103 protein-coding genes, 3 tRNA genes and 2 pseudogenes (1 of these 108 running past the window's edge) are annotated in these 111,044 nt (G+C 43.7%); 50 read left to right on the forward strand and 58 right to left on the reverse strand.

The genetic code is table 11. From position 1 onward, the window contains the following. Nucleotides 1-876, forward strand: the 3' portion of a protein-coding gene (locus QNI24_RS12090; RefSeq protein ID WP_267177256.1) for an SLC13 family permease. The gene continues 492 nt to the left of window position 1, outside the view; only the last 876 of its 1,368 coding nucleotides appear in the window; its start codon lies off the left edge, out of view; the stop codon is at nt 874-876. A 10-nt stretch (nt 877-886) separates the two neighbouring features. Here QNI24_RS12090 and epmA read toward each other — a convergent pair whose 3' ends face one another. Continuing rightward, nucleotides 887-1,873 carry an EF-P lysine aminoacylase EpmA gene (gene epmA, locus QNI24_RS12095; protein WP_267177255.1) on the reverse strand — a complete coding sequence of 329 codons (987 nt, stop codon included), beginning with the start codon at nt 1,871-1,873 and terminating at the stop codon, nt 887-889. Nucleotides 1,874-1,878: 5 nt separating this feature from the next. Beyond that, a complete protein-coding gene (gene efp / locus QNI24_RS12100) occupies nt 1,879-2,448 on the reverse strand; it encodes an elongation factor P (RefSeq protein ID WP_267177254.1) in 570 nt (189 codons plus the stop codon). A 148-nt stretch (nt 2,449-2,596) separates the two neighbouring features. On the opposite strand from efp, the gene epmB reads away from it, so the two are divergent. The 3 genes from epmB to gluQRS all read left to right on the forward strand — a co-directional run bounded on the left by epmB (nt 2,597) and on the right by gluQRS (nt 6,635). Further along, on the forward strand, nt 2,597-3,568 hold the full coding sequence (gene epmB, locus QNI24_RS12105) for an EF-P beta-lysylation protein EpmB (RefSeq protein WP_267177253.1): 972 nt from the start codon (nt 2,597-2,599) through the stop codon (nt 3,566-3,568). A 144-nt stretch (nt 3,569-3,712) separates the two neighbouring features. Beyond that, nucleotides 3,713-5,767 (forward strand): EAL domain-containing protein, encoded by a 2,055-nt coding sequence (locus QNI24_RS12110; protein ID WP_267177252.1) that lies wholly within the window; start codon nt 3,713-3,715, stop codon nt 5,765-5,767. Then, nucleotides 5,760-6,635, forward strand: coding sequence for a tRNA glutamyl-Q(34) synthetase GluQRS (gene gluQRS, locus QNI24_RS12115; RefSeq protein WP_267177251.1), 876 nt, complete (start codon nt 5,760-5,762; stop codon nt 6,633-6,635). The genes QNI24_RS12110 and gluQRS overlap by 8 nt, the downstream gene beginning before the upstream one ends. Here the strand turns inward: gluQRS and QNI24_RS12120 are convergent. The 8 genes from QNI24_RS12120 to gspG are packed head-to-tail and all read right to left on the reverse strand — an operon-like array spanning nt 6,629 to nt 12,290. Then, nucleotides 6,629-7,681, reverse strand: coding sequence for a peptidylprolyl isomerase (locus QNI24_RS12120; RefSeq protein ID WP_267177250.1), 1,053 nt, complete (start codon nt 7,679-7,681; stop codon nt 6,629-6,631). The genes gluQRS and QNI24_RS12120 overlap by 7 nt on opposite strands. 15 nt (nt 7,682-7,696) lie before the next feature. After that, the gene (locus tag QNI24_RS12125) at nt 7,697-8,581 is read right to left on the reverse strand and encodes a 5'-nucleotidase (protein ID WP_267177249.1); all 885 of its coding nucleotides are present in this window, start codon (nt 8,579-8,581) and stop codon (nt 7,697-7,699) included. Continuing rightward, nucleotides 8,581-9,336, reverse strand: coding sequence for an NAD kinase (locus tag QNI24_RS12130; protein WP_267177248.1), 756 nt, complete (start codon nt 9,334-9,336; stop codon nt 8,581-8,583). Before QNI24_RS12130 ends, QNI24_RS12125 begins: the two co-directional genes overlap by 1 nt. 4 nt (nt 9,337-9,340) lie before the next feature. Next, nucleotides 9,341-10,342, reverse strand: a complete 1,002-nt coding sequence (gspK, locus tag QNI24_RS12135; protein WP_267177247.1) for a type II secretion system minor pseudopilin GspK — start codon at nt 10,340-10,342, stop codon at nt 9,341-9,343. After that, nucleotides 10,318-10,950: a PulJ/GspJ family protein gene (locus tag QNI24_RS12140; protein WP_267177246.1), complete on the reverse strand. Its 633-nt coding sequence runs from the start codon at nt 10,948-10,950 to the stop codon at nt 10,318-10,320. The genes gspK and QNI24_RS12140 overlap by 25 nt, the downstream gene beginning before the upstream one ends. Then, nucleotides 10,947-11,321, reverse strand: a complete 375-nt coding sequence (gene gspI / locus QNI24_RS12145; RefSeq protein ID WP_267177245.1) for a type II secretion system minor pseudopilin GspI — start codon at nt 11,319-11,321, stop codon at nt 10,947-10,949. The genes QNI24_RS12140 and gspI overlap by 4 nt, the downstream gene beginning before the upstream one ends. Beyond that, nucleotides 11,322-11,828, reverse strand: a complete 507-nt coding sequence (locus QNI24_RS12150) for a prepilin-type N-terminal cleavage/methylation domain-containing protein (protein ID WP_267177244.1) — start codon at nt 11,826-11,828, stop codon at nt 11,322-11,324. 15 nt (nt 11,829-11,843) lie between these two features. Next, nucleotides 11,844-12,290 (reverse strand): type II secretion system major pseudopilin GspG, encoded by a 447-nt coding sequence (gene gspG, locus QNI24_RS12155; RefSeq protein WP_267177243.1) that lies wholly within the window; start codon nt 12,288-12,290, stop codon nt 11,844-11,846. A gap of 79 nt (nt 12,291-12,369) precedes the next feature. Between gspG and QNI24_RS12160 the strand changes: the two genes are divergently transcribed. Then, the gene (locus QNI24_RS12160; protein WP_267177242.1) at nt 12,370-13,125 is read left to right on the forward strand and encodes a 16S rRNA (uracil(1498)-N(3))-methyltransferase; all 756 of its coding nucleotides are present in this window, start codon (nt 12,370-12,372) and stop codon (nt 13,123-13,125) included. On the opposite strand, the gene QNI24_RS12165 is transcribed toward QNI24_RS12160, so the two are convergent. The 8 genes and pseudogenes from QNI24_RS12165 to pilG all read right to left on the reverse strand — a co-directional run bounded on the left by QNI24_RS12165 (nt 13,097) and on the right by pilG (nt 24,810). Then, the gene (locus tag QNI24_RS12165) at nt 13,097-13,564 is read right to left on the reverse strand and encodes a chemotaxis protein CheW (protein WP_267177241.1); all 468 of its coding nucleotides are present in this window, start codon (nt 13,562-13,564) and stop codon (nt 13,097-13,099) included. The genes QNI24_RS12160 and QNI24_RS12165 overlap by 29 nt on opposite strands. An 11-nt stretch (nt 13,565-13,575) precedes the next feature. Next, nucleotides 13,576-14,523, reverse strand: a complete 948-nt coding sequence (locus tag QNI24_RS12170; protein WP_267177240.1) for a chemotaxis protein CheB — start codon at nt 14,521-14,523, stop codon at nt 13,576-13,578. Further along, entirely contained in the window at nt 14,516-20,950 is a 6,435-nt protein-coding gene (locus QNI24_RS12175) for a hybrid sensor histidine kinase/response regulator (RefSeq protein WP_283708727.1), read from the reverse strand. Before QNI24_RS12175 ends, QNI24_RS12170 begins: the two co-directional genes overlap by 8 nt. A gap of 1 nt (nt 20,951) precedes the next feature. Beyond that, nucleotides 20,952-21,806 carry a CheR family methyltransferase gene (locus QNI24_RS12180; RefSeq protein WP_283708728.1) on the reverse strand — a complete coding sequence of 285 codons (855 nt, stop codon included), beginning with the start codon at nt 21,804-21,806 and terminating at the stop codon, nt 20,952-20,954. 35 nt (nt 21,807-21,841) lie between these two features. Beyond that, nucleotides 21,842-22,858, reverse strand: a pseudogene (locus QNI24_RS15480) (methyl-accepting chemotaxis protein); the annotation flags it as partial. 612 nt (nt 22,859-23,470) lie between these two features. Then, nucleotides 23,471-23,860 (reverse strand): annotated as a pseudogene (locus QNI24_RS15510) (type IV pili methyl-accepting chemotaxis transducer N-terminal domain-containing protein); the annotation flags it as partial. 18 nt (nt 23,861-23,878) lie between these two features. Next, on the reverse strand, nt 23,879-24,424 hold the full coding sequence (locus QNI24_RS12190) for a chemotaxis protein CheW (protein ID WP_267177084.1): 546 nt from the start codon (nt 24,422-24,424) through the stop codon (nt 23,879-23,881). A gap of 5 nt (nt 24,425-24,429) precedes the next feature. Further along, nucleotides 24,430-24,810, reverse strand: a complete 381-nt coding sequence (gene pilG / locus QNI24_RS12195) for a twitching motility response regulator PilG (protein ID WP_267177083.1) — start codon at nt 24,808-24,810, stop codon at nt 24,430-24,432. 384 nt (nt 24,811-25,194) lie between these two features. On the opposite strand from pilG, the gene gshB reads away from it, so the two are divergent. The 5 genes from gshB to QNI24_RS12220 are packed head-to-tail and all read left to right on the forward strand — an operon-like array spanning nt 25,195 to nt 28,907. Next, nucleotides 25,195-26,136, forward strand: coding sequence for a glutathione synthase (gene gshB, locus QNI24_RS12200; protein ID WP_267177082.1), 942 nt, complete (start codon nt 25,195-25,197; stop codon nt 26,134-26,136). Then, complete coding sequence (locus tag QNI24_RS12205) at nt 26,133-26,984, forward strand: energy transducer TonB family protein (protein WP_267177081.1); 852 nt, start codon at nt 26,133-26,135, stop codon at nt 26,982-26,984. Before gshB ends, QNI24_RS12205 begins: the two co-directional genes overlap by 4 nt. Nucleotides 26,985-27,038: 54 nt before the next feature. Next, nucleotides 27,039-27,584 carry a YqgE/AlgH family protein gene (locus tag QNI24_RS12210; protein WP_267177080.1) on the forward strand — a complete coding sequence of 182 codons (546 nt, stop codon included), beginning with the start codon at nt 27,039-27,041 and terminating at the stop codon, nt 27,582-27,584. Next, nucleotides 27,577-28,011 carry a Holliday junction resolvase RuvX gene (gene ruvX, locus QNI24_RS12215; RefSeq protein WP_267177079.1) on the forward strand — a complete coding sequence of 145 codons (435 nt, stop codon included), beginning with the start codon at nt 27,577-27,579 and terminating at the stop codon, nt 28,009-28,011. Before QNI24_RS12210 ends, ruvX begins: the two co-directional genes overlap by 8 nt. Continuing rightward, on the forward strand, nt 28,008-28,907 hold the full coding sequence (locus QNI24_RS12220; protein WP_283708729.1) for an aspartate carbamoyltransferase catalytic subunit: 900 nt from the start codon (nt 28,008-28,010) through the stop codon (nt 28,905-28,907). Before ruvX ends, QNI24_RS12220 begins: the two co-directional genes overlap by 4 nt. Here QNI24_RS12220 and QNI24_RS12225 read toward each other — a convergent pair. Further along, entirely contained in the window at nt 28,896-29,318 is a 423-nt protein-coding gene (locus tag QNI24_RS12225; protein ID WP_267177077.1) for an MAPEG family protein, read from the reverse strand. The two genes, QNI24_RS12220 and QNI24_RS12225, sit on opposite strands and share 12 nt — an antisense overlap. Further along, nucleotides 29,315-29,923 carry a DUF2238 domain-containing protein gene (locus tag QNI24_RS12230; RefSeq protein WP_267177076.1) on the reverse strand — a complete coding sequence of 203 codons (609 nt, stop codon included), beginning with the start codon at nt 29,921-29,923 and terminating at the stop codon, nt 29,315-29,317. The genes QNI24_RS12225 and QNI24_RS12230 overlap by 4 nt, the downstream gene beginning before the upstream one ends. A 131-nt stretch (nt 29,924-30,054) precedes the next feature. Between QNI24_RS12230 and QNI24_RS12235 the strand changes: the two genes are divergently transcribed. Both QNI24_RS12235 and QNI24_RS12240 read left to right on the forward strand, forming a co-directional pair. Next, nucleotides 30,055-30,972: an aminotransferase class IV gene (locus tag QNI24_RS12235; protein WP_267177075.1), complete on the forward strand. Its 918-nt coding sequence runs from the start codon at nt 30,055-30,057 to the stop codon at nt 30,970-30,972. Then, complete coding sequence (locus QNI24_RS12240; protein ID WP_267177074.1) at nt 30,965-31,804, forward strand: sulfotransferase-like domain-containing protein; 840 nt, start codon at nt 30,965-30,967, stop codon at nt 31,802-31,804. The genes QNI24_RS12235 and QNI24_RS12240 overlap by 8 nt, the downstream gene beginning before the upstream one ends. Here the strand turns inward: QNI24_RS12240 and QNI24_RS12245 are convergent. The 8 genes from QNI24_RS12245 to yihG form a co-directional block, all read right to left on the reverse strand. Beyond that, nucleotides 31,789-32,895: a hypothetical protein gene (locus QNI24_RS12245; protein WP_267177073.1), complete on the reverse strand. Its 1,107-nt coding sequence runs from the start codon at nt 32,893-32,895 to the stop codon at nt 31,789-31,791. The two genes, QNI24_RS12240 and QNI24_RS12245, sit on opposite strands and share 16 nt — an antisense overlap. Then, on the reverse strand, nt 32,885-34,066 hold the full coding sequence (metB, locus tag QNI24_RS12250; protein ID WP_267177072.1) for a cystathionine gamma-synthase: 1,182 nt from the start codon (nt 34,064-34,066) through the stop codon (nt 32,885-32,887). Before metB ends, QNI24_RS12245 begins: the two co-directional genes overlap by 11 nt. Further along, a complete protein-coding gene (locus QNI24_RS12255; protein ID WP_267177071.1) occupies nt 34,023-35,033 on the reverse strand; it encodes an alpha/beta fold hydrolase in 1,011 nt (336 codons plus the stop codon). Before QNI24_RS12255 ends, metB begins: the two co-directional genes overlap by 44 nt. 309 nt (nt 35,034-35,342) lie before the next feature. Further along, nucleotides 35,343-36,806, reverse strand: coding sequence for a hypothetical protein (locus QNI24_RS12260; RefSeq protein WP_283708730.1), 1,464 nt, complete (start codon nt 36,804-36,806; stop codon nt 35,343-35,345). Nucleotides 36,807-36,816: 10 nt separating this feature from the next. Further along, nucleotides 36,817-38,217: a hypothetical protein gene (locus QNI24_RS12265; protein WP_267177069.1), complete on the reverse strand. Its 1,401-nt coding sequence runs from the start codon at nt 38,215-38,217 to the stop codon at nt 36,817-36,819. A 96-nt stretch (nt 38,218-38,313) separates the two neighbouring features. Then, the gene (locus tag QNI24_RS12270) at nt 38,314-39,753 is read right to left on the reverse strand and encodes a hypothetical protein (RefSeq protein ID WP_267177068.1); all 1,440 of its coding nucleotides are present in this window, start codon (nt 39,751-39,753) and stop codon (nt 38,314-38,316) included. An 86-nt stretch (nt 39,754-39,839) separates the two neighbouring features. Next, nucleotides 39,840-40,499, reverse strand: a complete 660-nt coding sequence (locus tag QNI24_RS12275) for a hypothetical protein (RefSeq protein WP_267177067.1) — start codon at nt 40,497-40,499, stop codon at nt 39,840-39,842. Then, nucleotides 40,480-41,367, reverse strand: a complete 888-nt coding sequence (yihG, locus tag QNI24_RS12280) for a 1-acylglycerol-3-phosphate O-acyltransferase, YihG family (RefSeq protein ID WP_267177066.1) — start codon at nt 41,365-41,367, stop codon at nt 40,480-40,482. The genes QNI24_RS12275 and yihG overlap by 20 nt, the downstream gene beginning before the upstream one ends. 151 nt (nt 41,368-41,518) lie before the next feature. On the opposite strand from yihG, the gene metK reads away from it, so the two are divergent. The 5 genes from metK (at nt 41,519) to QNI24_RS12305 (ending at nt 48,418) form a co-directional block, all read left to right on the forward strand. Then, nucleotides 41,519-42,676 (forward strand): methionine adenosyltransferase, encoded by a 1,158-nt coding sequence (metK, locus tag QNI24_RS12285; protein WP_267177065.1) that lies wholly within the window; start codon nt 41,519-41,521, stop codon nt 42,674-42,676. Between the two features lie 42 nt (nt 42,677-42,718). Next, the gene (ahcY, locus tag QNI24_RS12290) at nt 42,719-44,140 is read left to right on the forward strand and encodes an adenosylhomocysteinase (RefSeq protein ID WP_267177064.1); all 1,422 of its coding nucleotides are present in this window, start codon (nt 42,719-42,721) and stop codon (nt 44,138-44,140) included. A gap of 88 nt (nt 44,141-44,228) precedes the next feature. Further along, nucleotides 44,229-45,068, forward strand: coding sequence for a methylenetetrahydrofolate reductase [NAD(P)H] (metF, locus tag QNI24_RS12295; RefSeq protein ID WP_267177063.1), 840 nt, complete (start codon nt 44,229-44,231; stop codon nt 45,066-45,068). Between the two features lie 88 nt (nt 45,069-45,156). Beyond that, on the forward strand, nt 45,157-46,836 hold the full coding sequence (locus tag QNI24_RS12300) for an aminotransferase class V-fold PLP-dependent enzyme (RefSeq protein ID WP_267177062.1): 1,680 nt from the start codon (nt 45,157-45,159) through the stop codon (nt 46,834-46,836). 106 nt (nt 46,837-46,942) lie between these two features. Continuing rightward, the gene (locus tag QNI24_RS12305; RefSeq protein WP_267177061.1) at nt 46,943-48,418 is read left to right on the forward strand and encodes a cryptochrome/deoxyribodipyrimidine photo-lyase family protein; all 1,476 of its coding nucleotides are present in this window, start codon (nt 46,943-46,945) and stop codon (nt 48,416-48,418) included. Between the two features lie 15 nt (nt 48,419-48,433). Here QNI24_RS12305 and htpX read toward each other — a convergent pair whose 3' ends face one another. Continuing rightward, nucleotides 48,434-49,342: a protease HtpX gene (gene htpX, locus QNI24_RS12310; protein WP_267177060.1), complete on the reverse strand. Its 909-nt coding sequence runs from the start codon at nt 49,340-49,342 to the stop codon at nt 48,434-48,436. 198 nt (nt 49,343-49,540) lie between these two features. Here htpX and typA point away from each other — a divergent pair, with 198 nt between their 5' ends. The 4 genes from typA (at nt 49,541) to QNI24_RS12330 (ending at nt 59,308) form a co-directional block, all read left to right on the forward strand. Next, nucleotides 49,541-51,358: a translational GTPase TypA gene (gene typA / locus QNI24_RS12315; protein WP_267177059.1), complete on the forward strand. Its 1,818-nt coding sequence runs from the start codon at nt 49,541-49,543 to the stop codon at nt 51,356-51,358. A 269-nt stretch (nt 51,359-51,627) separates the two neighbouring features. After that, nucleotides 51,628-54,447, forward strand: a complete 2,820-nt coding sequence (locus QNI24_RS12320) for a ligand-binding sensor domain-containing diguanylate cyclase (protein WP_267177058.1) — start codon at nt 51,628-51,630, stop codon at nt 54,445-54,447. A 323-nt stretch (nt 54,448-54,770) separates the two neighbouring features. Next, nucleotides 54,771-57,413: a DUF4397 domain-containing protein gene (locus tag QNI24_RS12325; RefSeq protein ID WP_267177057.1), complete on the forward strand. Its 2,643-nt coding sequence runs from the start codon at nt 54,771-54,773 to the stop codon at nt 57,411-57,413. A gap of 155 nt (nt 57,414-57,568) precedes the next feature. After that, nucleotides 57,569-59,308, forward strand: coding sequence for a hypothetical protein (locus QNI24_RS12330; protein ID WP_267177056.1), 1,740 nt, complete (start codon nt 57,569-57,571; stop codon nt 59,306-59,308). A 70-nt stretch (nt 59,309-59,378) separates the two neighbouring features. Here QNI24_RS12330 and QNI24_RS12335 read toward each other — a convergent pair whose 3' ends face one another. The 6 genes from QNI24_RS12335 to QNI24_RS12360 form a co-directional block, all read right to left on the reverse strand. Next, the gene (locus QNI24_RS12335; RefSeq protein WP_267177055.1) at nt 59,379-60,299 is read right to left on the reverse strand and encodes an arginine deiminase-related protein; all 921 of its coding nucleotides are present in this window, start codon (nt 60,297-60,299) and stop codon (nt 59,379-59,381) included. Beyond that, nucleotides 60,289-61,266 carry a tRNA dihydrouridine(20/20a) synthase DusA gene (dusA, locus tag QNI24_RS12340; protein ID WP_267177054.1) on the reverse strand — a complete coding sequence of 326 codons (978 nt, stop codon included), beginning with the start codon at nt 61,264-61,266 and terminating at the stop codon, nt 60,289-60,291. The genes QNI24_RS12335 and dusA overlap by 11 nt, the downstream gene beginning before the upstream one ends. Beyond that, nucleotides 61,263-62,396 carry a succinyl-diaminopimelate desuccinylase gene (gene dapE / locus QNI24_RS12345; protein WP_267177053.1) on the reverse strand — a complete coding sequence of 378 codons (1,134 nt, stop codon included), beginning with the start codon at nt 62,394-62,396 and terminating at the stop codon, nt 61,263-61,265. The genes dusA and dapE overlap by 4 nt, the downstream gene beginning before the upstream one ends. Before the next feature lie 2 nt (nt 62,397-62,398). Then, nucleotides 62,399-62,698, reverse strand: a complete 300-nt coding sequence (locus QNI24_RS12350; protein WP_267177052.1) for an ArsC/Spx/MgsR family protein — start codon at nt 62,696-62,698, stop codon at nt 62,399-62,401. Next, nucleotides 62,695-63,510: a 2,3,4,5-tetrahydropyridine-2,6-dicarboxylate N-succinyltransferase gene (gene dapD, locus QNI24_RS12355; protein ID WP_267177051.1), complete on the reverse strand. Its 816-nt coding sequence runs from the start codon at nt 63,508-63,510 to the stop codon at nt 62,695-62,697. Before dapD ends, QNI24_RS12350 begins: the two co-directional genes overlap by 4 nt. A 99-nt stretch (nt 63,511-63,609) precedes the next feature. After that, nucleotides 63,610-63,918 carry a DciA family protein gene (locus tag QNI24_RS12360; RefSeq protein WP_267177050.1) on the reverse strand — a complete coding sequence of 103 codons (309 nt, stop codon included), beginning with the start codon at nt 63,916-63,918 and terminating at the stop codon, nt 63,610-63,612. Nucleotides 63,919-63,962: 44 nt separating this feature from the next. Here QNI24_RS12360 and QNI24_RS12365 point away from each other — a divergent pair, with 44 nt between their 5' ends. From QNI24_RS12365 to QNI24_RS12390, 6 genes are all read left to right on the forward strand, one after another. Next, entirely contained in the window at nt 63,963-64,892 is a 930-nt protein-coding gene (locus QNI24_RS12365) for a M23 family metallopeptidase (RefSeq protein WP_267177049.1), read from the forward strand. Between the two features lie 127 nt (nt 64,893-65,019). Next, nucleotides 65,020-67,755: a preprotein translocase subunit SecA gene (secA, locus tag QNI24_RS12370; RefSeq protein WP_267177048.1), complete on the forward strand. Its 2,736-nt coding sequence runs from the start codon at nt 65,020-65,022 to the stop codon at nt 67,753-67,755. After that, on the forward strand, nt 67,734-68,177 hold the full coding sequence (gene mutT / locus QNI24_RS12375; protein WP_267177047.1) for an 8-oxo-dGTP diphosphatase MutT: 444 nt from the start codon (nt 67,734-67,736) through the stop codon (nt 68,175-68,177). Before secA ends, mutT begins: the two co-directional genes overlap by 22 nt. A gap of 291 nt (nt 68,178-68,468) precedes the next feature. Beyond that, nucleotides 68,469-69,155 carry an EAL domain-containing protein gene (locus QNI24_RS12380; RefSeq protein ID WP_267177046.1) on the forward strand — a complete coding sequence of 229 codons (687 nt, stop codon included), beginning with the start codon at nt 68,469-68,471 and terminating at the stop codon, nt 69,153-69,155. Next, complete coding sequence (locus QNI24_RS12385) at nt 69,148-70,017, forward strand: DUF6502 family protein (protein ID WP_267177045.1); 870 nt, start codon at nt 69,148-69,150, stop codon at nt 70,015-70,017. The genes QNI24_RS12380 and QNI24_RS12385 overlap by 8 nt, the downstream gene beginning before the upstream one ends. 1 nt (nt 70,018) lies before the next feature. Further along, nucleotides 70,019-70,660: a hypothetical protein gene (locus QNI24_RS12390; protein ID WP_267177044.1), complete on the forward strand. Its 642-nt coding sequence runs from the start codon at nt 70,019-70,021 to the stop codon at nt 70,658-70,660. A gap of 308 nt (nt 70,661-70,968) precedes the next feature. Here QNI24_RS12390 and mazG read toward each other — a convergent pair whose 3' ends face one another. From mazG to djlA, 6 genes are read right to left on the reverse strand one after another with little or no spacing between them, the layout of a single operon-like run. Continuing rightward, on the reverse strand, nt 70,969-71,745 hold the full coding sequence (gene mazG / locus QNI24_RS12395) for a nucleoside triphosphate pyrophosphohydrolase (RefSeq protein ID WP_267177043.1): 777 nt from the start codon (nt 71,743-71,745) through the stop codon (nt 70,969-70,971). Further along, entirely contained in the window at nt 71,742-73,100 is a 1,359-nt protein-coding gene (locus tag QNI24_RS12400; RefSeq protein WP_267177042.1) for an ATP-binding protein, read from the reverse strand. The genes mazG and QNI24_RS12400 overlap by 4 nt, the downstream gene beginning before the upstream one ends. A 3-nt stretch (nt 73,101-73,103) precedes the next feature. Beyond that, nucleotides 73,104-73,781, reverse strand: a complete 678-nt coding sequence (locus tag QNI24_RS12405) for a response regulator transcription factor (protein WP_267177041.1) — start codon at nt 73,779-73,781, stop codon at nt 73,104-73,106. Nucleotides 73,782-73,787: 6 nt separating this feature from the next. Then, entirely contained in the window at nt 73,788-74,243 is a 456-nt protein-coding gene (locus QNI24_RS12410; protein ID WP_267177040.1) for a hypothetical protein, read from the reverse strand. A gap of 27 nt (nt 74,244-74,270) precedes the next feature. Beyond that, nucleotides 74,271-74,936 carry a ribulose-phosphate 3-epimerase gene (gene rpe, locus QNI24_RS12415; RefSeq protein WP_267177039.1) on the reverse strand — a complete coding sequence of 222 codons (666 nt, stop codon included), beginning with the start codon at nt 74,934-74,936 and terminating at the stop codon, nt 74,271-74,273. 57 nt (nt 74,937-74,993) lie between these two features. Next, nucleotides 74,994-75,803 carry a co-chaperone DjlA gene (djlA, locus tag QNI24_RS12420; protein ID WP_267177038.1) on the reverse strand — a complete coding sequence of 270 codons (810 nt, stop codon included), beginning with the start codon at nt 75,801-75,803 and terminating at the stop codon, nt 74,994-74,996. Between the two features lie 65 nt (nt 75,804-75,868). On the opposite strand from djlA, the gene QNI24_RS12425 reads away from it, so the two are divergent. The 3 genes from QNI24_RS12425 (at nt 75,869) to QNI24_RS12435 (ending at nt 78,038) form a co-directional block, all read left to right on the forward strand. Next, nucleotides 75,869-76,771 carry a phosphoribosylaminoimidazolesuccinocarboxamide synthase gene (locus tag QNI24_RS12425; RefSeq protein WP_267177037.1) on the forward strand — a complete coding sequence of 301 codons (903 nt, stop codon included), beginning with the start codon at nt 75,869-75,871 and terminating at the stop codon, nt 76,769-76,771. A gap of 17 nt (nt 76,772-76,788) precedes the next feature. After that, entirely contained in the window at nt 76,789-77,232 is a 444-nt protein-coding gene (locus QNI24_RS12430; RefSeq protein WP_267177036.1) for an Mpo1 family 2-hydroxy fatty acid dioxygenase, read from the forward strand. A 101-nt stretch (nt 77,233-77,333) separates the two neighbouring features. Beyond that, nucleotides 77,334-78,038, forward strand: a complete 705-nt coding sequence (locus QNI24_RS12435) for a hypothetical protein (protein WP_267177035.1) — start codon at nt 77,334-77,336, stop codon at nt 78,036-78,038. 221 nt (nt 78,039-78,259) lie between these two features. Here QNI24_RS12435 and QNI24_RS12440 read toward each other — a convergent pair whose 3' ends face one another. Genes QNI24_RS12440 through QNI24_RS12465 form a run of 6 tightly spaced genes read right to left on the reverse strand, consistent with a single transcriptional unit; the run spans nt 78,260 to nt 82,909 of the window. After that, nucleotides 78,260-78,673: a hypothetical protein gene (locus tag QNI24_RS12440; protein WP_267177034.1), complete on the reverse strand. Its 414-nt coding sequence runs from the start codon at nt 78,671-78,673 to the stop codon at nt 78,260-78,262. A 17-nt stretch (nt 78,674-78,690) separates the two neighbouring features. Then, nucleotides 78,691-79,587: a lysophospholipid acyltransferase family protein gene (locus QNI24_RS12445; protein WP_267177033.1), complete on the reverse strand. Its 897-nt coding sequence runs from the start codon at nt 79,585-79,587 to the stop codon at nt 78,691-78,693. Next, the gene (locus tag QNI24_RS12450; RefSeq protein WP_267177032.1) at nt 79,562-80,323 is read right to left on the reverse strand and encodes a glycosyltransferase family 2 protein; all 762 of its coding nucleotides are present in this window, start codon (nt 80,321-80,323) and stop codon (nt 79,562-79,564) included. The genes QNI24_RS12445 and QNI24_RS12450 overlap by 26 nt, the downstream gene beginning before the upstream one ends. Beyond that, complete coding sequence (locus QNI24_RS12455) at nt 80,310-81,560, reverse strand: O-antigen ligase family protein (RefSeq protein WP_267177031.1); 1,251 nt, start codon at nt 81,558-81,560, stop codon at nt 80,310-80,312. Before QNI24_RS12455 ends, QNI24_RS12450 begins: the two co-directional genes overlap by 14 nt. Further along, the gene (locus QNI24_RS12460) at nt 81,547-82,674 is read right to left on the reverse strand and encodes a glycosyltransferase (RefSeq protein WP_283708731.1); all 1,128 of its coding nucleotides are present in this window, start codon (nt 82,672-82,674) and stop codon (nt 81,547-81,549) included. Before QNI24_RS12460 ends, QNI24_RS12455 begins: the two co-directional genes overlap by 14 nt. Nucleotides 82,675-82,723: 49 nt before the next feature. After that, on the reverse strand, nt 82,724-82,909 hold the full coding sequence (locus tag QNI24_RS12465) for a zinc-finger domain-containing protein (protein ID WP_267177029.1): 186 nt from the start codon (nt 82,907-82,909) through the stop codon (nt 82,724-82,726). A gap of 132 nt (nt 82,910-83,041) precedes the next feature. Between QNI24_RS12465 and QNI24_RS12470 the strand changes: the two genes are divergently transcribed. Continuing rightward, a complete protein-coding gene (locus QNI24_RS12470; RefSeq protein ID WP_267177028.1) occupies nt 83,042-84,007 on the forward strand; it encodes an ELM1/GtrOC1 family putative glycosyltransferase in 966 nt (321 codons plus the stop codon). Here QNI24_RS12470 and trmH read toward each other — a convergent pair. Beyond that, nucleotides 83,965-84,615 (reverse strand): tRNA (guanosine(18)-2'-O)-methyltransferase TrmH, encoded by a 651-nt coding sequence (trmH, locus tag QNI24_RS12475; protein ID WP_267177027.1) that lies wholly within the window; start codon nt 84,613-84,615, stop codon nt 83,965-83,967. The two genes, QNI24_RS12470 and trmH, sit on opposite strands and share 43 nt — an antisense overlap. A gap of 82 nt (nt 84,616-84,697) precedes the next feature. Further along, complete coding sequence (locus tag QNI24_RS12480; RefSeq protein ID WP_267177026.1) at nt 84,698-85,624, reverse strand: hypothetical protein; 927 nt, start codon at nt 85,622-85,624, stop codon at nt 84,698-84,700. A gap of 212 nt (nt 85,625-85,836) precedes the next feature. Between QNI24_RS12480 and QNI24_RS12485 the strand changes: the two genes are divergently transcribed. Beyond that, on the forward strand, nt 85,837-86,292 hold the full coding sequence (locus tag QNI24_RS12485; RefSeq protein ID WP_267177025.1) for a hypothetical protein: 456 nt from the start codon (nt 85,837-85,839) through the stop codon (nt 86,290-86,292). 25 nt (nt 86,293-86,317) lie between these two features. Continuing rightward, entirely contained in the window at nt 86,318-87,589 is a 1,272-nt protein-coding gene (locus QNI24_RS12490) for a PQQ-dependent sugar dehydrogenase (protein WP_267177024.1), read from the forward strand. A 93-nt stretch (nt 87,590-87,682) separates the two neighbouring features. Here the strand turns inward: QNI24_RS12490 and ychF are convergent, their stop codons facing one another. Next, nucleotides 87,683-88,774 carry a redox-regulated ATPase YchF gene (ychF, locus tag QNI24_RS12495; protein ID WP_267177023.1) on the reverse strand — a complete coding sequence of 364 codons (1,092 nt, stop codon included), beginning with the start codon at nt 88,772-88,774 and terminating at the stop codon, nt 87,683-87,685. A 105-nt stretch (nt 88,775-88,879) separates the two neighbouring features. Between ychF and QNI24_RS12500 the strand changes: the two genes are divergently transcribed. After that, nucleotides 88,880-89,119: an EF-hand domain-containing protein gene (locus QNI24_RS12500; RefSeq protein WP_267177022.1), complete on the forward strand. Its 240-nt coding sequence runs from the start codon at nt 88,880-88,882 to the stop codon at nt 89,117-89,119. A 30-nt stretch (nt 89,120-89,149) separates the two neighbouring features. Here QNI24_RS12500 and QNI24_RS12505 read toward each other — a convergent pair whose 3' ends face one another. Then, nucleotides 89,150-89,830 (reverse strand): YggS family pyridoxal phosphate-dependent enzyme, encoded by a 681-nt coding sequence (locus QNI24_RS12505; RefSeq protein ID WP_267177021.1) that lies wholly within the window; start codon nt 89,828-89,830, stop codon nt 89,150-89,152. Between the two features lie 271 nt (nt 89,831-90,101). On the opposite strand from QNI24_RS12505, the gene rpsU reads away from it, so the two are divergent. From rpsU to rpoD, 4 genes are read left to right on the forward strand one after another with little or no spacing between them, the layout of a single operon-like run. Then, the gene (rpsU, locus tag QNI24_RS12510; RefSeq protein ID WP_154224574.1) at nt 90,102-90,314 is read left to right on the forward strand and encodes a 30S ribosomal protein S21; all 213 of its coding nucleotides are present in this window, start codon (nt 90,102-90,104) and stop codon (nt 90,312-90,314) included. Between the two features lie 42 nt (nt 90,315-90,356). Further along, nucleotides 90,357-90,800, forward strand: coding sequence for a GatB/YqeY domain-containing protein (locus QNI24_RS12515; protein ID WP_323373324.1), 444 nt, complete (start codon nt 90,357-90,359; stop codon nt 90,798-90,800). Between the two features lie 42 nt (nt 90,801-90,842). Further along, nucleotides 90,843-92,537 (forward strand): DNA primase, encoded by a 1,695-nt coding sequence (gene dnaG, locus QNI24_RS12520; protein WP_267177020.1) that lies wholly within the window; start codon nt 90,843-90,845, stop codon nt 92,535-92,537. Between the two features lie 12 nt (nt 92,538-92,549). Then, nucleotides 92,550-94,367 (forward strand): RNA polymerase sigma factor RpoD, encoded by a 1,818-nt coding sequence (gene rpoD, locus QNI24_RS12525; RefSeq protein WP_267177019.1) that lies wholly within the window; start codon nt 92,550-92,552, stop codon nt 94,365-94,367. Nucleotides 94,368-94,437: 70 nt separating this feature from the next. On the opposite strand, the gene QNI24_RS12530 is transcribed toward rpoD, so the two are convergent. Both QNI24_RS12530 and QNI24_RS12535 read right to left on the reverse strand, forming a co-directional pair. Next, entirely contained in the window at nt 94,438-95,244 is an 807-nt protein-coding gene (locus tag QNI24_RS12530; RefSeq protein WP_267177018.1) for a peptidylprolyl isomerase, read from the reverse strand. Then, on the reverse strand, nt 95,237-95,518 hold the full coding sequence (locus QNI24_RS12535; RefSeq protein ID WP_267177017.1) for a BolA family protein: 282 nt from the start codon (nt 95,516-95,518) through the stop codon (nt 95,237-95,239). The genes QNI24_RS12530 and QNI24_RS12535 overlap by 8 nt, the downstream gene beginning before the upstream one ends. 75 nt (nt 95,519-95,593) lie before the next feature. Between QNI24_RS12535 and arsC the strand changes: the two genes are divergently transcribed. Continuing rightward, the gene (gene arsC / locus QNI24_RS12540; protein ID WP_267177016.1) at nt 95,594-95,944 is read left to right on the forward strand and encodes an arsenate reductase (glutaredoxin); all 351 of its coding nucleotides are present in this window, start codon (nt 95,594-95,596) and stop codon (nt 95,942-95,944) included. Beyond that, entirely contained in the window at nt 95,944-96,516 is a 573-nt protein-coding gene (wrbA, locus tag QNI24_RS12545) for an NAD(P)H:quinone oxidoreductase (protein WP_267177015.1), read from the forward strand. The genes arsC and wrbA overlap by 1 nt, the downstream gene beginning before the upstream one ends. A gap of 1 nt (nt 96,517) precedes the next feature. On the opposite strand, the gene QNI24_RS12550 is transcribed toward wrbA, so the two are convergent. The 3 genes from QNI24_RS12550 to QNI24_RS12560 all read right to left on the reverse strand — a co-directional run bounded on the left by QNI24_RS12550 (nt 96,518) and on the right by QNI24_RS12560 (nt 101,041). Continuing rightward, the gene (locus QNI24_RS12550) at nt 96,518-97,768 is read right to left on the reverse strand and encodes a CPBP family intramembrane glutamic endopeptidase (RefSeq protein ID WP_267177014.1); all 1,251 of its coding nucleotides are present in this window, start codon (nt 97,766-97,768) and stop codon (nt 96,518-96,520) included. Nucleotides 97,769-97,971: 203 nt separating this feature from the next. Next, the gene (locus tag QNI24_RS12555) at nt 97,972-98,547 is read right to left on the reverse strand and encodes a Maf family protein (protein ID WP_267177013.1); all 576 of its coding nucleotides are present in this window, start codon (nt 98,545-98,547) and stop codon (nt 97,972-97,974) included. Between the two features lie 43 nt (nt 98,548-98,590). Next, the gene (locus tag QNI24_RS12560; RefSeq protein ID WP_267177012.1) at nt 98,591-101,041 is read right to left on the reverse strand and encodes a penicillin-binding protein 1A; all 2,451 of its coding nucleotides are present in this window, start codon (nt 101,039-101,041) and stop codon (nt 98,591-98,593) included. 157 nt (nt 101,042-101,198) lie between these two features. Between QNI24_RS12560 and QNI24_RS12565 the strand changes: the two genes are divergently transcribed. Together QNI24_RS12565 and QNI24_RS12570 are read left to right on the forward strand one after the other, a co-directional pair. Next, entirely contained in the window at nt 101,199-101,903 is a 705-nt protein-coding gene (locus QNI24_RS12565) for a response regulator (RefSeq protein ID WP_267177011.1), read from the forward strand. A 2-nt stretch (nt 101,904-101,905) separates the two neighbouring features. Continuing rightward, a complete protein-coding gene (locus tag QNI24_RS12570) occupies nt 101,906-103,720 on the forward strand; it encodes an ATP-binding protein (RefSeq protein WP_267177010.1) in 1,815 nt (604 codons plus the stop codon). A gap of 17 nt (nt 103,721-103,737) precedes the next feature. Here the strand turns inward: QNI24_RS12570 and QNI24_RS12575 are convergent, their stop codons facing one another. After that, nucleotides 103,738-104,115 (reverse strand): DUF6768 family protein, encoded by a 378-nt coding sequence (locus tag QNI24_RS12575; protein WP_267177009.1) that lies wholly within the window; start codon nt 104,113-104,115, stop codon nt 103,738-103,740. A gap of 16 nt (nt 104,116-104,131) precedes the next feature. Further along, entirely contained in the window at nt 104,132-104,680 is a 549-nt protein-coding gene (locus QNI24_RS12580; RefSeq protein ID WP_267177008.1) for an RNA polymerase sigma factor, read from the reverse strand. A gap of 115 nt (nt 104,681-104,795) precedes the next feature. Here QNI24_RS12580 and pgsA point away from each other — a divergent pair, with 115 nt between their 5' ends. The 8 genes from pgsA (at nt 104,796) to QNI24_RS12620 (ending at nt 110,735) form a co-directional block, all read left to right on the forward strand. Continuing rightward, nucleotides 104,796-105,350 (forward strand): CDP-diacylglycerol--glycerol-3-phosphate 3-phosphatidyltransferase, encoded by a 555-nt coding sequence (gene pgsA / locus QNI24_RS12585; RefSeq protein WP_267177007.1) that lies wholly within the window; start codon nt 104,796-104,798, stop codon nt 105,348-105,350. 78 nt (nt 105,351-105,428) lie between these two features. Next, nucleotides 105,429-105,503, forward strand: a tRNA-Gly gene (locus tag QNI24_RS12590). Nucleotides 105,504-105,654: 151 nt separating this feature from the next. Further along, a tRNA-Cys gene (locus QNI24_RS12595) sits at nt 105,655-105,728 on the forward strand. A 260-nt stretch (nt 105,729-105,988) separates the two neighbouring features. Next, nucleotides 105,989-106,075: transfer RNA gene (locus QNI24_RS12600), tRNA-Leu, on the forward strand. 153 nt (nt 106,076-106,228) lie between these two features. Next, the gene (locus QNI24_RS12605; RefSeq protein WP_267177006.1) at nt 106,229-106,729 is read left to right on the forward strand and encodes a hypothetical protein; all 501 of its coding nucleotides are present in this window, start codon (nt 106,229-106,231) and stop codon (nt 106,727-106,729) included. Nucleotides 106,730-107,007: 278 nt separating this feature from the next. Continuing rightward, complete coding sequence (locus QNI24_RS12610; protein WP_267177005.1) at nt 107,008-107,289, forward strand: hypothetical protein; 282 nt, start codon at nt 107,008-107,010, stop codon at nt 107,287-107,289. Nucleotides 107,290-107,617: 328 nt separating this feature from the next. Beyond that, nucleotides 107,618-108,568: a transposase gene (locus tag QNI24_RS12615; RefSeq protein WP_267177004.1), complete on the forward strand. Its 951-nt coding sequence runs from the start codon at nt 107,618-107,620 to the stop codon at nt 108,566-108,568. Nucleotides 108,569-108,983: 415 nt separating this feature from the next. Further along, a complete protein-coding gene (locus QNI24_RS12620; RefSeq protein WP_267177003.1) occupies nt 108,984-110,735 on the forward strand; it encodes an AAA family ATPase in 1,752 nt (583 codons plus the stop codon). Nucleotides 110,736-111,044: the final 309 nt, after the last annotated feature.

Raw genomic sequence — 111,044 nt, forward strand, 5'->3', positions numbered from 1 at the left:
TTGGGTATCGCTTATGCCGCCAGTATTGGCGGCACCATGACACCAATCGGCACCCCCCCAAACCTGATCATGATTGAAAATTACCAACAAGGCACAGCAAATGAACTGGGGTTTTTAAGTTGGATTAAAAACGTTTTCCCCATGGTAATCATATTCTTTCCATTGATGGTCTGGCTGCTGACTTCTCAGGTCAAAGAAAATACTGAGTTCACCTCCAAAATCGACAAAACAACCATCACCTCAGCACAACAAAGAACACTGCTGGTTTTTGCTTTCACTGCACTGTTATGGGTCACCAGAACGGCACCATTCGGTGGCTGGAAATCATGGCTTGATTTGCCTTACGCCAATGACGCCTCGGTGGCTTTGTTGGGTGTAGTAGCAATGTTCATGTTAAGCGACAACAAAGGCAACAAACTACTGACCTGGCAAACTGCCAACACCATTCCCTGGGGTGTACTGCTGCTGTTCTCTGGTGGTATGGTGATTGCCGCTGCTTTCAAAAGCACTGGCTTAAGTGCTTTGCTGGCAGACCAACTGATCTTCCTCAAAGACCTGCACTTGTTTGTCTTGATTCTGGCCATTTGTTTACTGATTACTTTTTTAACAGAAATCACCAGTAACACAGCCACCACAGCCATCTTGATGCCAGTTTTGATGTCGGCTGCCCAAGCCATGGATGTGGATCCGATTAAAATCATGATACCAGCTGCAATCAGTGCCAGTTGTGCTTTTATGCTGCCAGTTGCTACAGCACCAAACGCCATTGTTTTTGGCTCAGAACGGGTAGCGATTAAGGACATGATAAAACAGGGATTTAAACTGAACCTCTGCGGCGCTTTCATCATTGCAGCGGTTGCTACTTGGTGGTTATGATTGGTATAACTCAGCTGTTGTTGGCATCAAAGCCCATCACATCTTGAATCTGTTGCTGACCCAGCAGACACATCAGTAAGCGTTCCAAACCCATTGCCACGCCAGAACATGCTGGTAAACCTGCCGCTAAAGCAGCAATCAAACGATCATCAATTGGTAATTGATCGCGTCCCTTTTGCGCCCTTGCTTTGTTATCTTGTTGAAACCGTTCAAGTTGTTCTTGGGCATCAGTTAATTCTTGGTAGCCATTGGCCAGTTCAACCCCGTCCCACAATATTTCAAATCGCAAACAGCGGTCACCGTATACTGGGTGGGCTTGAGCCAAAGCGGCAGCCTCAATCGGAAAATCATACACCACCACAACCAAGGATTTACCATCAGCAGCAACCATCAATGGTTGAATAGCTACCGCAAACAGAAAGTCCAATGCTTCAGTTCGAGTTAATTGACTGCCCACATAACCTTTTTCGGTACAAAAATCATTCAGTTCATCAACCTCAATAGCAAAGGGGTTGATACCCAAATATGACTCAAACAGCTGTTGGTAACTACAGGTTTTGAATGTCAGCGGTCTGGCTTGCATCACTGCATTAAGGTGTTCAATCAGCTCACACACCTCAGCAAACAAATCGGTTAAAGTGAATCCCAAACGGTACCATTCCAATAAGGTGAACTCAGGGTTATGCAGCGCTGTCAGCTCGCCCTTACGAAAAACTTTGGCTATTTCAAAAATATCACCTGAGCCACTGGCCAATAATCTTTTGTGAAAAAACTCAGGAGAAGTTCTGAGGAAGGCTTGTGAGTTTTCGACGTCCAACCCATCAGTAACAAACATTTCTATTTCAACATCGGTGTTACCCTTTGTTGAGAGCACCGGTGTTGACACTTCCATCACTTGTCTGGCGGCAAAGAACTGCCTGATTTCAGCCATTAAAAAAGCCCGTTGGTTGAGTAACTTCAACGGGCCCTTAAAATGCCAATGCTCTGATTCGCTCATTGCATTTATTTCTTAACGCGGCCTACGTATTCACCCGAACGGGTATCGACTTTGATTACTTCACCTTCAGGCACAAACAAAGGTACATTCACTACCGCGCCCGTCTCTAAAGTGGCGGGCTTACTGCCACCGCCGGAGGTATCTCCACGCAAACCAGGATCGGTCTCTGTGATTTTTAATTCAACAAAATTTGGCGGCTCTACAGTCAGCGGAATGTTGTTCCACAAGGTGACCATACATACATCCTCTTCTTTCAACCACTTGGCTGTTTCACCAACCGCAGTTTCACTGGCTTCAAACTGTTCAAATGAGTTGGGGTCCATAAAGTGAAAGAACTCACCATCGGTGTACAGGTACTGCATTTCTGTATCCATCACATCTGCCGCTTCTACTTTTTCATTAGACTTAAAGGTCTTTTCAATCACTCGACCGGTTTTTAAGTTACGAATTTTTACGCGATTAAAAGCCTGTCCTTTACCTGGCTTGACCTCTTGATTCTCAACAATGTTGTACGGATCACCATCCAACAGTATCTTTAAGCCGTTTTTAAACTGTGATGTGCTATAAACAGACATGTCATTTCCTCATTGAAACTGAATAAAGCGCGGCATTATAACACAGCACCCATGGCTTTAAGGCTGAACCGAGTCAAGCAACTAAAGATATATTTATCATACCCGTGTTAAAATCTCAGCTTTCAATCAACCCACCGAATCAACCCTCATGTCGAGTACTTGGCAACAACAGCTGAAACAAGCCCTGAATAATCAAAAACACCCAGATTTTTTGCATCAGCACCCACAACATTCAACCGCTGCTGCTGCACTTTTTAGCCATGTTATAGCGCCAGATATGTTTGATGCCATTGACCAAAAAAATCCTCAAGACCCCATATTGAAACAATTCCTACCCGTTGCTGATGAAACCATCAACACCCCAGGCTTCCATGCGGACCCAGTTGATGACAATCAGGCCACCCAAGTGGCCGGTTTGATTCATAAATATCATGGAAGGGTTTTATTGATAGCCAGTGGCAGTTGTGCAGTGAATTGTCGCTACTGTTTCAGACGACATTTTCCCTACACAAAAAGCTACGCGCCGCGCAACAATTGGCGTGCCAGCATTGAATACATCAAAGCCCATAAGGACATCCACGAGGTCATTCTCAGTGGTGGCGATCCCTTGACCTTAGAGACCACCAAATTACAACAACTCACGGCCGCACTGGCACCGGTAGAACACGTCAAAACATTGCGGATACACAGTCGAATACCGGTGGTGCTCAGCCAGCGCATTGATCAAGAATTTTTACATTGGTCTCGCCAACTCAAATTAAACAAAGTCATGGTATTACATGTCAACCATGCCAATGAATTAACCAACAAGGCGCAAGCTGCGATCACAAAACTCAAACAAGCAGGTTATACCTTGCTGAACCAAAGCGTGATCCTAAAAGGCGTCAACGACACAGCCACAGTTTTGGCTCAACTGTCGCAACAGTTATTTGAATCGGGTGTATTACCCTATTACCTGCATCAGTTTGATCAAGTGCAAAATGCCGCACATTTCATGGTAGATGAGGCAACCAGTCAAAAAATACATCAAGATTTACAGTCACTCCTGCCCGGGTATTTGGTGCCTAAATTGGTCAAGGAAGTGGCCGGAGAAAAAAACAAAACACAAATCAGTTTGTGAGGCATGAATTTACAGGCGGCGCCTCTCAGGCTGTTCTGGCGCTATTCAATTTCAAAGTTTCGCTTTATAATGTTACAATCACTGTAATGAAGTTAGCCTCAAAATGTGTGTGAGGGCTGAAATAAATATAAAAAGGAAAACAAATTGGCTGCAGAAAAATCGATTAATTTACTTATTATCCATCAGTCTGAAGAAGAGGCAGAGCGCATTCTATCACTGCTGAGAAACTACCAGATTGCAGTACGTCCAACACGCTGCACCAACGAAGAGGATCTGGCCGGCATTCTTGAAAGAAAGCCGCTGGACATGGTGCTGTGTCAACAACTGCAAAGCGACTTACCTTGTCAGACTGTGGTCGACCACATCAAACGCATGGGCATGGACTTACCGGTGATTTCCCTGTTGAATGACTTTGATCCTGATTTGGTTCACGAAGCCATTGAGGCTGGCGCGGTTTCCTACTGTACCCCGAAACTGCCAGACCACATGCGACACGTGATTCAACGTGATTTCAAGTCATTGCAAGATCGCAGAAAAAACATCTCACTGGAGCTGGAACTCAAGAACACAGAAAAAAGGTGTAATACCTTACTAGACTCCTCCAAACAAGCCATTGCATACATTCATGATGGCATGCATGTTTACTCCAATCAGTCCTACCAAGAACTGTTTGAGTACGATGATTTTGAAGAATTAGAAGTGACGCCTTTCTTGAATTTGATTGCCAAAGAGGATGTGGCAGATGCCAAAAAAATCCTCCGCGACATCACCAAAAACATCATGCCAGAAAAAGACCTGGAGTTTAAATTAATCACCTCTGGTGGTGAAAAATTTGATGGCATGATCAACGTTTCAAAAGCCAACATCCATGGCGAGCAATGTGCGCAATTCATCATCAACATCCCTTCAGTTGACCCTGAAGTGGAAAAAGAGCTGTTTGAAATCAAGAATAAAGATTTATTAACAAAGTTTTACAATCGATCTTATTTCAACAAATTACTCTCGGAATCCATCGACTCAGCCAAGAAGAAAGCCGGCGACAGTTTGCTAATGATTGGCATCGATGACATTGATAAACATGAAAAAGAATTGGGCATTGGTAATTTAGATTTATTCATTGTCAGTATCGCAGAATTTTTACAGAAAAAATTGGGCAAAGACGTTGATTATTGTCGTTACTCTGACAGCACCTTTATCTTGAAATTAAAAACATCGATTGAGAATGCTGAAAAAGTAGCTGATAAGTTACGCGGCATGATCACCGACCAAATTTTCAGTGCTGGCAGCACCTCTGTTAACTGCACAGTCAGCATATCAGTGACTCAACTCACACCACAAAGTGGTACTGAGTCAGACGTCATCAATACTTTAACAGAGAACATGAACGCTTTGATTGAAGCCGGTGGCAACCAAATCAAAGTGTTTGACCCAGCTGAAGAGGAAAAACAAGCACGCGCAGCATCCAAAGCTTGGATTGACCGCATCACCGATGGTTTAGAAAACGACAAATTTGTCATTCATTATCAACCCATTGTTAACATTGATGGCGATGAAAAAGAACACTATGAAGTGTTGATCAGACTGAAAGCCGAAGAGGACCAACTGATATATCCACAACAGTTCATTCCTGTTGCCATCAAATACGGCTTCATCACTGAAATTGATCATTGGGTTATTAAAAAAGCCCTAGAATCAATCAAAAGTGCTGCCAGCAATGTGATGTTGTTTGTTAAGCTTTCTCATCACACGCTGACTGATGCAAGCTTTCCTAACTGGTTGGCTGACACACTCAAACGTTCTGGCGTCACTGGGGATAAATTGGCCTTTGAAGTGCGTGAAAGTGAGTTGGTCACCTATGCCACACAAATGAAACCCATCATTAAATCAATCAAGGCAACGCATTGTTTGGTGGTGGTTGAAAAATTTGGCTCAGGTTTAAACTCATTCAGCATCTTGAAACATTTTCCAGTCGACATGCTCAAAGTGGATAACAGCTTCATGCAGGATCTCGGCAGCAACGAAGAGAACCAAGAAAAAGTCAAAGTCATTGTTGATAAGGCGCACAATCAAGGCAAACAAGTCATTTGTGAATTCATTGAAGATGCCTCAACCATGAGTATCATGTGGAAGATGTCGGTTAATTTTGTTCAAGGTAACTTCATCGCTGAACCCGGCGAGACCATGGAGCAAGTTGAATAAAAATAATTACCGCGGCCGCTTTGCGCCCTCGCCCACGGGTGATTTGCATTTTGGCTCATTGGTGGCAGCACTGATCAGCTACATCCAAGCCAAGACCCATGATGGCATTTGGTTGTTGAGGATTGAAGACATCGATGAGACCCGCACAGTAGCAGGAGCCGACCAAGCCATTATCAAAACACTGGCCAATTTTGGTATGCATGCCGATGAGCCAGTGATGTACCAAACCAATCCCGAGCGACAAGCCGCTTATCAAGCTGCGCTTGATCACCTCACACAGTCTGGATTGACTTACCCTTGTGTCTGTACCCGCACAAAACTGGCAGGTTCTGAGACTTACCCTGGATTCTGCCGAGATCAGATTATTGACCACTCACAACCACATTCGATACGCTTGGCAACAGGTAATGAGGACTATGAGTTTGATGATTTCTGGCAAGGTCACCAGTTACAAAACATTGCCAAACAATCAGGCGATTTCAACATAAAAAGAAAAGACGGCTTGTTTTGTTATATGTTGGCTGTGGTCATTGATGATGCCAGCCAAGGTGTGACAGAAGTGGTCAGGGGCATTGACATCATGGATTCAACAGCCCGACAAATGCATTTGATTAAGCTACTTAATTTGCCTCAACCGAGTTATGCCCATTTCCCCATCATCACCCACAACCAGCTTAAACTGAGCAAACAAAACCACGCCAAAGCCATCAGCCATGAAGACCCCTACACGTTAACCCATTTGGCATTGAGTTTAATGGGACAAGAGCCGCCCCTGCTGCAACAAAAAACCCAGTCGAATTTACTCAACTGGGCGATTGAAAATTGGCAGCCAGAGAAGCTGAACAACCTTGCTAAGATTAATTACTGAGCAGTAACACCGGTATTGGCTGCATTCGCCAATTCCTCACACAAAGCCACATTAGCCCCTGAAATCCTTTGGATGTTCATGGTGTTGGCCACCTCTGGCTCTTGTAAGTCGTAACTGAAAACTGCTGTGGAGCAGTCGTTAAAATCAATACTCATGCTACCCACACGTGTGGTGCTGACATTTTGTGGGTCATCAAATCGACCACCACTGGTTTTGAACACGTCACCGACAAAGCTGTTGCCATCGAAACTACCCGCTGCGGTTAACCAACGATTGGACGCATCACCAATCGCTTTGGTTGGGTCAGCTTCGTCATCGAATGTATACCACCCAACAATCACCGTATCGGCGCTGGGCAACACTTCGAGGTATAAACCTTGACCATTGGTGGCCGGATTAAACCAAGCACCGGATAAACCGAAGTTGATTTGGAAAGTATCTGATAATTGATATGCTCTGATAATTTTCACCATGTTTGTTTCTGTCACCGCGTTGTTATCAAAACTAAAACGGTATACCGGAAACTCACCAAAAACACCTTGAGGTGTGGCATCAAAATAATTTATACGTAGCAGCGACTCAATGGTAAAAACAGTCTCTAAACCGGAGGACACTTCTCCAAACACAGTAAATCCAGTGCTGCTATTAGTAGAATCTAAATCTTGGTTGTTTGCTACATTAAAAAACCATTGATTGGTCGCAGAGTTTGGGTCTGACAACCTAGCCATCGCAATGGTGCCAATTGTATTTGAAATTTGCGCCTCATTGATAATTGGATCATCAGTCTGAACTGTTTGAAATTGGTTATTACCTAGAAATCTGAACCCACCTCCTTGAACAACAAAACCTGGGACTGTCCTGTGAAAGACTGTGTTGTCATAATCTCCTCGATTCACATAGTTCAGAAAGTTTTCTACCGTGACTGGGGCTTGCTCATCAAACAACTCGATTTCAATATCACCTAAGGTGGTTTCAAATCGAACAGTGGTGGCGTTGACTGAAAAAATGAAACTTAATAACAAGCACATAAAAGTGATTTTCTTCATGATTGGATTCCTCTTTTATTTGTTTTGATTGGTGACACCATAAGGCACGTGGCCAGTGGCGGTGTGTTCGGATGCAGTTTTAACATAAGTTAATTGATCCTCAAAGAATATATCTGCTTTAAATGATTGCAAGAACTTAGCCTTATCCTGCCCACCCAAAAACAAGGCTTCATCAATGCGGATGCCCCACTGCCGCAAAGTCAATATCACACGCTTGTGTGAAGGCGCTGAGCGGGCTGTGACCAAAGCCGTTCTGATTGGTGATTCACCGCTGGCAAACAGTGACTGTAAATCATGTAATTTCTTCAAAAAAGCACTGAATGGACCAGGGTTCAATGGCTCATTACGGCGTTTGTGTTCATTTTGGCGAAAAGCCTCTAGGCCACCTGTTTGGTAGATTTGTTCTGATTCATCTGAAAACAGCACCGCATCTCCATCGAACGCCACCCGCACTTGTTCATCATTTTGAATGGCGGCTTTGCGCGTCATCAAATGGGCCGCGGCATAACCAGCGTTGATGGCGCCGATGACATCGGCATGATGTGCTGATAAAAATAACTCAACCCCCAGTGCTGATAAATAATCATAGGGAGATCCGCCATTGCTGAACACGGCGCGGCTGATGTCCAAACCATGATGCTCAATGGAATTAAAAATCCGCAGACCAGTATCACCATTGTTGCGCGAGACCAACACCACTTCAACTTGTGGCTCATTGGTATCAGGGTGCTTGATGTTCAATAGCTTTTGTACCAACGGAAAGGCCACACCTGGCTCCAGAGGTTCATCTTCGTTTCTGAGCTGGTAGCTGCGGTAAGCTTCAATGCCTTGTTCTAAATAGATTTGATGGGCATCATCCAAATCAAACAAGGTCCTGGATGATATGGCTAAGGTCAGCATCAGGAAAACTGCTCATTGATGATGCGGTCTTCTAGATTGTGCTGCTCATCGTACAAAGCCCTGATTTTGATGTCTTTGGCCTCACTGATTACCACCTCGCTGACATCGCGAATTTCGGTGTTATCGGCGGTGGCAGAAACCGGTCTTTTATCGTGGCTTTTGACCCTGAAGGTGACCTCGGCATGTGATGGAATGATGGCACCGCGCCAACGCCTAGGCCGGAAAGGACTGATCGGCGTCAAAGCCAAGATCTCACTGCCCAAAGGAATCACTGGACCATGCGCTGAAAGATTATAGGCCGTCGATCCGGCGGGGGTGGCCACCATCACGCCGTCACCCACCAGTTTTTCTATTTTGCTTTGACCATTGATAAGTATTTCAATGTGCGCTGACTGCTTGGTTTGGCGCAACAAAGAGACTTCATTGATGGCCAGTGAGGCCTCTTGTTTGCCAGCCACGGTGGTGGCCAACATTTTTAGAGGATGTAAAACCGTTTCTTTGGCCGCTTGGATGCGACTGATCAGGTCTTTATCATCATAATCGTTCATCAAAAAACCCACAGTGCCTCGTCGCAGACCAAAAACAGGTATGGTTTCATACATAAACTGGTGCAAACATTGCAACATAAAACCATCACCACCCAGCACCACAATCACATCCGCATTAAGTGGTTCATGTTGACCATAGCGTGCAATCAACTGTTTCAATGAGTTTTGTGACTTGTTTGTCTCGCTGGCTAAAAAAGCTAATTTCATCTGATTAGTTTACCAAAGGCTTGGGTAGATAGGGGCTCAATGAGCGACTGATTACACGGGCGTTACCAACAGGGGTGCGCTGCAACAAGGCATATTGAACAAACTCACTGCCATCCATCTGCACCAAAGAACTGGCCTGTAAGTGTCTGGTTTGGGTACTGAGCAAAGTTCCTATTTTAGTTTTAATGGTATCATCCACTGCATATAAGATGGTTGAATCTCGTTCAAAATCATCCATACTCAGGTACTGCGCACTGCCGTTTTTATACAAACGCAATGACATCTCTGGAGTAATTAAAGGTGTTAATGCATTGAACATCACTGGCGCCATGGTGTTGACATTCATGCGAGTGGCTTCGTTAGTGATAGGCAAGGTGCTGACATAAGGCGCCAGTCGATTGAAGTCCTCCGCAGCCAATCCATCGAGTAAAGCCAGTTCCTCAATGTGTTTGAAGTATTGACCACTGGTTTGGTAAGCCGGTGACTTGGCCAAATAGACAAAATCCTCTGCGCCATTGGGTTGTGGCACTTGATCGCTATCAATCCAATCGATGATTTTATCAGCCAGCGTGATGTCCAACTCCAAGGCCAATAACAACTGCCGCAAGTAAGCCACGTGCTCGGGTGATTGTTGGCCATTGATAATGACATTGTTGATATTAAAACGGTCATTCAAACCAACCAAAGTACCTGAAAGCACTGCGCCCTCAACTGCCATACCCTGCACACCTTGTAACCATGGATCTAAGTTACTGTCATGATCGTTTTCATCTTGTTCATAATCTGCTTTAAGAATGTCACTGGCCCACAACAACATACCTTGAGCAAAATGTTTGGCCTGATAGGCCTGCTGCAAGTTAAACAAGCGTGCCGTTGATAATTGGTTGTTGTACCAAATGGTCACGGCCAATGAACTGGCGATGGCAATCATCACCAATGCCATCAGCATCGCCATACCACTGTTTGTTTGTTTTACCGGTCTCACAGGAACCCCGTTTGTTGCCATGGGACGACTTTAATAGTACTGACTTGTCCTTGGGCATTTTCGATTTCACAGTTGATTGAATCGGGCAATTGACTGAACTGTCTTTGATCATTGGGCCATCGGGGCTGAATCACTCCTGTGAGGTTTTCATAGCCACAGTTGAATCGATTAAGTGGCATCATCAAGCGCTCTTGCCATTGGTTACCGCTCAGTGGCATGGCTGCTTGTTGGGTGGCCCGATACCAATTGTCATTACGCACATACCAGCGGACCCTAATAAGCGGTGTTTTTAGGTTACTGTTGCGACTTTCTAAACGGGTTCTTTTAACTGGAGCCAACACTGACTGGTACTTCAGAAAGGTCAAGGATTGGCTGTTGGCTATGAATTCACCTTGGCTTAAATTATTCACATATTGTTGTGAACTGGTGGCCATTTGCAGGTCAGTTTGGAACAGATAAACCGCTAAATTTTCATTGTTCAGGATTTTATTTTTCGCATCCAGACTGGCTTTGGCTGACGCCAGGGTGTCTATACTCATAAAAGCCATGGCAGAGATAACTGCCAAGATGCCGGCAGCAACCAGGACCTCCAATAATGTCATGCCTTGTTGTTTGAGCTGGCGCCTCATCTCAGCTTGAAACCGGTTAATTGGGCATCAAAATAATCCAAAGCCCTGTCTTTCCCTACCACCAAATCTATGCGATTGATGCTTTCATTGTCGGTACTTTTAAGTTCAGCGCGCCAATAGTAATTCCGATCAGAAAATAACTCCTGTCCTTGGTGCGTGCCAATAGTTAAATCACTGCGCTGATATAGCTGCATCATGACTTGATCGGCCACATGATACGCTGCTGATTTTTCAGCAACCGTAGTTGTTATTCTGGTACCTGTTTGTGCCGCTTGTACCAAAGCCACCAAACCGACACTGATCACCAACAAGGCCAACATCACTTCCATCAAAGTGAAGCCCTTGTGCTTATTAAGACATTGCGATGACATCTAAAACTCAGCCCAAGTTGAGGTTAATTGCCATGGCGATGTGGTACTCAATACAAAATAATCGGTAGTTTGTTGTTGGTTGTTGGCATAAAAGCGCAGCTCAAATCCATTCCAAGAACCATCAGTTTGGCACACAATTTGCGGCAAACCTTCTGGTTCAACCGGTAAATCTTGACTCAAACCATCAAGCAACAACTCAACACTGACTACCTCGGAGAGTGGCGGTAACTCGATGTTCTCAACCAACTGCCAAGTGGGTTGTCGGTAGCGAAAAATCTGGTATCCCAATTGATTAAACTCAATGCCCAATGCCTGGTTATCAAACACCGCCTTTTGACACAGGAAAACCAGATGTTGTTCAGTTGTTTTGGCTTGGTTCATCACCGTACGTTCGACTGACTGGCTATTGATGATGTTGGCACCCACTGCCGTCATGACACCGATGATTAACACCACCAGTAAAATTTCTAATAAGGTAAACCCTTGGGTTCTGAGCGAATCTTTCAAAGTATTATACAGTTCTTACCAATTACCTAAATCGGCATCAAGGCCTTCACCACCAGGCTGACCATCGGCACCAAAGGAGTAAATATCAATCACTGCCCGATTACCGGGATTGAGGTATTGATAGGGATTGCCCCATGGATCCTCTGGCAGTTTTGCGACATAACCACCTGGCTTCCAGTTTTTTGCTTCTGGTGTGCCACTGGGTTTTTGCACCAACGCTTGAAGACCCTGTGAAGTACTGGGATAATTGAAGTTATCCATTTTGTACATGCCCAACGAGGTTTCAAGGTTTTTGATGTCTGCTTGTGCCCGCGAGACTCTGGCCTTATCTGGTGCATCCAAAAATTGCGGTACCACAGTCACCGCCAGGATACTTAAAATAACCACCACAATCAAAATTTCCATCAAGGTGAAACCAACTTGATGGCGACTGCTTGTTGAAGTATTTTTGTATGTTTTCATATTTAGTTGAGTTGTTTTTGAGTTATGATTATATGCCATTTTATTGGCAGCTGCCACGTTAGGCGATTGATTTACCAGCATGAGAATTTCAAGAATTTACTTACCACTTCAACTGGGTCAACCGGATGAAACATTGGTTATAGATGGATCCAAAGCCCATTATTTAAGAAACGTATTGCGGGTCAAGCCCCAGCAACCACTAAATTTTTTCACCCCCGAAGGTATTGAGTACGAGGCCAAGATAAGTGCGGTTGAAAAAAGACAAATCACGCTTTTTGAAATCAAAGCAAGCAGTCAACAGCCAAGGCCTGCCAGCATTGACACCACATTGATTCAAGGCATCAGCAGCAGTGACCGCATGGATTACACCATCCAAAAAGCGGCAGAACTAGGGTGTAAGAAAATCATGCCAGTTTTAACTGACTTCTGTTCACAAAAGATTCCAGCACATAAATTCGATAAAAAACATGCCCATTGGCAGGCAGTGGCGCTCAGTGGTTGTGAACAATCAGGTCGTGCTGACTTGTTGGAAGTGAGCCCAATCATGCCCATCAAAGAAGTCATTGAAACTGTTGTTGATGGAATTTATCTTGAGCCAGGGGCGCAAACCTTTTTACAGAATTTACCTGCTCAGTTTCATCGCCAACAACACATTTATATTGGCCCTGAAGGTGGATTCTCACCGACTGAACTGGAATTATTTGAGGCCAAGAAATACACCGGTGTGCAAATTGGCCAGAGGGTATTGAGAACCGAAACCGTGGCGCCTGTTATTTTATCGGCACTGCATACTTTGTACGGTGACTTTATGCCGCCGGCTGAGTCAAAGCAATGAGGTTTGATTCCAAATAGTTCATATTAGGAATATCAGCCATCTCGTCTTGGATTGATACCAGTGAGGCAATCGCATTGTGATTAATGGATTTTTCTTCATGTAACTGCATGTCACCACGCGAGATCAGTTGAAGCTTAGGAATACCCCTAGAAAGCACCGCAAAATAAGGCATATTTTCAGCATGATTAATACTTTTCAACACAGCCAAGTTAAATGAACTGTCAACATTTTGTTCGGTATTAGAACCAGTCAAAACCGCAAAATCAATCAATGGAATATCCCAACCTCGCCATGAAACAGTGCCTAATATCCAATCCTCATCTTGATCTAAAGAATTGATACTGCGCATCCCCAATACCTCAGCAACCATTGCATTGGGTAACAGAAGTTTGCGATCTTCTTCGATTGGAATCAATACTGCTCTAATTTCATTGGACATAATTTTTACCTTTAATTGAGGTTTTCTTTAATATATTGTGCCATGCCAGTTGGATCGCCGTCAAACATAGACATATTCATACTGCGTATTTCTTCCGCTATGGCAGAAACCACACAACTTTCAGCCGATTGGGTGATGACCCTGCCGCCGTTTTCAAACACATTGGTTGCACCCCTGATACCATCTTTGGCCATACCACTGAAAACCGCCATGTTTACTTTACTTAAGTTTTCCAACATGGAAAAACAAACATCATCAATGCATGGTGTATACATGCGTTTTGGATTAACATCTTTGACCGCTAATTTGCCATTTGAATTAATCACAATGTCTTCATCTACCGGCACCAATATGGCTTGACCTGCTTCAACAGCAGCACCAGATTGAGCCAGTTTAACCGCGATTTTATTGTTCTTTGCCAATTGTTTTTCCATCATCGAAACAAATTCGCTGTCCATGTGTTGTACGATAATAAAAAGCACCTGCTCATCACCTTCAAATTCACTAAGAAATTTGAGCAACGACTCAGGACCACCAATTGATGCACCCAGTATCCATACACTTTTTATGCCAAAAGTCGATAAATCTACAGCTGATGCATCATCAGTTTTTCCCGCACTGTCTTTGGGCAATATGTCATTGGCTTGATCGATTTTGTGTAATACATGTCGCAACCAACGGTTTTTATTCCAGCCAACCAATTCATTTGAAATGCGTGCATCATTGAAAATGATATTTGCATCATTTTCATCCAACAGACGTATCAAAGCATCTAAATTCAAATCGTTATCAAACAAATTCAATATAAATGTTTTGATGCCACCATCGATTTCATCAATCTCATCCAAGGAATATTGTTTTACTTGATATCCACTTGTTTTCAGTTGATTAATCAAAAACTGGGCTGATGTTTGTACTTCACCAATGTGAATCAAGCCCACAACAGGGTTTTTATGCATCTTCTAATTGCAATAAGTCTTTGATGTTATCTAACAATTCAATTTCTTGATAAGGCTTACCTAAATACCTCTCAACCCCAATTTCTCGCGCACGGTCTTTGTGTTTCTGACCAGTCCGTGAAGTAATCATAATGATGGGTATGTCTTTAAAGCGATCAGAGGCCTTCATGTTGGTGGCTAACTCAAAGCCATCCATTCTTGGCATCTCAATGTCTAACAGCATCAAATCAGGTTTTTGCTCCTGTAGTTTATTCAAGGCATCTAAGCCATCTTTAGCTGTCATCACTTCAAAGTCATTCCTGGCCAACATCCGTTCACCAGCTCTTCTCATGGTGATGGAATCATCAACTACCATTATGGTAGTCATGCGATCCTCTTCAACCTCTTCGATGACTTCAACACCTTCGGCTTCAAGTCTTTCAAGTTTTTGTACGTATGCTCGATGCATGGGTATGATATCAAGAATCAAAACAACAGCACCATCACCCAGAATAGTCGCACCGAAAATACCAGGTACCGATGCCACTTGGGTACCGACAGATTTAACAACAATCTCTCGACCACCGTAGGTTTGATCAACCCTCAATGCCACACCTTGGTCACCAGATTTAATCATAACCAATGGCACTTGGTTACCCTCAACCATGGCTTCAGAGTCTACACTTAACAATTTGTTTAATTCCTGAATCTGGTATTGTTCTCCGGCATAATCGTAGCCTAAATCACCTTCTAACACACGGCGTCTGAACTCATCTATGTTCATACGAATCAAACCTTGCACACCAGATGCTGGTATCGCATAACGGTGATCAGCTACCTGCACAATAATGGCTTGGGTCAAAGCCAAAGTGTAAGGCAGACGAATCACGAAAGTGGTGCCTTCACCAGCTTTAGAAATGATTTCAATGCTGCCACCCAGCCTTTTCACTTCGTTATTCACCACATCCATACCAACGCCGCGTCCAGCTAATTTTGAGACCTTATCAGCAGCTGACAAGCCTGAATGTGTTATCAATTGTGTGATGTCGTGATCAGAAAGTTGGTCTTCTTCACTGATGATGCCACGCTCTAATGCTTTTTTCTTCAACACTTCGGTGTTAATGCCAGCGCCATCATCTGTGACCGTAATCACCACCTCCGTGGCCTCACGAGATAATTCAATGACTATCTGTCCTTGGTCAGGTTTGTTGGCTTTATCACGATCGCCTTCAATACCATGAACCATGGCATTTCGTATCATGTGCTCAAGCGGCGCCTGGATGCCTTCTAGTACTGTTTTATCCATCTCACCTTCAGCACCTTTGACTGAAAGTTTGGCTTTCTTATCCAGTTCTTGAGCGGCAGTTCTTAAAACGCGTCTCAATCGCGGCACCAATGAATTAAATGTTACCAAACGGGTTTCCATCAAACCCTCTTGTAACTCAGTGTTTACCCGAGACTGTTGAATCAGTAGTGTTTCAGAAGATCGTGCTGATTCTTGTAGATAGGTTTGAATGTTGGTTAAATCCGATACCGACTCCGACAGTGATCTTGAAAGTTGTTGGATGGTTGAGAACTGATCTAACTCCAATGGATCAAAGTCCTCTTCTAATTCATCTCCTTCTAATTGATAATTGGAGATAATCTGCGCTTCAGTTTCGTGCTCCAACTCTCGCAATTGACGCCTTACCCTTTCTACCGTATTTTCCAACTCGTCAATATTAAGTTTCAACTCTGCTGACTGCTGCTCCATACGAGATCGATAAATACTCACCTCACCAGCGAAGTTCACCAGCTTATCAAGCAACTCTGAGTTTACTTTAATCTGGCCACCTGAGAGTACGTTGGCTTTTTTCTTAACCACCGGTGTCGCATCATCGTCATCAGTAATGACTTCTTCTGCCACCGGCGAATCAACTTGGGCCAAAGGATCGAAAAACTCTTCGTCAAGTTTTGATTTTTCTTTAATTTCAGCACCTTCAGATGACAACATGTTTTCCAGTTGCTCTGTTTCTTTTTCTATGCTGGTAGTCAGACCATAATCACTTGAGTTAACCATGCCATGTAATTTATGCATGATTTGTGACATCAACTCTTGTTGCTCAGGTTCAACTGAACTGTCTGAATCTGCAATGGATTCAAACAATGATTCCAATTGGTGAGATAAATCACCAATTTGATTCAGGCCGGCCATTCTGGCACCACCTTTAAGGGTATGTAAGTCCCGTTGTAAGGCCTGAATAATGGCTGGGCTAGAAGGATTTTCTTCTAATTCAGCCAATTGATGATCGGCACGATCAAATATCTCGCTGGCCTCTTCACTGAATATCTCAAGCAATTCATCATCTAAATCTAAATCAGCAGCTTCAACTGTCTCAGGAGTCTCGGCTTGTTCAGCGAACGGTTCATAAGCCTTATCTTCTTTATCGGCCTCTTCTTCAGCCGTTGCTTCTTCAGCCGTTTCTTCTTCAGCCGTTTCTTCTTCAGCCGTTTCTTCTTCAGCCGTTTCTTCTTCAGCCGTTGCTTCTTCAGCCGTTGCTTCTTCAGCCGTTGCTTCTTCAGCCGTTGCTTCTTCAGCCGTTGCTTCTTCAGCCGTTGCTTCTTCTGCCGCTTCTTCTTCAGCCGTTGCTTCTTCAGCCGCCTCTTCTTCAGCCGTTGCTTCTTCAGCCGTTTCTTCTTCAGCCGTTTCTTCTTCAGCCGTTGCTTCTTCAGCCGTTGCTTCTTCAGCCGTTGCTTCTTCAGCCGTTGCTTCTTCTAAAACATCCAATTCAATGTCTTCTATATCACTTAAATCCAGCTCAGCCACATCCTCATCAATTAAGTTGTTAGCCACAGCCAAGTCCTCAGCATCTTTAATCTTCGCAGCTTCCTCACGTAAACCCTCGATCCTGCTGACAAAATATTGGCCAATTGATTCATCAAATGGGGCATCGCCTGTACCGAGTAAATTCAATTGGCTTTTGGCTTGTTTAATCACACCTTCTATGTGATTCAAGTCTTCCTCATTAAGTGGTTCTTTCTTATCCAGTAAAATGATAGACATCTTTTCTAGTGGCGTGGTCATTTGGGTAATGCCATCGACCGATGCCATGCTGGCTGCGCCATTCAGTGTATGCACAACCCTGACAAAATCATCATTGACTTTGGGCTGGTCTTTTTCCATACAATCAGAAACAAATTGCGACATATCAGTTAAATGACTGCCAACTTCTTTCTGTAAAATCTCAATGAATACAGGATCAACACCTAAGTCATCATCATTCACAGACCCATCTAGAGCAGGTAAATCAACTTCTGCATCTGAGGCAGCTTCAACATTTTCTGAATCAGCTTCATCAACTTCCTCATCATCGTCAAACGAAATATCATCTATATCTAAAGTCAAACCATCTTCATCATCATCTGAATCAGCCAGCTCTAACAGGATTTCATTGTCATCCTGCTCTGTTGTAACAGACTCATCAGCATCCATGTCATGATTTGCGTCTAAGTCAATAGAGATATCATCATCCATCTCTGCTAATTCAGCTTCCAAATCAATGACTTCTTCATCATCTAATTCAGCCAATTCAGCCTCTAAATCCATCACTTCATCTTCGTCTAAATCTACGACATTAACTGTTTCATTTTCACTGCCGTTGTCTTGCTCAGCTGATACCTGCACATCTTCTTGTTCAGTGTCATCTGCGCTTAAATTGAAGTCCTCCATATCAAATTCAATGTCAGTATCATCAAGGGTGAAACCATCAGAAGAGTCCTCTTCATCACTCCCTTCATCAGCAGTAGAATCATTGCTGCTCTCTGCTTGCTGTTGTTCCTTCAACTCTTCAACGTCATACTGTACATAATCCAGGGATAAATCTTCCTCTTCTTCAGCCTCATCAGCTACTACATCATCTTCTGAATCTTGCTCTTCATGGGACTCCTCATTCACTTCTGGTTCAACTTCTGTCTCTGACTCATCTGATTCATCAACCTCTGAATCATCCAGCAACTCCAAGGTTTCAGCTTCTGCTGCATCAAGTTCTGGCAATTCTTCTGCCTCTTCAGTGATTGGCGAATCTTCAACTTCCGCAGGCGATTCAATCACTTCAGTGACTGGCGCCGCTTCTTGCAAAGGCTTCTCATTGGCGACATTCTCTGCATTCTGCAATAACAAGTCATAATCATTGGGCACCACTGAATGGTCCTGTAAGGCTTGGTATAAAACCGCAGCCATTGATACACCCGATTCAAGCACCGTTTTGAAGTTATTGGTATTCTTAACGCCACCATCAAGAAAGCGGTTACACATGTTTTCTAGCTGCCAACCAAATTCACCAATGGCCTCAGCGCCTACCAATCTACCACTGCCTTTTAATGTATGGAAAATGCGACGTATTTCTGTCAGCTTGTCTTCATTGTCGTCTGGATTTTCGTGCCATTGAGCGTGACCAGCTTGCATGTTGGCCAATTCCTCTTCAAACTCCTCTAAGAAAACTTCTTTGATTTCATCATCAACATCATCACCAAACTCGACGACTAAGCCTGCATGTTCATTGCTTTCGTCTTCAACCTTTTCTGGCTCAGACTCAGCCTCGGTTTCATCAATAACTGCATCACTCTGTTCAGTCTCATCAACTGCATGTTCTGTAGGGGCATCGTCGGTGGCTAAGTCTTCTGCCGCATGATCACCAGTATCCTCTGCTTGTTCCGGCATGGCCACATCATCAGCTTCTTTTTGTGCCGCCAATTCTTTGTTATGCTCAATATCTTGTGAAGCTTGATGCACCAATGCTTTGATTTGAACGCCCACCTCTGACAACAAGTTTTCTCTGATTCGTTGGCCTTGGTCTAAGTTCTCAAGGTAATACTCAAGTGATGAGATAACCGTGGCCAACTGTTCCAACTGCAATGCAGACGGCTTCGATTCAGCGCCCAGAATGTCGGTATTGACATATTTTATGATGTCATCAACATGTGCTCCAGCATCAGTCAGATTCAAAATCTTCATGGCGCCAGCAATTTCATTCAATAGTTTTGGATTGTCTTCAACCTGGTGTTTATCCCATGGCGACTCAATGAATGCCACGAAGTTTGTTTTGATTTGTTGTAAATTAACGATGGATTCCTTCGCCAAAGTTTGCAATATGACTTTTTGCTCAGATTTTGGTATGGCGTTTTCATCATCACTGGCAGAGTCATCAGTGATACCCAAGGATTGAATGTGATCTCCCAATTGCGACTCAATCATTAATAAAGTCTTAGCCACATCCAATAAACCATCATCAGATGGTCGCTCACCAGCATCAACATTGGCTTTGAGTTGATCTTGGTGACTAATCACCGAATCACGTGCAACTCCTAAACCTAAAATACCCAATGTGTCGGCGATTTTTTGCAAGTTATCTAACAATGGGGATAACTCACCTACATCCGCAGATTTGTTCCTGATGAATAAATCCAAAGATTCTTGTACCACCAAGACATCATCATTGATGGCCTCAGATACAGTCTGAAGAAGTTCTTTGTTTTTACCAGTTAAGCTGCCCTCAGCATGCTCAATATCACCTTGGTCGGGTATGAATTGGCTGAGGTTAAAAAATGACTTGATGTTAGAGCCAACGCTACCGCCATCTTCATTGATGCCGATGTAGTACAACATGTTTCTGGTAATGGCCCTACTGCTGGATTTTGTTTGGGGTTGATTTTCAATCAAATCTTTCAATAAATGATCAACTTGTCCTGCCAACTGCTTAACTGAGACACTGTCATCAATATTTTTGCTGATTAAGCCTTCAACTAAACCACTGTAAGCCCAAAACAACTGCTTCAGGTATTCAGGAGAGAGAATCATCTGCAGTTTAGATATGACCAACTGCATGTTTTTGAGGCCTTTATCGCTGTCTGGGTTTTTGAACCAGTTCAACAATGAAATTTCGTAAATTGAGCGAATTTTCAGCAAAGCTGTTTTGAGTTGGTTGCCTTTCAGAGAAATATCGTTCTCTAACACTTTTTCTGGCACACCAAGGTCAAGATTAGGATTAAACAATGCCGATTCGGATAACAAGTTTTTACTGCGCACAGACCTTAAGTCGTTGACCAGAGGTAACAGCACGATGGGCACGTCTTTGTGTCCCAGTTCAATCCTCTCTAGATAGTCCGGTAACTGTAAAATGCTTTGCATTAACACATCGTAGGCTGAGTCGACATCATTGATTGAGCCTTCGATAAGGTCTTTGGCAACCAGCTCCATTTCTTCGGCTACCATTGCTGCTCCATACAGCTCAACCATTTTCAGCGTACCTTGAATCTGGTGCAAATATGTCACACAAAACTGCAGTTGGTTGGTGTCCTCCGAGTCCTCTACATATGCTTTCAAAGCATCTTTTGCTCGATTTAAAGTCTCATCAAGCTCGGTTTTTACCCAGGTTAAAGTTGAAAAATCTATTTGCTCTATATTACTCATATTAACTCAATCTAAATGCCAATGTTCTGTTCTTATTGACACGTTGCATTTTAGGGTGGGACCAAAGATTTATCTCTGTTTGTCCCAAGACCAATAATCCGTTATGGTTAAGGTGTTCAACCAAACCGTTTAGTATCTGTTCTCTGACTGATTTATCAAAATACATCAAAACATTTTGACAGTAAATCACGTCATATTTGATGTTCGAAGGCTTATCTACATCCAACAAGTTAAAAACACCAAAAGCCATGCGCTTTTTGATTTCATTCTTGATGGTAAACATTTCATGATTGATGGTATCCAAACCATCATGTAATTTTTTGTCTATATTGGTGATTTTGTCTATCGAATAATAGGCCTGTTTTGCCAACGCCACAGCAGGCGCACTGACGTCGGTGGCCGTCACACCAAAATATGATTTTTTCTGGCTGTTTTGGCACACGTAATTGGCCAAAAGAGCCAATGAATAAGCCTCTTCTCCAGTAGCACAACTGACCGACCAAATCTTGTAGCGTAAAGTCTCCTTGGCACGCAGTATTTTTTCATTCAAATCATCTTCAACCAGCTCAAACGAGGGTGTATGTCTGAAAAAAGATGTCTCATGCACAGTCAAACGGTCTACTAACTGCGACCACTCCAGGTTGCCTTCAATTCCCGAGTTGATGTAGTCCCAATATTTTTCGTAATCTTGGTAGCCAATTTCACGCATTCGAGACCAAATTTTGGACTGCAAAAACATCTTTCGCTCTTTTGGTACAATGATTCCCAGCCGCTCAGCCAAAAGCCCAGACCAACGCATGTATTCATCGTCGGTCAGCGGTGATATTTGTAATATAGGCTTTTGGTTGCTATACATTTTGTACATTAAATACTGTCAAAAAAACCTAACAATTAAAAGAACTCATCATCTGGCAGTTTAAAGTCTTCTACCGATTTACGTAATTCTGTCGCCAATTCCACCAAGTTACCAATAGATTCTGCCGTTTGTTGCGTACCAGCTGAGGTTTGTGTGGTAATTTCTTGAATCACGTTCATCGTTCCTGAAATGTTGGTGGCTGCAACCGATTGTTGACGGGCCGCTTCAGAAATATTCTGAATCAGCTCTGCTAAGTCGTTTGATACCGTCTCAATTTCTGTCAATGCCTCACCTGCATCCTCGGCTTTGCGCGCACCACCCACAACTTCCGAGGTGGTTTGTTCCATCGAACGTACCGCTTCGTTGGTATCGGTTTGAATGGTTTTCACAATGCCTTCAATTTGCCGAGTCGCACTTGAGGCCCTTTCTGCCAGTTGTTGTACCTCATCGGCAACAACCGCGAAACCCCGTCCAGACTCGCCTGAAGAGGCTGCTTGAATCGCCGCATTCAAGGCCAAAATATTTGTCTGTTCGGCAATGTCGTTAATCAGCTCAACGATGTTACCAATTTCTTGTGAACTTTCACCCAATCGCTTAATACGTTTAGAAGTGTCTTGTATTTGCGAACGAATGTTGTTCATGCCTTTAATCGTGTCACGTACAACTTCAGCACCGTTGTGCGCGATCAATACCGATCGTTGCGCAACGTCAGCTGATTCCAACGAGTTTTTCGATACCTCATCAATAGAAACAGCAATCTCGTTAATCGCTGCCGAGGCGTTGGTAATTTGCGTAGCCTGATGCTCTGAAGCTTCGGCCAAATGCATTGCAGTCGCTTGCGCTTCTTGTGCCGCTGATGCCACACCTACCGAAGCGTCGTTAATTGTTTTAACCAACGATCGCAGTGCTTCAATAGCGAAGTTAACCGAGTCAGCAATCGCTCCAGTAATGTCCTCCGATACCGTCGCATTTACTGTCAAGTCACCATCTGCCAATGAACCCATTTCATCCAGCAGTCGTAAAATCGCTTGTTGGTTCCTTTCATTTTGCTCCTGAGCAACTGCAGCACGAACCCGATCATTTTTAGATAACGTGCGAAAAATCCACAACAACCACAAGAATGCCAGCGCTGCAATTACCCAACCAATGATGTCTGAAGGGACAGTTTGCTCTCTTTCCGCAAGTTGTGTTTTCAAAGCTTCTGCATCTTCAACAAAAAGCTCTGCGTCAATCTCGATGTCATCAGCAGCTGTTTGTGCATCAAATAATTCCATTGCACCCAAAATAGATGAAATATCAGCTTGGATACTATCAAAAGCAGAGTAAACTCTACCCAATGATTCAATCGCCTGATCATCTGTAACTGCTTTGATGCGATCATTACCATTGAACATTCCAGTCATTACTTCTTGGAACATCCTGGCATCGCGGTCCAAACTGTCCGCCGCTTGAATAGAAGCTGTACCACCACGCAGAATTTCACTCATTCGACGCAGCATCCTGTCTGCCAATACCAATTGTTGTGAAGCGAGATAAATCAAGCCACGATCTTCGTTGATGGCAACCAGACGTTTAACCACTGCATCTGAACTGGCTTGAAGGATAGGAATTTCAGAGGCGAATTTGTCGGAGATATCAGTCAGCTCTTCAATCTTTTCACGTTGATTGATGATGATAAGCGCGTTTTCATTCATGGTCTGCCAACGCTCTTCAATGGCGTCAAATCGAGGCCTGACATCTGTCGGTAAGGCAGGATATTGCGCATTACCATTATCTAATGAATTAACCGTGCTCTCAATGATTTGTCGATCTGTTATCAACTCATCAAAGGCAAAAACATCACCCGATGATGCTTGTTTTGCATACTGTGCCAATTGCACGGCTTTGATGTTGATTTTATCGGTTTCACTGATGTGTTCGGCCTGGTTGTTTTTTACTGTCGCTAACCAAAACGAATGACCAATGAATGATAAAACCAGAATCACCAACACCATCAATTGCCATAAAGGCAACGTTCGTGTGCGTTGATCTAAGTCTACAGCTGAACTGCTCATATATTTCTACCTCGTATTTTATTTAATTGATGCATTTTGGAAATTTGCATCTTGTACCAATTGTTCCATAGCAAATACATTCCAGACCATGTCATCATGGCTGAAATATTTGTCACAATAAGAATATATGCGTGAGTCGTCGTCCCCCTCAACATCTTCCCATTGACTTTGATTAAAGTGTCGTTGACCAAACACCTCATCTACCACCAAACCGGCCTGACCACCTGGTTGGTTTATTACCAGCATCCGTGAGTGTTTGGTCAGCTTGGATGATTCACCTGTCAGGTAGGCACGTAAATCAATCGCTGGGATTAAGTTACTTCTGATGTTGACCAGACCTAAAACCCAATTATCAATACCTGGTATTCTCACCAATTCTGGCAAAATCACCACTTCATTGACATCATCAACAGGTGAAATCAAATGCATTTCACCAATCTTAAAACCAATACCCGACCAATCCCCTAATTCCGCTTCTTCTTTTGCACTACCCAGCGCATGAGAAACGCTTCTTTTTTCATATTCAAGTAATAACTCGAATGGCTTGATTATTTGTTTGCTCATTTGAATTAATCTCTTTTAACGTGGGTTTCGATGGCTTCGATCAACTCTTCCTTGGTAAATGGTTTGGTTAGGTATTCTTCCGCACCAACCACACGACCTTTGGCTTTATCAAACAAACCATCTTTACTGGATAACATGATTACGGGAGTGGACTTATGCTCACTGTTCATCTTAATCAGCGCACATGTTTTATAACCATCTAAACGAGGCATCATGATATCGACAAAGATAATATGTGGTTCTAAATCTGAAATTTGTGACAAGGCTTCGTACCCATTGTCAACTGTAATGACTTCACACCCTTCTTTTTTCAATAAAGTTTCTGCGGTTCGGCGAATGGTCTTACTGTCATCAATCACCATTACCTTTAAACCTTCTAAATTCATAATCTCTCCAATTTATGCTTTTTCTCTTGCGAAAAATTTGTATTCACAATATTCATGAAGTTGCCTTTGTAAGTATGTCATTATCAACGAAAATAAACTATTTTGCACTTGAATACAAAACATATTTAACCAAACATCGAAATTTTTTCACACACATGCCACCATGCAAAGATAAACCACGCCTCCAACAATTCACATTTTAATGTAACCCTTTGTTAAAAAATCATCAAGTTTTTCTGCACATAAACAACACATCCCCTTGAGTCAAGAGAAGTTAAAGTTTGAATGATGCAGTAATTAAAATTATTTTGTCTTGTGCTATTTAACCCAACGCGTTAGCTTATTATAATTCCTAGCAATTCACAATTGATGAACCAACTGAGTATGACAAAATTAGCCGTGGTCATGGACCCTATTGAAGCCATCAACCCAAAAAAAGACTCAAGTTTCGCCATGTTACTTGCAGCCCAAAAAAGGGGTTATGAAACTTTTTACATGACCGCCAATCAGTTGTTTCTGGCAGCAGATCATGCGCAGGCCAGATGCCGTTCTGTCAGTGTTGTTGACCAAAGTAAAGATTGGTATTCCTTATCTGAACCAGGCATCAAAGCTTTGAACGACTTTGATATTATCTTGATGCGCAAGGATCCGCCGTTTGATATGGAGTACATCATGGACACCTATATTTTGGAACAAACTGATGCCAACACCCATGTCATCAATAAACCACAAGCATTGCGTGATGCCAATGAAAAGTTCTTCACTGAATACTTTCCTGAATGCACCCCTGACAATATCATTTCTAGGAACATGGAATTACTCAAATCCTATATCCAAGAAATGGGTGATGTGATAGTGAAGCCAATGGATGGCATGGGCGGAAACTCTATTTTCAAAACCAGTAGCAAAGATAAAAATTTAAGTGTGATTTTAGAGACAGTGACACAAAACGGCACCAAAACGACAATAATTCAAAAATACATCCCCGAAATCAGCCAAGGCGACAAGAGAATATTGATGATAAATGGCCAAGCTGTCCCTTATGCTTTGGCAAGGATTCCCTCAGACAGTGATTTTAGGGGGAATTTAGCCAAAGGTGGAACTGGCAAAGGTGTGCCACTATCGAAAAACGATTGGCGTATAGCCGAAATAGTCGGCCCTAAGTTAAAGCAGATGGGAATCGTTTTTGCTGGCATTGATGTAATCGGAGACTATTTAACTGAGGTCAATGTCACCAGCCCCACCTGTATCCGAGAACTGGATGAAATTTACGACCTCGATATTGCCAGTGATTTATTTGACTGCATTGAACAAAACATTTTATGAAGCCCAAAATCACCTCAAAAGACAAAAACGTCATGACATTTACCTTGGCGGTGTTGACCTTATCGGTGATAATTTTAGGTGTCTCATTCAGTTACAACGACAATAAAAATGAAGTGATTCACAGCATGGATGTCATTTTGGCCAAAAAAGCCAGCCTGGACGCACCCGAGGAAGCAGATTTCTTGGCCGCTAACAACCAGCTCGGAGGTGGTGACCAAAGCAATGATGCCAGGCCCACCAACCCGTTCAGTGCCACATCACCGATTGAAGATGGCCTGGCCAAACAACAAACCCCAGAACAACGCAAAACCCAAGTCAAACAGAGTAACAACCAAGTTATTACTACCACCGAGGCCTCTGAACAAACCACCTTCACCAAAAAACAGCAAGATGAAAAAAATCAAAAAGCCGACGATGACAAAATGACCAAAGCACAACGGATTGCCAAAATACAAGATGAAATTGCCAAAAAAATTGAGCGGTATGCGAAAAAACCGCGCAGCAAATTTGTTTCTAGTAACACCAAAGCCTATGAGTTTGCCCCTTACATCAATGACTGGATCAAGAAAATCGAACGCACAGGCGACTTGAATTATCCTGAGCAAGCCAAAAAAGAATCTTTCATCGGCAACGTCATGTTATCTGTGGGCATCAACCGTGATGGCAGCATCCATGAAATCAAAATCTTAAAAGGTTCTGAGCATACTTTTCTGAATGAAGCAGCCAAACACATCGTGCAATTGGCACAACCATTTGACCCTTTACCTGAGAGTAAAGAAAAAGTCGACATCCTGTACATCACCCGAACCTGGCAATTTCTGCCAGGTCATTTGTTGCGACAGAAATAATTTTAGACGTTCTGATTTAACGCAATAACCATTCAAATCGGTTAAAATCAACGCATGAATTTAACCAACCAATTACTCATAGCCACACCAGAAATGCAGGATGAGCGCTTTAAGCATGCCGTTATCCTGATTTGTGAACACAATGAACACGGCGCACTGGGCATCAACCTGAATGATCCAAGCACCGTAAACTTCTCTGAAGTATTAAGCAACTTATCGATCAAAGAAGGCAGTGATCCGCTGGAACAAATGGTCTATGAAGGCGGCCCGGTTAACACCCAATGTGGCTTCATACTGCATCAATCAAAAAGCCCTTTTGATAGCACCATTGAAGTTGCTAATGAACTTTACCTCACCACTTCAAAAGACATTCTGGAGGCCATAGCCAACCATCAAGTATCTGCAGGGTGGTTGTTGGCTTTGGGTTGTGCCACTTGGGACAAAGGCCAATTGGAAGACGAGGTGGCCAACCATGATTGGTTATTGATGCCAGCCACCAATGACTTGATTTTCAGTCACGATGCCGATCGTTGGGACATGGCTTTGGCACAGATGGGCATCATGCCCCACCAACTCAGTGGCGACATAGGACATGCCTGAGTATGTGCTTGGCATCGATTTTGGCCAAAAACGCATCGGCCTGGCTGTTGGCCAAACACTCAGTTATGCCGCAAACCCAACCAAGGTCTTGCCGAACAACAAAGATTTTTTCAAACTGCTAAGCGAAGAAATCAAAGAATGGAATATCAGCCAAATCATCATAGGCTTGCCTCTGGGCATGGACGGAGAAGAACAAGAAATAACCAGACAGGTCAAAAACTTCAGTCAAAAAGTTCAGCGGCACAGCCAACTACCCGTGCACCTGGTTGATGAACGGCTGAGTTCGTATGAGGCGGAACGGCGTTTTGCTGAGAGCCGATCGGCGCAAATGAGTAAAGCCAAGGACAAAAAAAACATAGATGCCTTTGCCGCACAAATAATTTTGCAATCTTGGTTAGATCAACAACAATTAAAAAGCATGCCATGAAACATTTAACTGATATCAAGTCACTCTCAAAATCAACCATACTGGAGCTGTTTGCGTCCGCTGAAAAAATCTCAGCCAGCGACATCACTGCAACCAAAAAATGGCACCCAGGTAAATCTGCCATTGCCTTATTCTTTGAAAACTCGACCCGAACACTGGCTTCATTCCAACTGGCTTGTCAACGCCTGGGAGTTGATGTGACTGCATTGAATGTGGCTCATTCATCGACCCAAAAAGGCGAGACCATCAAGGACACTGTATTGACCTTGAATGCCATGCAACCTGATTTATTCATTGTCCGCCATCATGAAAATCACATCCAAGATAAGATAGTTGATTGGATTGGCCAAGAAACCGGTGTCATCAATGCCGGAGATGGCAGCCACCAGCACCCCACGCAAGGCTTACTTGACCTATTCACCATCTGGCAACACAAACAACAATTTGATGATTTAAAGGTCACCATCATCGGTGACATCAAACACTCAAGAGTGGCCAACTCATTGATTGATGGCTTGCAGCTCATGCAAACCAAAGAGGTGGTTGTCTATGGGCCTGATGCCCTCATTCCTGAGCAGCTCAATGCGCTAAAAGCAAGCAACATGAAATCGGCCCTATGTGATGCTGATGTGGTGGTGATGCTGCGCATTCAAAAAGAACGCTTACCCAAAGACACCCATGTTGACTTCAGTCAGTGGCACCAACAATATGGTCTGAACAGTGAAAATTTAAAAGCAGCCAAAGCCGACGCCATTGTGATGCACCCAGGACCTATGAACCGCGGTATTGAAATCACCGACCGGGTGGCCGATGGCGAACAATCAGTGATACTGCAGCAAGTCAGAAATGGCGTGTTGATGCGCCAAGCCATCATTCATAGGATGCTAGAACTTTGAGTTCATTTCAAAGAAAAACAACACCCACATCGCCAACAACACCAAAGTTGAGAGCACGAACACCGAGAAACGGTGCAGCACATTATTATAGGCAATGTGGATGATGGCATGAATGTACCTCAAACCAACATACACCCACGACAAAGTCAGCAGTAATTGAGCTTGGGTGTCAGTGACCAAAACCATCAAAGCCAGCACATAAAACAATACCGGCAGTTCCAACTGGTTGTGAAATGACCTGCCTATGCGTTGCATCATAACTGGCCATTGATCTTGTCCCACCATCAGTTCATAGTCTTTGGGATTAACCGTTCTCTGACCGACACTGCGAAAGCGCAAATACCCCACTGTGAACAACAAAATAAAAGTCAATAAAACCTGCAAAAAAACTGGGATAATAATTGTAGTCATGAAATCTCCTTAATTTGTTTGTCGTGCCAATTACTCATTAAAACAAGAGCCATGACACTGCCGATTAAGCATAAAAACATGTCTGATTGTGTATCCCAGACATAACCTTGGGTGCCTAAAAAGGATTCTGCATCCTCACCGCTGAGCAAAGCCACCCACCATTCAATCAATTCATAAAAAGCTGAAAAAGCCAAGCAAAAACACACCACAAAAAATCGACGCCAAGCAGCGGAATTAAAAATACCCTGACGAATCACCAACTCACGGCAGATGATGGCAGGTACAAAACCTTGAACATAATGTCCCAATTTATCGTAATTGTTGCGCTGTGGCCAAACACCTTGCATGAACTGATCAAAATAGGGCACCAAAGCATAGGTGTAGTGGCTACCAACAATCAAAATCACGCAATGCACCAGCACACAAATCAGTAAAATCGATGTCAACGGCACCCTTTTGAGGTAAAAGTACAATACCACCAAAGCACCAATCAAAGCTGGCAAGGCTTCCAACACCCAGGTCAAACGATCATGTGGATCGAAGGCTGACCAAAAGAAAACCAGCCAAAATATCGCCATCCAAACTAACAAGCCGATTGTATTCATTCATACCTCTGATTGATTTACATTTATTATAACCACCATCGGCCAGCAATTAAACCATGATTAAATGATCAATGAGGAATGCTGCGACATTTTCTGTTAATATTTTCAGTTCTCGTATATATGGCAAATCAATGAGCAAAGGCACACATGAATACATAGAAGATGAACGCAACCGCAACATCATCATTAACGTCAATGGCGAGTTACTGCCACGTGATCAAGCGGTGGTTTCAGTTTTTGATGCCGGTTTCATACTGGGCGACGGTGTTTGGGAGGGGCTGCGACTGCATGATGGCGTGGTGGTGTTCTTACAAGACCATTTAAGAAGGCTCTATCAAGGCGCCAAGTCATTGGATTTGGACATCGGTTTAAGCCCATCAGAGCTGACAACTAGGTTGCTTGAAACACTCAAAGCCAACGACATGCACGATGGCGTCCATATTCGGTTAATGGTAACTCGTGGGGTGAAAATAACACCCTATCAAGACCCCAGATGCACCATTCCAGGCAGCACCATAGTCATCATTGCTGAATACAAGGAACCTTCACCACGCAAAATTGCTGGCGGCATCAAGCTGTTCACCACCCACGTGAGGCGCGGTTACCCTGATGTTCAAGACCAGAAGATGAACTCACATTCCAAAATCAACTGCATCCAAGGTTGTATCCAAGCCGCCAAAGCCGGTGCTGATGAAGCTTTGATGTTGGATCCACATGGTTTTGTTGCCACTTGTAATTCAACCCATTTCTTCATAGTAACTCAAGGTGAAGTTTGGACCTCAACTGGCGATTTCTGTTTGGGTGGCATCACCCGTTCTAAAATCATCCATTTGTGTGAAAAGAACGGCATCCCCATCAAACAAAAGAATTTTTCATTGTTTGATGTTTATGGCGCAGATGAATGCTTTGTCACCGGCACTTTCGCTGGCATTACCCCAGTGAATGAAGTAGATGGGCGCATCATCGGTGACGGCCAGCAGCGCGAGGTCATTAAACGACTGCAAGATTTGTACATTGAACTGATTCATGCAGAGGTTAACCATGAGTGACGGTATCATCCGCATTGCCATGTGGTCAGGCCCACGTAATATCTCAACCGCCATGATGCGCGCTTGGGAGAACCGCAACGACACGGTGGTGGTTGATGAACCTTTGTATGGCCCCTACTTGGCTACAACCAACAAGCAGCATGCCATGTACCAAGAAATCATCAAACACCAAGGCAGTGACTGGCGCCCTATAGTCAAGTATTTAACTGAACACATACCAATGATGAGCCGAGTACCAACACCATCATCTGACTTGGAAGTGACACTGAACACCAGCCAAAACATATTTGACAGCCATGCCAATCGAGTCAATACAAGTCAGCACATGCCAGTACATATATTTTACCAAAAACACATGAGTCATCACATCACGGAGGATGTATCTCTGGATTTTGTTGACCACCTGCGCAATGCTTTTTTAATCAGACACCCCAATGACGTACTGTCCTCCTATTTGCGCAAGCACCCCAGAGCCACACCCAGCGATCTCGGCTATCCACAACAATTAGAATTGTTCAATCGAGTCAAACAAAATAGCGGCCAGGTTCCGCCTGTTTTTGAGTCAAAGGATATACTGATGAAGCCTCAAGACATGCTGACCAAGATGTGTAAAGCACTGGGCGTTGCTTTTGATGAAAACATGCTCAACTGGCCCAAAGGCTACCGCGACTCTGATGGTATTTGGGCACCCCATTGGTACAACCGCGTAATTGAATCCACTGGCTTTGCAGCATATAAGCCCAAAGAAAATAAGCTCAGTAAAGCAGAGCAGGAGATAGCAGATGCATGTATGCCTTATTATGAGGCATTAATGACTCATAAAATAAGCTGATGCTGTAGCAACTCATTCAAGTCACTCATCACGCCTGCTGCGGTAACTGCTTTACCGGCACCCGGGCCCAGTATCACCATGGGGTTGGTGTTGTAATGGTTTGATTCAATAATGAATATATTATCGCTCGGCTTTAGATTGACCGCCACATGTTGCTGCGGTAGGGCTTTCAACGCAATGGTTATTTTGTGTTCATTCACAGTGGCTATATACTGCAATTGTTGTTTGTTTTTATCGGCATTGCGCCAAAGCGTTCTCATGTGTTGATTGATGTTGTCTGCTTGCTGCCAAAAATTTTCCAAAGAACCACTGAGCCAATGTGGTGGCAGCACTGGATTAAAGTCAATTTGCTGCGGATTGAAACCACATTCTCGCGCTAAAATCAAAGCCTTGCGATGCACATCCAGGCCTGACAAATCAGCACGTGGGTCTGGTTCAGTTAAGGCGTTTTTATGGGCCTGCTTGACCCAATCCATGAATCCTTGCTCGCCATTAAAATGAGCCAGCAACCATGAAATCGAACCAGAAAAGACACCGCTGACTTGGTGTATTTCATCGCCACTTTCAATGATCTTTTTGATAGCCGCCTGCACCGGTAAGGCAGCGCCCACTGTGGTGTTTTTAAGCCACTTCAGGTGCTTTTTATTCAATGCCGCATCAATTACGGCGGCATAGTCATGATTGGCCGCAGCTGTCTTGTTAGCAGATATGATGTGCCAACCATTCTGGGCAAAACGCAGGTACTGATCGGCCACAGATTCACTGGCTGTGAGGTCAATCACCACCACGTTCAATCCAATCAAACGCTCTAACTGCTGGTATATTTGTCCCGATGAATTGTCGTGACGCTGAAATTTGCTTTTGGCTGCGTCAAATTCATCAAATCCCTCCAGATGGTATTGAAAATAACGGCTGTTCGCCACCGCCACCAGTTTGGCCTTTTGCTGCAGTAGTTCATGTCTGTTTTGTTCGAACACATTAAGAAATTGTTTGCCTATGTTCCCTGTCCCCAATACCACCACATGCAAGGGTGATCTCGTCGCGCCATGCTCCTCGTTCAAGGCTTTACTGTTGGCACTTTCATTTAACATGACACTTTTCCTCAACCGGTTTTAGCAAAGTCCTTGATAAGCCATACTCTAAATCAGCAATCAAGTCATCTGCAGCCTCTATACCAACAGACAAACGAATCAAACTGGCATTGATCCCTGCCTTTAATTGCGCTTCCGGCGCCATCGCTGCATGGGTCATGGTAGCTGGGTGACAAATCAAAGACTCCACACCACCCAGTGATTCAGCCAAAGTAAAATAATTTAAATTATTCACCAGTTGCCCGACTTCTTCATAGCCACCACGTAATTCAAACGACAGCATGGCACCGAAATGCGCTTGTTGCTTTTGCGCAATCTCATGGCCAGGATGATCAGTAAGCCCAGGATAGTGAATTTTTTTAATGGCGGGGTGCTGTTCTAAAAATTGCACAATTTTTTCAGTATTTTCAAGGTGCTGCTGCATGCGCACATTGAGCGTGCGCAGCCCGCGAGTGGTTAATAAACAGTCAAATGGCGATGCCGTGATGCCAATACAGTTGGCCCACCACGTTACCTGCTCTGCCAGCGCTTCAGTTTTTGCCAAAACCGCTCCACCCACCACATCACTGTGGCCATTGATGTATTTAGTGGTTGAGTGCACCACCAAATCGGCACCCAATGTGATGGGTTGTTGTAAGGCCGGTGATAAAAAAGTGTTGTCCACCACCTTCAAAACATCAGGACCGGCTGCTTCACATAATTTGCGGATATCAACCACCCGCAAAAGTGGATTACTGGGCGTCTCAATCCATAATAAATCAGGCTTTTTATCAATGGCTTGGTGTATTTGTGACCAATCATTTTGATCGACAAAATCCACCTTGATTGCGCCTTTGTCATGCAAAGTGGTCAACAACCGATAAGTGCCGCCATAACAATCGTGTGGTGCCACCACCAAAGCGCCTTGTGGCAATAATTGCAACACCAAGTTGACTGCACCCATACCGGTGGCTGTGACCACGCCACCAGCTGCATGCTCAAGCTCAGCCAACGCTGCAGCTAAAATATCCCTGGTGGGATTACCAGAACGAGAATAGTCATACTTCCGCGGTTGATTTAAATCTTCAAACGCGTAATTGCTTGATAAATACAAGGGTGGCGTGACGGCTCCATATTGGGTGTCACAGTCAATGCCCGCTCGCACAGCGGTTGTTTGGTTCAGTAATGTCATGAGATTCCTCAAATTTGAATGAATTAAATATTGCTTTGAATTGTTGATTGAGTTGTTCGCTCTCCAGTAAGAAGCCATCATGGCCATACTGGGAGTCAATGGTATTAAGTGTGTTGGGGCACTTCAGTTTATGTTGCAGCGCTCGCATGCTCCAAAGCGGCACCAGCTGGTCGGAACTGATGGCAATCAATTCTGTGGGTGCTTTTATGCTTGACACATCAACCTGATGCACATCAATTGAATAGGACAACTGCAGGTATCGCAGTGGATTTTGCGTTCTGAATTTACTGCCTTGGTGGTCTACATAACTGGCCACATTCCGTAGTGAATCTTCTGCTGACTGGGCCTGAAAGCGTTGCTCAAATTCAGCTTCACCGCGGTAACCAATGACCGCCAATGCCCGCGCCAGAGCCAAATGCTCGTTGTTTTTTTCGGGATGACTTGAAGACATACCTAATTTAATGATGGCTCGTTGGATGTGACGAATTGCTTGGTTTTTAACCGAGCTTCTGTCTGCCGCTGCTATACAGACCAACCGCTGCAATGCATTGGGGTATTCAGCTGCAAAAGCCAAAGCGACCATACCGCCATAAGAAGCACCAATCACCGCATGAAATACTGGTAAATGCAACTGCTCTTGAGCGGCTCTGATCACTCGTGCTTGGTCCAATGTGGTGACTGTATTCGAACCATCGTTCTCATCAGTGAAGACACAATAGTCTATACTCAGAAAAGAATAGTCATCAGGATTTAAGACAGCACTGTGGTTGATCACTTGCTGCCACCAGCCACTGCCATTTTTACTTTGAATGGCCCAACGGTTGGCAGAGACACCACCGAGAACAACCACCAATGGTTTGGTTCGGTTACCCCAAAGACAGCAAGATACTGTGGCCTCCTCTCCTGTTCCATCAAACGATTGCTCATTGCGATTGACGATGATTTTGTATTCTTGGCAACTTATCATAATAGCCGTTTAGACGTCTAAAATGCCAATGATAGCTAAACATTTATAGATGTCAAGACATTTAGACGTCTATTTGATTTAAACTAACTGACTGCCTATATCCTCTAATGAGCAGGGAAATGAACATGTATTGATTGAAAATGCGCAGAAGTTATTCGACCACATTGCTTTGAGGTATTTAAAGAATGAATTTAATTTGAGTTCATAGGATGTGACCGGAGAGACACTCACATCCTTATTGGCTAGATTAAATGCACTGAAAATTCAATTCGATGCTCTGAGCTCTTCAACCCAACGGCATAAAGGCTCTCATTCACACACAGGTATCTGGGTATTGCTCGTGCCAACTTCTGGTATGACATCACCCATAACAATGCTGAATCTGGAACTGGACTCATGGGCGCCACCGTATTGAGCCAACAGGCCCTCTACCGCCCCGGCATTGGTGAATTTAATCAGAGAAAAACCCATCACAGGTAAACCATTGATTTGCACAGACTCAGTCGTCTCTGCATCCAGCCCTACCAGTGGTAATGTATTATTAAAGCGGGTTTGTACAAAACCATTTTCAAAAGTGCCATCACCACCGGCATACAAAAAGTCCCAGTTATTCGAAGCGGTAACTCTTGGACTTTCGAAAGCACTCTCAAGACCCAAAGATTGGACAAAGACAGAACCACAAATAGCCGGTATGGACTGTCCTGTACAAATCAAACCCGTTCCAAAACCTCTAGACTCTCGGTTAAATACAACAGAATTTAATATCGTACCACCATAATTTTCTTCATTACAAAACAGGCGTGGAGCTGGTGTGGTATAGGGTGCCGTTGGATTTTGACCCAGTTCGCTGATGTAAAAACGACGCGTTGGCTGGGTAAATATGATATCTGTCTGTCCTGCCACAATGTAATCCAAACCATACACTGAAACCAGCTCGTCAGACATCAACAAAGCACTCACTGCATCATAGCCATTATCATATGTAATTGAGCGAAGTGCGCCATTGGCATTAATTTGAGCAATGGGTTGGGCTGCGTCCAAAGACAAGTCAGCATCCATGGGTGGTTCGTGTGCAACCTGATCATCGGCAAAAAAATCACCCAATGCTTTGTAAGGTATAGAATAATTGATCCCATCGGTCACATTGATTAAATCAAGCTGGGCCACCAAACCGCCCGTTGCGGGCCCAAGTCCTGTATTTGGATCACCGCCACTTTCCTCATGCCAAATACCACCGGCTTCCCACCGTTGTTGCAGCCGATTACAAGCCGTCAAATCACCCCTGAAAGCACCATCAGTAATGTCACGCTTGATGTCGTCTTGTTCAACCACACCCATCTCTATGACTTCAATAAAGCCCTCTCTGGCCCGTTGCATGTCTTGCGGACCATCTACCAGATAATCTGCAACAAACAATTCACTGGTGGACTTACTGACAAAAGGCGCGCAGGAATTATCCGAAGTAAACTGTTGTGCAGTAGCAAGTTCGGTTGATTCACCTGAAACTTCAGCCAAAGCAAATGCCCATGAGTCATTGCCATCTAAGTACACGTTGTAACTCAGCACCACATAGCCATTGAGTCCTTCACGGATGTTAATTTTAACGGCTTTGGGTAGAATGGTGGTGTTGCTGATACTGACCAATGTATTCAGACCGTTGTTAACTGTGTAATAAGGCAGCAACAAAACTTCACCCAGGTCATTGTTATTCAGTTTAACGGCACCGACTTGAAAACTCATCAACAACAAAAACCAATTGAAATAATTCTTCATCATGTTCTCCTTATCTCAAGCCTGGTTGGCTGATGGATTTAACCGCTTTGAGTCGACCGGAAGCGCCATATTGGGCCAATAAACCAGGCTCGGCATTGCTGTTGGTGAATCTGAAAAAGCTCACACCCATCACAGGCAATCCAGCCAGTTCAACGGTGCCTCCTTGGCTACTCTCTGCCAACAACATTCTGGTATCTAAAAAACTGATTGAGCGATAACCATTTTCAGTTGTGTCCTGAAAGAAAGAGCGATTCAAGATTTGGTGATTGTTTGAAGCAGTTATTGCCGGTGGTTGATCATTTTGATTTGGCTGTTGCCAAGAGTGAACGAAAACCGTACCACACAGCACAGGACCTGGTCCGGCGAAGGGAGATGAGATGTTAGCACGTGACTCTCGGTCAATGTCCAAACCGCTGGCCGCTGTGCCACCATAGCTGTTACCATCACAGCCATTGACATCAAGGTTTTCGTTATAAGGTGCCACGGAAACCCTAGAAGTAATATAAAAACGGCGGGTGGGCTGGGTAAAAATCACATCGGTTTCAGCAGCTAAAATGGTATCCAATGAAAAATGGCCGATCAATGTCTTTGCCATCAGCACTGCACTCACTGCATCCACACCACGATCAAATGTTAAGTCATACATTTTACTGGGCGTTTCCACCAGCGCTGAAGGTGCCGCCGCATCCAAAGACAAATCAATGTCACCAGGGCCGGTGTGATTGGTGGTGTTTGCGGGGAAAAAATTCACCAACGAAGTGGTTGGTATTGAATAAATCATGCCTTCGGCAACGTTGATCAAATCAGCAGTGACCATTAAACCGCCTGTGGCTGGGCTTATTTGACTTTGTGGGTTGATGTCCCACTCTTCACCCTCTAACCAAGCTTGCTCAATCAATTCACAATTTGCCGGCACGTCTGAAAAGTCGGTTTGGACAGCAGCAGCATAATCACCGGTAAGCTCACCCATCTCTATAACCTCAATAAAGCCCTCACGCAACCTGGATAGATCTTGCGGCCCATCAATCAACGCAAAAGGGAAAAACTGTTGACCAAATTTTTGTAAAAATGGTGCACAAGAGGCATCATTTGATAGTTGCTGAACCGAAGGCTGACCAACAAAGTTTTCCACCGTTGAGGAGCCAGCAGCCAATACAAAAGTCCAAGTATCATATCCATTGAGGTAAACATTGTACGAAAGCCCAGCATAACCATTGAGCCCCTCGCGAAACGTCACTTTAATGGCTTTGGGTCGGTCAGTGGTGTTGGTCACTGAGACATAGGTATTGAGGTTATTATTGACTGAATAATAGGGTATCAGGGAAACTTCACCCAAACCCCTGTCATTGATTGCGACTGCAGTCACTTGCCAAGCCCAAAATAAGAGTAGCGTGGTGATGGTTGTTTTCAATTGAAGCTCCTTGCTTAAATGTATTGTTAGCTTAACAAGCGCAAAATTAAAATAAAGTTAACTCCGTGGTTTAATGTCACCTTCTTCATAAAAACATCAGTTAACTGTGGTTTTGGTTTTTAAAGGGTAAGCCCCACCATACTGAGCCAATAGACCCGCTCCAGCGCCCGCATTGGTAAACCTAAAGAAAGTGACACCAGTGATAGGAATGCCTTGCACTTGGTGTGCTTCGTCATTGACATCTCGACCGCTGATAGGCCTTGAATCAAGAAATTCGATACTCATATAGCCATTCTCTGTGGCTTGAGGTTCCACCACTGAATAAATCGTTCTGAAATTCTCTGAACCGGTGATCCCAGCCATCACTTGGGTGGGTTGCCCCGGATATGGCCGTATGATTGAATGCACAAAGACACTGCCACAAATCGAAAGATTAGGCTGCGGAGGTATTGGACCAGCAATACCACCAGCAGGAACATCTTCTGTAGACTCCCTATCATAAATTTCAGTTAATATCTCAATGCCACCGTAAAAACTGGAGGGTAAGTCATCTGTCTGACAGTTTTCAACCTCAATGGCATTCACATTGTAAGGCGCTAAAAAGTAAGGAAAAGGGTCGACCGTAGCTGTCCAATAAAATCTTCGGGTGGGTTGGGTATAAACCACATCTGTTTTTCCTGCAACAATAGCGTCCAAGACATAAGTACTGATTACTTTGTCGCTCATCAACACTGCGCTGACCGCATCGATGCCGCTGTTAAATTCCAAACTGTATTGATCATTACCATCAATCACAACTGCTTCATTCTTGGCCGAATCAAGAGAAAACACATGATCTGACGGCTCAACATGGAAAGTTTGATCTTCGGCATAAAAGTCTGACAAAGCCATGACAGGCACCGAATAATTGATACCCTCAGCAACATCAATGAGATCAGCAGCAGCCATCAAACCGCCAGAAGGGGGTTCAAGACCACTTTGTGGATTTGTTGACCAGACACCACCCTCATCCCAAGCAGCCTCAAATAAAGCGCAATCTGCAGGTACTCCAACTCCCCCATGATCAGCCGCTGCGAAAAAAGAGGTATCCTCGGGAATTGAAGCCATTTCTAGTATTTCAATGTATCCCTCTCTTGTTCTAGAAACCCCCAGTGGCCCTGTTCTTACGTTGGACAGTGTTACCTCTTGTTCGCTACTGGTTATGCCGGTACTACACGATGAATCATAGGCAGAATGATACACCGATGGATTATCGGCACTTGAGGTATAGCGACCCAACACAAATGACCAGGTATCATGGGCACCTAAATAAACATTGTATGAAAGCACAGAATAGCCGTTTAAGCCTTCTCTGAGGTGAATTTTTATGGCTTTCCCCTGAGCGGTGGTGTTGGTTACAGTCACCAATGTATTGAGGTTGTTGTTAATGGTGTAGTAAGGAATTAACAACACCTCTCCAAAGCCTTTGTGATTGACAAAAACAGCGGATGCATGACAAGTCATGATTAACAAAACAATTGTTAGGTATTTTTTCATGGATTTTTTCTTTTTCCTGCTGTGACCCAATAATCACTGCTCTAAATTAGAGGTGCTAGACTTTCATTCCCTGTTGGCGGTTCAAGCTATTTGACATTCAATGAGATGTTGGAAATGTCAATTTCAGGTTCTGGGATGGATTTCTTCTCGACAATTTTTTTACCCGCTTCATCCAAACTCAATGCATCGGTAGGAATGTCAGGCGTTTCGATTTTTTTGTGATGCACAATGATGGAACCCGGTTCATCCACTGTTAATTGACTGAGATCTATATCTGGTATTTCCACTTCCTTAGTCATGACGATGGGTTCCTCTGTGTCATCAATGGCAATGTGGTCAACATCAACTTCAGGAGGGTCAGGCTGCGGTTTGTCTTCCAACTTATCGAAATCAACGTCGACTTTGATGTGAGAGGTCTCAATGTGACGCTCGGGTTGTTTGACTGGCCTCAAGATAACCGTACCTGGATCATTCAATTCCCAATCATCCACGCCCAGTGGTTTTTCTTCTACCACATTTTTAACCAGTGAAACCCGGATGCCGGCTTTTTTCAATACCGCCCTGAGCTGACTGGCCTTTTCCATGGGTAGTTCTTTTTTTAGCGTCCGTTCCTTGCCATCAAACATGACTTCCACCTTGTTAGGTGGCAATTTGAACAGCTTAGAAAAATTACTTTTAGCGCGCGCCACATCCACTCCCCTGATGGTTTTGCCCTTAAAAGTTATTTTAAATGTCGGTTCGCTCATAAAAATCCTTTATTTTCTTATCTTGTTTATACCACAAATTTTCGCTCCATTTAAAGAGTTCTGTCTTGAAATTCTCATCAACTTGGTAGTTTTTGCTCAAAAGCGATTCAGGAATAACAATTTTTTCACAAAACACCACAGCTTCTTTGAAATCTCCACACAGATACTGCCAGACAGTCGGTGGCTTGGGTCGATAAATCACACTGACCAACAACATTTGTTTGATTTGCTCTCCCATCGAGCCCATGACGTAACCAATGCCACCTGCTTTGGGTTTTAACAAATATTGATACGGAGATGCTTGTTTGGCATGTTTGGCCAGTGTAAAGCGGGTGCCCTCAACAAAATTAATCACTGATGTTGGAAAATGTTTGAACTTTTCACAAGACTTTTTGGTGCGCTCCATGTCTTTACCGCGCAGCTGAGGATTTTTTTGTAAAAACCCCCTGCTGTAACGTTTCATGAAAGGAAAATCCAAAGCCCACCAGGCCAAGCCTAGAAACGGCACCCATATGAGTTGTTGTTTCAGAAAAAATTTTAAAAAAGGTATTTGTTTATTAAACACGGCTTGGATAATGGGTATGTCCGCGGTGGCTTGATGGTTGGCAACCACCAGGTACCATTGCTGTTTTGACAAGTCTGGAAAATCAATGGCTTTGATGGTGTTGCCATGTAACAAGCGGTGAAAGTGGGTATTGATGGCGATCCAAGACTCTGCAATCAAAATCAACAACCTAGATAAGATTACTCGAACAGCAGTGATGGGGATGATGAGTTTCAACAGCGCAAATACCATCAACAAAGTCACCATGATCACCGTGTTGGCGATAAACACTACGGCAGCAATCACTCCTTTTAAATGCTTCATAGCTGGGTCCCAATTCTCATCATGTCAGCATCATACGAGCTGAAAGCTTAATTTCAAGTAAAAAAGGGCAATAATATCGATTTTCGGTGGACTTTTAGCGAAAAAAATAGATAATATATCTCTTTATCCGTATTGAGAGATATATATAATCATGAGCAACTACTTATTCACCTCTGAATCTGTATCAGAAGGTCATCCAGACAAAGTCGCTGACCAAATTTCTGATGCGGTATTAGACGCCATCATCAAAGATGACCCCAAAGCCCGTGTGGCCTGTGAGACCATGGTCAAAACTGGCACCGCCATTGTTTCTGGTGAAATCACCACCAACACTTGGATTGACTTAGATGATTTGGTCAGGAAAGTCATCATTGACATCGGTTATGACAATTCAGATGTCGGCTTTGATGGTAACAGTTGTGCTGTCATGTCTCTCATTGGTAAACAATCACACGACATCAACATGGGTGTTGATCGCCAAAGCCCTGAAGAACAAGGCGCTGGCGACCAAGGTTTGATGTTTGGTTATGCCTCAAACGAAACCGACGTGTTGATGCCAGCACCCATCACTTATTCTCACTTGTTGGTGCAAAAACAGGCCGAAGTCAGAAAGAATGGTGGCCTGAGCTGGTTGCGTCCAGATGCCAAATCACAACTGACTTTCCGTTATGAAAACAACAAACCAGTGGCCATTGATGCGGTGGTGTTATCCACCCAACACAACCCTGAAGTTTCTTTGGCTGATTTGCGCGAAGGTGTGATGGAAGAAATCATCAAACCTGTTCTACCAGCTGATTGGATTGATAACAACACCAAGTTTCACATCAACCCAACTGGCAATTTTGTTATCGGTGGCCCAGTGGGTGACTGTGGCTTAACCGGACGTAAAATCATTGTTGATACATATGGCGGTATGGCTCGACATGGCGGTGGTGCATTTTCTGGCAAAGACCCATCGAAAGTTGATCGCTCTGCGGCTTATGCTTGTCGTTATGTGGCAAAAAACATTGTCGCAGCTGGTTTGGCTGAACGCTGTGAAATTCAAGTATCTTACGCCATTGGCGTGGCTGAACCCACTTCTATCAGCGTCACCACTTTCGGCACAAATAAAGTTGCTGAAGAAAAAATTGAACAATTGGTCCGAGAACATTTTGACCTGAGACCATATGGCATCATCACCAGCTTAGATTTGTTGCGCCCCATTTACCAAAAAACTGCAGCTTACGGCCACATGGGTCGTGAAGATGCAGATTTCACATGGGAACGCACCGATAAAGCAGAGTTGCTGCGCTCAGAAGCCGGACTTTAACCTTTAATCTTAACCACACAAAACAAACATACGAGAAATATTATGACAACAGAAACAGTAAAGAACATTCAACCAGACTATGTAATCGCCGATATTGGCTTGGCAGAATTTGGTCACAAAGAAATCAGAATTGCCGAAACTGAAATGCCAGGTTTGGTACAAATTCGTGAAGAATACAAAGGCAAGCAGCCCCTCAAGGGTGCGCGTATTGCAGGTTCATTGCACATGACCATTCAGACCGCTGTATTGATTGAATCTCTGCGTGCTTTAGGTGCAGAAGTGAGATGGGCATCTTGCAACATCTATTCAACCCAAGACCATGCAGCAGCTGCTATGGCTGACCAAGACATTCCAGTTTTCGCGGTCAAAGGCGAAACTTTAGAAGAATATTGGGAATACACCCACCGCATCATGGAATGGCATGATGGCGGCGCTCCCAACATGATTTTGGACGATGGCGGTGATGCCACCATGTTATTAATCCTCGGCAGCAAAGCGGAAAAAGATGCCAGCATCTTGGATAACCCAGGTTCAGAAGAAGAAACTTTCCTGTTTGCTTCAATCAAAAAACGATTAGCCACCAACCCAGGTTGGTACACAAAAACTTTGGCCTCAATCCAGGGTGTAACTGAAGAAACCACCACTGGTGTTAAACGTTTGTATGACATGGCAAAATCAGGTGACTTACCATTCCCAGCGATTAACGTGAACGATTCTGTTACCAAATCAAAATTTGATAACTTGTATGGTTGTCGCGAGTCATTGGTTGACGCCATCAAACGCGCCACAGACGTCATGATTGCTGGTAAAAAAGCAGTGGTTTGTGGTTTTGGTGATGTGGGTAAAGGTTCAGCTGCTTCTTTGCGTGCGCTGGGCGCCATTGTGTCTGTCACCGAAGTCGATCCAATTTGTGCCCTTCAGGCATCAATGGAAGGTTACCCGGTTGTTACATTGGAAGATGTGGTAGCTGACGCTGATATTTTTGTTACTGCAACAGGTAACTACCAAATCATCACATTTGACCACATGAAAGCCATGAAAGATGAGGCCATCGTATGTAACATTGGACACTTCGACAACGAAATTGACGTGGCTTCAATCGAAAAACATTGCAAGTGGGACTCAATCAAAGACCAAGTTGATCACGTGGAATTTGATGACGGCAAGAAAATCATTCTTTTGGCCAGAGGTCGTTTGGTTAACTTGGGTTGTGGCACAGGTCACCCAAGCTTTGTTATGTCCAACTCTTTCACCAACCAAGTATTGGCTCAGATCGAGTTGTACCAAGACGGTGATAAATACCAAAATGACGTCTATGTATTACCTAAACACTTGGATGAGAAAGTGGCTAAATTACACTTGGAGCGAGTCGGTGCCAAACTGACCACCTTGAGCGATAACCAAGCCAAGTACATTGGTGTTGAAGTTGAAGGCCCATACAAGCCTGAACACTACAGATACTGATGTCAGCTCAACACATCAATTGAGTTTGAAATTAAAAGCCAGGCTTCAGTCTGGCTTTTTTATTACCTGAAAAGCATAGGAATAAAAAATGAATAAGAAAAACCATTTTGGACTGAGCTTTGAGTTCTTTCCGCCAAAAAGCAAAGAGCAAAAAGTCGTGCTGTTAGACACCCAAGCCAAATTACGTCAGCTCAACCCTGACTTCTTTTCAGTGACTTTTGGTGCTGGCGGCTCAACCATCAGTGCCACGGCCGACACCGTGATTGAGTTGAACAAACACGAAACACCCAAAGTGATTCCCCACCTTTCATGCATGGGGGGCACACCCAAGGAAATTCAAGATTTATTGCAAATGTACCTGGACAACGGCATCACAGATATTTTGGCTCTGCGCGGTGATGTGCACTCAGGCATGGGCTCAGTGGGCTATTTCCGGTATGCCAATGAATTGATTGAGTTCATCCATGAAAAATATCCCGATACATTCAATATCACCGTGGGCTGTTATCCTGAGGTGCATCCAGAGACTGAAAGCTTTGAGTCTGAGATCAAGTATTTCAAACAAAAAGTCGATGCTGGGGTAGATCGGGCTATCACCCAGTTTTTCTTTAACCCTGATGCTTATTTTAATTTTGTTGACCACTGTGAAAAAGCCGGCGTTGACACTTCCATTACACCCGGTATCATGCCAATCACCAATTACAGCAACATCAAGAGATTTTGTGGCTTCTGTGGCACAGACATGCCGCGGTGGTTACAGTACAAGCTAGAAAGCTATGGTGATGACCGCAAGTCAATTCAACAATTTGGCACCGAATTCACCATCAAACTCTGTCAACAATTATTAGACCAAGGCGTTCCAGGCATTCACTTTTACACCCTCAATAGAGCCAAAGCGACCTTGGACGTGGTTAAGGCGCTGTCATAATAAAGCATTTAAGAATAAGCTAATATTGGCTGTAATTAATCACCAAAATAACCTAAAATTTGTCGCTTAAAATTAGCTGAAAAAAGTCATGAGTATTGCCAACAATTTAAGACCTGATACATTACGACAAGCCATCATTGGTGTGGATGCACCGTTTTGTACGCCATTCGGTCAACGACTGATGACTTACTGCGACTACACAGCTTCAGGCCGTACCTTAAACTTCATTGAAAAGTATTTGATGAAGTTACAGCGACACTACGCCAACACCCATACCGAAGATGACATGACCGGGCGTTCAATGACTCGCTTGTTACATGACGCAGAAGAATGCATCAAGGCGGCTGTTGGTGCTGATGAAAATGACCGCATCATTTGTGTCGGTACAGGGGCCACAGGGGCCATCAATAAGATCCAACAAATTCTGGGAACTTACTTGCCACCTGCCACGCGGGCACAGATAGAACACTCTGCTGATTGTGATTTGGATAAAATCAAAGCACAATCTCCGGTGATTTTTGTTGGACCTTACGAACACCACAGCAATGAAATATCATGGCGCGATGGTTTGTGTGAGGTGGTGGAACTTGATTTGGATGAAGCCGGTCATGCAGACTTGAGTCAACTGGCAGCGTATTTGAGTAAACCAGAATACCAAAATCGGGTAAAAATTGGCTCATTTTCAGCAGCCTCAAACGTCACTGGTTTGATCTCACACAACCGAAAAATAGCCCGGTTGTTACACCAACACGGCGCCTTGGCCTTTTTTGATTATGCGGCCAGCGCACCTTATGTAGACATTAACATGCACCCTGAGGACGACCCAGAGGGTTACTACGATGCGGTGTTTATCTCACCACATAAATTTTTGGGTGGACCCGGCTCGACCGGTGTTTTGGTCTTCAATAAAAACCTATACCAATCGAACTTACAGCCCACGGTATCTGGTGGTGGTACAGTGAGTTACGTGGCCAGACATGAACATGATTTTTTTGATGACATCGAAGAACGTGAAAAGGCTGGCACCCCGGGTGTGTTACAGATCATGCGTGCTGCACTGTGTTTTGAAGTCAAAGAAAAATTCGGCGTTGAGCAAATTCACAGCATCGAACAACAATGGCTAAAACAGGCGTTTGATGTATGGAAGGCTCACCCCAGGATTGAAATTTTGGGGGATCAAAACCCAGAGAATCGAGTGGGCATTGTTTCTTTCAACATCAAGACCGCCTCAGGTAAATACCTGCACCCAAAATTCATCACCGTTTTGTTGAATGACTTGTTTGGCATTCAATCCAGAGCAGGCTGTTCATGCGCAGGACCCTATGGCCATCAATTACTCGATATAGATGAGGAAACATCAGAGCAATACCGTGCATTGATTAAACAAGGGTATCACGGCATCAAACCAGGCTGGTGCCGCATTGGCTTTCATTACATCATGGATGAACCTGAGGTGCAGTACATCATAGATTGTGTGAATTTCATCGCCGATAATGGGGCTGAGTTTTTACCGTGGTATAAATTCTGCCTCAAACAAGCCTGTTGGCAGCACATCAATGACGATGGCAGCTGTCCTGAACTGTCTTTAGAAGAAGCTTTTAAACAAGACACCGATAACCCACAACCACTCTCAGCTATGCTGAGGAAATCACTGTATCAACAATTTCTACAAGAGGCTGAACGGTTGAAAACTGAAGCCAAGTCGCTGCCAGTGAGGGCCACTCAATCGATACCTGAAATTGAACATTTGAATCAATTTATTGTCTGACACAGACGGTATACCTGAAAGTTAAAAATATACCTCATTGCATGTTTTTCATGTTTTGTTGATACCATAACTGTCAAGCTTATGGCATTAACAATTGATTTGAAAATTGAGTGCACAAAATCCAAAGAAACCTGCCATCAATGTGCTCTGGCTCAAACGTGATTTAAGACTGGTTGATCATGAACCCCTACTGTGCGCCAGCCAGCATGATTTACCGTTATTGGTCATTTATGTCTTTGAACCCGAACTTATTAATGACAAGCATTACAGCACCAGGCATTGGCGTTTCATCTGGCAATCCCTACAAGCGTTAAATGCTCAGTTAAGTAAATACCAAACCAGTATTCACATCAGTACACACGCTGTAATTAATACACTTGAATACATCCATAAACATCATGCTATCAGCAACCTATTCAGCCATGAAGAAGTGGGCATTGATCTAACCTTTCAACGCGATAAAGTCGTCAAAAGCTGGTGTGATGCACACCAGATCAAATGGCAGGAGTTTCAAAACGGCTCAGTCATCCGAGGTTTAAAAAGTCGCCAGCATTGGGACAAAGCCTGGAATCAATACATGCGCTCTGAAATCAAGCCAATTGATTTGGCGGGTATCCGATGGGTGCAACTGGCAGACCGTTTGGATCCCGAGTATCCCAAACGGTGGCAACACAATGACCCTGAGTTTCAAACCGGTGGTTCAACCCATGCCCAAGACACACTTAATTCATTTTTTACTGAGCGTGGCCAAAAATACCACATGCTGATATCAAAACCAGAGGCCTCTCGCCACAGCTGTTCCAGGATGTCGCCTTATTTGGCCTGGGGCAATATCAGTCTGCGTAGCATGTACCAACAACTCTTAGGACACTGGAACAAACCTTATTGGCGTCGAGCCCTGGCTGGCTTGTCATCGAGACTGCATTGGCACTGCCATTTCATACAAAAATTTGAATCTGAATCACGCATGGAGTTTGAGGCATTGAATCGTGGCTACAAAGCAATAACCTACCGTGATGGGCCCGCAGCCAAAGCCGACTTAGACAGGTGGAAACAAGGCCAAACAGGCTTCCCTCTGGTTGATGCCTGTATGCGCTGCTTACACCAAACTGGGTATATCAATTTTCGCATGCGCGCCATGTTGGTGAGTTTTCTGTGTCACAACTTGCGACTTGATTGGCGTGATGGTGTGGAACATTTGGCATCGTTGTTTCTGGATTTCGAACCGGGTATTCATTATGCTCAGTTTCAGATGCAAGCTGGCTTAATGGGGGTCAACACAGTGCGCATCTATAATGTCGTCAAACAATCCAAAGACCATGACCCAGAAGGCACATTCATCAAAAAATGGCTGCCAGAATTAAGTAACATTCCAGCCGTTCAAATTCATGAACCTTGGTTGCTGACAGCTATGGAACAACAGTTTTATGCTTTCGACCTCAAACGCGATTACCACGAGCCTTGCGTGGATATTCAAGCCAGTGCCAAAGAATCAAGGACCTTACTTTATGGTTGGCGAAAAAAAGCGCCAGTTCAGGCTGAAATTAAACGCATCCTTGCAACCCATGTGAGACCCAGATAACGCTTCAATCAGTTATCAGCGTGTCACAACAGTATTGTCCCCATACTGCGCTTTTTCTAATGCGGCAATGCGATCTTCCAGTGGCGGATGGGTAGAGAATAGTTTAGCCAATGTGGCTTTGCTGCCGCTACTGATACCAAAAGCTGCAAACTCACCTTCCAAGGGTTCAGTTCTTGAACTTCTTTGTAAGGCTTTCAAAGCATCTATCATTTTTTGATTACCGGCTAATTTTGCACCGCCTTGATCGGCATGGAATTCACGCCAGCGCGAGAACCAATTGATGATGATTGCAGCCACAAAGCCCAAAACAATCTGCGCGATCATAGTACCAATGAATGAACCCATGGTGTAACCACCGCCCCTGCTGTCGCGGGAAGCCGCCGCTATGGCATAACCTATGATGCGAGAGAAGAAAATGACAAAAGCATTGAGTACACCCTGAATCAAAGCCATGGTGACCATGTCACCATTGGCAACATGCGCCACTTCATGACCCAGAACAGCCTCAACTTCATCCTTATTCATGGTTTGTAATAGACCAGTACTCACCGCCACCAATGCATCGTTTTTCTTCATACCAGTAGCAAAAGCATTCGGACTGGATGACTGGAACACGCCCACTTCTGGCATACCAATACCCGCAGCCTCAGCTTGCCTTTTTACGGTCTCAACCAGCCACTGTTCATCGGCGGTGCGCGGACTGTCAATGATTTGCACACCCATAGACTTCTTGGCCATCCATTTAGAGGCAGCCAGTGATATGAATGAACCAACAGAACCCCACAGTAAGGAGAAAACCGCCAAAGCGCGGTAATCAAGGCCGTTTTTAGTCATATAATGATCAAAACCTAACAATCGCATGACCACTGAAATCACTGCCAACACAGCGATGTTGGTAGCTACAAATAAAAATACTCTTTTCATCTTCTTAAATCCAATATAAATAGTGGCTGAAAAACACAGCCTATAACGCAACAATAGGTACAAATTAACAAAGCACAAGCAAAACAGGGTGAATATCCTCTGATTTCACCATATATTTTACTTTTCAGGGGCTAATTTAATCCAGAGTGGGTTACGATTAAGCTATAATGCGCGGCTTTTAAAGCACCAGCCAGAAACATGTCTACAGAAAAAATCAGAAACATCGCGATCATCGCGCACGTTGATCACGGTAAAACCACCCTGGTTGATGAATTATTGAAACAGTCAGGCACCTTAGGTGAACGCGCTGATGATCCCAACCGTTTGATGGATTCAAACGACCTAGAAAAAGAACGAGGCATCACCATTTTGTCGAAAAACACTTCGATTGAATGGGAAGGTTATAAAATCAATATCGTTGATACCCCAGGTCACGCCGACTTTGGTGGTGAGGTTGAACGCGTATTGAGCATGGTTGACTCCGTTTTGTTACTGGTTGATGCAGTTGATGGTCCCATGCCACAAACCCGTTTTGTTACCCAGAAAGCCTTTGAAATGGGCTTCACACCAGTGGTTGTGGTCAACAAAGTTGACCGTGATGGTGCCCGCATTCAATGGGTGATTGACCAGACCTTTGATTTGTTTGATTCATTGGGTGCCACCGACGAGCAATTGGATTTCCCTATCATTTACGCCTCAGCAATTAATGGTTATGCCTCTGAGGAAGATGACGTCCGTGATGGCGACATGCGTCCATTATTTGAAACCATCACCAACAAAGTATCTCCACCAGACGTGGATGTGGATGCACCTTTTCAAATGCAAGTCTCTACCCTCGACTACAACAGCTTTTTGGGTTTGATTGGTATTGGACGCATCAAAAAAGGTACAGTAAAAACCAACACACCAGTTTCAGTGGTGGATTCTGAAGGCAAAACCCGCAATGGCAGGATCCTAAAAATATTTGGCTTTAAGGGCTTAGAACGTGTCGAGGTCAATACAGCCTCAGCCGGTGACATTGTGGCCATTTCAGGCATTGATAACATCGGTATTTCCGACACCTTATGTGATCGCGATCATGTCGAAGCTTTACCACCATTGACGGTTGATGAGCCCACCATTTCGATGCTGTTCTGCGTCAATGATTCACCATTTGCTGGTAAAAGCGGTAAATTTTTAACCTCACGCCAAATCAGAGACCGCCTGGAAAGAGAAACCACTTATAACGTAGCCCTGCGAGTGGAAGAAACTGAAAACTCTGACCAATTCAAAGTATCTGGCCGCGGCGAATTACATTTATCGGTATTAATTGAAACCATGCGTCGAGAAGGTTTCGAGTTGGCCATATCTAGACCACAAGTTATTTACCGTGAAATTGATGGTGAACTGTGCGAACCTTATGAGGACCTGGTGGTTGATATTGAACAAGAGCACCAAGGCTCGGTGATGGAACAACTGTTGGGTCGTCGCGCAGAAGTCAAAGACATTGTACCTGATGCCACTGGACGTGTTCGTTTGACTTTCATCATCCCTGCACGTGGTTTGATTGGTTACCAATCTGAATTCAAAACCACCACCTCTGGTTCAGGCATCCTGACCCATGTGTTTGATCATTACGGCCGCAAATTGAACACCATTGAACGTTCACGCAAAAACGGCGTGTTGATTTCCAATGGCACTGGCAAAGCACTGGGCTTTGCACTGTTTAACTTACAAGAGCGTGGTCGCATGTTAATCAATGCCAATGTAGAGGTTTACGAAGGTCAAGTGGTTGGCATTCACTCACGGGACAATGACTTAACAGTGAATCCATTGAAAGGCAAACAACTGACCAACGTCCGCGCCTCAGGTAAAGACGATGCAATCAATTTGGTGACTCCCATTAAAATGACTTTAGAGCAGTCAATGGAGTTTATCGAAGACGATGAGTTGGTAGAAGTGACTCCTGAAGAAATCCGCATCCGCAAACGCTTCTTACTGGAACACGAAAGAAAACGCGCCAGTCGCGAAGCTTAAATAATCCAGATTGAATCGACCTGCATTCTTTTTTTTGTGTAGGTCGATTCAAATCCTTCAAACCCAGCTCTGTTGCCCGTCCAAATGTTCACGGGCTGAAAAAACACTGCCATCATGGCTCATCATCTGCTATTCTAAAAGTTGATTTAAACGCCCCATGATCGTATTAGGTGACTCAAAACAATAACAATCACAACGTCCTCAATATCAAGAGCATAGCAAACAAACTGCTTTGTTTAATGATGTTCATCAGCTGCAGTCCGTTAGTAATGGCTGAAATTGTTGGTCGCCCACCAATCGTTGAAATTGAGATACCAAGTGAGCCTTATGTCAGTTATTTTGACATGACACAAGACCACAATAATGTTATTTATATTTCATATGAAAAAGGCATCAAAATTTTTGACGGCAGTCGTTGGACCACCCTACTTATTCCCAATACCTACCTCACCAGAATTTTGTATTTTGATCAGAAAGACCGTGTTTATGTTGGTGGTTTTGACTTTTTTGGCTACATCAACAGGAATCAGTTCGGTCAATATGAATTCATTGATTTAACACCAAAATCCAATCCCATCCAATTTGCCAGTATATGGAGCATAGCTGGTTGTCAAGGACGTATATTTTTTCGAGCCCTGAACCATGTTTTTGCCTATGAACCCAACAGTGGCGACATCATTTCTTGGAGTTTCAATGGACGATTGGGCGACATTGCCTGTGATGATCAACGAATTTGGTTACAAGACCGATCAGCGGGTATGAAGGAACTCTCAGGAGACCAGTGGGTAAACAGCCCGATTGAGCTTGAAGATAACAGCCTTATTTATGAACTCGAAATTCTCAATGACAGCCAGATTTTTATTCATTCATTGAGTGACAATTGGCGCCTGATTGAAAACGATCAAATCAAACCCATCTCGTTTGCAAGTCAATTGCCTGAACTGGGAAGTTTTGCCAGCTCATTGAACTTAGGTGAAAACCAAGTTGTGATGGGCGGCAAACTCGGTTCACTGACTTTTTTGGATTTCAATAACTTCACAACGGAGTCATTTAAATTATCCAATGGGCGTATTTCGGCCATCATCCCAGCCAATGATGGCGGTTTGTGGGTCTTGACCGACCTGAAAATTTTTCATGTGACCTGGCCCAGTCCATGGCGCATACAAGACAGTGAGTCAGGCTTAACCAGTGATATTTTTGATATCACCACGTGGAATGATCAACTCTATGCCACATCAAGAGCCGGCGTTTTTGTTGAAGATTCAAATCAATCGGCGCAACAACAAAGCTTCAAACAACTGCCATGGACCAACCAAGAAGCTTGGAATCTACTGCCTTTGAATACTGAGGAAATTTTATTGGCTGATTCGCATTATGCCTACTTGATCAAAGGCGATGAAAGACTGGCATTGACCGATGTGATTTACCCGAGGGTTTTCCAAAGATCTAAATTTAATCCGAACCATATCTATATGTATACCGAATTGGATACTCGGCTGTTGATTAAAAATGGCGATGATTGGTCGGACTGGGTGGTGGCTGAGGGCAAACCAAGCAGTGTGGTGGAAACTGAAGCCGATACGTTATTAATTACCACGGTAGATGGCCGTTTTTTTAAGGTTTTATTGAACCAACAATATGATGGCACGGAGGCCATCATTGACATGAGCAACCAGGCTGAAATGTCAGCCAAAGAAATGACCGAACTGAAATTATTCGAAGGCCCGGATAAAAATTTATTTGCTGCCACAACTGAAAGTTACTACACTTATGAGAATAATCAATTCATACCATCGTCCCTGATGGGATTAGACCAGGTATTACCGCCAGCACAATTCACAGCCATGGGTGCATCAAATGAATCTTTTTGGGCCATCAGTGCGACCCAAGTATTTACCAGAAACCAACAAAATCAATGGCAAACGGTGGATGCCTCAGCGCATATCAGGGGTGGGATTTTTGACATCGAATTTCAACCTGACCAAATCAAGTTATCAGGAAATGGTGTAATTCTCAGCTATTTGCTTGATACCGGCATGAGTCCAGCTGACCCCAACGGGAAATTGATAATCACTTCAGCCGAACTGAATACCAATCAAATCAACGACGAGAGTCCGCGCTCAACCATGATCCCTATCATGCGCAATGAACCTTTTGCTGTTAGCTCATCAGACGGCACATTGACGATTCAATACACTTTCACTGACATCAAAAATACAGGTGACACACAGTATCAATACCGCTTAAAAGGCCACAATAACCTTTGGTCTCCTATGAGCAGTAACACCCAAGCAAGCTTTTTAGAGTTGCCTGCAGGCGATTATCAATTCGAGGTCAGAGCAGCTGACATCAAAGGTCAAATACACACCAGTCAGCTATTACCGTTCACCGTTGAGCCAGTTTGGTACTTAACCCAATGGGCTAAGTTAATTTGGTCGTTATTAGCAGTCATCACACTGTTTATTTGTATGAAACTGATCTTGAAATGGCGAGAGAGAAAACATGAGTCACAGAAACAAGCACTGAAGGAAATCATCAACGAAAAAACCAGTGCTTTGAAGTTGGCCAATGAAGCATTACAAGATTTGGCTCACAAAGACCCCTTAACCGGCCTTTCGAATCGATTGTATCTGGATCAATTCATTAAACAGTTGATTGAAAACAAAGTGAGCAGTATATCTGTCATTATGATGGACATGGATCATTTTAAGAAATACAACGACACTTATGGCCACTTGGCGGGCGATCAGTTGCTGGAAAAATTCGCTGATTCATTGATGACTTGTATCAAAAGGCCTCAAGACTTGGCTGCTCGCTATGGCGGCGAGGAATTTTTAGCCATCATGCCAGGAACTGATGAGGATTACACCCTCGAAGCGGCAGAAAAAATTCGCAGCCACACCGAACAACAAGCTGAAAAAACCACCATTTCAATTGGTGTTGCCTTCAGCCAAACGGGTCAAATCATCAATTCAAGCAAACAAATCTTTGAACTGATCGACCAAGCTGACAAAGCCCTGTATGAAGCCAAAACAACCGGCAGGAACCAAGTTGTGGTTTATTCTGAATCACTCGAAACCACTGATTGATACCCTATCAAAAGCTTAATAGCCGCCGGTGGCTTCACGTTACAAAAGCCTGTCTAAAGCGATATGAACGTGACTGCATCGGCAATGTTTGTGTTAAGCATGAGGATGCCTGAGGGCAGGATCAATCAAATCACAAATAGATCACGCCATAAATCCATACATCTTAAAATTGATGAAACCCAAAAAGAACCTTTCTAATGAAGTGAATTTCCAGTGAAATTGAAAGCATCTAAAATTCACTGAATTTATACCTCAGTTACACGATTATCATTCTGTTCAATTTAAGAACACACATTCTTATCCACAACTAAGAGAGGTTAATCATGAAGAATCACACCAAGTTGCTCACAACCTTGGCCTTATTGGCTGGCACCGTGACAGCGCAAGCACAAACAGATGTCAATGTGCTCCATTTGGCGCCGTTTGCTGATAACGAAGTTGGCACAGCAGTATCTGTTGATGTTAATGACAGCGAAGTCCTAAACCCAGTCACTTATAATCAAGTTTCAGGGTACTTAGAATTGGCTGGACCAGGGGTGGCACCGGGTAACACTTTACTTGAGGTATTTGCGCCTCCAGGATCAGGCGACCCAGCCGCAATCACTGCCAATGTCGATTTGGCCGCTGATACCCAATACACAGTTGCTGCTGTTGGCAACATCAGTAACCAAGGCCTCACTTTGTTGCCTTTGGTTGACGACAATTCAGCACCTGCTGTCGGCAACGCCAAGTTACGTATTGTGCACGCATCTCCGTTCGCAGCAGATTTAGCCGATACAGCCGTCTCTATCAGAGACAACAACGGCAACCTCATCAATGGCTTGACAGGCGTTCAGTTTGGACAATCATCCGACTATTTCGAGGTACCGGCTACCACTTATGATCTACAAGTAGCCACACCAGATGGCACAGTAACTTTAATTGATATCGCGCCAGTGACGCTCAATGACGGTGACATTGTGACGGTATTTGCTGTCGGCGATGGCAGCAACCAACCTTTAGGCGCCACTGCGGTGTTTGGTGATGGCAGCGCTGCACCACTGGCTTTACAAGGAGATGACATTCAAGAAACCAGAGCTTTGGTGGCACATTTTGCCCCGTTTGCACCTGCACTGTCTGACACCGCTGTCTCAGTTGAGGTTAACAGTGCTGAAGTCTTATCGGGCGTGTTGTTTAACCAAAACTCCAATTACCTACCATTGGGTCCTGCCGGCGTAGCACCAGGCATTACTGCTTTGGATGTTTTTGCACCACCAGGGGCTGCCAGTCCAGCAATTTCCGCGATACCAGAATTAGCAGCTAACACCGATTACACGGTCGCTGCCATTGGTAATGTGGTTAATCAACCCCTTCAGTTATTACCATTGATCGATGACTTGTCTGCTCCTGCCAGCGGTTTTGCCAAAATCAGAATTGTACATGCTGCACCTTTTGCTGACACCCTACCAGCAACAGAAGTTTCTGTCAGAGACGATGCGGGCAATGTCATTGCTGGATTAACCAACGTGCCTTTTGGTGCTGAGTCAGGTTTTATTCAAGTACCAGCAGCCACTTATGACTTACAAATTGCCACACCTGATGGCAGTACCACTTTGATTGATATCGCACCAGTAGCATTGAATGATGGCGATGTACTCACCGTGTTTGCTGTGGGTGACGTAATCAATCAACCATTGGGTGTAACCGCCATATTCGCTGATGGCAGCAGCGCCGCTTTACCTTTGGAGCAACCCACCAGAGCTTTAGTGGCACACTTGGCACCTTTTTCTGCTGACAGTGCAGCCACTGCCGTATCAGTAGAAGTTAATAGCACGGAGGTATTGAGTGGGGTTGAATTTAACCAATCTTCAGGATACTTAAACCTCAGCGCTTCAGGTGAAGCTCCTGGTGTAACACAGCTAGATGTTTTCGCTCCTCCCGGCGCTGCCAGCCCAGCCATTTCTGCAGCACCTGATTTGGCAGCAAACACTGACTACACTGTGGCGGCCATTGGTAATGTTGTCGGTCAACCTCTTTCACTGCTGTTATTAGAAGATGATAATTCCCAACCCGCTGCAGGCAACATTAAAATTCGAGTTGTGCACGCTGCACCATTTTCTGATGAGTTAGCAGAAACCGCCGTCTCAATCAGGACCGATGCCGGTAACATTGTCGGCGGACTTGCCAACGTTGAATTTGGTGCTAGTTCTGGTTACTTGGAAATTCCAGCTGGTGAATACGATCTGCAAGTATCTACACCTGACGGTACCATGAGTTTGATTAACTTGGCACCAGTGGACTTAGCTGAAGGCACCATTGTGACTGTATTCGCAGTCGGTGATGGTGTCAGGCAAGATTTAGGTATCACTGCTATTTTTGCTGACGGCACCCAAGCTTCTTTACCTTTAGAGACAGCTTTCAAAGCCGAAGACTTTGCTGACATCGCCGCTTTAACTGATTGGATCTTTGACAATCAATCGGATGCCCCTGACACTGTTTGGACACAAGGCGCTGTTGATACCTTTCCTGCCAATGCTGGTGCTCCAGATAGTTACATATTCAGTAACTTCCGTGCAACCTCAGGCTCTCGAATCTGTAATTTCGCCATCCTACCGGAGGAAACTTTGATTAATGGCTTAGACTTCTGGACTCGCAAACCACTAGAGGAAGGTATTGCTTTTCCAGACCGCCTCAGGGTGGTTTACAGTCCCACAGGTGGCACCAATACGGGTAATTGCGTCAGTGGTTTTGGTGACTTTACTGAAACCTTGTTAACCATCAACGAAGATTTGAATACCGGTGGTTATCCAACAGATTGGACTGAATTCAATGTCAAAGTGCCTGAAGGTAGTGGTCGCGTTGCATTCGTTTATGATGTAACAGATGCCGGACCCGCCGGCAATAACTCCAATTACATTGGTATTGACTCTGTCAATATATTGATTGGTGAAGACTTGGATACCATCTTTAAAAACGGATTTGATTAAACCTCACTGAATGTGAAACTGAAAGGAGCTCAAACGAGCTCCTTTTTTATATGAACACACCCTGAACTATAGCTCTCATAAAACATTTAAACCCTAACAGAAATAATTTCAGAAATTGGTAGAATATCAAGCTGTTTATTAATTGAGGTTAATATATGAAATACCTATACACAATCATTTTATTCAATTTTACGACGGTACTTTTGGCTGTGAATGATTTGCCGCAACAAGGTGTGAATTTTGCATCAGTTGGTCTGGTCAGCGATCAAAACTGCGATTACAACACCATCAATGATGCCATTCTTGGCGGTCATGATGAAATCAGGCTGGTTAACATCACTTTTAATGAGCGGATTGATATCGTAAACAATGGCATTGAAATCAAAGGTGGCTATGCCAATTGTACGGCTGCCAATGCCGATAATCCAATTCGGCTTACCACCACCATTGAACCAATCAAAGACAGTGGCATCAACATCACCAATGGTAATGACAACTATACAGTCAAACTATCGAACCTATGGATTACTGGTGCTTCAGGCAATATGTTCTCATCGACTGCAGGTATCAATGCCACCGGAGAAAACACCACCCTAATGATGGAAAACGTAGCCATTGTAAACAATCAAGCAACTGGGTTAAATTTGATTAACTTGGCAGCTGCAAGCTTAAAAAATATCTTAATCAGTGGCAATTCATTACAAGGCAATGGCGGCGGCATCAGTTGTGATTCATCGACAGTGGTAGTTTATGGCGCCTCATCTATCAACAGTAACTCAGTCACACAAGATACCCGGCGCAACGGAATCACCAATGAAGGCAATGGTGGTGGCGTCTATGCCACCAATGGTTGTGATTTCACTTATTACTCTGGCCCGCCACAACAAAACAGTGGGCTGAACGGGATTTTGAGTAATAATGCAGCTGGAAATGGCGGTGGTATATTCGCCAACTTAGGCGCAACAATCAGCTTAATTGGTACAGAAGTGAACACCAAAAATGAAACTTTCGGCGACAGTACAGTTCCAGTTCTGTTGTTAAATAATACTGCTGGTGGTGTCGGCGGCGGGGTCTACCTGGACGATGAAAACACAGCATTAACCGCCAGTGGTATTAGAGTCATCCAGAACACTGCAAACGCCGACGGTGGTGGGCTGTATATTGAATCTGACGCCACTGCAACCATTACCCGCTTACCAGGTGGCTGCTGGAGCAACAACAAGTGCAACCTATTTCAATCTAATGATGCAGGCACCAACAGCAGCTTTGGTGGTGCGATTTTTGTTGGAGGGGCTCAATTGGCTGTCGGCAATGCTTGGTTCCAAGATAACCTGGCAGATGATGGCGCAGCCATAGCCGTTGCTGTTGGCAGTGCCACATTGGAGGGTAATGTGTTTTACCGCAATGATGCATCGACAGATTATGATGCCAACTCAGCAGTTCTTCTGGTATTTAACAGTGTCGGAACACTGGCATACAACACCTTCGTGGACAACAATTCTGTAGTGGCAAACATCCAAGTTGCAGCCACCAGCAACATCACACAAGTGGGTAACATCATTTATGACTTAGCAACCACCTCGTTCGATATTTCTGGAAATAGCTCAGCAGAAAACTACTGCATTTACACCAATGAAAGCAGTCAAATAGTTGGCACCAACATCATCACTGATACTACTGATCCTTTCATAGACCGCATCAATGGTGATTTTCACATATCTTACTTTCAATTAAGGGATGCCTGTGATGCTGTCTTGTACACACCATCACTGCGAGATTTCGATAATCAAACAAGAGGCTTTGATGATCCGATTGCAGACTTGGACGGTCCTTTTGATATTGGTGCGGATGAGGATTACAGCTCAGACGTGATTTTTAAAAATGGATTTGATTAAACAAAATCGGATAAAAAATAAAAAGGAGCACTAGTTAGCTCCTTTATTTGTTTGAAACAATCTGCTTTGGCTAAAAAATCTCACCAATCATACAGCGCAAACTGCCACCGGCCTTTTCCAGCTCAGACACGTCAACGCCATGGATGTCGAGACCCCAGTTGTTCAAAATTTTTCGCGATGACACCGACAACGTATCAAAGGCCGTTTGACTGAATAAGACATCACGATCGGTGATAGAAATACAATTGCCACAAAAAGCCATTTTTTCTTCATCAGAAAGGTACAGAATTCTTCCCTCATAAAAATCATCGATGGCCTGAACCACATCGGGATCTGCAAAAGAGTCTTTATGTATCACGCAGCCGACACTGGCCAGACAAGCCATGACCACGTTGGTGTGGTATTCACCTTCAGCCAAATCAAATTGAAAAGTTAAATCCAGCTGAAAACCCTCATCCAGCTCGACAGCACCAGCTTCATCGACCCTTTCGGTCATACCAACAAAACCCACGTTGCGACCACGGTCAGGAACCATGACTCCAGTTAATTCGGCTATGGCACGGTGGTTTTCAATCTCATATTCTTCATAACCCAAGACACCACCAAAAAACTTTCTGATATCGCGCCGTTGGGTTTCTAGTTGTCGGTTGGGATATTTCATTGAACCGACGATATAACGGCGGTTGTGGTTGGTCGCAAAAGCATTGTTTGGAAAGACCGCATCAGGGGTGTCTTCAGAACCAGGAAAGGTAACTACAGGTATACCAAAATCAGTCAATGTTCTGGCCAGTTGCATTTGTTGAAACACCGCCAATTTCTCATCCACTGACTCATCCATCTGCATGTAATCATTGTCTTGTGCGGTTTGTTCATTCAAAGAAAAACCCACTGGACTGACCATAAATGCGGCCTTCATCGCCACTTCTTGTTTGATGTTGAACTGCTTCAGTTCTTGTACTTTTTTAAAATCCGCTATGTTTTTAACTAACATCTTTCACCCACTCTTTGGCTTCTTGAATCACCCTAACATCCGCTTTGCGTCTTGGTGCTTCTGTGACTAAATATGACTTCCACTTCTTGTTTCCTGGCAGTCCGTGGTACAACCCCAATATGGGTCTGATTAACCAATGTAAACTCAAGCCTTGATCAATCATGGCTTGGCAATATTCGGCGTATGATAACAGCACTTCATCTCTGGTTAAAAGCTGTTTTTTAAGGCCCATGGCATCATGCATTTCTCGGATCAGCCACGGCGCATTCCAAAACGCTCGGCCAACCATCACGCCATCAACATGATTCAATTGTTCAGTTGCCAGTTCAACGGTATCGATGCCCCCATTGATGATCACTTCAAGATCAGGGTGCATAGCTTTGAGCCGGTATGGGAAGTCGTATTTCAACGGTGGTACCGTGCGATTTTGTTTGGGGCTCAACCCTTTTAACAACGCTTTTCTGGCATGAATGATGAACGTTTGGCAGCCTGCGCTGCGCACCGCATCAATGAAACCGATGAAGTGTTCAAACGAGTCCTCATCATCAACACCAATTCTGGATTTGATGGTCACTGGGATGTCAACTGCCTCATGCATGGCTGCAAAACATTCGGCCACCAACTCAGGTTCTCGCATCAAACAAGCGCCGAAACGACCCTTTTGCACCCGGTCGCTGGGACATCCAACGTTCAGATTAATTTCAGCATAGCCCATATCCTCAGCAATCTTGGCACACAATGCCAAATCTTTGACATCGCTGCCACCCAACTGCAAAGCCACTGGGCTCTCAGCTGCTGAAAAACCCAAATACTTATCCTTTTCTCCACGCAAAATCGCTGGACAAGTAACCATCTCGGTGTACAACATCACCTCACTAGATATGAGGCGGTGAAAATAACGGCAATGTCGATCTGTCCAATCAAGCATGGGTGCCACGCACAATTGTCGATTGATGCTGTGCTTCATGGCAGTAACAAGCGATGAATCAAGTCCAAATAAATATTCTCCAACTGCACCAAATGGCTGACTTTTTCACATTCGTTGACCTGATGGATGGTTTTATTGATGGGACCCAATTCCATGGTAGCCACTCCATGTGGCGCCACGAAACGGCCATCTGAAGTGCCACCAGCGGTATTGAAAGTGGCATCGAGACCTGTGATTTGTTTGATAGAAGCGGCCAACTTTTCTTTGTATTGTTCATCTTGGCAATGAAATGGCTCTCCTGAAAGCTGCCAATCAATGCTGTAATCCAACTGGTATTGATCCAGAATGGCGTGTAATTGTTTTGACAAAGTTTCTTGGCTTGAACAAGGTGCATATCGAAAATTAGCCGTTATCACCATTTCACCCGGTATGATATTGGGCACGCCGGTTCCTGCATGAATGTTTGAAATTTGAAAACTGGTTGGCGGAAAGTCAGCATTGCCCGCATCCCACTCGAAGCGACTTAATTCGTCAATCGCAGCGGCTGCTTTAAATACTGGATTATCAGCATTCTGCGGATAAGCCACGTGACCTTGTTTTCCGCGCACAGTGATGATTGCATGCAAAGACCCCCTTCTGCCTACCCTGACTGTATCACCCAATTGGCTAGAACTGCTGGGCTCGCCCACCAGACAATAATCAAAATGGTGTTTGGCAACCATCAAAGGCATGAATTTTCTGACCCCATCTAAGGCTACACCCTCTTCATCACTGGTCAGCATCATGGCTACTTTACCGGGGTGATTGGGGTTTTGTGCAACAAATTTTTCCATTGCCAGTACCATCGCCGCAATCGAACCTTTCATGTCAGCCACACCACGACCATACAGCACCCCGGCCTCAACATGGGCGGACAGCGGATCATGTGTCCAAGCAGCAACATCACCCGGTGGCACCACATCGGTGTGTCCCAGAAACATCAAAGCTGGCCCTGGTGAATCACCATGCCAAATCAACACATTATCCACCTCACCAAAACGATGATGCTCACCTTGAAAGCCTTGTGGGCCTAAGCGATTCATCAACAAGGGCTGGCAACCCGCATCATCGGGCGTATAGGATGGTTTTTGGATTAATTGTTTGGCCAAGCCAATGACTTCTGGTTCCATGATCAGAGTCCTATGCGGTATTGCCCATCAACAAAAACAACAGGTCTTTTGATGAGCGTGGGATGAGACACCAAAGTTTGGCTATCCGCTGCCACTTGTTCTGACGCTGAAAGTTGCTTCCAAGTGGTGCTTCTTTTGTTCAGCAAGTGTTTGAATTCGATGTCTTGCAACATGGCTTTCACCAAATCAGCATCAATGCCGTTGACTCTGAAATCATGTAACCTAACTTCATTGTCATCGGTTTGCGCTTGTTTCATGGCTGCCCTGACTTTGTCACAGTTTTTGATGCCGTAAATAATCATGACCTGAGCAACTCATTGATGGAAGTTTTCGCACGGGTTTTTTCATCAACTTTTTTCACGATGACCGCGCAATTAAGTGCATATTTACCATTCTCAGCAGGCAGGGTTCCCGCCACCACCACCGAGCCGGGTGGTACATAACCGTACGTCACTTCATCGGTTTCACGGTCATAAATTTTGGTACTTTGACCCAGGAATACGCCCATGGATATGACACTGCCTTTGCCTACCCGAACACCCTCAACCACTTCACTGCGTGCACCAATGAAACAGCCATCCTCAATGATGGTTGGGGACGCCTGTAATGGTTCTAAAACACCACCTATACCAACACCACCAGATAAATGAACGTTCTCACCAATTTGGGCACAACTGCCCACAGTGGCCCAAGTATCTACCATGGTTCCAGCGCCGACATATGCGCCAATGTTGACATAAGAAGGCATACAGACCACGCCTCGGCCCAAGAATGCGCCTTTGCGGATGGTTGCAGGTGGTACCACGCGTGCTCCTGTCTGTTTGAATGTTTCCTCGTCGGCTTGGTTGAAACGACAAGGCACCTTATCCCAGTAATTATGAGTGGTGCCTGGCATCACTTGATTTTCAGATATGGTGAAGTACAACAATACCGCTTTTTTGAGCCATTCATTGACCTGCCATGTGTCGCCAACAGGTTCAGAGACTCGCAGGCTTCCAGATTCTAGGCCCTCAAGGGCAGTTTCGATGACTTGACCGTATTCGGCCTTGAGCTGTGCTGCTGACAATTCGGATCTGGCTTGCCACGCTGCATTGATTTCATTTTCTGTGTTCATGGTGGGTTATTTGTTAAAGAAATGGGGCATTATAAACTGCCCTTATCGGCAAGTCAGCCTAAACAGGCGGATAAAAGGTACACTTGCACATAACGGCAACTACTCGGATAAATCAACTTTTAACAGCAGTTTCTTCACAGATATTTTGAATTCCTTCTGCATAATATGTAGAATGCTGCGGCTGTACATGCGAATTTTACTGGCTTCCATTTGCGTACGACACATCAAAACTGCCGTATCGCCCCTGATATTAGCCAAGTGGCACATGCCTTTGACTTGCTCCGGCAAGCGCAATTGCAGAGTATCATCCAGCTTTTTAAGCTGATTGGCACGTTTGATCAACCCAGATAAACTTTTATCTTGAGCTAAACTGTCAGAAATGGACTGGAACCCACGGGATTTTCGCATGGGTATATTTGAATATTAATAAATAATGTAAGCAAGTTTTTTTTATGAATAATTTAACAATAATAAAGCACAAAAAAACGGGCATGGTTCAATACTCTTTGAGCGATAAAGCGGTCAAAACCAAATTATTCGTTCTGACAGGCCTGTTCACTGTGACCTTGTTAACTGTTGGTGGTTTGTTTGGCGCTTGGTTCTTCGGTTCTGATGGTAGCAAGCAAGCCAAAATTAAAGAATTACAGTCTTTGGTCGACTCCAGCCAACAAGAATTAATTGAACATAAAAAATCCATTCAGAACGACATCGATTCAATGACCTTACAAATTGGTAAATTGATGGCTCATTCAACTCGACTGAATGCACTGGGCAGTCGCTTAACGGAAGTGGCAGACATCAACCAAGAAGAATTCAACCTTGATGCTGAACCTGGCGTTGGTGGTGCCGCACTGGAGCTGACTGGCGAAACCAATACGCCTCAGTCTTTGTATGAAAACCTGTTCAATTTAGAGGACAGCTTCAGTAAACAACAGGAAAATTTTAACATCCTGGCTAAGCTGTTGAACGAACAAGACATCGAACAAAGCTCAACACCCCACGTACTACCACTGGAAAAAGGCTGGATCTCATCTTATTATGGCAAACGCATAGACCCATTCACTGGCCAGCAAGCCACCCACCCTGGTATGGATTATTCCGGGGCTTACAAATCAAGCATTGTGGCTGCCGCTGACGGTGTGGTTGTGTGGGCGGGTAAACGCAGCTCTTACGGCAAAATGGTTGAAATTGATCATGGTAACGGCTTCATGACACGCTATGCTCATGCCGAAAGTATTGATGTTGAATTAGGACAAAAAGTCACAGCTGGAGAAAAAATAGCAGTTATGGGTAAAACCGGCAGAGCCACTTCCGAGCACCTGCATTTTGAAATCCTCAAAAATGGACGCAAGGTCAACCCATTACCGTTTGTGAATTCATAAGCATCAGAAAAAACAAAATAACCGTAGAAGGGCAGATAAATTCATTTTTATTTGCCCTTTTACTTGAATAATAACTGTTTGAAACCACATTGTTTCTCTCAGTTGAGCAATCTTAAAACAGACAATTATGGCTAAAAACTCACTTTTCACAAAAATATTTGGCTCAAGGAACCAACGTTTCATTCGCCAACTGGACAAACTGGCCGACAAGATAGAAGCATTGGAGCCACAATACCAAGCGCTGAAGGATGATGAATTTCCAGCTCAAACTCAAGCATTAAAAGACCGCATCAACCAAGGTGAGGCATTAGACAGTTTATTACCTGAAGCATTTGCATTGGTTCGTGAGGCCTCAGTGAGAACATTGGGCATGAGACACTACCACGTACAATTAATTGGTGGTATCGTCATCCACCAAGGTAAGATTTCAGAAATGAGAACCGGTGAAGGTAAAACCTTGATGTGTACTTTGCCCGCTTATTTGAATGCCTTGGCCGGTGAAGGTGTTCACGTGGTTACAGTCAATGACTACCTAGCGAGTCGAGATGCCAAATGGATGGAACCGCTGTATAACTTTCTAGGAATGACTGTGGGCATCGTAATACCCAGCATGACCCATGAAGCCAAACGTGCTGCTTATGCCTGTGACATCACTTACGCCACCAACAATGAACTGGGATTTGATTATTTACGTGATAACATGGCCTTCAGCTTGGATGCCAAAGTTCAACGCGAACCCTTTTATGCCATCATTGATGAGGTTGACTCAATTTTAATTGATGAAGCACGCACACCATTGATCATTTCAGGTCAAGTTGATGAGTCACCTGACGTCTACAACCGCGTCAATAAAATTGTGCCTTTCTTAGAACGCTCAACCGTTGAACCAGATCAGAAAGAGATTTCAAAAGCCATCATGAACAAACAGAGTTTGCCAGAACCTGATGGTGATTTTTCAGTAGATGAAAAGTCCAAACAAGTCTTTCTCACAGAACAAGGCATGCAGCATGCTGAAGACCTGTTAAAGAAGAATGGCCTGATGGCAGAAGATGATTCTCTGTATGACTCTCAACATATTTCACTCATGCACCATGTCAGTGCTGCATTGAAAGCGCATCACTTGTTTGAAAAAGACGTTGATTATATTGTCAAAGAAGGTGAAATTGTTATTGTTGATGAATTCACTGGCAGAACCATGGAAGGGCGTCGATGGTCCGATGGACTGCACCAAGCAGTAGAAGCCAAAGAGAACGTCCCGATTCAGAAAGAAAACCAAACCCTGGCCTCAATCACCTTCCAGAACTACTTCCGATTGTATCCTAAATTATCGGGTATGACTGGTACGGCCGATACCGAAGCTTACGAATTTCAATCCATCTATAACCTAGAAGTTATTGTGATTCCTACCCACAAACCAATGATCAGAGATGATCAAGGTGATTTGGTTTATTTCAGCCAAAAAGCAAAGTTTGAAGCCATCATTGAGGACATTGTTGATTGTCACGAAAAACAACAACCCGTATTGGTTGGTACCGCTTCCATTGAAGTCTCGGAGTTTCTGTCACACCAACTTAAGCAACGTAAAATCAAACACAATGTACTGAATGCCAAACAGCACGAACGTGAGGCATTGATTGTTGCTGAAGCTGGTTTACCAGGCGCAGTCACCATTGCAACCAATATGGCTGGACGGGGAACCGATATTGTATTGGGTGGTAATTTATCGGTCGAAATTGAAAACAAAGGCGATATCAGTGAAGCAGAAAAAGAACAACTCACTGCAGACTGGAAAGTCCGTCATCAACAAGTGTTAGATAATGGTGGTCTGCGCATCATTGGCACAGAGCGACACGAGTCACGCCGTATCGACAATCAATTGCGAGGTCGAGCAGGTCGACAGGGCGACCCAGGTTCATCACGTTTTTATATTTCGTTGGAAGATAACTTGATGCGAGTGTTTGGCCAAAGCCGCATGATGGATAACATGAAACGTTTTGGCATGAAAGAAGATGAGTACATCGAGCACAAATGGATCACCAGAATCATTGAAAACGCCCAACGAAAAGTAGAGTCTCATAACTTTGACATCCGAAAACAGCTTTTGGAATATGATGATGTCGCCAATGATCAAAGAATGGTGATTTACCAACAACGGGCTGATTTACTGGAATCAGACGAAATTGGTGATTACATCTTAGACACCCGTGAAGAAGTATTTGATAACGTGATTCGCCAACACATTCCATTAGAGAGTGTTGAGGAACAATGGCAGATCCCACAACTAGAACGAGTTTTGGCTACTGAGTTCGGCATTGAAATCAACATCACCCGCATACTTGAACGCGATGATGAGTTAGACGATGATGGTTTGACCGACAAAATTCACGCTCAGATCGAGCGTTTTTTCAAAGAAAAAGAAGCCATGACAGGCTCTGAGGTGATGCGTAATTTTGAGAAAGCCGCTTACTTAAACACCCTGGATCAACTGTGGAAAGAACATTTGGCTCAAATGGACCATTTACGACAAGGTGTTGGGCTGCGCTCTCACGCCCAGAAACAACCGATTCAAGAGTACAAGCGAGAGTCTTTCGAATTGTTTAAAGACTTACTCGATAAAATCAAATACGAAACCAGCAGAATCATTGCCAGGGTCAAGGTTCGTGAGGAAGATGATGTGGCAGCCATGGAACACAAAGAAGAACAAAATGTGACGTTCCAGCATCAATCCCCTAATCAACCCGCCCAAAAAGAAGCAGAAAAAGTTGAGACTTTCGTACGTGATGGCCAAAAAGTAGGTCGCAACGACCCTTGTCCATGCGGCTCTGGTAAAAAGTACAAACAATGCCACGGTCGCTTGACCTGAGCAAAGGCCCCGTCATTGAAGTCGTCGTCTTGGTTTTGGAAAATCACCAAGGCGACGTCTTAATTACCCAAAGAAAAGCCGACGCACACCTCGCCAATTACTGGGAGTTTCCAGGCGGCAAAGTTGAATCTGGTGAAAACCTTTCACAAGCATTAAAACGCGAATGCATTGAGGAAATCGACCACGCACCAAACCGTGTGGAACACATCCTGACCCTCAACCATGAGTACCCATCGAGAACAGTTCGCATCCAAGTTTTCCACGAAATTAGCACCCATCCAAAAGTCAAACCAATCGAAAGCCAGTCCATGAAATGGGTCCCTTTTGATGAACTGCAGCACCACCAGCTTCCTCCAGCCAATACCCCCATTCTAGAGTACTTGCATAAGCGCAACAAAAACCAAAATCACCAGACCAACTGAACACTGGCTTCCATAGTAATCAGCCTGTTTATCCAAATTCATGCCTCCAGCTCAATAGACTCGCCCAAAAAATTAAGTAATCAGAAGCACCTAACTCAAACCATTAACCACAATGCCCTAAGAATTTATTGTCTTTAAGACCATATGCAGGGACTTTAGCATGCTCAACAATACCCTTCCATGTACCGATCCGTATATGTTTTCTAATAATTTTTAAATAAATAATAGATATCTGTTTACACCATCAGATTATTGGGTTTATAATAAACCTGTTCAATTTTGACCATGTTTATGAATTTAATTGCATTTCAACAAAACACCCAGACTGACTTGAGGTTCGCCCTTCAAGAAATCATGGGTGCTGATATGCAAAGCCAAAACTGGTTAGAGATGCTGTATCGCCCCACCAACTTACTAGGTAACACTGATGTTGAGCGTTACTTCAAATCCCTGAACACCCAACAAAAAATAGAATTGGATATTCAAATATTCAATCAAATCCCTCGAATCCTCGAACAAGAACAACCGTCGAGGTTGAGTGTCAATCTGACTCCGATCAGCCTATTGAGTGATGCATTCAAAGAAAATCTAATGCGCCTGATCGACAACCGCTTGATTGCACCAGAGAACATGTGTATTGAAATCATTGAAATACATTCCATGCCGACTCTTTCTAACAGCTCCATCGATCTGTTGAAATATTTCCGTAGCTTGGGTGGCTGGATTGCTTTAGACGACTTTGGTTCAGGCTTTGCTCACTGGGATTTGTTACAAATAGGTCTGATTGACGTCATCAAAGTGGCCAATCAAAACCTGTCTTACCGAAGAGAAACACCCACATTTACCGAAGGATTGGCTAAATTTGCCGATGCCATGAAGATCAACACCGTGTTAGAAGGTGTTGAGACCAAACAGGACTTTATCAAAGGCAGAAACCAAGGTTTCAAGAACTTTCAAGGGTGGTATTTCAATGAGTAAACATAATACACAAAACAAACAAAACTTATCATTCAATAGTTATTGGCTTGATTTTATTGGAACCTGCATCAGACCAATGGTAAAAATATTAGTAAAGAACAAGGTTGAATTTAAATCATTCAGTAACTTATTGCGGGAAATCTACGTTGAAGAAGGCGAGAATCACATCAATAAAGTAAGTAGTAATTCACGCGGGAAAATATCTTCGATAGCACATCAAACAGGACTAGATCGAAGAGAGGTTTCTGCCATACTCAAAGCCAAAGATTTAGTAACTCATACCAATGCTGCAAGATCAAGAGAAGGAAATATTCTCGATCATTGGGTATCAAATCCCCCTTTCTGTGATGATAAAGGCAACCCAACCCCCTTGAAACGAAGCGGTTCAGGATTATCATTCGAAGTACTTACACAAAGATTTGGGAAAAACATCAGTCATGGTCCTATTCTCGAATCGTTAATCGAAGCTGGTTGTGTTGAAATCAAAGACAACAAGGTTCATTTGATTAAAAAATCATTCGTGCCTAAAGAAGCGGTCAGTGTGGCAAAAATTGAAATAGCAGCCAATTCAATCAAACGATTAACTAATACCATCGCACACAATTTTGATCATGAAAATGACACCAATTTCCAAAGAAACTTATTTTCTATTCAAATTCCCGAAGAACATATTCCCGCTTTTCGTCATGAAGTAACTGAAATGATGAAAGCACTGTATGAAGACACCATAACCACCAAGTTTGAAGCAATAGAAGATAAATACGCCAGCATCACGGTTCCAAAAAACCAAAACAGAATTGGCCTAGGATTCTTTTATTTCGACGAAAACCAAACACTTCACAAAACATTTAAGAGAAACTGATATGAAAAGAGCAGAAACTGAAGGTACAGACATTAAATTCTTCGCAGAAACAGAAGGAACAGACATCAATCAAGAAACTGTATTTGATAAAAAAGAGCAAAGATTTTTGAATAAAAGCAATGCCATTTTGTATAAACATTTCATGTTAGTTACCTTAGCGCTGTTCATTTCTCAGCCTATATTTGCTGCTGATATTAATTTATTCACCACTGATGGCGAGAGCTTCAAGGGGGTTTTAAATACTGATTCTAAGGTTGAGTTTATTGAAGGAATTTTAGAAGGAAAAACAGGCTCATTCATTCTCAACAACACAATAAGTGGCATCAAAGCAACTGATGAGGGTACTGGCAATAAAGCTGCAAACAATGGTTTTGTTTTCCAGGCCACAGATGAAGGCACCGGAACACCAGCAACAGATGAAGGAACTGGAGGATTACTTGCAACAGATGAGGGTACCGGCAGTCCTGCAAATTCGATAGAACTTGATAACCGCGTATTAACAGTCAATTTATCATGTGAAGAGAATTCAGCCAATTCCAATGCAGAGATTGAATCAAACAAGGGCATAGAGTTTATGGATATTGGAAAAATTAGTATTAACGGAAATTCAGTAAATGTATGCAAATATTTAAGTAAGTTATAAATATATTTATAGCAAAATACCTTTATTGATATAGCTATAACCCTAAGAAAAGAGGACAAACAAGTAAAGTTAAAAGGATAACAATTTTGTTGGCAAAGTAAAAAGACTGACATCAGGATTAGGGGCAGTTTTTATAAAGAATTTGATGGCAGGTGATTTGTTTAGTGACACCTGAAATCAATAAAGAGGGAGTAATAATAAAGAAACAGAGCCACGATATTTTAAGTGCTCATTAGAACATGACTTTTTTGAAACAGCTCATCTGTTTCACACACGCACACACACACTACCGGTGGGTTGCTTTCAAATCAGTCATTATTATGTTCAACTTTGACCTGATTCCATAACTCGTCCAGAGTTTTCAGGTCAAAGTTTTGTTTTTTAGGCTCATTCAATCGAGCAAGTTCTTCAACCTTGCGAAATCTTTTTTCAAACTTATGATTGGCTTTTCTAAGAGCAGCAGAAGGATCAATGGATAAATGGCGCCCAATATTGGCTACCACAAACAACAAATCACCCAATTCTTCCTCCATGTGCTCTTTATCACCCGACTCAATGGCTTCTTTCAACTCATCACGCTCTTCATCCAGTTTCGCAAAAACTGGTGCCACATCCGGCCAATCAAAACCTGTAACAGCTGCATATTTAGTTAATTTAACTGCTTTTAAAAGTTCAGGTAAATTTTTAGCGATGCCATCAAGCACGCTGTCCTTGTTTTTACTTTTGGCCTGCTCCCAAGCTTGTGTTTGTTCCTCAGCTGTTAGCTTGGGGGCATCAGGCTGGAACACATGTGGGTGTCTGACTGTCATCTTTTCACAGACCGCCTCCACCACATCATTGAAATCAAAATGACTGGCTTCTGCAGCCATTTGGGCATGGAACACCACTTGAAATAACAAATCACCCAACTCTGATCTCAGTGCTGACATGTCATTTTCTTCAATGGCATCTGCCACTTCGTAAGCTTCTTCGATGGTATAAGGTGCAATTGATGAGAAATCTTGTTTGATGTCCCACGGACAACCGTTTTCAGGGTCCCGCAGTTGCCTCATGATTTCAAGAAGTTGGTTGATGTTCGATTTCATGGTGGCAAAATGACTTTGAAACAAGCACCTTTAAGTGTCTTGTGGGACTTGATCTTCAGTTCACCTTGGTAGGATTCAACTATATCAGTCACAATTGAGAGCCCGATGCCATGACCTTTGACTTTTTCATCACCCCTGACACCACGTTTCAGTAGCTCGGCACTTTTGTCAACCGGAATGCCAGGACCATCATCAGCAATTTCTATAATTAAACCAGTTCTGCGACGTCCCTCCATGTATAAAGTCTTGACCAACACATCAATGTTACCTTCACACCACTTAAATGCATTCTCTAACAAATTACCCAGCACCTCCATCAAATCGCCTTTCTCGCCATAAAACTCCGCACCTGGCGCTATCTGTGTACTGACTGAAATATTTTTCTCAGGATGTATTTTCTTTAACGTATTGATGATTTTATCCAACACATCAATCACAGGTACACCAGTGACAAATGTTCGATGACCAGCTACCGCAGCCCGTTTCAGTTGATAAGCCACGATTTCATTCATGTTGAGGATTTGTTGCTGCATCAAATCTTTATCAATTTTTTCACCTTCAAGCTCTGCATGAATCACTGCCAATGGGGTTTTGAGTGAATGAGCCAGATCTCCCAATGTACGTCTTTGTCTTGAGAAATTGCTGCGTTCATTTTCAATCAAACGATTCAAACTGGTGGTCAATCCGCGCAATTCACTGGGGTAGTTTTCGGAAAAAATCAATTCATCGCCTTTTTCAAGCTTCAATAAATCTGCAGTCAGGCGTTTAAGCGGTTTGGTCGCCCAGTACATGATGATCCATTGAACACAGACTAATACCGAGCTAATCACCACCAACCACGTAAGCAAGTTTTCTTCAAATTCTGCCAACTCGGCATAGAAATTACCGGCATCCTCAGTCACGGAAACGGTCAGTTCTATCGAACCATTGGCATCAGTCAGCACAAAACCTTGTCGCATCCGAAACAAACGTTCACCATTGAACTCAATCGGTGCATCAAACACCCGCTCGTTCACTGCCACCTCAAGTACCTCTGGCAAGTCTTGACCCAATACAGAGGGGGATTGCCAACCTTGATCACCGACAATGATTTGAGCATACATACCAGAGCCTGGTCGCTCCATTCTGGGCGTCGGTAAATATTCTGGGAAAATCAGATTATCGCCATCTACTTCGGTGTTAGAAATGATGCCCAACACATAACTTTCAAGGCGCTCTTTGACCAAATGCAGGGTTTTTTCTTTGAACGCTTGGTCCATAACAATACCAATGGCAGCCAATGCCACCAACAAAGCAATACTGGAGGTGACCAAAACCCTTTTCGTCAGTGACACCCTTTGAGTCACATGCACCATGTTTTAGTCTTTAGAACGCATGCGGTACCCACGTCCGCGCAAAGTTTCAATGTATTTGCTTTCAGGATCTATGGCTGCCATTTTTTTTCTTAAGCGGCCGACAAAAACCTCTATGACATTGCTGTCACGATCGTAATCTTGGTGATAAATGTGTTCGGTCAATATGGTTTTAGAAATCACTTCATTTTGGTGATGCAATAAATACTCTAAAACCTTATATTCATAAGAGGTCAAGTCCAGAGCTGTGCCTTGTACCGTTACTTCTTGGGTGCTCATATTCATCGACAAACCACCACAACTGATTTCGGGCGTGGTATTACCACTTGATCGACGCACCAAAGCATTGACTCTGGCAAGCAGTTCAGGAAAGTGGAATGGTTTGACCAGATAATCATCTGCCCCAGCATCTAACCCCATGACTTTGTCTTGCCATGAGCCACGCGCTGTAAGCACAATAATTGGAAATTCAATGCCATCCTTGCGCAATGTTTGGATCACTTCCATGCCAGATATTCGTGGTAAACCCAAATCAACCACAGCCACATCAGCGGGGTATTCTTGGCCTTTGTAGAGGCCATCCTCACCGTTGTCAGCAGCATCAACTACATAGCCCACCTCCTCAAACCTTTTGATCAGGGTGTTACGGAGGTTGTCATCATCTTCAATTAACAATACGCGCATGATCTTCTAATTATCTTTGTCTTTTCCTTTGGATGAGCTTTTACCACGGTTTTTTGCCCTTACGTTGTCTCTGGAAATCGAGCGCCTTTTAGAGTATTGGCTGGTGTTTTTGGCTGTCCTGCTGTTTCTTTGGTCCAACTTCATCACATTTCTGGAGTTACCTGTTTGGCGATTGTTGGGCGAATCATTTCGAAACTGATTGTGCCAAGTCTGCGGGCTGGAATGATCTAAATTGTTTTGCGCAAAATTAGAACTTCTGCTGGCCTTCTTATTGATGGTTTTTACCGTGCCATTTTTAGTCAGAACTTTGATTTCGTGGTTACCAAGAATGGTGCGCGCTGATAGCACACGACCTTCAGATTTGGCTTGGTTCACCGCTTCATTCAAAGTCACGCCACGATCTTTGGCATCTACTTGAGATACGCACAAAATCATTAAAACTATGACAACTGCTCTTTTCATGGGTTTATTTTAGCGTACTTGACTGAATTACTGCTGAACCATTTGACGCATTTTTGTGATAGTTTCCGCATAATCGGGCGAATTGAAGATGGCAGAGCCCGCTACAAAGGTGTCGGCACCAGCAGCAGCGATGTCAGCAATGTTATCCACCTTAACACCACCATCCACTTCCAATCTGATGTTAAAACCACTCTCATCAATCATTTTTCTTACAGTTTTAAGCTTATCTAATGTACTAGCAATGAATGATTGACCACCAAACCCAGGATTCACGCTCATCAATAAAATCACATCTAACTTGTCCATCACATGCTCAAGCACATGCACTGGTGTGGCTGGATTCAGTACCAAACCAGCTTGACAGCCATGTTCTTTGATTAATGCCAATGAACGGTCGATGTGTTCCGATGCCTCTGGGTGAAAAGTGATGATGCTGGCACCGGCTTCAGCAAAATCACCAATGATGCGATCAACTGGTTTCACCATTAAATGTACGTCAATCGGCGCTTCGATGCCATAATCACGTAAAGCCTTGAGTACCAAGGGCCCAATAGTTAAATTCGGCACATAGTGATTGTCCATCACGTCAAAATGCACCCAATCAGCGCCAGCCGCTAAAACGGCTTCTGTGTCTTGGCCTAAACGGGCAAAATCAGCGGATAAAATCGATGGTGCGATGATAATTTCAGTCATAGGGAATTTCAGTAGTTAAATTGATGGTTGAGAATAATTGACATTATACTACGCTGACTACCAACCTTTCAGGTCTTTGACCTTTTCCCAGGCCAGTTGTACCTGCTTGGCCTTTTCCTCGGCCACTTTCATCATTTCAGGTGGTAAACCTTTGGCCACCAGTTTATCCGGGTGGTGTTGACTCATCAGGCGTTTGTAGGCTTTACGGATAGTCGCTTTGTTGTCAGATTGATCAACCCCCAGCACTTGGTAGGGATTGAATGGCGCTGCTGGGTTGGTTCTCCTTTGCTGATGTTCTCGGCCAGCATGGCCACCCTGTCGTCCTTGATAATTATCACTCTGACCAGCAAAACCACGCATTTTCATCATCGCATACAATAATTGAACCGGGTACCTGATCAGCTCACAAGCGCGCTCAATAAGTTGCTGTTCTGCTCGTGAAATCATGCCATCGGCCTCTGCCACATCCACCAACATCTCTAAAAATATTTGCTTCAAGGAAAGCGAGCGACGTGCCAAATTACCAAACTGTCGCAGCGAACGCTCGATGTCATAATTACTGTCTTTACCTTGATTGAACAAGTCAATGGCCCGCTGGCGCAACTCGCTGTTCAGGTTCATGTGCTGCATGATGCTTTCGGCCCGCTTGATTTCAGAGCTAGAAACCTGCCCATCCACTTTGGCCAAACGGCCCATGGTCAAGAATAATGCGTTGAAAAAGCTCTCTTGGGTTTGTTTTTTAGTGGAGCTGGTGATTTTTGGGCCAACCAGTTGTCGCTCAATGGTATGGCCCAGCCAAGCACCAAACAGCATGCCAAAATAGCTGCCAAACTTAAAACCCAATATACCGCCTATGATAATACCCATACTAATTAATTGCTTCGTTTGTTGTCACTGGCTAAAATACTCGCTTTGCATGGTTAGCCGGCAACATGAATTCAAATTCGTCTAATGAAAATCCAGTCCAAATAAACCTGCCTTTACTGCATCGAGGTAAAGTCAGAGATGTCTACGAGGTAGATGACCAGCACTTGTTGATGGTTGCCAGTGACCGCCTTAGTGCATTTGATGTGGTTTTACCCGATACCATTCCACACAAAGGGGCATTGTTAACCCAGATTTCAAATTACTGGTTTGCCATGATGGCGCCTATTATAAAGAATCACCTCACTGAAATACCAGTGACACAAGTCATTCCACGTGCAGATAAAGACTTACAGCAACGTGCTGTGGTGGTGAAAAAACTGCGTGCCTTGCCTTGTGAGGCCATTGTCAGGGGCTATATCATTGGTTCAGGCTGGAAAGACTACCTGGCCAGCGGTCAAGTTTGTGGTATTAAACTACCCGAAGGACTGAAACAAGCCGAACAATTGCACGAAACGCTGTTCACCCCTTCATCTAAAGCAGCAGTCGGTGATCACGATGAGAACATCACTTTCGGTCAATTGGTCAATCTTATTGGCCAAGACAGGGCCACACAATTAAAAGACGTTTCATTAACCATCTATGAGCAAGCCCGCCAACACGCAGAAAAAAATGGTATCATAATAGCTGATACTAAATTTGAATTTGGCATCGATGAGCATGATGAGTTGGTTTTGATGGATGAGGTATTAACACCCGATTCATCGCGGTTTTGGAATCAAGACAACTACCAAGTAGACAGCAGTCCAGAAAGCTACGACAAACAATTCATCCGAGATTATTTGGAAACCCTTGACTGGGACAAACAACCACCAGGACCCCATGTGCCTGATGAGCTGATCGAAAAGACAGCACAAAAATACCACGAAGCTTATCGCCGCATCACAGGGAAAGAATTCCTCAACGAATAAACCACAGAGACAGCGCCATGAATGACACCTCGATGAAATACCTGATGACCGAGTACCACAAGTCTCACATCAACCGCACCAACCAAATCATCCACTACTTTTGCGTGCCACTGATTTTTTGGTCTATCACGGCGGCTTTGTGGACAGTGAAAATCCCCATAGCATTGAATTTAGCGGTGGTTACCGCGGTATTATTGATGCTTTATTACTTGGTAAAAAGCGCAAAAGTTTTTCTTACCATGTCAGTATTTACCGCTGCTTGCTTGGCGCTGAATTTCTGGCTTGAATCAATCGGCACCCCTTTGTTAACCACAGCGATTGTGGTTTTTGTTGCTGCCTGGGTGGGTCAATTCATCGGCCACCACATAGAAGGCAAAAGACCCTCTTTTTATAAAGACTTACAGTTTTTGTTGATTGGCCCGGCTTGGGTGGTGTTTAAATTTTTTAATATCAAGCTTTAGCTTACTGACTGAAAAAGCCCGCTGACTTTACATTCACTTAACGACCCAATCCTATAATAAGCTGAATCCTTCATTAAGCCCTTAATGGCCCTCAGCTCGCATTGCAAACAGCAAACTCACATCTTAACTGGCGACCGCATGACCACACACATTGGTTCAAGCACATGCTGCTGCCGTTGTGTCTGATTGTAGTGATTTTAGCCTTACCCAGACCATGGGAAACACAGCGATATGAGGCACCTGTCCTGGTCATCGATTTAAGCCAAGAGCCGGTGAATGAACCCGTTGCGTTAGAGCCGGTTGAACCCAAGCTGGATGAGCCTTCACCCCTTGAACCGTTGCCTGATAAACCTTTGGCCCAGGGACCTCCAGCCACCGAGCCACTGACTGTAACATCCACTGACATGCCACCTGCAAAAGCGACTGAAACAAACCAAGACCCGCCTCAGACCAAAACAGACACAACACAAGTAACCACAACAGTCAAAGCCACCGATGTGCTGCGCATGCTACAAAATCGACCGACCATGGAACTCACTCCTGAATTCCAAGCCCGCACTGCCCCAAGTAAGGATTTTTATATCCCAGAACAACAAATAATGGACTGGTATGCCGATATCCCATTGCTCGATGAATCCATCGACAAACCAAAGTTACAGATGCGTTTTTATGCCGAAGGCTTTGAGGGTTCTATAGAGAAGTTCTTCGATAAAGTTACCTACCGCAAAACATTCACCACCAAATACGGCACCAAAATCCATTGCGCCCTGATTGCTGGGGTAATGGCCGCTTGTGGCTGGAAGTAAAGCAACACTGGCTCAGCTGCGTTGTGATTGGTTAAAATTAAGCGAACAACAAAGCAGAAGCCAGTGGTTGCCAGATTGTTTTTGGAGCCGTAATCGAAAATTTCTGTGGGGTGGGCTGCGCCCATCATTGATTCCTCACCTAATCTTGGTGGGCAAAGCGCATCCTACTCAGCCTGTTTTTTTTGGCCATGCATGAACACACCAGAGCGTAAAAACGAGTTTCAACTTATCTTAGGTGACTGCTTGTTGCGCCAACCCAACACAAAAACATAAGCAAAGAACAACATGAAGATCAGGTCGTTCAAACCATATATGCTGTAGAAGATACCGGCCAGTAAATCCTGCTCATACAGCGGTGCCAATTCATTATTTCTTTGCCAGTTAATCCAAACCCAGACATAAATCAGCTTTTCAATGGCAAAGACTGCCGCCAGCCATTTGAGTTTATAGCTCATTTGTGACGCAGCTAAATAGGCCAATCCCCAAAGCACAATCATCAACAAGCCAAAATTTGACATCACCACCGGATCGGCCAGGTTGATGGTGGTGTTGGTGAAGCCCTTGGAGAATAACAGCACACTGAAGTTCATTGCTGCTGCCAGTACAAAACCTGTTTTGATGTGTTTCTGTTGCATAACCACCTCTTAATGTTTCAATGGTAAGGATTTTCAAACCCTTCTGGTTGGTTTTTAAACCGCCGGTGAACCCACAGGTATTGTTCGGGGTATTGTTTGATCTGTGTTTCGAACAACTGATTGATGGTTGTGGTGGCGTCTATTTCGGACAATTCGCTGAGCTGTTTCATTTCCGGCAACACCTCCACACGCCATTGACAGGGGCCGGTTCTGAAACAAAACCAAGGGATGACCTTGACCCCTTTTTTGGCCAATTTATAGGTACCTATGGTAGTCGCCGCTGGCCGGTCAAAAAACGGCGCAAATTCAACTTGGTAGGAAAAATTCTGATCAGGGGCATAATAAACTGGATGCCCTGATTTAACTGATGCCAGTAAGCTGCGGATGTTTTTCTTATCAATCAACTTTTCCACAAAGGATAAACGCGCTGCTTCTAAGTGTGCCTCAAGCAGTTTGTTGTTGTGTTGGCGGGCCAGCATATGACCAACAGGTATTTGTTGAGCTTTGAGCAGTTGGTTCAGTCCTCGGATACCCCACTCAATGGAAGTGGTGTGACAACTCAACAACAAACAACCCTGACCTATTTTTATCGCTTGATTAAGGTGTTCTAAACCCACCACCTCAAAATGATCAACCACCTGATCATCTTCGGCCCACAGCGCTGCCAACATTTCCATCACACCTTGGCCGGTAGAAAGCATGTTGGCTTTGAGCAGACTTTTGGCTTGTTGGGTTGTGAGCTGGGGAAAACAAATGCCAATGTTAGTGCGGGCGATGCGTTTGCGCGAATTAGGTAGGTAATAAAACAAGCGACCTAAAACTCGACCCATGCGCATTTGTGTGGCCAAGCGGCGCCTGGCCAGCCATTTGGCCAAGGCCACTTGGAGGTCAGTCTTTGTTTTGTTGAAGCTCATATAACTTGGCGTATTTTAAATAGGCATAATAACTGTTCAAGGTCGCATTAATGACCCCGGCCACACCATTGAATATCTGCCGTTTGATGATGAACTGGCGGAAAAAATAAAACGGTGGATACAGAAACAAACGCAAAGGACTGCAGCGTTTACCTCGATTGAATTTCTGTTGTGCAGCAAGCGCCGAATAGCGATTGATTTTATCCAGTTTGACTTGGATTGAGGTTTCACCATAATGTTTAAAAGGGGCATATATTTTTTTCACTACACCATCGACTTTGATGGACTCATGCACCAGATCTTGGCTCATGTGAGATTTTTTGCGGTTGAACAAACGGATGAACTCATTGCGCTTGACCCAGGGGTGAGCCCAATGCCAAAAAACCCATTCTATGCGCGGCAGGTTATAACCATCGGCTTTGGCTGGTTTATTTTGCCACTTTCCTAGTTGGGTGATGGCTTTGGGTGTTAAGCATTCATCGGCGTCCAACAACATCACCCAATCATGCACCGCCATGTCGATAACGTCCTGTTTTTGTTGTGAAAAGCCCTTAAAAGCTTGTTGTTCCAGACGCACTTGTGGAAATTTTTCGATGATATTCAGAGTCTCATCTTCACTGTATGAGTCTAAAACAATGATTTCATCGGCCCATGACAAGCTGGCCAAACATTTTTCAATGGTTTTTTCAGAATTAAATGAAGTCACTACTGCACTGACTGAATTAATCTTTGGCATGTTTAACTCCGATAAAAAGCACCACTAACATCCACCACAAACAAATTGACCAAAAGGATGAGAACAAAGAATACAACGAAACCACTGGCAGCATGGCCGCCAACAAGCCCACCGCAAATGGCCACACTTGATTTTGGCGAAAAACAGGCCGCACATATTTGATCAGTGCCCACAACAACATTGCCATCAAAATCAGGCCCAAGGTACCTGTTTCAGCCAACACCTCTAACAACCAGTGGTGTGCATGCAGCGCACTGCCTTGTGTCGCCAGCCAAACATCATCAGCACCAGCATGATCAGCATAGGCCACCCTGAAGGCCCGTGCGCCAACACCATTGATGGGATGGCTCTTGTACATATCTATTGCCGTGTGCCATATGGGTAGCCGATCAGCCAAGGCAAAATCAATCGCCGACACATCACCTTCAAACAGCGCCATACTGCGTTCCACCCGCTGTTGAAAAGCATTCGAACTGAACCACAAAACCGTCGCAGTCACCAGCATCAAACCACAGGCCTTTACCAACAACAACCAGCGCCGCCCTTTGGTGTGGTGCCACCAAAACAGCAACAAAACAAACAGCATCATCAACCAGGCTGAGCGGGTGCCACTGAGCAAAACAGCAACGACGACCAAAGCAGTAAGCAACCAACGCCACTGCACTTTGGTTTGACACAGCTGAATCAATAACAGCGGTAAAAACAGCGCCAACACCGGTCCTAGTTTAACATTGTCACCAAACACACCGGTTAGACGACCTGGATAAGATGGCAGCCCCAATAAATTATGACCCAGCATGTTTTGTAGGCCTGCATCCAACACCCAAACTACCACAATAACTGAAAGCCAAAAAATCAAGCGAGGCACAGTCTTTTCGTCACTGAAAAACAAAACCAGTACCCCCAGCAGATAAAAGCGCCAAGCTGAGGCAGTAATCAACCAACTTTTCTCAGGCCAATAGGAGTCCAGCGACGAGATTGCTGTCATCAAAAAGTAAGCGAAAAAAACCAAGGTGAACGGCTTGAACCATGGCTGCTGTCTGATGGTTTGATGATGTTGAATCAAACACCACAGCCCCCCAAAGGCCATCAGCAAGATTGGTAACTCAGACAAACGACCAAATGGCAACAACCACACAACAGCCAACAACAAAGCGACCAGCATGGTTTGTTTGCCATGGCCGACATTCTTATTGGTGCTCTTATCAGCACTGATGTGATTATCAGTTGGGTACATTGATGAGCTCGTTATAAACAGCCAAAGTTTGATCGAACATGCTTTGATTTGCATAACTCTGGTGGGCTGGGACCACCGGGGACTGTTGCAGAAAAGCCTCAATTCGCTGTGCCATGGCTTGAGAGTCCCCTGCTTGAATGGCACCTTGAGGAAATATGTCTTGTAGAATGTCTTTCACACCGCCAATGGCAAACCCCACCACCGGTGTACCAATGGTCAAGGCCTCAAGTACTGTCCGCCCAAAACTCTCTGGCTTGTTATTGGTTGAGACAACGACATCAACTGCGGCATATAAATCAGGCATTTGACGTTGCACACCCAGCCAAATCACTTTATCTGAAACTTGATGTTTGGCCAATAAATCTGTGACTCGTTGACTGTACTTCGATTCATCTGGCGCTGCGGTTAATAACAAGTAATGATCTGCAGCACCCTGCTGCAACCAGGGGATCATGTTTTCAATGCCTTTAACTCGTGTTAATCGGCCAGGTAACAAAACCTTCTTACTGGTGCTCAGTTGGGGGTGGCGTTTAAATAAAGCTTGTAAAAAGTCATTTTGTGCTTGGTAACCATGCTGAAATTGCGGGTCAATACCACGATTGATGACCACCGGCTGGTGCTTCAATTCGCTGTCAAAGTACTTTAATAAATATGCTTTAGCTGCAGCGGACACAGCAATAACCCGGTCACCCTTGGCCATAATGGCCGAATATTTTGATACCGAATGTAAACCATGCAAAGTGGTCACAAAATGTGGTTTATTAACAGTCATTTTTTTTAACGCAAAAAAACACAACCACGCAGGTATCCGCGATCGAGCATGCACCAAATCGATTTCTAACTTAAGCATCAAAGCCCGTAGTTTTTTCACTGACAACAAACTGGAGAGTGACTTTCTGTTGACGTTCAAAGTGATGTGCTGGACCCCATTGGAGGTTAATTCTTTGACCATTTCACCACCTGCGGAGACCACCACCGGTTGGTGACCCATGTTTTTCAGATAAATCGCAAACTCAACCGTACCACGCTCAACGCCACCTACTTCGAGGGCCGGCACAACTTGCATGATTTTCAGAGATTTCAATGAAAAAGTGGGGTCATTTTTGAACAACATGGTTGTTTGAACACAACAGGTATGATTTGTTAGTCATACCCAACAGCATTCAATCAACTTTTAGAATGTATTTGGCACCACAATACTCACACACTGCTTCACCCGTTTTTTCCAAAGGCAGGAAAACTTTGGGATGAGAATTCCAAACAGCCATGTCTTTGCCTGGACAAGAAACGGGCAAATCGCTTGGTTTGACGTAATAAACTTTTTCAGTGTTGGCAGCATTCTGACTCATGATTAATCCTGATATTGTAATTGTAAAAAAAGACATCAAACTCAACATCTTTAATGCTAACAGTGGCGTAAGATTGCATCCAGATCTGATTGGCCACTATAATGGATACGACATTATAAACTGTGAGCGCATTTGAATAAAGTAAATCTGTGTTGGGTCATATCAGATGGCAGAAAAGGGCATGAAATTCAGTCTCAATCGTTGGCTGAACGAATCTCAAACAGCAGCACCACTTACACTTTTGATTTAAAACAGCCGTGGAAGTTATTTGCGCCAAAATTACTGCCGGTCTTTGATCATGCCACGCTTTGGGCTGAAGCCAAACAACCCGATCTCAGCCATCGACCAGATTTGATTGTCACTGCCGGTCGCCAGGCTGCGGCGGTGGGCAAACATTTGCGGAAAAAACTCAAGCACAAAGGCGTGAAAACCAAACACATTCACATAATGAACCCCAAAGACAATCCAGACAATTATGACTTGTTGCTGTTACCGGCGCATGATGGCAAAAATGGTGACAAGGTGGTTACTTTTTTTGGTAGCCTCCACCCATTTGACTCAACATGGTATCGATCAGCACCTGCCCGACCAGCAAAGTTTCCAACTATTGCATTGGTAATTGGCAACCCATCTGGCAATTATTTCGACCAAGACTTCTGTGATGAGTTGGAAAAGATAAGACGACAGCATCCTGATACAGGCTTGCTTGTGTGTGGTTCACCGAGACTGCAAGAAAGCAGCATTCAAAGAATCAAAAAACAATTGAAAGGTGATGATCAATACTGGCTCAACCCACAAGATGGTGACAACCCCTATCAAGACATTCTGAGGTATGCCCAACACATCTATGTGACTGCTGACAGCATCAATATGATCAATGAATGCGCTTCCAGTGAAGCGCAATTGAGCATCCTGGCCAAAACCCATGTCACCAGCAAAAAGCACCTCAAATTCATACAATCGATCAATGACAGATTGACTGACTTCTCAACCAGCCAAGCAAGTCAGCCAACTCCCATCAGAGGCATTGATGAAGTGATCGCCGATGACAAACTTCAAAAACTCTTGAATTCACCAACCTCATCAAGTTCTGGGTAAGGCTTGCCATTTTTCTGGCACAAATCAGCAATTTTGGGCCAACACCACTCAAACAATGTTCTGTTATAAGTCTCTGGATCCAATGAACATTTATCATACATTCCCGCCGCAGCCCTTTGTCGTTGTGCTTCATACAAAATCAAAGCACACGCCACAGACACATTCAATGATGCCACCATGCCCACCATCGGCACAATGATGTGTTGATCAACCATCGCAGCGGTTGTTGGCTGTACGCCCTCTAACTCAGCCCCCATGACGATGGCTGTTGGTTGGGTGTAATCAACCTGACGAAAATCCACTGCCTCATCCGACAAATGTGCCGCCAGTAGCTGATGTCCACTGGATTTCAGCTGTTTTGCAATGCTGGTGAATTCATCATGCTGATTCGCAACCACATATTTTTGTGAGCCCTTAGCGGTGTTGGTCAATGGCCTATAGCCCTCTTCAACTGGGATGTAGTGCGTTTCAAATACACCCACTGCATCACAAGAACGAATGATGGCGTTGAAATTGTGCGGTTTGTGCACCCAGTCCATAACCACCGTTAAGTCAGTCTGTCTGGCTTGTAATACCTGTTTCAGTCGTTCAAAGCGTTGGGGTGTCATGGCATTAAAGGTATTTTCAGTAAAAAAAAGAGCAGCCTAACTGGCTGCCCTTGGTTGATCAGTTTGTACTATTTCCTGACAATTAATTGGGGCTGACTATAGGCAAATCAATGGTGGTCATCTCAAAGCCAGAAAATGACTTGTTGCCGGTAAAACGATCAACCACACCAGTTGAGTCAATGGTATTAACTTTGGTGAAAATTGCTGCCATTAATTGAATATTCTCGCCGACTGCAGCATTCACACTGATAGGTCTACGGACCGACAGTTTTATACTGTAATTAGAAGTCAAGAGAATGTCTTTGACCACACCATTGTTACTGGTGCAATCACCAACATCTGCTCCTTGGTCATCTAAAATATCACAAGATAACAAACTCACTGACTGACCCTCAAAATAAGCCAAACTGTTTTTGTTGTATGGGAAGTATTCAATTAAATCCAATTCTTGATCAGCAGCTGTGTTATTTACATACGTTATATCATACCTGACGCTTTCACCTGGGACAAAACCACCCAGTGGTGCCCCAATGATTTCAAAGTTGATGGCAGTTGGCGCTGGAATAGTAGGTTCATCCCATGTGTCTTCGAAGATGACGTCATACTTTCCATCGGTTAAACATATTGATTTGCTGCGGTTTTCAGTGGTGATATCAAAAGACTTTCTTTTGATGTTGTAATTGATATTAGAATCAACACCCATCAATGATAACTCACCTAAGCCGTCACCTTTATTATCTCCATTGGGATCTGTGATGCGCAAATTAACGTTGGCCACAGGGGTGTATTCGTCCACGCGGTTACAAATAACCGGGTGGGTGCTGCGCGAACTCAATTGACTGGTTCCAATCTGGTATTGCGTGTTTCCTTTCAACACAATTGTTGGAATTAAGGACACACCACCATTCACCAGATTTTTATCTAATTTAAGAGTGACCGCTGTGGATGCGGCTGACACTCCCAAAGTGGTTAGCAAAACAATCATTTTGCTGGTTTTAATCTTCTTCATTTCTTTTTTTACCTTTGCAGTGCAGGGTTACGTTTTTTCGGGGTTATGAGCCGCATTTTACTGTTTTTTGAACATATGGTGTTAAAACTTTGTTATCCGGCGCATTTATTCATAAATTTAGTTTAATTTTTGTGCTGAATTTGGCATAAATGCAGCCACAAAATGTGGATATTGATGTATATTTACCAGCATTTAATTAATTGAGTATTTTCATGCTAAAAAAATCATTGTTAATTTGCGGTATTTTGTTTGCATTCACAGCTTGGGCAAAATCTCCTGATTTGTCAGAGATGACGGCCGAGGAAAAAGAGCTAACAGGTCTAAACAAATTGAATGAAGAAGAATTGAATGCCTTGGCCAGTTGGCTTAAGAATGAGCAGTTAAAAATCAACCGAAAAATGCGCGAGCGTCAGGCTGGTTTTGAAGCAAAGCGCGGTGAAGGTCAAAGAAGAACCATCAGAGCCCGTGTTGAAAAAACATACAACGACAAACTGGGTGAAACCTTCTACGAACTGGACAATGGCCAAATATGGAAACGCGCTTCAAGCGGCACCATATTCCTAAAAAAAGACGGTCGTCAACTAGTAACCATTGAACCTGCAGCGATGGGTTCATGGGAATTAAGAGGTGATGGTAACCGCAGTGTAAAAGTCAAAAGAATTAAATAACCAGAGAATAAAAATGACCTCAACAATGAAAAAACTGACAATCATCCTGGCAACATTCATGCTGCTGAGCCCGCAAGCTCACGGTGGCGAACCAGCCCCACTTGACCCGGTTCTGGTTACTTTAGAATCAGGTTTCACCAATGCTGTGGCAGTGAGAAATGCCGGTGATGGCAGCAACCGTCTGTTTGTCGTTGAACAGGCTGGTTTAATACAAATCATCGAAAACGGTCAAGAACTACCTACCCCCTTTCTTAATATCGACCCATTGACTAATGGCGGTGGTGAACAAGGCCTCTTGGGCTTGGCATTTCATCCTAATTACTCGCAAAACGGCTACTTTTACGTTTACTACACCGACACCGATGGTGATTCAGTGGTTGCTCGATACTCGGTCAGTGATAACAACCCAAACGTGGCCGATGATCAAAGCGAATTAATTATCATCAGAGTAGATCAGGACTTTGGCAACCACAATGGAGGCGATTTACACTTCAGTCCGCTTGATGGGTACCTATATGTTGGCTTCGGTGATGGCGGCTCTGGCAATGACCCATGCGACCGCGGTCAAACCAAAGACCCAGCCAACTTAGATAATACCGGCTCATGTGCTGCCGATGGTGATTTCGAGGGCAATAACGATTCAAGGGCTTTACTCGGCTCGTTAATCAGACTGGACGTTGATAATCCTGGGACCAATGTTGGCGATGCTTGTGGAGAAGGTATTAATTACGGCATACCAGCTGATAACCCATTCAGTGATGCCAACGGTGATTGTGGTGAGATTTGGGCATGGGGTTTGCGTAACCCATACCGCTGGGGTTTCGATCGTGAAACAGGTGATTTGTTGATTGGTGATGTAGGCCAAAATGCCAGAGAAGAAGTCAACTATCAACCAGCCAGCTCGAGCGGTGGCGAAAATTATGGCTGGGTATGCCGTGAAGGCTTCATAGCAACGCCTGGCATTTCTTGCACAGTAGCCAATGCTGTAGATCCCATCATCGATCTCAATCACAACATCGGCGTTTGTTCTGTGATTGGCGGCTTTCCTTACAGGGGACCTGAAGACACCTGGCAAGGCACTTACATTTATGCCGACTTCTGTACCGGAGACTTATATTGGACCGTACAAAATAATGGTGTATGGAGTGGTTTGGCTGTGTTAGCCGATACCTTTACCAATGTCAGGGGTTTTGGCGAGGACGAGGATGGAAACCTATACTATGTCTCATCTTCTCAGGTAGTTCAAATCACCGATGGCAATTATTCTGATGTGATTTTTGCAAACGGCTTCGAATAACCCACTGTAAAAAAACACCATAAAAAAACCGCCAGCATTGATATGCATGGCGGTTTTTTTATGCTTGATTAGAATGTTTTGTATTGGTAGCAATCAGACATTGAACCTGAAGTGTAAAACATCTCCTTCCTTAACGATGTATTCCTTGCCTTCCAACCTCAGCTTACCCGCTTCTTTACAACCAGCCTCGCCTTGATGTGTAATGAAATCATCAAAAGCCATGGTTTCAGCACGGATAAAACCTTTTTCAAAATCTGTGTGAATCACTCCAGCAGCTTGTGGTGCGGTCGCACCAGCTACAAATGTCCAAGCCCTGACTTCCTTTTCACCTGCAGTAAAATAAGTATTCAGGCCAAGCAGTTCATATCCTGCCCTGATCACCCGGTTAAGACCTGCTTCCGCCAGTCCCATTTCATTCAAAAACTCGGCCTTATCTTCATCATCCAACAAAGCAATTTCAGCTTCTATGGCAGCACATACCGGCACCACCAATGCACCTTCTTTGGCAGCAAATTCATTCAACTGGTCCAACAATGGATTATTATCAAAGCCTTGGTCATCGACATTAGCAATGTACATCATCGGTTTGGCAGTGATGAAGCTGAACTCTTTGACCGCTTCCCAATCTTCTTTGTTGAGATCCAGTGTTCTCAGCGCAGCGCCGTCTGACAAATGCGCAACTATTTGTTCCAACACAGCAGCCCGTTTGATCGCATCTTTATCACCTGAACGGGTTTTCTTTTGTGTTCGCAACAAGGATTTTTCTGCTGATTCCAAATCCGCCAACGCCAACTCTGTGTTAATGGTCTCAATGTCAGATAACGGGTTAATCTTACCATCGACATGAATCACATCATCATCTTCAAAACATCGCGCCACATGAGCGATGGCATCCGTCTCTCTGATGTGAGAGAGGAATTGATTGCCCAAACCTTCTCCTTTTGAGGCTCCTGCCACTAATCCAGCAATATCGACGAATTCCATGGTGGTTGGAATGGTTTTCTGGGGATTTACAATGGCAGCCAATTGATCTAATCTCGGATCTGGTACTTCAACAATACCAACATTTGGATCAATCGTACAAAAAGGATAATTTTCTGCTGCAATTTCTGCTTTGGTTAAGGCGTTGAATAATGTTGATTTGCCTACATTGGGTAAGCCAACGATGCCGCATTTGAAGCCCATGGTGTCATCCAGTAAAAAAAGTGGCGCGATTTTAACACAAGGTGTAGTTAAAATATCAATTCAGGATATAATGCGGCCTATATTTGCAAAAAAATCATTAAAACAATGACCGAATTAAGCCAAGAAGAAATAGCCGAAATCAAAGATCACTTCGATTTTTTTGACCAAGATAACAGTGGTCTTATCGATATCGATGAGTTCACACAATTACTTAAAATATTGGCCCCGGAAGCCAGTCAAGATAATGCCATTAGAGGCTTTGCAACCATCGATGTTGACCAAAACGAACAAATCGATTTTGATGAATTTTTGGACTGGTGGAAAATGAATTGGACCGTTTTCTGAACAGTCACAAGTACCCAGTCACATAACTCCTTACTGACGCTGGCCAAACAAGTCTGTTCCCACCCGAACCACGGTTGAACCACAAGCAATGGCAGCTTCAAGATCGCCACTCATGCCCATCGACAAGGTGTCGATGTAGGGGTATGTAGTTTTCAAACGCTCAAAAGCTTCGTATGCTGCATTAAAATAACCCTGCTGCTGTGTGAAATCATCACTGGGTGGCGGAATGCACATCACACCGCGCAGGTTCAAATTGTCTGCAGCATCAACCACCGCAGCCATAGCAAACAACTCATCCAAACCAGCGCCTGATTTGCTGTCCTCATCACCCACTTTTAATTGTAATAACACGTTCATTCGCCCAGCTTCACTGGGGCGGTGTTTAATCAACAAGTTAACCACTTTCATGCGCTCTACAGAATGCACCCAATCAAAATATGTCGCGATCAACTTGACCTTGTTAGATTGAATGGGGCCAATAAAATGCCAGATTAAGGATTTATCAGTACACTGTTCAATTTTTTCCACCCCTTCTTGGGCATAACTTTCACCAAAATCTCGCTGGCCTTGTTCCGCCAGCACCATGATTTTCTCTAAAAGGTGTTTTTTACTGACCGCCAACAACAAGGGGGTGCTGCTTACATTGTGGCGCTTCACTGCCAGCTCGATTCTGTTTTTAACCGCCCGGAAATTATCTATGAGTTGCTTCATTTGTAGGCAAAATCTATTTCATTAGAGTGACTGATTATTGTATTGAAATCCCATGCCCATTGCCACTTATCAGATCATTTCCAACTTGAAATCGACGCGCTGGAGTAAGCATTGGGTATCTAATTAGCAATGAACCACAAAAAAGTTCAATTTACCTTTGCAATTAAAGCCAAAACCCTTAAAATACGCGGTCTTTTTCCGGGCAGCTCTGCGAGCCGCTCAAACCATAGATTAATGAAGCCTGATAGGGCTAATTGGAGACACAGAACTTATGCCAAGTGTAAAAGTTAGAGACAACGAACCGTTTGATTTTGCATTAAGACGCTTTAAACGCGCCTGTGAAAAAGCGGGTGTATTAGCAGAATCACGTAAACGTCAGTATTACGAGAAACCAACTCAAGAAAGAAAGCGTAAGAAAGCTGCTGCTGTTAAACGCCTACAAAGACGTGTTGCTAAGGAAGGTATTCCTCGCAGAATGTACTGATTGAATTGATACCTTCAATTTAATTACAAGAGACACATTATTATGTCATTGAAAAGCCAAATCACTGAAGACATGAAAGCCGCGATGAGAGCCAAGGACAAAGAGACCTTGAGCACCATCCGCATGATTACTGCTGCCATCAAACAAGTGGAAGTTGATGAACGCCGTGAACTCAGTGATACTGATGTGCTCTCAATCATCACCAAGATGATTAAACAGCGCAAGGACGCAGCCAGCCAGTATGCCGAAGCCAATCGCACTGATTTAGAACAACAAGAATTATCTGAAATTAAAATCCTAGAGCAGTACCAACCGGAACAGCTTTCAGGAGATGAAGTCAGTGCCATTGTCAAAGCAATCATTGCTGAAACAGGCGCGTCAGGCATGCAAGACATGGGTAAAGTCATGGGCTTGGTAAAAGCCAAGGTAGCGGGTCAAGCCGACATGGGCCAAATCAGCCAAATCGTTAAGGCTGAACTGTCATAAAGACTGCTTTTAGAAAATTGATGGTTTGACCGCGTAAACACTGTGTCATCCATACCCAATGAATTCATCGAAACACTGCTAGATCGCATCGACATCACTGATGTGGTTGGCGCTCGGGTGTCATTAAAAAAAGCCGGCAAAGACTATTCAGGCTTATGCCCTTTCCATGCTGAGAACACCCCCTCTTTTACCGTCAGCCAACAAAAACAGTTCTACCATTGTTTTGGCTGCGGCAAAAATGGCAGCGCCATTGGTTTTTTGATGGAATATGAGGGGCTTGATTTTGTTGATGCCGTCAAAGACTTGGCTCAATTAGCCGGCATGCAAGTACCTGCCAGTAATTTTAGCGGCAACCAAAAACCCAAAACCAATTTATATGCAGTCACCGAAAAAGCGGCGCGGGTGTTTCAACATCAGCTTAGATCAGCCGCGGCTGTGATTGATTACCTCAAAGGCAGACAAATCTCTGGTCAAACCAGCAAAACGTTCCAATTAGGCTATGCCTTGAATGAGTGGGATGCATTGAGTAAAAGGTACTCAGATGAAGAGCAGTCATTGTTGGCTCGAACCGGCTTAACCACCAGCAATGATTCGGGTCGGGTTTATGATAAATTTCGCAATCGGCTGATGTTCCCGATTCATGATAAACGCGGGCGGGTCATTGCCTTTGGTGGCCGAGCCATAGAAACAGACCAAAAACCCAAGTACTTGAATTCACCCGAAACAGATCTATTTCATAAAAGCAATGAATTGTATGGCCTGCATCTGGCACGCAAACACAGCGATGAAAATTTCATCATTGTGGTTGAAGGCTACATGGATGTCATTGCCTTACATGAAAAAGGTATTTGCAATGCCGTTGCCACTTTGGGCACCGCCACATCGGCACAGCACATCAAAAACCTATTCAAAGTCTGGGACCGCATTGTCTTTTGTTTTGATGGTGATGGGGCAGGTGTACAAGCAGCTGAAAAAGCATTGATCACCGCATTGCCTCTTTATTTGGACAATAAAATCATAGAGTTTTTGTTCTTACCACAAGGCGAAGATCCAGACAGCTATGTTTTGCAGCATGGTCAATCTGGTTTTTTAGCAGCCCTGGATGCAGCCAAACCCTTGTCTGACTTTATGATTGAAATCATCAGCAAAGACATCAACACCAAAAGCATCGATGGCAAAGCCCAATTGCATGAAAAAGCCAAACCATTCATCAACCAACTGCCCAAAGGGGCTTTTAAAACCATGATTGCACAACAGATCAGTGAAATCTCAGGCATGTCAATGCAAGTTAAAAATCCAATAAAACCTCAGCAGACTGGATCGGATACCAACGATAATCCCTTGCGCAAATTGATCAGTTTGCTGTTAAATACACCACAACTGTGTGAAAACTTGTCAAATCAGCTTAACTTCGACACTTTATCGTTTAAAGGCACTGAAATTGTTGATAAAATCGTTGAAATACAACACAACAACCCCCAAATTAACTCAGCAGCAATGATGGAACATTTCAGAAATTCTCAGTACGCTCGCTATTTGGGTCATTTGATGCGCATGTATGACCACCTTGATGACACACAAAAGGCACTGGAATTCGAGGACATTGTCAGTTATTTAAAAAAATTATCCTCTCAAGCGGAAATTGAACGTTTAAGAAACAAACAACTAGAATCAGGCTTAGACAGCGCTGAAAAACAGGCTTTGGTGCAATTGTTGCGCGAAAAGTCCAACCAATAAGAAAATTACAATATGGCAACTGAAAAACAAACTTCACAAATTAAATTACTGATCCTCAAAGGCAAAGAACAAGGTTACCTTACATATGCCGAGGTCAATGATCATTTACCCGATGACATCATCGAAACTGATTCGGTTGAAGACATCATTCAAATGATCAATGACATGGGTATTCAAGTGTTGGAAGAAGCACCTGAAGAGGACAGTATCATTCTGAATGATTCAACCGCCAAGGAAGATGATGACACCGCCACTGAGGAAGCTGTGGCCGTACTGTCAGCCGTGGACCCCAGCATTGGACGCACCACCGACCCAGTCAGAATGTACATGCGTGAAATGGGTTCGGTCGAACTGCTTGAACGCAAAGATGAGATTGCCATTGCCCAAAGAATTGAACGTTGCGATCACTTGATCATGGAATCTACGTTCTTGTTCCCAAACACCATCAAAACCATATTAGAGTTCTATCAAGACATGCTCGATGGTGATTTAAAAATTGAACAATTCATTACAGACATCTACGATCCACACACCGAAGCAGTCATTCCTAAAGTCAAAAAGCCCACTGATCCAGTGGATGAAGACGAGGACGAAGAGGAAGAAGAAGTCGATCAAGGTTTGGACATGGATGAAGTGGCCAAAAGAATCAAAGCGGTCGAAAAATTATTCAAAAAATTCACTGACTCTGTCGAGAAAAATGGTATCGGTGATAAGAAACAAAAGAACTTCATGCGCCAAATTGCTGACATCTTGGTGGAGTTTAAATTTGCCCCCATCACCATGCAAGACATTGTCGATGACGTCAAAGCAGCACAGGACATCATCCGCAAGATAGAACGTCGCATCTTAGACATCGCAGTGAACCAATGTAAGCTCACTCGCCAAGTCTTCATCCGTTCATTCATGAACAAAGAAACTGATCTGAATTGGGTTGATGAGCGCATCAAGGACGGTGGTGATTCAGTCACCATGCTGGAAATTTACAAAGACGAAATCATCGCCTTACAAAACAAATTATTGCGCATCGAAAAAGCTTATTCATTGCTGATTCCTGAAATCAAAGGCATCAACAGAAACGTCACGGTCAACGAAGCCAAATCAAGACGTGCAAAGAAAGAAATGATTGAGGCTAACTTGCGTTTGGTTATTTCGATTGCTAAAAAATATACCAACCGTGGCTTACAGTTCCTGGACTTGATCCAAGAAGGCAACATTGGTTTGATGAAAGCGGTAGAGAAATTCGAATACCGCCGTGGTTATAAATTCTCTACTTATGCCACTTGGTGGATCAGACAAGCCATCACCCGTTCTATCGCCGATCAAGCAAGAACCATTCGTATTCCAGTTCACATGATTGAAACCATCAATAAACTGAATCGTGTTTCACGTCAACTGTTACAAGAAAAAGGCCGTGAGGCCACGCCGGAAGAAATTGCTGAAGTGATGGAGATGCCAGTGGCCAAAGTGAGAAAGGTCATTAAGATTGCCAAACAACCTATTTCTATGGAAACCCCTATTGGCGATGACGAAGATTCAAGCTTGGGTGATTTCATTGAAGATGGCAACATCCTATCGCCGTTAGAGTCTACCACTGCCAACGGCTTAACCAATACCGTTACTAACTTATTATCGGGTTTAACGCCAAGAGAAGCCAAAGTACTGCGCATGCGATTTGGTATTGATATGAATACCGATCACACGCTGGAAGAAGTAGGCAAACAGTTCGATGTGACGCGTGAGCGTATCAGACAAATTGAAGCCAAAGCATTGCGTAAACTCAGACACCCATCAAGGTCTGAACAACTGCGCAGTTTCATGGATTTGAACTGATAAAGTTTAATTGTCATTGAAAAAGGCCTCAAACGAGGCCTTTTTTTTGTCCAAATTTAAATGACCGACTTCAGTCCTGTTTGCTTGTTTTCACCTTGGCTTTGATCACCGCAAGTTGTTGGAATCGATCAGATTTCTTTTGTTCTAAAGTTTTCATGATGCCCGCTTTTACCGCCTCAAATTCAGGTGGAACCAGGTCACGTTTGGCTTCCAAATACAACACATGCACGCCATATTGACTGACCAGCGTTCGCGAATAAACAGCTGCCGTTGCCATGGTTTTCAAAGGCTCACGAAAAACTTCCGGTACTTGCATGATGTTCACCCAACCGATGTCACCCACATTGCGCATGTTGGGGTTGGCTTGTAGATAAGCTGCTTCTGTGGTGATGTAATCAGCACCTCCCTGAATCTCATTCAACACTTCAATAGCCTGTGTTTCATCTTGGTACAGTAGGTGCCTGACATGGTATTCTTCACCGGCTAATTGTTTGGTGATGCGCTCGTACTCGGTGCGCATTTCCGCCTCAGTTACTGGGTTGTCAAGTAAATTCTGTTTGATGGCGGCTTGGGCCAGGCTGCGATTTTTTGCCTGCTGCAGCATCAGCTTTTGTTGAAGCGGCAGTTGAATCTTTGATTTTTCTGCCATTTGAGCTAAAGCCATTTGTTTGATTAAAGCATCCAAGGCTTTTGCTGACTGTTCTGCATTGGCTGATTGCATGCCTTGACTGGCAAGATAGGCATTTAAGTAGGCTTGAGTCACTGGCTGATCACCCACTTCAGCCAACACTTTGGAATCATCTACAGTTGCCCTTTCTACATCTTGTCCACAAGCCACTAAAAGAGCACAACACAACAATGCGATTAATTTATGCATGTTTTTCTTCCGTTTGCGCCTCAACTTCCAAGGCATGTATAGCACCACTGGTGAACAATTCATTAAGCTGCTGATAAACCAGGCGATGGGCTTTGATGCGATTCAACCCCTTGAAAGCCTGCGCTTTGACTAGTACCGCAAAATGACCACCACCGGATTTGGCGCCTTCATGCCCAACATGCAAATGTGAGTTATCAGTGACCACCACTTCAGTAGCACCCCAAGCCACCAGCAGCTGTTCGATTTGTTTGATTGTTTCAGAATGGTTTTTCACGTTTTTAACTGGAATGACAAGCCCCTTATTATAACGTAAAATACCGCTTTTCTTGTTGATCAAATCATTCACCACATGCCAAAAACTACGATATACCACAATCCCCGTTGTTCCAAATCGCGTCAAACCTTGGCCATCTTAGAATCACACGATTTAGACATCAATGTGGTTAAATACCTGATTGATCCTCCTAATGAAGCAACCATAAGAAAACTCCTGTCCGAACTGAACACCAGCGTCAGATCGGTGTTGAGAAGCGGCGAGAAAGAATACAAAGAATTTGGCTTTGATGATGAAACATTGCATGATGATGCACTGATTACATTATTAACCCAACATCCAAAAGTCTTACAAAGACCGATTGTTTCTCACAATGGACGTGCAGTCATTGGCAGGCCACCTGAAAATGTATTGGAAATTATATAATGACAAAAGTACTGGTTCTGTATTATTCAAAAAGGGGTAATACTCAGAAAATGGCCCGTTTGATGGCCCGTGGCATCGAAACCGTTGAAGGCTGTGAAGCCATGTTAAGAACCGTTGAATCAGATTTACCTGATGCTGAAAAGCCCTCAGATGTGATCATCACAGAACAGGACATGATTGATTGTGATGCGATGATTATTGGTAGCCCCAGTTACTTTGGCAATATGGCCTCTCCTTTGAAAAAATTCATCGATTCAACCGGTAATCTGTGGTTTTCTGGTCAAATGGAAGGCAAACCCGCCGGTGTATTTGCCACCGCTTCATCCTTACACGGTGGCCAAGAAACCACCCTCATTAACATGATGATACCACTGTTACATTTTGGCATGTACATTGTTGGCCTGCCCTATTCTGAAAAATCACTGCTCTACACCGAATCAGGCGGTTCTCCCTATGGCGCGACCCACTGGGCTGATTTTCAATCCAATCGCGGTATTGACAAAAACGAGAAACAGCTGTGTTTGGCCCAAGGCAAACGCATAGCTGAGTTGGCGAAAAAGCTGGGCGCTTGAATCAGAAAAACACGCCTATCTTTGCCGAAACCAGCCACTGTGGTGGCACCAATTGATAAAACAACAAGGCCAGCAGTGCATGTGAGAACGCATTGGCATAAATATTTTCATACTTCAACCATGCATATGACCATGCAAACCCGGCCACCAGGGTGACCATCATCAAAGTATGATTGGGTGCATGAATGATTGAAAATATCACACCAACAAACACCGCTGTCAGGGCATGAGAACCTCTGAAGTGCTTCACCAATTGATTACAAAAAACTGGTCCTAACAGTAACTGTTGAATGATAGCCCAAGCGAAATAAAATGGCACTTCATTGATAAACGACCAACTGGGCATCAAAACCAACATCAATGTCGCAACAGCCAAGGAAACCAACCAAACTGGTGCAGCCAAACTTTTTGGTCTGATCAAAATACCACGGTAGAGCAGCAACAAAACTGCAAATGCAAGCAACAGCGGCCACCTCAAATAGGGTTCCCAGTCCACGAACCAATGCTGATGTATCAGCCAAATGAACACAAAAACTGCATTGACCCAAGCATACACAGCGAAGCTTTGAACCTGACATAAGCGCAAAACAAACATCGCCGTCAACCAAGCAGCCAATAACCATACCCAAGCTGGGTAACCACTGATTGCTTGGTATGAGGTAACTATGAACCCGTTTTGTTGGATCTCATTGTCGGTTTCATGGCGCAAAACATTGCTGATGACACAACTGACAGACCAGCCAGTGTCACAAACAGTAGATACAGGGTTAGCTGCTGATTTGATTGATTGAATCAAATGAATGCCTCTTAACTCAAAGCCTTCAGTATCAACACCGATGAATCTGATGACCAATGCATTGGCTGTGCCTATTTGTTGCCATTGCATTACTGCACTTGTTGTTGTGGCATCAGTTGATGGTTGTTTGACTTGCCAATCTATTTCATTCAAATCAACGGTGTGATTCATTCCTTCAAGTAACAAGGGCCCCGAGTCATAAAATATTTGTTTCAATTGATCAGAGAATTCAAGCCTATACTGAGTGACCATGTCCTCACGCATGTTGGTATCGATTTCAAGTTCAGTATGAATGGCGGTATTGACCACAAAGCCATTGAGTTGCAGTGAAAGCTCTGGGTTGGCTGAGGTAGCCAACAAACCTTTATCCGATGTTCGCCAGTGCTTTTGAAAACTCTTGACCACATCACTGAGTTGAGGCGTTTGCCGCTCAAAATGATGTTGTTGTGCAGCCATCTGATTCTGCACATTTGTCTGGTCTCTGTTTAGTTGATTGACCACAAAATCATGCGAAAACAGCATCATCAAAAACCACAACATGAAACAGAATAGTAAATACCTGAACTTAAACAACACCAAACCTCAATTGAATTGATAACATTCTAACTGTTTTTTCGCAGCTCAGAAAATATAACCGGCTGATTTCTAACCCACCGAGATCAGGGCAGCTGATAACCTAGCTGACGTAAAAACTCACACATTTTAATCATCGGCAAGCCCATCAAAGCGGTTGGATCATCACTACTGATTTGTTCAAACAAACTGACCCCCAAGCCTTCCACCTTAAAAGATCCGGCACAATCCAGTGGCTGCTCTTTATCTACATAACGTTCAAGCTCTGCCCGCTCAAGGTTTCTGAACGTTACCTTTGTCGCATCAACATGGGTGAGACATTGCCCCGGTGCCAACACACACAGACCCGTAAAGAATGTGATACAGCTGTTGGAAAAAGATTGCAACTGTTCAACGGCGCGTTCAGCAGTAATGGGTTTGCCACAAATATCAGCTCCTGCCACACAAACTTGGTCTGAACCTATGAGAGTGGCTTGAGGGAATTGCTTACTCAAGGCCTGGGCTTTTTCCATTGATAAACGAGAGACCAATTGTTTGGGCTGTTCCTGTGCCAAAGGCGTTTCATCAATATCTGGACTGACTGCTTGAAAAGGGATTGACAGACGCTTTAACAGTGTCGCGCGGTACTTTGAAGAGGAGGCCAACACCAACGCTTGATTCATGGCTCATCAACCCAGGACAAATGTTTATATTCAGTTAAGTCCATTAAAACAGGTCATCGTATTCGGGTTTGTCTTCAACCGTTTCCTCCTCTGGCAATTGACCCACCATGAAGTACTCACGCAGACCGCCGGCTTCACCAGGCGGCAGTAATTTACCTGTTTTAGGATTGATTTTAGCCTGAATCAATCCCGCTGGTATGGGCCGTTGGTACTCATCCTCTCCAGCCAATGCCACTCTCATGTAATCAATCCAAATAGGCAGCGCCACGCGTCCACCCACTTCACCACGACCCATCGGAGTTGGGGTATCAAAACCGACCCAAACATTGGTCACCACATTGCGTTGGTAACCATGAAACCAGCCATCCATTTGGTCGTTGGTGGTTCCTGTTTTGCCAGCCAAATCAGCACGTTCTAAGACTTTGGCTTTGACTCCAGTACCGCGATTGATTACGTCTTTCATGAAAGATTCAACAATGAATTGATTGGCAGCAGGAATGATGCGCGGTGCCGGAATGATTGTCGGCTCTGATACATCAGCCATGTTGTCATTTTGATCAGCACTCAGCAGCAGTTCCTCAGCGGACAGACCACCCACTGATTCACTGATTGATTTGCTATCGATAGCTTCTTGCTGACTGCATTCATCACACACTTGTACTGGGTTGGCTTGGTATACGGTTTCTCCAGCTTGGTTGCTGATGGTTTTGATCATATAAGGTTGAATCAAATAACCTCCATTAGCAAACACCGAATACGCCCTGGTCATGTCGATGATGGGCACATTGGGACTGCCCAGTGCGATGGATAAATCAGCCGGCACATCATCAGGATTGAAACCAAAATCTAAAATATGTGATCGGCCGTTTCTGATACCAATTTCGCGCAGTACGCGAATCGAAACCAGGTTGCGAGATTTCACTATACCCTCACGCAAACGCGTCGGGCCAAAAAACTTCTCACTGTAATTTTCAGGCCGCCATGTTCGTTCTAAACGATCATCCTCAAACACAATCGGCGCATCGTTAATGATGCTGGCAGCATTCAAACCGTTTTGTAGGGCGGCCGAATAAACAATCGGCTTAAAGCCAGAACCGGGCTGGCGCTTGGCTTGGGTCGCGCGATTGAATTTACTCAAATAATAGTCAAAACCTCCGACCAAAGCATAAATGCTGCCATCATCGGGATGAACACTGACCAGCGCACCTTGAACATCGGGGATTTGACTCAACTCAAATTCACCACTATCACCACGTTTAACCATCACAACATCACCGACATTCAAGACTTCGGTTAAATCTTTGGGTTTGTCTCCGACACGATAATTATCAACATAAGGCACCGCCCATTCGGCGGTAGCAAAGCTCAAAGCAATGTCTTGCCCATCGCCCAATCGGGCCAAGGCATTTTCAGCATCCACTTCTAAAACCAAAGCCGCTTGCAAGCCAGCTGGCTTAGGAAAACCATTCAAATCTTCAGTGATTTTCTCTAAATCAAGGCCATTTGCTGGGTTTTCAGCAGTTGAATCCAAAGCACTTAAATCATACTGTTGAATTGGGCCACGGTAGCCGTGTCGGCGATCATAGGCATGCAGTCCTTGTTGTAAGGCCTGTTCAGCAGCCAATTGTTTCTCAGAATGAATGGTGGTATAGACATCATAGCCATCGGTGTAAGCATCGTTACCAAACAACTCAACCAATTCTGCCCGCACCATTTCAGCCACCCAAGGCGCATTGAGTTCCACCACGGGCTCATGAACATAAGCTTCATCAGCTTCATTGATGGCCTCATCGTATTCAGCTTGGGTAATGAAATCCAGTTCCAACATGCGTCCCAGCACATAATCACGACGCTGTAAGGCCCGCTCTGGGCTGGTTACCGGATTGATTCTTGATGGTGCTTTCGGCGGCGCGGCCAACATCGCCGATTGGGCCAAAGTCAACTCATCCAAGGTTTTACCGTAATAAACTTCGGCCGCCGCTGCCACCCCATAGGAACGGTGCCCCAAGGCAATTTTATTCAAATAAAGCTCTAAAATTTCATCTTTACTGATGGTCCGTTCCAGCTTCACAGCCAAGAATAACTCTTTGATTTTACGGGTCCAGGTTTGATCCAGGGTTAAAAACACATTTCTGGTTAATTGTTGGGTGATGGTTGAACCGCCGCCTTGTTTTTTACCGGTGGTGGCTATTTGCCATACCGCCCGAAGAATGCCTTTGATGTCAAAACCTGGGTGGGAATAAAAACTGGCGTCCTCAGCTGCAATATAAGCCTGCTTGAGCTGCAAGGGAATTTCATCGATGCTGGCAGGAATTCTGCGCTTGGTACCGAACACCGAGATTAATTTACCGTCCTCAGAAAACACCCGCAGTGGCACCTGCATGCGGTATTCTTTGATCGATTCCACCGAGGGCAATTCTGGCTCGTAATACTTATAGAGCGCATAAACCATGACCACACCCAACAGAGCAAATAACAAGCCAAGTTTGGTCATGAACCACATAAATTTTAAGAACTTCCTCATGTATACTTTTCCGGTGGGCTTTGATTACAATTAAAGTGAGAACATTATACAATGATTGCCCTCAATGCGAATGTTTGACCAGCAAAGTTATCATTAATTTACTTTATTTTATGACCGGTACTGATTCATGAATCAACAACACTCAAAATTAATCGTCATCGTTGAAGATGAAGCGGATCTTTTGGCCAATTACCAAGCCACTCTAGATAAGCACGGCTACCAGTCCATTGGGATCAGTAATGAGGCCGATGCAATCAACTATTTCAATCAACAACTGCCTGATTTGGTGATCCTAGATGTGGGACTGGGACACAACCCCGATGCCGGCTTTGAACTGTGCCAAAAACTGCGTCAGTTATCAGTCAGCCTACCCATCTTGATGCTGACTGCCAGGGACGATGAAATTGATGTGGTTTCAGGTTTACGCTTGGGCGCAGATGATTATTTGAGCAAAGACATTTCAATGCCACACTTACTGGCGCGAATTGCCAGTTTATTCAGGCGCCAACAAATCACTGAATCAGACAGCCAGATATCCAGCATCAGCCAAGGCGATTTGAAAATCCTGATTGATAACTTACAAATCTTCTGGCAAGAACAACTGATTGATTTAACCGTCACAGAGTTTTGGATGGTGCAATCACTGGCGAAATACCCTGGACAGGTTAAAACCCGCGAACAATTAATGAACGATGCCAATGTGTATGTTGATGACAGCACCATCACCTCCCACATCAAACGCATCCGCAAAAAGTTCCAAAAGGCCGATCAAGATTTCAACCAAATTGACACCGTGCATGGCATGGGCTACCGCTGGAAGCCATTGGGCTGATAATGAAACTGAAGTGGCAAATCACCATCATCGCCATCCTCTCCCTGAGTTTTCCATGGGTGGTCTGGCAGGCGTTCAAATCTTTGAACCAAACCTTTCAAAGCAACATGCTGGATGCCGCCGCCAAACAGGCTCAAGTGATTGTTAAAAGCGTACAACAATTCAACCAATCCAACGCCGGCCAATTGGAAGGTCTGATTGTCACTGCACTTGGCCCGGAACCGGCCATTGATGGCAGCGATGGTGAATGGACCACCCTGCCCTGGTATGTGGCTGACAATGACTTAAAGTTCAAACTGGGCTCAAGCCAAAACCAGCTCCATCTGCTGGTTGCAGTGAATGATCACTCACCGGTGATTAACCCCAATCAAATTTCAGATCAACTGTTGCTAGTGACCGGCTCATCACGTGGCATCAACAGATTCACCATCAACCGCCAAGCAGAAGGCGATGTCGGCCAAAACCTCACCCAAAACCAATACCAAGCCTATTGGCACGAAGTTGAAGGCGGTTACCAGGTAGAGGTTCAACTGGCTGACAGTGACATCACCCGACTGGGTTTGGCCGCCATCAACCACAGCAATGACGACAACACCACCATGTTGGGCTATGTCGAAAACCAACAAATCCAGTTACAACCGCTGTTTCAACAGCTGCCACACTGGCAGACATTCCTGCAACAAATCACACCTGAGGATGGCGAAATCAAGTTGTTTGATGCACAAGGGCGGATTTACTACCACAGCCAAAACACCGAATTCGTGCCCAAACCCGAAAACTGGTTGACTGAACTGATTTATGAATTCGCCTTTGACCAAAGTCAGAATGATGCCAGTGATTTTTTTGGTCAAAGTGTCAGCGAAGCTTTTGCTGATGGGCGCATCGAGTTAACCATCAAACACGATGCCGCACAATCGGCATTGATTCAGAGTTTCATCAGCTCAATCATGTGGATTTTCGTTATTGCTTTGGGTTTGTTGGCCTGTTACTTCATCTATGCCCTGATACTCGCCTGGCGCATCCGTGGACTGAACAAAAAACTGCAAACCGCGCTGGATGAAAGCGGTCATATCGAAACCACCTTACCCTCTAACAATGCACGCGATGAAATTGGGGATTTATCGCGTGGCATGAGCGCCTTATTGAGCCAGATCAACGATTACACCGAATACCTGAAACAACTGGGTAATCGCCTCTCACATGAAATGAAAACCCCCATCAGTATTGTGCACACATCATTGGAAAACTTGCACATGGAACAGCCAGAAAATGCCTTTGTTGAGCGGGCATTGAATGCCAACCACCGCCTAAAATTCATCTTGAACCAGCTCAGCGCGTTGAGCCAACTGAAACAAGTCATTGCTGAAACTGACCGAGACACCTTTGATTTGAATCAGCTGTTAAATGAGCTTTGCGAGGGCTACCAACTACAAGCCAATCACATCAACTACCAAACTGCGCCAGCGCCGGTGATGATTCGTGGCTCACAAGAATTATTGGCGCAGATGCTGGATAAATTGATCCAAAATGCACTGGACTTCACCACTGAGGTGGACCAAATCGATGTGATTTTAACCACCAAGGATAACAGCTATTGTTTACAGGTGCGCAACACAGGGTCGCAGATTCCGGCTGACAAAAGCCACCAGTTGTTCGATTCATTGACCTCATTCAGACAGAAAAAAGACCAGCAACCACATTTAGGATTGGGGCTGTACGTGGCCAAACTGATTTGTGACTTCCACCAAGCAGAGATCAAAGCAGCCAACCAAGCACCTGCCACAGTGACGTTCTCAGTGACAGGCCCCTTGGTGTGATGATTTTGACTTAAAACTCAGGACTTCACTCGCTCATTCAGGCGAGCCACTTGTAATTCCAGAACTTTCACTTCACGGATCACGCGATTGTGGCCCATTTCACTCCAGTACCACATCTTACTGATTTGGGTCAGCAGCGTCAGCACAATGATACCAACGGCCCAAGCCAACAAGGGCTTGAGTTCTTGTGCGTGATAAAACTCGTACACACAATAAAAAGCCCCCAAAGCAAATAAAGTGGTGAATGCCATCACCAACAGGTACATCCAGCCCATTTCGCCTTTGAAACTGGCTTTCATTTGTTTAAAGGGGTTGGCATCAATGACCTGGTGATCGTGTCTGATTTCATTGATTTCTTCTTCTAGGGCTTGTTTGATTTGTTCGTCTATGTTCATGCTTAACTCCTGGTTGTTATTTGGGTTCTTGGCTTAAAAATGATTTGATCAGGTCTCGCGCTCGAAATAACTCATACTTCACCGTTCCGGCCGGCTTATTCAGTACTTGAGTGATTTCTTTCACGGTAAAACCTTCATAATAAAATAAATAAATGATGGCTCGATGCAGCTGTGACAATTGCGCCATGGCGGCCTTAACATCCAACACCGCATCAGCTGTTGGTGCTTGTGTGACTGCCTCATCGACTGCTTCATCTGTGGCATCATCTGTGGCCTTGTTGGGCTGTTTGTCGCGGTACTTTCTCAAGTGGTCCAAACACACCGTATGGGTCACTTTATACATCCAAGCATGCATGGCTTTTATTGACTTGATGCGCTGCAAGTTATTCAGTATTTTTAACAAAGCCTCTTGTGCACAATCCTCAACCGCCTCGTGCTGGCCCAGTATTTTATGACTGTAGGCCTTGATCTTTCGCGATAAAATGACCACCAACTCATCCATCACATCCTCACCGGACTGTGTCTTCATCAGTAGGTATTCGGTATATACTTTTTCAGCTTTCATACAACATAGACGTGGCCAAAGGCGCTTTGGTTGGAATTTTTTTAACAATTGTAATATTTACCCCCATTGACGCTTTTGCTGGTTACAATAGCAGCACTGTTGGAATATAGACACTATGATAAAACACCTGCCCAATACTTTAACCTTACTGCGAGTGGCCTTGATTCCGGTAATGATTTTGTTTTTTTATTTGCCCTTTGAATGGTCAAGGTACGTGGCCTGCTGGGTCTTTGTACTGGCCAGCATCACTGATTTCTTCGATGGCTATTTCGCCCGTAAGTACAAAACCGAATCCAAACTGGGTGCCTTTTTAGACCCTGTTGCAGACAAGTTAACCGTCGCCACCGCGCTGATCATCTTGTTACAAGACCATCCCACTGTGCTGATGATGATTGCCACAGCCATCATCATTGGACGAGAAATCACCATATCTGCCCTGCGTGAATGGATGGCAGAAGTGGGTTCACGTGGCGTGGTCAATGTTGCTATGGTGGGTAAAATCAAAACCGTGTTCCAAATGACCGCGATTGGTTTCTTGCTGTATGAGGCTGATTTTTGGTTTTTACCGGTCTATACCATTGGTTTGGTGTTGTTGTATGTGGCCGCTGCACTGACCTTATATTCGATGTATGTTTACCTCAAAGCCGCATGGCCATTGATGAAAACTTAAACGGTTGAATTATTTTAAAAATTCTTTGAAAAATAATTTGACAAAAACGACATTAAAGCTAAAATGTCCACCCTCTAAGCGGGAATAGCTCAGTGGTAGAGCACAACCTTGCCAAGGTTGGGGTCGGGAGTTCGAGCCTCCTTTCCCGCTCCAAACACCGAAAGGGCTGTAAATGTTTTTTACAGCCCTTTTTTATTTTCAGCCTGATAGAGTTTTGTTAAGAAGCTTGATTTGCAAAACAATATTGGCGAGAATAACAGCCTTTCGAAAGAAAAGCACAAGAACAACATATTGAAATGACGTCGGCTGGATGGCAGAGTGGTGATGCAGCGGATTGCAAATCCGTGTACCCCGGTTCGATTCCGGGTTCAGCCTCCATTTCAATCAGGTTTAATTAATGGGATAAAAAACTTTACACCCCAATAAATTAAACTAAAATACATCAGCTGATTCATTCAGCTAAGTATGCAATATTCGCTGAATTCAGCAAGCCTGAACCAGCTAAGGAAGTTTTTTTTGCTAGGTTCAGGGTTATTGAGGTTAGCAGAGTCAAGGAAGGCGATGTGAGTGCACGCATGTGCTCGAGCATCAACTGACGCAGGATATGCTAATCTCAAGAAGCATGAACCAGCAAAAAAGCCCGGGTGGCGAAATTGGTAGACGCAGGGGACTTAAAATCCCCCGGTAGAAATACTGTGACGGTTCGAGTCCGTCCCCGGGCACCATTCTTTATATTTACAACACTTCATAAAGTACCATATCCATACAAAACCCTTTGCAATACATATCGAATATGCTTCATACGGTATCATAAGACTTCTTTACACCTCACCTAAAGTGTTGGTAGCATTGTTGGTAAGCAATAATTTACCAACATCATGACAATAGCCAACACTGAAGAAATAGACAATATAGATTTCTTGTACATCCTAAGAGATCACGGATGGAGTTCATGCTTAATCTATGTGAATGGCAAGATTTACGGTTACGACTTAACACACATCTTTGAAAACCCATTAGAAAAGCTACTGTCACACCTGACTGGAATTTTAAGTGGCGAGTTAGAGGTTTCATTTAAGTGGCACGATGAACCAGGTCATAGTCTAGTAACAATTAAAAGGAACACAGAGCAAAATCATTTGATCAATATTTCTATCACTAACAGCTTTCAAGTTAATACTAAATCTGATGAAGAATTTTCCACACTCAATATCCATGTAAAAAACAAAGTCTTTATGACGTGTGTTTTAAAACAAATGGAAAAGATCAGGGATTTGATGACAGAGCAAGACTACAAAGATAACAGGGCAAAGTTTCCACACACAACATTCAAGTCGTTTAAATTGGCCTTTGATAATTGTTTTTCAAAAAGATCATGAACCTGAATCACACACTGATCAAATCATTCAAGCCAGATGAAAAGCCATATAAAAAAACCAATTGTTACGGCCTGGTCATAAACTGAAAAGGGGTCTGACCCGTTTTAGTTTCATGAAGACCTGATTTTCTTGAATGGATTAGATTGAATGAAACTAAAATGGGGTCTGAACCCTTAAGTTTGATAATAAAGCAACTTTCATAGTTGAACGCCAGATAATGATGCAAGAATGGTTTGATATGGTGTTAAATATTTATCTACTTAAATATCAAAATAGTTATGGAAATTGGCAAGACGTATTCAGACATACATATTGATGAATTGAATATTAAAAAAACAAATGATACATACAAAGTTACATTTTCTTTTATTGATTCAGGCAATAATATAACTACAACACTAATTGGTGTTTGGGAGACCTATAACCTGTGCGAGATTCTTGATGCTGATAGAATTTGGATTAAGCGGACTGATAACAAACAAGCTGAATTTGGGAAGTATAGACTTGGCATTTCACATGAATCATTTTTTGAAATTGAATTTGATCAAATTGAAATATAAAAATTTCTAAGCGCAATGATGTAATCATGTATTTGCAGGATAAAGGAATCTATGCAGTTAAAAGAGATTGGCCGATGGGCAAGACTATAGGTGTGTTTGGAGGAAAACTACCTGACGGTCCAACTGGGTTATAATGTTGGAAATATAGCCTGTATATTCATTTGCATGAAAATGAATGGGCTGGAATACCCAAGGACTGGAATACCCAAGGACTGGAATACCCAAGGACAGACACCCTATTCCATAAATTCTTACACGCTAATCAGACATTTACCACAGATAATTTTTCATCATTTATTCAAAATAGTGTTTTTAAATGGAATTAATCATGACTATTGCCAGAAACCAGCAGATTTGTGTTGAAGAAACGCCTTATTACCACGTGGTCAGTAGGTGCGTTCGCAGAGCCTTTCTTTGTGGAAAGGATAAGAAATCAGGTAAGTGCTTCGAGCACAGACGTCAGTGGCTTATAGATCGCATCAAACAAGTCACTTCTGTGTTCGCCATTGATGTGTGTTCTTATGCCATCATGTCGAACCATTTTCATATCGTTTTAAAGGTCAATTCAACCAAAGAATGGAACGCCACTCAGGTACTCATGACTTGGTGCTCTTTGTACTCTCTACCTGTGTTGTGTGATCGTTACCTGAAAGGCGAAATTGAAACCGAAGTCGAGCTCAGCCGAGTTAAAGAATATGTCGCTGAATACAGAACCAGGTTGATGTCTGTTTCTTGGTATATGAAATCGATTAATGAGTATGTTGCTCGCATGGCCAATGAGGAGGATAAATGTACCGGTCACTTCTGGGAATCTAGGTTCAAGAGTCAAGCCTTGCTTGATGAGCGTGCACTTCTAACTTGTATGGCTTACGTGGATTTAAATCCAATACGAGCAGCAATTGCTAAAGATTTAAAAAGCTCTGATTTCACTTCAATTAAAGAGCGTATTGAAAGCAAATCTACTTGGCTTTCTGGCTTTGGGAAAGATGATCGCAACCTGCCCTTTTACCTATCTAGCTACATTGATTTAGTTGATGAGACTGGTCGATGTCTCAGGGACGATACCCAAAGTGCAGACCCCAAACGTGGTTTTATATCAGGAAAAACAGCCAAAGCCATCGATCAATTTGGCATTGACCCAGATTCTTGGCTCGATGAATTAAAAGGATTTAAATCCATTGGATTTAGTGCTGTTGGAACAGCCGAACAACTCAAAGAATTTTCAGCAAAAACCAAGCGCAAATGGACGTTAGGAATTAAGCTTAAACCTGCACTGTAATAGCCTAACAACAATAGAAACTCCCTCAGCAGATTAAAACTGCCACCGTCCAGCTCGGTCGAAAATCAGCTAAACACCCTAAAATAACCAATCCAATCAAGCCAGCTCAAAAACGTACTCAATTAACGCCCTGAACAATCAATTTTAAGCACTGAAAACCCTGAAAAGATTCAGCTGGATCTCTTTAATCAATGACTGTCCTTAATTAGTTCGTTGGTTTGAGAGCATATGCGATGGCAACCGAATTTACCTTTGATTACAGATAGCAGGTAAATAATCTGACTAATTAGCTACTGGTGGCGGGATCAACTTGATCAAGTAATTGATTTGACCCGTCACTTTCAAACTAGTCTTATTAAAAATAATAATTGGTGAAAAATGTGCAAAAAAAACAGAATTCGGTAATAATTGAATAATGGATACTGGAAATAAAATTTGGTTAAAAAACTGTATATTAAGTAATGTTGCTCCTATTGGAGATATGAACCTAGAGTTGAATGAAAATGATATCACTGTACTTAATGCTGTAAATGGTAAAGGAAAAACAACATTACTTTCATATATTGTTGATTCTATGATGGAACTATCAAGTTTAGTGTCCGAAGCAGGTAACTTAGGTGGCCGAAAGCCGTATTATAGAGTTGCACAAAGATTTGACTGCCTAAATTTAAAGGAACCATGTTTAGTGTATCTAAGGTTTAGATACAACCAAGAAAATATAGATTATGTATATATCCATCAAGAACTGTCAAACAAACAATATGATCAAATAGTAATCTTAGAAGACAAAATTCCTTTCACTCAAATTAAAAATAGATTTAAAAACAATAATGGTGTCTGTAAACAACTATCACAGAATGTTGATTCTAAAAAGTCCATTAATATTTTTTCGAATAACATACTTGTTTTTTTTCCATCCTACCGTCTCGAAAAACCCGGATATCTGAATGAAAGCAATGAAATAAACTCAGATTACAACATCGAACCAAATTATATGGGCGAATTATTAAACCCAGTTGAAGTTCAAAGCAGCTTTAAAAGATTCACAAACTGGCTTATGGACGTGGTTCTTGATTTGAGAGTAGATAAAAGCTCAGAAGTTGTATATGCAAACCTTGTTGGAGTATTAAATGCGGCTCTTTCATCAAAAATAAATTCAAAAATTAGATATGGTATTGGCCAAAGAAACTATGGAAGTGCCAGAATTCAAGTAAGAAAATTTGGAAAGGATGAAACTTTGTACCCAACCATTAAGATGCTTTCATCTGGTGAACAATCCTTACTGTATATGTTTAGCGAAATAATCAGACAAGGAGATAAGATTAAAGTTAATGAGCCATCTGAAAACATAAATGGAATAGTTATTATTGATGAGATTGATAAACATATGCATATCAAAATACAAAAGGAAGTGCTGCCTAAAATGTTTGATCTATTCCCAAATGTTCAGTTTATTATTAGTTCACATTCACCTTTTTTCAACTTAGGGTTAGCAGCAGAATGTCCTGATAGAGCAACTATTTTTGATTTAGAAAATAAAATTTCTATCGAACCTTTTGAAGATCAACAGTATACTGAAGTATATGAGCTTATGGTGTCAGAAAATGACAGGTTTAAGGAAAATTATCAAAACATCAAAGATCAATTTGATAACAAATTTGAGCTACAAGTTATCTCTGAAGGTAAAAACATTCATCATATTAAAAAAGCAATTACCTTAATTGATAACTCATTGTTAGATAAAATCAATTTAGTTTCAGGGTGTGAGGGTAACTCAAGCGATAAACAACTCAAAACTACATTTGAAATTATCTCCAATTCAAAAACCAATCAAAATTATTTATTTATTTGGGACTGTGATTCAGAAGCAATGGTCGAACAATTACCTGAATCTGAACAATTCAATAAATTTTGTTTTCAAAGAAATATAGACAATGTAAAAGTCAAAAATGGAATTGAAAACCTATATGATATTGCTTTGTTTAGCGAAGAACTTTATAAAGAGACTACGAAGGAGCTTACTGATGGAGGTTCGAATATTCAAAGGAGACTGGATAAAAACTTATTCATTGAAAAAATAAATGGCATTAGTGATCCATCTTATTTTGACAAATTCATTCCATTAATTCAAAAAATACAAGAATTGACTGTAAATCCAAATTCATGAAATACCCCTCCGGGGAGGGTAAAAATATTTCTTCAAGTATTAAAGATTCGTTTGCATAGCTATTTTTTTATTTCCACATAATAATTTTTTTGGGGAATCTGTACAATAAACTGATGAAACTATTACAAAACAGAAAATTCACAATAGGAAACTCAATTTTTGTAATATTTGTGACCTTTCCCCCAAAAACAGACCCATGACAAGGATGAGATTTCCAATTAAACTAAGAAAGAGGATATCTCATTATGAAAAAGAAACGTTATACAGAAGAACAAATCATTGGCGCCATCAAACAGCATGAGTCAGGTG

Source organism: Marinicella marina, from assembly GCF_030065545.1.
In the GTDB taxonomy this organism is placed as follows: Bacteria; Pseudomonadota; Gammaproteobacteria; order Xanthomonadales; family Marinicellaceae; genus Marinicella; species Marinicella marina.

Coding starts and splice junctions, on each gene's coding strand:
- epmA (WP_267177255.1), bottom strand. CDS start 1,873: ATGAGCGAATCAGAGCATTGGCATTTTAAGGGCCCGTTGAAGTTACTC.
- efp (WP_267177254.1), bottom strand. CDS start 2,448: ATGTCTGTTTATAGCACATCACAGTTTAAAAACGGCTTAAAGATACTG.
- epmB (WP_267177253.1), top strand. CDS start 2,597: ATGTCGAGTACTTGGCAACAACAGCTGAAACAAGCCCTGAATAATCAA.
- QNI24_RS12120 (WP_267177250.1), bottom strand. CDS start 7,681: ATGAAGAAAATCACTTTTATGTGCTTGTTATTAAGTTTCATTTTTTCA.
- QNI24_RS12125 (WP_267177249.1), bottom strand. CDS start 8,581: ATGCTGACCTTAGCCATATCATCCAGGACCTTGTTTGATTTGGATGAT.
- QNI24_RS12130 (WP_267177248.1), bottom strand. CDS start 9,336: ATGAAATTAGCTTTTTTAGCCAGCGAGACAAACAAGTCACAAAACTCA.
- gspK (WP_267177247.1), bottom strand. CDS start 10,342: ATGGCAACAAACGGGGTTCCTGTGAGACCGGTAAAACAAACAAACAGT.
- QNI24_RS12140 (WP_267177246.1), bottom strand. CDS start 10,950: ATGAGGCGCCAGCTCAAACAACAAGGCATGACATTATTGGAGGTCCTG.
- gspI (WP_267177245.1), bottom strand. CDS start 11,321: ATGTCATCGCAATGTCTTAATAAGCACAAGGGCTTCACTTTGATGGAA.
- gspG (WP_267177243.1), bottom strand. CDS start 12,290: ATGAAAACATACAAAAATACTTCAACAAGCAGTCGCCATCAAGTTGGT.
- QNI24_RS12160 (WP_267177242.1), top strand. CDS start 12,370: ATGAGAATTTCAAGAATTTACTTACCACTTCAACTGGGTCAACCGGAT.
- QNI24_RS12165 (WP_267177241.1), bottom strand. CDS start 13,564: ATGTCCAATGAAATTAGAGCAGTATTGATTCCAATCGAAGAAGATCGC.
- QNI24_RS12170 (WP_267177240.1), bottom strand. CDS start 14,523: ATGCATAAAAACCCTGTTGTGGGCTTGATTCACATTGGTGAAGTACAA.
- QNI24_RS12175 (WP_283708727.1), bottom strand. CDS start 20,950: ATGAGTAATATAGAGCAAATAGATTTTTCAACTTTAACCTGGGTAAAA.
- QNI24_RS12180 (WP_283708728.1), bottom strand. CDS start 21,806: ATGTATAGCAACCAAAAGCCTATATTACAAATATCACCGCTGACCGAC.
- QNI24_RS12190 (WP_267177084.1), bottom strand. CDS start 24,424: ATGAGCAAACAAATAATCAAGCCATTCGAGTTATTACTTGAATATGAA.
- pilG (WP_267177083.1), bottom strand. CDS start 24,810: ATGAATTTAGAAGGTTTAAAGGTAATGGTGATTGATGACAGTAAGACC.
- gshB (WP_267177082.1), top strand. CDS start 25,195: ATGACAAAATTAGCCGTGGTCATGGACCCTATTGAAGCCATCAACCCA.
- QNI24_RS12205 (WP_267177081.1), top strand. CDS start 26,133: ATGAAGCCCAAAATCACCTCAAAAGACAAAAACGTCATGACATTTACC.
- QNI24_RS12210 (WP_267177080.1), top strand. CDS start 27,039: ATGAATTTAACCAACCAATTACTCATAGCCACACCAGAAATGCAGGAT.
- ruvX (WP_267177079.1), top strand. CDS start 27,577: ATGCCTGAGTATGTGCTTGGCATCGATTTTGGCCAAAAACGCATCGGC.
- QNI24_RS12220 (WP_283708729.1), top strand. CDS start 28,008: ATGAAACATTTAACTGATATCAAGTCACTCTCAAAATCAACCATACTG.
- QNI24_RS12225 (WP_267177077.1), bottom strand. CDS start 29,318: ATGACTACAATTATTATCCCAGTTTTTTTGCAGGTTTTATTGACTTTT.
- QNI24_RS12230 (WP_267177076.1), bottom strand. CDS start 29,923: ATGAATACAATCGGCTTGTTAGTTTGGATGGCGATATTTTGGCTGGTT.
- QNI24_RS12235 (WP_267177075.1), top strand. CDS start 30,055: ATGAGCAAAGGCACACATGAATACATAGAAGATGAACGCAACCGCAAC.
- QNI24_RS12240 (WP_267177074.1), top strand. CDS start 30,965: ATGAGTGACGGTATCATCCGCATTGCCATGTGGTCAGGCCCACGTAAT.
- QNI24_RS12245 (WP_267177073.1), bottom strand. CDS start 32,895: ATGTTAAATGAAAGTGCCAACAGTAAAGCCTTGAACGAGGAGCATGGC.
- metB (WP_267177072.1), bottom strand. CDS start 34,066: ATGACATTACTGAACCAAACAACCGCTGTGCGAGCGGGCATTGACTGT.
- QNI24_RS12255 (WP_267177071.1), bottom strand. CDS start 35,033: ATGATAAGTTGCCAAGAATACAAAATCATCGTCAATCGCAATGAGCAA.
- QNI24_RS12260 (WP_283708730.1), bottom strand. CDS start 36,806: ATGAAGAATTATTTCAATTGGTTTTTGTTGTTGATGAGTTTTCAAGTC.
- QNI24_RS12270 (WP_267177068.1), bottom strand. CDS start 39,753: ATGAAAAAATACCTAACAATTGTTTTGTTAATCATGACTTGTCATGCA.
- QNI24_RS12275 (WP_267177067.1), bottom strand. CDS start 40,499: ATGAGCGAACCGACATTTAAAATAACTTTTAAGGGCAAAACCATCAGG.
- yihG (WP_267177066.1), bottom strand. CDS start 41,367: ATGAAGCATTTAAAAGGAGTGATTGCTGCCGTAGTGTTTATCGCCAAC.
- metK (WP_267177065.1), top strand. CDS start 41,519: ATGAGCAACTACTTATTCACCTCTGAATCTGTATCAGAAGGTCATCCA.
- ahcY (WP_267177064.1), top strand. CDS start 42,719: ATGACAACAGAAACAGTAAAGAACATTCAACCAGACTATGTAATCGCC.
- metF (WP_267177063.1), top strand. CDS start 44,229: ATGAATAAGAAAAACCATTTTGGACTGAGCTTTGAGTTCTTTCCGCCA.
- QNI24_RS12300 (WP_267177062.1), top strand. CDS start 45,157: ATGAGTATTGCCAACAATTTAAGACCTGATACATTACGACAAGCCATC.
- htpX (WP_267177060.1), bottom strand. CDS start 49,342: ATGAAAAGAGTATTTTTATTTGTAGCTACCAACATCGCTGTGTTGGCA.
- typA (WP_267177059.1), top strand. CDS start 49,541: ATGTCTACAGAAAAAATCAGAAACATCGCGATCATCGCGCACGTTGAT.
- QNI24_RS12320 (WP_267177058.1), top strand. CDS start 51,628: ATGGCTGAAATTGTTGGTCGCCCACCAATCGTTGAAATTGAGATACCA.
- QNI24_RS12325 (WP_267177057.1), top strand. CDS start 54,771: ATGAAGAATCACACCAAGTTGCTCACAACCTTGGCCTTATTGGCTGGC.
- QNI24_RS12330 (WP_267177056.1), top strand. CDS start 57,569: ATGAAATACCTATACACAATCATTTTATTCAATTTTACGACGGTACTT.
- QNI24_RS12335 (WP_267177055.1), bottom strand. CDS start 60,299: ATGTTAGTTAAAAACATAGCGGATTTTAAAAAAGTACAAGAACTGAAG.
- dusA (WP_267177054.1), bottom strand. CDS start 61,266: ATGAAGCACAGCATCAATCGACAATTGTGCGTGGCACCCATGCTTGAT.
- dapE (WP_267177053.1), bottom strand. CDS start 62,396: ATGGAACCAGAAGTCATTGGCTTGGCCAAACAATTAATCCAAAAACCA.
- QNI24_RS12350 (WP_267177052.1), bottom strand. CDS start 62,698: ATGATTATTTACGGCATCAAAAACTGTGACAAAGTCAGGGCAGCCATG.
- dapD (WP_267177051.1), bottom strand. CDS start 63,510: ATGAACACAGAAAATGAAATCAATGCAGCGTGGCAAGCCAGATCCGAA.
- QNI24_RS12360 (WP_267177050.1), bottom strand. CDS start 63,918: ATGCGAAAATCCCGTGGGTTCCAGTCCATTTCTGACAGTTTAGCTCAA.
- QNI24_RS12365 (WP_267177049.1), top strand. CDS start 63,963: ATGAATAATTTAACAATAATAAAGCACAAAAAAACGGGCATGGTTCAA.
- secA (WP_267177048.1), top strand. CDS start 65,020: ATGGCTAAAAACTCACTTTTCACAAAAATATTTGGCTCAAGGAACCAA.
- mutT (WP_267177047.1), top strand. CDS start 67,734: ATGCCACGGTCGCTTGACCTGAGCAAAGGCCCCGTCATTGAAGTCGTC.
- QNI24_RS12380 (WP_267177046.1), top strand. CDS start 68,469: ATGAATTTAATTGCATTTCAACAAAACACCCAGACTGACTTGAGGTTC.
- QNI24_RS12385 (WP_267177045.1), top strand. CDS start 69,148: ATGAGTAAACATAATACACAAAACAAACAAAACTTATCATTCAATAGT.
- QNI24_RS12390 (WP_267177044.1), top strand. CDS start 70,019: ATGAAAAGAGCAGAAACTGAAGGTACAGACATTAAATTCTTCGCAGAA.
- mazG (WP_267177043.1), bottom strand. CDS start 71,745: ATGAAATCGAACATCAACCAACTTCTTGAAATCATGAGGCAACTGCGG.
- QNI24_RS12400 (WP_267177042.1), bottom strand. CDS start 73,100: ATGGTGCATGTGACTCAAAGGGTGTCACTGACGAAAAGGGTTTTGGTC.
- QNI24_RS12405 (WP_267177041.1), bottom strand. CDS start 73,781: ATGCGCGTATTGTTAATTGAAGATGATGACAACCTCCGTAACACCCTG.
- QNI24_RS12410 (WP_267177040.1), bottom strand. CDS start 74,243: ATGAAAAGAGCAGTTGTCATAGTTTTAATGATTTTGTGCGTATCTCAA.
- rpe (WP_267177039.1), bottom strand. CDS start 74,936: ATGACTGAAATTATCATCGCACCATCGATTTTATCCGCTGATTTTGCC.
- djlA (WP_267177038.1), bottom strand. CDS start 75,803: ATGGGTATTATCATAGGCGGTATATTGGGTTTTAAGTTTGGCAGCTAT.
- QNI24_RS12425 (WP_267177037.1), top strand. CDS start 75,869: ATGAATTCAAATTCGTCTAATGAAAATCCAGTCCAAATAAACCTGCCT.
- QNI24_RS12430 (WP_267177036.1), top strand. CDS start 76,789: ATGAATGACACCTCGATGAAATACCTGATGACCGAGTACCACAAGTCT.
- QNI24_RS12440 (WP_267177034.1), bottom strand. CDS start 78,673: ATGCAACAGAAACACATCAAAACAGGTTTTGTACTGGCAGCAGCAATG.
- QNI24_RS12445 (WP_267177033.1), bottom strand. CDS start 79,587: ATGAGCTTCAACAAAACAAAGACTGACCTCCAAGTGGCCTTGGCCAAA.
- QNI24_RS12450 (WP_267177032.1), bottom strand. CDS start 80,323: ATGCCAAAGATTAATTCAGTCAGTGCAGTAGTGACTTCATTTAATTCT.
- QNI24_RS12455 (WP_267177031.1), bottom strand. CDS start 81,560: ATGTACCCAACTGATAATCACATCAGTGCTGATAAGAGCACCAATAAG.
- QNI24_RS12460 (WP_283708731.1), bottom strand. CDS start 82,674: ATGTTGTTCAAAAATGACCCCACTTTTTCATTGAAATCTCTGAAAATC.
- QNI24_RS12465 (WP_267177029.1), bottom strand. CDS start 82,909: ATGAGTCAGAATGCTGCCAACACTGAAAAAGTTTATTACGTCAAACCA.
- trmH (WP_267177027.1), bottom strand. CDS start 84,615: ATGACACCCCAACGCTTTGAACGACTGAAACAGGTATTACAAGCCAGA.
- QNI24_RS12480 (WP_267177026.1), bottom strand. CDS start 85,624: ATGAAGAAGATTAAAACCAGCAAAATGATTGTTTTGCTAACCACTTTG.
- QNI24_RS12485 (WP_267177025.1), top strand. CDS start 85,837: ATGCTAAAAAAATCATTGTTAATTTGCGGTATTTTGTTTGCATTCACA.
- QNI24_RS12490 (WP_267177024.1), top strand. CDS start 86,318: ATGAAAAAACTGACAATCATCCTGGCAACATTCATGCTGCTGAGCCCG.
- ychF (WP_267177023.1), bottom strand. CDS start 88,774: ATGGGCTTCAAATGCGGCATCGTTGGCTTACCCAATGTAGGCAAATCA.
- QNI24_RS12500 (WP_267177022.1), top strand. CDS start 88,880: ATGACCGAATTAAGCCAAGAAGAAATAGCCGAAATCAAAGATCACTTC.
- QNI24_RS12505 (WP_267177021.1), bottom strand. CDS start 89,830: ATGAAGCAACTCATAGATAATTTCCGGGCGGTTAAAAACAGAATCGAG.
- rpsU (WP_154224574.1), top strand. CDS start 90,102: ATGCCAAGTGTAAAAGTTAGAGACAACGAACCGTTTGATTTTGCATTA.
- QNI24_RS12515 (WP_323373324.1), top strand. CDS start 90,357: ATGTCATTGAAAAGCCAAATCACTGAAGACATGAAAGCCGCGATGAGA.
- rpoD (WP_267177019.1), top strand. CDS start 92,550: ATGGCAACTGAAAAACAAACTTCACAAATTAAATTACTGATCCTCAAA.
- QNI24_RS12530 (WP_267177018.1), bottom strand. CDS start 95,244: ATGCATAAATTAATCGCATTGTTGTGTTGTGCTCTTTTAGTGGCTTGT.
- arsC (WP_267177016.1), top strand. CDS start 95,594: ATGCCAAAAACTACGATATACCACAATCCCCGTTGTTCCAAATCGCGT.
- wrbA (WP_267177015.1), top strand. CDS start 95,944: ATGACAAAAGTACTGGTTCTGTATTATTCAAAAAGGGGTAATACTCAG.
- QNI24_RS12550 (WP_267177014.1), bottom strand. CDS start 97,768: ATGGCTGCACAACAACATCATTTTGAGCGGCAAACGCCTCAACTCAGT.
- QNI24_RS12555 (WP_267177013.1), bottom strand. CDS start 98,547: ATGAATCAAGCGTTGGTGTTGGCCTCCTCTTCAAAGTACCGCGCGACA.
- QNI24_RS12560 (WP_267177012.1), bottom strand. CDS start 101,041: ATGACCAAACTTGGCTTGTTATTTGCTCTGTTGGGTGTGGTCATGGTT.
- QNI24_RS12565 (WP_267177011.1), top strand. CDS start 101,199: ATGAATCAACAACACTCAAAATTAATCGTCATCGTTGAAGATGAAGCG.
- QNI24_RS12570 (WP_267177010.1), top strand. CDS start 101,906: ATGAAACTGAAGTGGCAAATCACCATCATCGCCATCCTCTCCCTGAGT.
- QNI24_RS12575 (WP_267177009.1), bottom strand. CDS start 104,115: ATGAACATAGACGAACAAATCAAACAAGCCCTAGAAGAAGAAATCAAT.
- QNI24_RS12580 (WP_267177008.1), bottom strand. CDS start 104,680: ATGAAAGCTGAAAAAGTATATACCGAATACCTACTGATGAAGACACAG.
- pgsA (WP_267177007.1), top strand. CDS start 104,796: ATGATAAAACACCTGCCCAATACTTTAACCTTACTGCGAGTGGCCTTG.
- QNI24_RS12605 (WP_267177006.1), top strand. CDS start 106,229: ATGACAATAGCCAACACTGAAGAAATAGACAATATAGATTTCTTGTAC.
- QNI24_RS12610 (WP_267177005.1), top strand. CDS start 107,008: ATGGAAATTGGCAAGACGTATTCAGACATACATATTGATGAATTGAAT.
- QNI24_RS12615 (WP_267177004.1), top strand. CDS start 107,618: ATGACTATTGCCAGAAACCAGCAGATTTGTGTTGAAGAAACGCCTTAT.
- QNI24_RS12620 (WP_267177003.1), top strand. CDS start 108,984: ATGGATACTGGAAATAAAATTTGGTTAAAAAACTGTATATTAAGTAAT.